General features: G+C 73.4%; 111 protein-coding genes, 3 tRNA genes, 1 other RNA gene and 1 riboswitch (2 of these 116 only partly in view). Of the genes, 70 read left to right on the top strand and 45 right to left on the bottom strand.

Going from position 1 to position 113,815, the window contains the following annotated elements:
• Positions 1–161, top strand: partial view of a putative glycolipid-binding domain-containing protein gene (locus AB7F12_RS07640; protein WP_428500787.1) — the final stretch only. It extends 433 nt beyond the left edge of the window; only the last 161 of its 594 coding nucleotides appear in the window; its start codon lies beyond the left edge, outside the window; the stop codon is at positions 159–161.
• Between the two features lie 4 nt (positions 162–165).
• Here the strand turns inward: AB7F12_RS07640 and AB7F12_RS07635 are convergent, their stop codons facing one another.
• From AB7F12_RS07635 to AB7F12_RS07625, 3 genes are read right to left on the bottom strand one after another with little or no spacing between them, the layout of a single operon-like run.
• Positions 166–1,113 (bottom strand): prephenate dehydrogenase, encoded by a 948-nt coding sequence (locus tag AB7F12_RS07635; protein WP_428500786.1) that lies wholly within the window; start codon positions 1,111–1,113, stop codon positions 166–168.
• A gap of 23 nt (positions 1,114–1,136) precedes the next feature.
• Positions 1,137–2,480 carry an amidase gene (locus AB7F12_RS07630; protein WP_428500785.1) on the bottom strand — a complete coding sequence of 448 codons (1,344 nt, stop codon included), beginning with the start codon at positions 2,478–2,480 and terminating at the stop codon, positions 1,137–1,139.
• 51 nt (positions 2,481–2,531) lie between these two features.
• Positions 2,532–3,752, bottom strand: coding sequence for a M20 metallopeptidase family protein (locus tag AB7F12_RS07625; RefSeq protein WP_428500784.1), 1,221 nt, complete (start codon positions 3,750–3,752; stop codon positions 2,532–2,534).
• 114 nt (positions 3,753–3,866) lie between these two features.
• On the opposite strand from AB7F12_RS07625, the gene AB7F12_RS07620 reads away from it, so the two are divergent.
• From AB7F12_RS07620 to AB7F12_RS07605, 4 genes are all read left to right on the top strand, one after another.
• On the top strand, positions 3,867–4,379 hold the full coding sequence (locus AB7F12_RS07620) for a tRNA adenosine deaminase-associated protein (RefSeq protein ID WP_428500783.1): 513 nt from the start codon (positions 3,867–3,869) through the stop codon (positions 4,377–4,379).
• 13 nt (positions 4,380–4,392) lie between these two features.
• A complete protein-coding gene (gene tadA, locus AB7F12_RS07615; protein ID WP_428500782.1) occupies positions 4,393–4,854 on the top strand; it encodes a tRNA adenosine(34) deaminase TadA in 462 nt (153 codons plus the stop codon).
• 25 nt (positions 4,855–4,879) lie between these two features.
• Positions 4,880–5,350, top strand: a complete 471-nt coding sequence (locus tag AB7F12_RS07610) for an NUDIX hydrolase (RefSeq protein ID WP_428500781.1) — start codon at positions 4,880–4,882, stop codon at positions 5,348–5,350.
• A gap of 10 nt (positions 5,351–5,360) precedes the next feature.
• Positions 5,361–5,450 (top strand) — tRNA-Ser (locus tag AB7F12_RS07605).
• A 174-nt stretch (positions 5,451–5,624) separates the two neighbouring features.
• Here AB7F12_RS07605 and AB7F12_RS07600 read toward each other — a convergent pair.
• Positions 5,625–5,939, bottom strand: coding sequence for a DMT family transporter (locus tag AB7F12_RS07600; protein ID WP_428500780.1), 315 nt, complete (start codon positions 5,937–5,939; stop codon positions 5,625–5,627).
• Positions 5,940–5,953: 14 nt separating this feature from the next.
• A riboswitch (guanidine-III (ykkC-III) riboswitch) is annotated at positions 5,954–6,019 on the bottom strand.
• Positions 6,020–6,108: 89 nt separating this feature from the next.
• Between AB7F12_RS07600 and AB7F12_RS07595 the strand changes: the two genes are divergently transcribed.
• The 4 genes from AB7F12_RS07595 to AB7F12_RS07580 all read left to right on the top strand — a co-directional run bounded on the left by AB7F12_RS07595 (position 6,109) and on the right by AB7F12_RS07580 (position 10,058).
• Complete coding sequence (locus AB7F12_RS07595) at positions 6,109–6,738, top strand: rhodanese-like domain-containing protein (RefSeq protein WP_428500779.1); 630 nt, start codon at positions 6,109–6,111, stop codon at positions 6,736–6,738.
• Positions 6,739–6,870: 132 nt separating this feature from the next.
• Positions 6,871–8,247: a multidrug effflux MFS transporter gene (locus AB7F12_RS07590; RefSeq protein ID WP_428500778.1), complete on the top strand. Its 1,377-nt coding sequence runs from the start codon at positions 6,871–6,873 to the stop codon at positions 8,245–8,247.
• 107 nt (positions 8,248–8,354) lie between these two features.
• Positions 8,355–8,939 (top strand): hypothetical protein, encoded by a 585-nt coding sequence (locus AB7F12_RS07585; protein WP_428500777.1) that lies wholly within the window; start codon positions 8,355–8,357, stop codon positions 8,937–8,939.
• Between the two features lie 51 nt (positions 8,940–8,990).
• Positions 8,991–10,058: a class I SAM-dependent methyltransferase gene (locus AB7F12_RS07580; RefSeq protein WP_428500776.1), complete on the top strand. Its 1,068-nt coding sequence runs from the start codon at positions 8,991–8,993 to the stop codon at positions 10,056–10,058.
• Positions 10,059–10,149: 91 nt separating this feature from the next.
• Here the strand turns inward: AB7F12_RS07580 and AB7F12_RS07575 are convergent, their stop codons facing one another.
• Positions 10,150–10,881: a dienelactone hydrolase family protein gene (locus tag AB7F12_RS07575; RefSeq protein WP_428500775.1), complete on the bottom strand. Its 732-nt coding sequence runs from the start codon at positions 10,879–10,881 to the stop codon at positions 10,150–10,152.
• A 230-nt stretch (positions 10,882–11,111) separates the two neighbouring features.
• Positions 11,112–11,199 (bottom strand) — tRNA-Ser (locus AB7F12_RS07570).
• A 73-nt stretch (positions 11,200–11,272) separates the two neighbouring features.
• Between AB7F12_RS07570 and ffs the strand changes: the two genes are divergently transcribed.
• The 4 genes from ffs to AB7F12_RS07550 all read left to right on the top strand — a co-directional run bounded on the left by ffs (position 11,273) and on the right by AB7F12_RS07550 (position 17,486).
• Positions 11,273–11,367, top strand: an RNA gene (gene ffs / locus AB7F12_RS07565) — signal recognition particle sRNA small type.
• Positions 11,368–11,432: 65 nt separating this feature from the next.
• Positions 11,433–13,790 carry a DNA polymerase III subunit gamma and tau gene (locus AB7F12_RS07560; RefSeq protein WP_428516304.1) on the top strand — a complete coding sequence of 786 codons (2,358 nt, stop codon included), beginning with the start codon at positions 11,433–11,435 and terminating at the stop codon, positions 13,788–13,790.
• A gap of 105 nt (positions 13,791–13,895) precedes the next feature.
• Positions 13,896–16,268, top strand: a complete 2,373-nt coding sequence (locus AB7F12_RS07555; RefSeq protein WP_428501118.1) for a cation-translocating P-type ATPase — start codon at positions 13,896–13,898, stop codon at positions 16,266–16,268.
• Positions 16,269–17,015: 747 nt separating this feature from the next.
• Complete coding sequence (locus tag AB7F12_RS07550; RefSeq protein WP_428501119.1) at positions 17,016–17,486, top strand: endonuclease domain-containing protein; 471 nt, start codon at positions 17,016–17,018, stop codon at positions 17,484–17,486.
• 158 nt (positions 17,487–17,644) lie between these two features.
• Here AB7F12_RS07550 and AB7F12_RS07545 read toward each other — a convergent pair whose 3' ends face one another.
• Positions 17,645–18,628, bottom strand: coding sequence for a bile acid:sodium symporter family protein (locus AB7F12_RS07545; RefSeq protein WP_428501120.1), 984 nt, complete (start codon positions 18,626–18,628; stop codon positions 17,645–17,647).
• Positions 18,629–18,707: 79 nt separating this feature from the next.
• On the opposite strand from AB7F12_RS07545, the gene AB7F12_RS07540 reads away from it, so the two are divergent.
• Complete coding sequence (locus AB7F12_RS07540; protein ID WP_428501121.1) at positions 18,708–19,556, top strand: LysR family transcriptional regulator; 849 nt, start codon at positions 18,708–18,710, stop codon at positions 19,554–19,556.
• 341 nt (positions 19,557–19,897) lie between these two features.
• On the opposite strand, the gene AB7F12_RS07535 is transcribed toward AB7F12_RS07540, so the two are convergent.
• Positions 19,898–20,713, bottom strand: a complete 816-nt coding sequence (locus tag AB7F12_RS07535) for an N-acetylmuramoyl-L-alanine amidase (protein WP_428501122.1) — start codon at positions 20,711–20,713, stop codon at positions 19,898–19,900.
• Positions 20,714–20,813: 100 nt separating this feature from the next.
• On the opposite strand from AB7F12_RS07535, the gene AB7F12_RS07530 reads away from it, so the two are divergent.
• Both AB7F12_RS07530 and recR read left to right on the top strand, forming a co-directional pair.
• Positions 20,814–21,134, top strand: a complete 321-nt coding sequence (locus AB7F12_RS07530; RefSeq protein WP_428501123.1) for a YbaB/EbfC family nucleoid-associated protein — start codon at positions 20,814–20,816, stop codon at positions 21,132–21,134.
• Positions 21,135–21,146: 12 nt separating this feature from the next.
• Positions 21,147–21,764, top strand: a complete 618-nt coding sequence (gene recR / locus AB7F12_RS07525) for a recombination mediator RecR (protein WP_428501124.1) — start codon at positions 21,147–21,149, stop codon at positions 21,762–21,764.
• 3 nt (positions 21,765–21,767) lie between these two features.
• Here the strand turns inward: recR and AB7F12_RS07520 are convergent, their stop codons facing one another.
• Both AB7F12_RS07520 and AB7F12_RS07515 read right to left on the bottom strand, forming a co-directional pair.
• Positions 21,768–22,001 (bottom strand): hypothetical protein, encoded by a 234-nt coding sequence (locus AB7F12_RS07520; RefSeq protein WP_428501125.1) that lies wholly within the window; start codon positions 21,999–22,001, stop codon positions 21,768–21,770.
• 148 nt (positions 22,002–22,149) lie between these two features.
• Positions 22,150–22,338 carry a hypothetical protein gene (locus AB7F12_RS07515; protein ID WP_428501126.1) on the bottom strand — a complete coding sequence of 63 codons (189 nt, stop codon included), beginning with the start codon at positions 22,336–22,338 and terminating at the stop codon, positions 22,150–22,152.
• A gap of 420 nt (positions 22,339–22,758) precedes the next feature.
• Here AB7F12_RS07515 and AB7F12_RS07510 point away from each other — a divergent pair, with 420 nt between their 5' ends.
• Both AB7F12_RS07510 and AB7F12_RS07505 read left to right on the top strand, forming a co-directional pair.
• A complete protein-coding gene (locus AB7F12_RS07510) occupies positions 22,759–23,655 on the top strand; it encodes a helix-turn-helix domain-containing protein (RefSeq protein WP_428501127.1) in 897 nt (298 codons plus the stop codon).
• Positions 23,652–23,837: a DUF397 domain-containing protein gene (locus tag AB7F12_RS07505; RefSeq protein WP_428501128.1), complete on the top strand. Its 186-nt coding sequence runs from the start codon at positions 23,652–23,654 to the stop codon at positions 23,835–23,837. Before AB7F12_RS07510 ends, AB7F12_RS07505 begins: the two co-directional genes overlap by 4 nt.
• Positions 23,838–24,014: 177 nt before the next feature.
• On the opposite strand, the gene leuA is transcribed toward AB7F12_RS07505, so the two are convergent.
• On the bottom strand, positions 24,015–25,811 hold the full coding sequence (gene leuA / locus AB7F12_RS07500) for a 2-isopropylmalate synthase (RefSeq protein ID WP_428501129.1): 1,797 nt from the start codon (positions 25,809–25,811) through the stop codon (positions 24,015–24,017).
• 299 nt (positions 25,812–26,110) lie between these two features.
• Between leuA and AB7F12_RS07495 the strand changes: the two genes are divergently transcribed.
• A complete protein-coding gene (locus AB7F12_RS07495) occupies positions 26,111–26,413 on the top strand; it encodes a hypothetical protein (RefSeq protein ID WP_428501130.1) in 303 nt (100 codons plus the stop codon).
• Between the two features lie 9 nt (positions 26,414–26,422).
• Here the strand turns inward: AB7F12_RS07495 and AB7F12_RS07490 are convergent, their stop codons facing one another.
• On the bottom strand, positions 26,423–27,580 hold the full coding sequence (locus AB7F12_RS07490) for a hypothetical protein (RefSeq protein ID WP_428501131.1): 1,158 nt from the start codon (positions 27,578–27,580) through the stop codon (positions 26,423–26,425).
• 265 nt (positions 27,581–27,845) lie between these two features.
• Between AB7F12_RS07490 and AB7F12_RS07485 the strand changes: the two genes are divergently transcribed.
• Positions 27,846–29,111, top strand: a complete 1,266-nt coding sequence (locus AB7F12_RS07485; RefSeq protein ID WP_428501132.1) for an aspartate kinase — start codon at positions 27,846–27,848, stop codon at positions 29,109–29,111.
• A complete protein-coding gene (locus AB7F12_RS07480; protein ID WP_428501133.1) occupies positions 29,108–30,181 on the top strand; it encodes an aspartate-semialdehyde dehydrogenase in 1,074 nt (357 codons plus the stop codon). The genes AB7F12_RS07485 and AB7F12_RS07480 overlap by 4 nt, the downstream gene beginning before the upstream one ends.
• Positions 30,182–30,188: 7 nt before the next feature.
• On the opposite strand, the gene AB7F12_RS07475 is transcribed toward AB7F12_RS07480, so the two are convergent.
• The gene (locus tag AB7F12_RS07475; protein ID WP_428501134.1) at positions 30,189–31,352 is read right to left on the bottom strand and encodes a hypothetical protein; all 1,164 of its coding nucleotides are present in this window, start codon (positions 31,350–31,352) and stop codon (positions 30,189–30,191) included.
• 95 nt (positions 31,353–31,447) lie between these two features.
• On the opposite strand from AB7F12_RS07475, the gene AB7F12_RS07470 reads away from it, so the two are divergent.
• On the top strand, positions 31,448–31,957 hold the full coding sequence (locus AB7F12_RS07470; RefSeq protein ID WP_428501135.1) for a beta-class carbonic anhydrase: 510 nt from the start codon (positions 31,448–31,450) through the stop codon (positions 31,955–31,957).
• Between the two features lie 306 nt (positions 31,958–32,263).
• Positions 32,264–32,623 (top strand): arsenate reductase (glutaredoxin), encoded by a 360-nt coding sequence (arsC, locus tag AB7F12_RS07465; protein WP_428501136.1) that lies wholly within the window; start codon positions 32,264–32,266, stop codon positions 32,621–32,623.
• A 19-nt stretch (positions 32,624–32,642) separates the two neighbouring features.
• Here arsC and AB7F12_RS07460 read toward each other — a convergent pair whose 3' ends face one another.
• The 3 genes from AB7F12_RS07460 to AB7F12_RS07450 form a co-directional block, all read right to left on the bottom strand.
• Positions 32,643–33,704 carry a GNAT family N-acetyltransferase gene (locus AB7F12_RS07460; RefSeq protein WP_428501137.1) on the bottom strand — a complete coding sequence of 354 codons (1,062 nt, stop codon included), beginning with the start codon at positions 33,702–33,704 and terminating at the stop codon, positions 32,643–32,645.
• Between the two features lie 150 nt (positions 33,705–33,854).
• On the bottom strand, positions 33,855–35,693 hold the full coding sequence (locus tag AB7F12_RS07455) for an alpha/beta fold hydrolase (protein ID WP_428517889.1): 1,839 nt from the start codon (positions 35,691–35,693) through the stop codon (positions 33,855–33,857).
• A gap of 17 nt (positions 35,694–35,710) precedes the next feature.
• Positions 35,711–36,628: a cation diffusion facilitator family transporter gene (locus tag AB7F12_RS07450; protein ID WP_428501139.1), complete on the bottom strand. Its 918-nt coding sequence runs from the start codon at positions 36,626–36,628 to the stop codon at positions 35,711–35,713.
• 70 nt (positions 36,629–36,698) lie between these two features.
• Here AB7F12_RS07450 and AB7F12_RS07445 point away from each other — a divergent pair, with 70 nt between their 5' ends.
• The gene (locus tag AB7F12_RS07445) at positions 36,699–37,154 is read left to right on the top strand and encodes a DUF1707 SHOCT-like domain-containing protein (RefSeq protein WP_428501140.1); all 456 of its coding nucleotides are present in this window, start codon (positions 36,699–36,701) and stop codon (positions 37,152–37,154) included.
• Positions 37,155–37,212: 58 nt separating this feature from the next.
• On the opposite strand, the gene AB7F12_RS07440 is transcribed toward AB7F12_RS07445, so the two are convergent.
• Positions 37,213–37,791, bottom strand: a complete 579-nt coding sequence (locus tag AB7F12_RS07440; RefSeq protein ID WP_428499113.1) for a TetR family transcriptional regulator — start codon at positions 37,789–37,791, stop codon at positions 37,213–37,215.
• A 62-nt stretch (positions 37,792–37,853) separates the two neighbouring features.
• Between AB7F12_RS07440 and AB7F12_RS07435 the strand changes: the two genes are divergently transcribed.
• Entirely contained in the window at positions 37,854–38,447 is a 594-nt protein-coding gene (locus AB7F12_RS07435; RefSeq protein WP_428499112.1) for a GNAT family N-acetyltransferase, read from the top strand.
• Here AB7F12_RS07435 and AB7F12_RS07430 read toward each other — a convergent pair.
• Both AB7F12_RS07430 and AB7F12_RS07425 read right to left on the bottom strand, forming a co-directional pair.
• Positions 38,411–39,637, bottom strand: coding sequence for an RNA polymerase sigma factor (locus AB7F12_RS07430; protein WP_428499111.1), 1,227 nt, complete (start codon positions 39,635–39,637; stop codon positions 38,411–38,413). The genes AB7F12_RS07435 and AB7F12_RS07430 overlap by 37 nt on opposite strands.
• Positions 39,634–39,993, bottom strand: a complete 360-nt coding sequence (locus tag AB7F12_RS07425) for a YciI family protein (protein ID WP_428499115.1) — start codon at positions 39,991–39,993, stop codon at positions 39,634–39,636. Before AB7F12_RS07425 ends, AB7F12_RS07430 begins: the two co-directional genes overlap by 4 nt.
• A 171-nt stretch (positions 39,994–40,164) precedes the next feature.
• Here AB7F12_RS07425 and AB7F12_RS07420 point away from each other — a divergent pair, with 171 nt between their 5' ends.
• The 3 genes from AB7F12_RS07420 (at position 40,165) to AB7F12_RS07410 (ending at position 42,558) form a co-directional block, all read left to right on the top strand.
• Complete coding sequence (locus tag AB7F12_RS07420; protein ID WP_428499110.1) at positions 40,165–40,830, top strand: dihydrofolate reductase family protein; 666 nt, start codon at positions 40,165–40,167, stop codon at positions 40,828–40,830.
• Between the two features lie 64 nt (positions 40,831–40,894).
• Positions 40,895–41,635 carry a phosphate/phosphite/phosphonate ABC transporter substrate-binding protein gene (locus AB7F12_RS07415; protein ID WP_428499109.1) on the top strand — a complete coding sequence of 247 codons (741 nt, stop codon included), beginning with the start codon at positions 40,895–40,897 and terminating at the stop codon, positions 41,633–41,635.
• 206 nt (positions 41,636–41,841) lie between these two features.
• Positions 41,842–42,558: a TIGR00266 family protein gene (locus AB7F12_RS07410; protein ID WP_428516308.1), complete on the top strand. Its 717-nt coding sequence runs from the start codon at positions 41,842–41,844 to the stop codon at positions 42,556–42,558.
• A 2-nt stretch (positions 42,559–42,560) separates the two neighbouring features.
• On the opposite strand, the gene AB7F12_RS07405 is transcribed toward AB7F12_RS07410, so the two are convergent.
• The 4 genes from AB7F12_RS07405 to AB7F12_RS07390 form a co-directional block, all read right to left on the bottom strand.
• Positions 42,561–43,085 carry a class I SAM-dependent methyltransferase gene (locus tag AB7F12_RS07405; RefSeq protein WP_428499107.1) on the bottom strand — a complete coding sequence of 175 codons (525 nt, stop codon included), beginning with the start codon at positions 43,083–43,085 and terminating at the stop codon, positions 42,561–42,563.
• A 130-nt stretch (positions 43,086–43,215) separates the two neighbouring features.
• A complete protein-coding gene (locus AB7F12_RS07400) occupies positions 43,216–44,217 on the bottom strand; it encodes a MerR family transcriptional regulator (RefSeq protein ID WP_428499106.1) in 1,002 nt (333 codons plus the stop codon).
• A 6-nt stretch (positions 44,218–44,223) separates the two neighbouring features.
• Positions 44,224–44,874 (bottom strand): HEAT repeat domain-containing protein, encoded by a 651-nt coding sequence (locus AB7F12_RS07395; protein WP_428499105.1) that lies wholly within the window; start codon positions 44,872–44,874, stop codon positions 44,224–44,226.
• Between the two features lie 57 nt (positions 44,875–44,931).
• Positions 44,932–45,963: an AraC family transcriptional regulator gene (locus AB7F12_RS07390; protein ID WP_428499104.1), complete on the bottom strand. Its 1,032-nt coding sequence runs from the start codon at positions 45,961–45,963 to the stop codon at positions 44,932–44,934.
• A gap of 69 nt (positions 45,964–46,032) precedes the next feature.
• Here AB7F12_RS07390 and AB7F12_RS07385 point away from each other — a divergent pair, with 69 nt between their 5' ends.
• Both AB7F12_RS07385 and AB7F12_RS07380 read left to right on the top strand, forming a co-directional pair.
• Entirely contained in the window at positions 46,033–46,272 is a 240-nt protein-coding gene (locus tag AB7F12_RS07385) for a DUF4242 domain-containing protein (protein WP_428499103.1), read from the top strand.
• 252 nt (positions 46,273–46,524) lie between these two features.
• Positions 46,525–46,770, top strand: a complete 246-nt coding sequence (locus AB7F12_RS07380) for a hypothetical protein (RefSeq protein WP_428499102.1) — start codon at positions 46,525–46,527, stop codon at positions 46,768–46,770.
• A 163-nt stretch (positions 46,771–46,933) separates the two neighbouring features.
• On the opposite strand, the gene AB7F12_RS07375 is transcribed toward AB7F12_RS07380, so the two are convergent.
• Positions 46,934–47,010, bottom strand: a tRNA-Pro gene (locus AB7F12_RS07375).
• Between the two features lie 35 nt (positions 47,011–47,045).
• Positions 47,046–47,984 (bottom strand): metallophosphoesterase, encoded by a 939-nt coding sequence (locus tag AB7F12_RS07370; protein WP_428499101.1) that lies wholly within the window; start codon positions 47,982–47,984, stop codon positions 47,046–47,048.
• Positions 47,985–48,007: 23 nt separating this feature from the next.
• Between AB7F12_RS07370 and AB7F12_RS07365 the strand changes: the two genes are divergently transcribed.
• On the top strand, positions 48,008–48,475 hold the full coding sequence (locus tag AB7F12_RS07365; RefSeq protein WP_428499100.1) for a GatB/YqeY domain-containing protein: 468 nt from the start codon (positions 48,008–48,010) through the stop codon (positions 48,473–48,475).
• A gap of 103 nt (positions 48,476–48,578) precedes the next feature.
• Here AB7F12_RS07365 and topA read toward each other — a convergent pair whose 3' ends face one another.
• The 5 genes from topA to AB7F12_RS07340 all read right to left on the bottom strand — a co-directional run bounded on the left by topA (position 48,579) and on the right by AB7F12_RS07340 (position 56,139).
• Positions 48,579–51,440: a type I DNA topoisomerase gene (gene topA / locus AB7F12_RS07360; RefSeq protein ID WP_428499099.1), complete on the bottom strand. Its 2,862-nt coding sequence runs from the start codon at positions 51,438–51,440 to the stop codon at positions 48,579–48,581.
• A gap of 211 nt (positions 51,441–51,651) precedes the next feature.
• Positions 51,652–52,248 carry a hypothetical protein gene (locus AB7F12_RS07355; RefSeq protein WP_428499098.1) on the bottom strand — a complete coding sequence of 199 codons (597 nt, stop codon included), beginning with the start codon at positions 52,246–52,248 and terminating at the stop codon, positions 51,652–51,654.
• Positions 52,249–52,330: 82 nt separating this feature from the next.
• The gene (locus tag AB7F12_RS07350; protein WP_428499097.1) at positions 52,331–52,927 is read right to left on the bottom strand and encodes a hypothetical protein; all 597 of its coding nucleotides are present in this window, start codon (positions 52,925–52,927) and stop codon (positions 52,331–52,333) included.
• Between the two features lie 111 nt (positions 52,928–53,038).
• A complete protein-coding gene (locus AB7F12_RS07345) occupies positions 53,039–53,551 on the bottom strand; it encodes a hypothetical protein (protein WP_428499096.1) in 513 nt (170 codons plus the stop codon).
• 263 nt (positions 53,552–53,814) lie between these two features.
• Positions 53,815–56,139 (bottom strand): sodium-translocating pyrophosphatase, encoded by a 2,325-nt coding sequence (locus tag AB7F12_RS07340; RefSeq protein WP_428499095.1) that lies wholly within the window; start codon positions 56,137–56,139, stop codon positions 53,815–53,817.
• Between the two features lie 301 nt (positions 56,140–56,440).
• Here AB7F12_RS07340 and AB7F12_RS07335 point away from each other — a divergent pair, with 301 nt between their 5' ends.
• Positions 56,441–58,807 (top strand): DEAD/DEAH box helicase, encoded by a 2,367-nt coding sequence (locus AB7F12_RS07335; RefSeq protein WP_428499094.1) that lies wholly within the window; start codon positions 56,441–56,443, stop codon positions 58,805–58,807.
• Between the two features lie 687 nt (positions 58,808–59,494).
• Here AB7F12_RS07335 and AB7F12_RS07330 read toward each other — a convergent pair.
• From AB7F12_RS07330 to ssd, 6 genes are read right to left on the bottom strand one after another with little or no spacing between them, the layout of a single operon-like run.
• The gene (locus tag AB7F12_RS07330) at positions 59,495–60,244 is read right to left on the bottom strand and encodes an Rv3654c family TadE-like protein (RefSeq protein WP_428499093.1); all 750 of its coding nucleotides are present in this window, start codon (positions 60,242–60,244) and stop codon (positions 59,495–59,497) included.
• 29 nt (positions 60,245–60,273) lie between these two features.
• Positions 60,274–60,474, bottom strand: a complete 201-nt coding sequence (locus AB7F12_RS07325) for a DUF4244 domain-containing protein (RefSeq protein WP_428499092.1) — start codon at positions 60,472–60,474, stop codon at positions 60,274–60,276.
• Between the two features lie 56 nt (positions 60,475–60,530).
• Positions 60,531–61,262 carry a type II secretion system F family protein gene (locus tag AB7F12_RS07320; RefSeq protein ID WP_428499091.1) on the bottom strand — a complete coding sequence of 244 codons (732 nt, stop codon included), beginning with the start codon at positions 61,260–61,262 and terminating at the stop codon, positions 60,531–60,533.
• The gene (locus AB7F12_RS07315) at positions 61,259–62,059 is read right to left on the bottom strand and encodes a type II secretion system F family protein (RefSeq protein ID WP_428499090.1); all 801 of its coding nucleotides are present in this window, start codon (positions 62,057–62,059) and stop codon (positions 61,259–61,261) included. Before AB7F12_RS07315 ends, AB7F12_RS07320 begins: the two co-directional genes overlap by 4 nt.
• A complete protein-coding gene (locus AB7F12_RS07310; protein ID WP_428499089.1) occupies positions 62,056–63,204 on the bottom strand; it encodes a TadA family conjugal transfer-associated ATPase in 1,149 nt (382 codons plus the stop codon). Before AB7F12_RS07310 ends, AB7F12_RS07315 begins: the two co-directional genes overlap by 4 nt.
• Positions 63,201–64,283 (bottom strand): septum site-determining protein Ssd, encoded by a 1,083-nt coding sequence (gene ssd, locus AB7F12_RS07305; protein ID WP_428499088.1) that lies wholly within the window; start codon positions 64,281–64,283, stop codon positions 63,201–63,203. Before ssd ends, AB7F12_RS07310 begins: the two co-directional genes overlap by 4 nt.
• Positions 64,284–64,759: 476 nt before the next feature.
• Between ssd and AB7F12_RS07300 the strand changes: the two genes are divergently transcribed.
• Complete coding sequence (locus AB7F12_RS07300; protein WP_428499087.1) at positions 64,760–65,575, top strand: HAD family hydrolase; 816 nt, start codon at positions 64,760–64,762, stop codon at positions 65,573–65,575.
• A 419-nt stretch (positions 65,576–65,994) separates the two neighbouring features.
• Here AB7F12_RS07300 and AB7F12_RS07295 read toward each other — a convergent pair whose 3' ends face one another.
• Positions 65,995–66,747 carry an oxidoreductase gene (locus AB7F12_RS07295; protein WP_428499086.1) on the bottom strand — a complete coding sequence of 251 codons (753 nt, stop codon included), beginning with the start codon at positions 66,745–66,747 and terminating at the stop codon, positions 65,995–65,997.
• Between the two features lie 184 nt (positions 66,748–66,931).
• Here AB7F12_RS07295 and acs point away from each other — a divergent pair, with 184 nt between their 5' ends.
• Genes acs through arfB form a run of 3 tightly spaced genes read left to right on the top strand, consistent with a single transcriptional unit; the run spans position 66,932 to position 70,368 of the window.
• Positions 66,932–68,908, top strand: coding sequence for an acetate--CoA ligase (gene acs / locus AB7F12_RS07290; protein ID WP_428499085.1), 1,977 nt, complete (start codon positions 66,932–66,934; stop codon positions 68,906–68,908).
• A 17-nt stretch (positions 68,909–68,925) separates the two neighbouring features.
• Positions 68,926–69,930 (top strand): LLM class flavin-dependent oxidoreductase, encoded by a 1,005-nt coding sequence (locus AB7F12_RS07285; RefSeq protein WP_428499084.1) that lies wholly within the window; start codon positions 68,926–68,928, stop codon positions 69,928–69,930.
• Between the two features lie 42 nt (positions 69,931–69,972).
• The gene (gene arfB / locus AB7F12_RS07280) at positions 69,973–70,368 is read left to right on the top strand and encodes an alternative ribosome rescue aminoacyl-tRNA hydrolase ArfB (RefSeq protein ID WP_428499114.1); all 396 of its coding nucleotides are present in this window, start codon (positions 69,973–69,975) and stop codon (positions 70,366–70,368) included.
• Here arfB and AB7F12_RS07275 read toward each other — a convergent pair.
• Both AB7F12_RS07275 and AB7F12_RS07270 read right to left on the bottom strand, forming a co-directional pair.
• On the bottom strand, positions 70,337–71,317 hold the full coding sequence (locus AB7F12_RS07275) for a helix-turn-helix domain-containing protein (protein ID WP_428499083.1): 981 nt from the start codon (positions 71,315–71,317) through the stop codon (positions 70,337–70,339). The two genes, arfB and AB7F12_RS07275, sit on opposite strands and share 32 nt — an antisense overlap.
• Before the next feature lie 62 nt (positions 71,318–71,379).
• Positions 71,380–72,126, bottom strand: coding sequence for an SDR family NAD(P)-dependent oxidoreductase (locus AB7F12_RS07270; protein ID WP_428499082.1), 747 nt, complete (start codon positions 72,124–72,126; stop codon positions 71,380–71,382).
• 232 nt (positions 72,127–72,358) lie between these two features.
• Between AB7F12_RS07270 and AB7F12_RS07265 the strand changes: the two genes are divergently transcribed.
• From AB7F12_RS07265 to AB7F12_RS07180, 18 genes are all read left to right on the top strand, one after another.
• Positions 72,359–73,456, top strand: a complete 1,098-nt coding sequence (locus AB7F12_RS07265) for an LLM class flavin-dependent oxidoreductase (RefSeq protein WP_428499081.1) — start codon at positions 72,359–72,361, stop codon at positions 73,454–73,456.
• 15 nt (positions 73,457–73,471) lie between these two features.
• Positions 73,472–74,353, top strand: a complete 882-nt coding sequence (locus tag AB7F12_RS07260) for an SMP-30/gluconolactonase/LRE family protein (protein WP_428499080.1) — start codon at positions 73,472–73,474, stop codon at positions 74,351–74,353.
• Positions 74,350–75,405, top strand: a complete 1,056-nt coding sequence (locus AB7F12_RS07255; RefSeq protein ID WP_428499079.1) for an LLM class flavin-dependent oxidoreductase — start codon at positions 74,350–74,352, stop codon at positions 75,403–75,405. The genes AB7F12_RS07260 and AB7F12_RS07255 overlap by 4 nt, the downstream gene beginning before the upstream one ends.
• Before the next feature lie 17 nt (positions 75,406–75,422).
• Entirely contained in the window at positions 75,423–76,424 is a 1,002-nt protein-coding gene (locus AB7F12_RS07250) for an ABC transporter permease (protein WP_428499078.1), read from the top strand.
• Positions 76,421–78,370: a dipeptide/oligopeptide/nickel ABC transporter permease/ATP-binding protein gene (locus AB7F12_RS07245; RefSeq protein ID WP_428499077.1), complete on the top strand. Its 1,950-nt coding sequence runs from the start codon at positions 76,421–76,423 to the stop codon at positions 78,368–78,370. Before AB7F12_RS07250 ends, AB7F12_RS07245 begins: the two co-directional genes overlap by 4 nt.
• Positions 78,367–79,422, top strand: a complete 1,056-nt coding sequence (locus tag AB7F12_RS07240) for an ABC transporter ATP-binding protein (RefSeq protein WP_428499076.1) — start codon at positions 78,367–78,369, stop codon at positions 79,420–79,422. Before AB7F12_RS07245 ends, AB7F12_RS07240 begins: the two co-directional genes overlap by 4 nt.
• Complete coding sequence (locus tag AB7F12_RS07235; protein ID WP_428499075.1) at positions 79,419–80,501, top strand: mandelate racemase/muconate lactonizing enzyme family protein; 1,083 nt, start codon at positions 79,419–79,421, stop codon at positions 80,499–80,501. Before AB7F12_RS07240 ends, AB7F12_RS07235 begins: the two co-directional genes overlap by 4 nt.
• 7 nt (positions 80,502–80,508) lie before the next feature.
• Positions 80,509–80,646, top strand: coding sequence for a hypothetical protein (locus AB7F12_RS07230; protein ID WP_428499074.1), 138 nt, complete (start codon positions 80,509–80,511; stop codon positions 80,644–80,646).
• Positions 80,633–81,409 carry an SDR family NAD(P)-dependent oxidoreductase gene (locus AB7F12_RS07225; protein ID WP_428499073.1) on the top strand — a complete coding sequence of 259 codons (777 nt, stop codon included), beginning with the start codon at positions 80,633–80,635 and terminating at the stop codon, positions 81,407–81,409. Before AB7F12_RS07230 ends, AB7F12_RS07225 begins: the two co-directional genes overlap by 14 nt.
• A 43-nt stretch (positions 81,410–81,452) precedes the next feature.
• Positions 81,453–83,006 carry an ABC transporter substrate-binding protein gene (locus tag AB7F12_RS07220; protein ID WP_428516312.1) on the top strand — a complete coding sequence of 518 codons (1,554 nt, stop codon included), beginning with the start codon at positions 81,453–81,455 and terminating at the stop codon, positions 83,004–83,006.
• A 107-nt stretch (positions 83,007–83,113) separates the two neighbouring features.
• Positions 83,114–83,950: a S1C family serine protease gene (locus AB7F12_RS07215; RefSeq protein ID WP_428500876.1), complete on the top strand. Its 837-nt coding sequence runs from the start codon at positions 83,114–83,116 to the stop codon at positions 83,948–83,950.
• 22 nt (positions 83,951–83,972) lie between these two features.
• Positions 83,973–84,962, top strand: a complete 990-nt coding sequence (locus AB7F12_RS07210) for an AAA family ATPase (RefSeq protein ID WP_428500875.1) — start codon at positions 83,973–83,975, stop codon at positions 84,960–84,962.
• Positions 84,959–85,843, top strand: coding sequence for a DUF58 domain-containing protein (locus tag AB7F12_RS07205; RefSeq protein ID WP_428500874.1), 885 nt, complete (start codon positions 84,959–84,961; stop codon positions 85,841–85,843). The genes AB7F12_RS07210 and AB7F12_RS07205 overlap by 4 nt, the downstream gene beginning before the upstream one ends.
• A 26-nt stretch (positions 85,844–85,869) precedes the next feature.
• Positions 85,870–86,871, top strand: coding sequence for a vWA domain-containing protein (locus tag AB7F12_RS07200; protein WP_428516314.1), 1,002 nt, complete (start codon positions 85,870–85,872; stop codon positions 86,869–86,871).
• Between the two features lies 1 nt (position 86,872).
• Complete coding sequence (locus tag AB7F12_RS07195) at positions 86,873–87,937, top strand: VWA domain-containing protein (protein ID WP_428500872.1); 1,065 nt, start codon at positions 86,873–86,875, stop codon at positions 87,935–87,937.
• 78 nt (positions 87,938–88,015) lie between these two features.
• Positions 88,016–89,251: a Na+/H+ antiporter NhaA gene (nhaA, locus tag AB7F12_RS07190; RefSeq protein ID WP_428500871.1), complete on the top strand. Its 1,236-nt coding sequence runs from the start codon at positions 88,016–88,018 to the stop codon at positions 89,249–89,251.
• Between the two features lie 152 nt (positions 89,252–89,403).
• Positions 89,404–89,844, top strand: a complete 441-nt coding sequence (locus tag AB7F12_RS07185; RefSeq protein WP_428500870.1) for a phage holin family protein — start codon at positions 89,404–89,406, stop codon at positions 89,842–89,844.
• Between the two features lie 72 nt (positions 89,845–89,916).
• A complete protein-coding gene (locus AB7F12_RS07180) occupies positions 89,917–90,789 on the top strand; it encodes an alpha/beta fold hydrolase (protein WP_428500869.1) in 873 nt (290 codons plus the stop codon).
• Here the strand turns inward: AB7F12_RS07180 and AB7F12_RS07175 are convergent.
• Positions 90,782–91,801 (bottom strand): glycerophosphodiester phosphodiesterase family protein, encoded by a 1,020-nt coding sequence (locus AB7F12_RS07175; protein WP_428500868.1) that lies wholly within the window; start codon positions 91,799–91,801, stop codon positions 90,782–90,784. The genes AB7F12_RS07180 and AB7F12_RS07175 overlap by 8 nt on opposite strands.
• Positions 91,802–91,985: 184 nt before the next feature.
• Here AB7F12_RS07175 and purD point away from each other — a divergent pair, with 184 nt between their 5' ends.
• The 3 genes from purD (at position 91,986) to AB7F12_RS07160 (ending at position 95,498) form a co-directional block, all read left to right on the top strand.
• The gene (purD, locus tag AB7F12_RS07170; protein WP_428500867.1) at positions 91,986–93,251 is read left to right on the top strand and encodes a phosphoribosylamine--glycine ligase; all 1,266 of its coding nucleotides are present in this window, start codon (positions 91,986–91,988) and stop codon (positions 93,249–93,251) included.
• A 213-nt stretch (positions 93,252–93,464) separates the two neighbouring features.
• Positions 93,465–94,574 carry a pyridoxal phosphate-dependent aminotransferase gene (locus tag AB7F12_RS07165; RefSeq protein WP_428500877.1) on the top strand — a complete coding sequence of 370 codons (1,110 nt, stop codon included), beginning with the start codon at positions 93,465–93,467 and terminating at the stop codon, positions 94,572–94,574.
• 156 nt (positions 94,575–94,730) lie between these two features.
• On the top strand, positions 94,731–95,498 hold the full coding sequence (locus AB7F12_RS07160) for an ion channel (protein WP_428500866.1): 768 nt from the start codon (positions 94,731–94,733) through the stop codon (positions 95,496–95,498).
• Here AB7F12_RS07160 and AB7F12_RS07155 read toward each other — a convergent pair.
• A complete protein-coding gene (locus tag AB7F12_RS07155) occupies positions 95,443–96,609 on the bottom strand; it encodes a threonine aldolase family protein (RefSeq protein WP_428500865.1) in 1,167 nt (388 codons plus the stop codon). The two genes, AB7F12_RS07160 and AB7F12_RS07155, sit on opposite strands and share 56 nt — an antisense overlap.
• A gap of 172 nt (positions 96,610–96,781) precedes the next feature.
• On the opposite strand from AB7F12_RS07155, the gene AB7F12_RS07150 reads away from it, so the two are divergent.
• Genes AB7F12_RS07150 through AB7F12_RS07130 form a run of 5 tightly spaced genes read left to right on the top strand, consistent with a single transcriptional unit; the run spans position 96,782 to position 101,076 of the window.
• On the top strand, positions 96,782–97,306 hold the full coding sequence (locus tag AB7F12_RS07150; protein ID WP_428500864.1) for a SigE family RNA polymerase sigma factor: 525 nt from the start codon (positions 96,782–96,784) through the stop codon (positions 97,304–97,306).
• Between the two features lie 12 nt (positions 97,307–97,318).
• Positions 97,319–97,981 carry a hypothetical protein gene (locus AB7F12_RS07145; protein ID WP_428500863.1) on the top strand — a complete coding sequence of 221 codons (663 nt, stop codon included), beginning with the start codon at positions 97,319–97,321 and terminating at the stop codon, positions 97,979–97,981.
• Between the two features lie 29 nt (positions 97,982–98,010).
• A complete protein-coding gene (gene purB / locus AB7F12_RS07140; RefSeq protein ID WP_428500862.1) occupies positions 98,011–99,429 on the top strand; it encodes an adenylosuccinate lyase in 1,419 nt (472 codons plus the stop codon).
• A complete protein-coding gene (locus tag AB7F12_RS07135; RefSeq protein ID WP_428500861.1) occupies positions 99,426–100,262 on the top strand; it encodes a phosphoribosylaminoimidazolesuccinocarboxamide synthase in 837 nt (278 codons plus the stop codon). Before purB ends, AB7F12_RS07135 begins: the two co-directional genes overlap by 4 nt.
• 55 nt (positions 100,263–100,317) lie before the next feature.
• Complete coding sequence (locus AB7F12_RS07130) at positions 100,318–101,076, top strand: DUF2334 domain-containing protein (RefSeq protein ID WP_428500860.1); 759 nt, start codon at positions 100,318–100,320, stop codon at positions 101,074–101,076.
• 139 nt (positions 101,077–101,215) lie between these two features.
• On the opposite strand, the gene AB7F12_RS07125 is transcribed toward AB7F12_RS07130, so the two are convergent.
• Entirely contained in the window at positions 101,216–101,842 is a 627-nt protein-coding gene (locus AB7F12_RS07125; protein ID WP_428500859.1) for an MBL fold metallo-hydrolase, read from the bottom strand.
• Positions 101,843–101,988: 146 nt separating this feature from the next.
• Here AB7F12_RS07125 and purS point away from each other — a divergent pair, with 146 nt between their 5' ends.
• From purS to AB7F12_RS07095, 6 genes are all read left to right on the top strand, one after another.
• A complete protein-coding gene (purS, locus tag AB7F12_RS07120) occupies positions 101,989–102,222 on the top strand; it encodes a phosphoribosylformylglycinamidine synthase subunit PurS (RefSeq protein ID WP_428500858.1) in 234 nt (77 codons plus the stop codon).
• Entirely contained in the window at positions 102,219–102,896 is a 678-nt protein-coding gene (gene purQ, locus AB7F12_RS07115) for a phosphoribosylformylglycinamidine synthase subunit PurQ (RefSeq protein ID WP_428500857.1), read from the top strand. The genes purS and purQ overlap by 4 nt, the downstream gene beginning before the upstream one ends.
• 105 nt (positions 102,897–103,001) lie before the next feature.
• A complete protein-coding gene (locus AB7F12_RS07110) occupies positions 103,002–104,186 on the top strand; it encodes a PP2C family protein-serine/threonine phosphatase (protein WP_428500856.1) in 1,185 nt (394 codons plus the stop codon).
• Positions 104,183–105,889, top strand: a complete 1,707-nt coding sequence (locus tag AB7F12_RS07105) for a sensor histidine kinase (protein WP_428500855.1) — start codon at positions 104,183–104,185, stop codon at positions 105,887–105,889. Before AB7F12_RS07110 ends, AB7F12_RS07105 begins: the two co-directional genes overlap by 4 nt.
• Complete coding sequence (locus AB7F12_RS07100; RefSeq protein WP_428500854.1) at positions 105,886–106,335, top strand: response regulator; 450 nt, start codon at positions 105,886–105,888, stop codon at positions 106,333–106,335. Before AB7F12_RS07105 ends, AB7F12_RS07100 begins: the two co-directional genes overlap by 4 nt.
• Before the next feature lie 88 nt (positions 106,336–106,423).
• On the top strand, positions 106,424–108,070 hold the full coding sequence (locus tag AB7F12_RS07095) for a right-handed parallel beta-helix repeat-containing protein (RefSeq protein ID WP_428500853.1): 1,647 nt from the start codon (positions 106,424–106,426) through the stop codon (positions 108,068–108,070).
• A 6-nt stretch (positions 108,071–108,076) separates the two neighbouring features.
• On the opposite strand, the gene galE is transcribed toward AB7F12_RS07095, so the two are convergent.
• Genes galE through AB7F12_RS07080 form a run of 3 tightly spaced genes read right to left on the bottom strand, consistent with a single transcriptional unit; the run spans position 108,077 to position 111,937 of the window.
• Positions 108,077–109,087 (bottom strand): UDP-glucose 4-epimerase GalE, encoded by a 1,011-nt coding sequence (galE, locus tag AB7F12_RS07090; protein WP_428516316.1) that lies wholly within the window; start codon positions 109,085–109,087, stop codon positions 108,077–108,079.
• Positions 109,088–109,106: 19 nt separating this feature from the next.
• Positions 109,107–110,939 (bottom strand): glycosyltransferase family 2 protein, encoded by a 1,833-nt coding sequence (locus AB7F12_RS07085; protein ID WP_428500092.1) that lies wholly within the window; start codon positions 110,937–110,939, stop codon positions 109,107–109,109.
• Positions 110,940–110,968: 29 nt separating this feature from the next.
• Positions 110,969–111,937: a UDP-glucuronic acid decarboxylase family protein gene (locus tag AB7F12_RS07080; RefSeq protein ID WP_428500093.1), complete on the bottom strand. Its 969-nt coding sequence runs from the start codon at positions 111,935–111,937 to the stop codon at positions 110,969–110,971.
• Positions 111,938–112,032: 95 nt separating this feature from the next.
• On the opposite strand from AB7F12_RS07080, the gene AB7F12_RS07075 reads away from it, so the two are divergent.
• Positions 112,033–113,373 (top strand): UDP-glucose dehydrogenase family protein, encoded by a 1,341-nt coding sequence (locus AB7F12_RS07075; protein ID WP_428500094.1) that lies wholly within the window; start codon positions 112,033–112,035, stop codon positions 113,371–113,373.
• A gap of 52 nt (positions 113,374–113,425) precedes the next feature.
• On the top strand, positions 113,426–113,815 hold the start of the coding sequence (purL, locus tag AB7F12_RS07070) for a phosphoribosylformylglycinamidine synthase subunit PurL (RefSeq protein WP_428500095.1). It continues 1,893 nt past the right edge of the window; only the first 390 of its 2,283 coding nucleotides appear in the window; its start codon is at positions 113,426–113,428; its stop codon lies off the right edge, out of view.

The following is a 113,815-nucleotide window of genomic DNA, read 5'->3' as shown; positions in this document are numbered from 1 at the left end:
GGCGTTACCGGACGGTCTCGGTGTCCGACGGGACGTCACCCGCCGTGGTGAACTGCAGCTCGGGCGACTTCAGCGCCGATCTCACCGTCGACGCCGACGGCATCGTGGCGCACTACCCGGGGCTGGCGCGGCGCGTCGGGGCGATCGAGCCGGTGGCCTGACGGGTCAGTCGGCCCAGCCGACGACCACGTCGCCGCGCCGGCCGAGTTCCCGCAGTTCGGGAAGGACACCGGCGCGCAGCGTCACCCGCTCGGTGAGCGGTTCCCGGGTCGCCGACCAGCGTTGCCGCGCGAGGTAACCGGCGTTGACGGTGGCGGCGAGCCCGCCCGTCGACGCGAGCGCCCCGCGCATCGCGCCCAGCCGGCCGAGCGCCTCGTCGACGGCGGCGAGCAGGGCGTCGCGGTTGCCCTCGCACATCGCGAGCACCAGCTCGGGGCGGGTGCCGGCGACGCGGGTGCCGTCGGCGAACGAGCTGGCCGACAGCGCGAGCGGGAGGTCGTCGTCGGGTTCCCCGGCGCCGACGGCGGCGAGGACCGCGGCGAGCAGGTGCGGCAGGTGGCTGATCCGGGCGACCGCGAGGTCGTGCTCGTCGGCCGCCGCCGGAACGACGTGTGCACCGCACGCCCAGGCCAGCTCGGCGACGTCGGCCCACACGGAGAGGTCGGCACCGTCGTCGGAGACGACCACCCAGGGGGCGCCTGTGAACAGCGCGGCGGTGCCGGCCGCCCAGCCCGACTCGGCGGTCCCGGCCATGGGGTGGCCGCCGACGTAGCGGGCCATCGGCGCCCAGCGGGCGACCTCGTCGGCGACCGCGACCTTGACGCTCACCGCGTCGGTCAGCCGCACCGTCGGCGCGACCGCACCGACCCGGCGCAGCACGTCGGGAAGTGCGGGCAGCGGAGTCGCGAGCACGACGAGCGCGTCGGCCTCGACGGCCCGGCGCAGGGCGGCGTCGAGGTCGGTGGTGACGTCGTAGCCGTCGGTGCGGGCCTGTTCGGCCGTGCCCTCCGACGCGCTCGTGCCCCACACGGTCCGCCCGGCCTTGTCGGCGGCCCGGATCAGGGAGCCGCCGATCAGCCCGGTCCCGACGACGCACAGCGCACGCTCACCCATGCGGCGGAACGGTACGCGGGGGCTCAGGAACGCTCGATCGCGGCCGCCACCCGCAGCACGCCGCGCTCCTCCAGTCGCACGCCGACGATCTGGACCCCCACGGGCAGGCCCGCGAACTGCCCGGACGTGGCGGGCGACGGGCCGGGGACCGACACCGCGGGCCAGCCGGTCACGTTGAACGGCAGCGTCAGTTCCAGCAGGCCCATCCGGACGGGAGCGGTCCTGCCGTCGATCTGCACGGTCGTGGCGTGCAACGGGGTGGCGGGCTGGCGCGTCGTCGCCAGCACGAGGACGTCGACGGAGTCGCACGCCTGCCGCAGCGCGGTGGTGAGCCGCAGCCGGGCGCGCTGCGCGTCGACGTACTCGGACGCGGTGATGTGGTCGTTCGGCTCCAGCCGCTCCAGCGTGGCGGGCTGGTAGTCGCCGCGGCGCGTCTTGAGCCAGGCGCGGTGCGTCGCGTAGGCCTCGGCGTTGCAGACGTCGAAGTAGATCTTGGCGAACCGGTCGACCATGGGCGTCGCGATCTCGGTGACCTGGGCGCCCTGCTTCTCCAGCAGCGCCACCGCCTCGGTCACGTTGGTGCGCGTGCCGGGATCGGCCGCCTGCCAGTACGGGTCGGTGAGGACGCCGACCCGCACACCCGACACGCCGGGCGGCTGGATGCCGCCACCGGTCCCGCCGGAGCGGCTCAGCACGTCCCAGGCGACGCTCGCCGAATGCGTGTCGCCCGCGAGCAGCCCGACGTGGTCGTAGGTGTCCGACAGCGGGAACACGCCTTCCTTGGGCAGCACCCCACGCGTCGGCTTGAGGCCGACGACCCCGCACAGCGCGGCGGGCGTGCGGACGCTCGCACCCGTGTCGGTCCCGACCGTCAACGCCAGGTGGCCTGCCGCGACGGCGGCCGCCGGACCCGACGACGACCCGCCGGTGATGCGCGTCGGGTCGTGCGGGTTGAGCGCCGGCCCGGACGCCGACGTGTCGCCGGTGGGCCCGTAGGCGAACTCCTGGGTGTGCAGCTTCGCGACCACGATCGCGCCGGCCTCGCGCAGCCGCGTCACGATCGCGGCGTCGGCGGCGGCGGGCGGGGAGTCGGCCATCACGTCGGACCCGCAGAGCGTCTGCAGGCCGGCCACGTCGATCAGGTCCTTCACCCCGACGGCGAGGCCGTGCAGCGGGCCGCGCCACTCGCCCCTCGCGATCTCGGCGGTGGCCGTGGCGGCGTCGGCGGTCGCGCGTTCCTCGTCGAGGGTGACCACCGAGTTCGTGGTGTCGCCGCGCAGCCGCTCCAGCGTGTCGCGCAGGTGCTCGGTCGGGGAGAGCTCGCCGGATCGCAGGGCGAGCGACAGGTCACGGATCGAGAGGGCCACCGCGCAAGCTTGCCGCCTCCGGCGACGCGACCCGAGTGCGGGTAGCAGGGGTCACGCCGGGGCCAGGGCCTCCAGCGCGAGGCCGGCGTAGAGCGCGACGCCCGTGGCCATCGCAGCCTCGTCGAACACCACCCGGTTCGAGTGGTTCGACGCCGCCTCGGACGGGTCCGTCCCCGGCGGGCAGGCCCCCAGGAACGCCAGCGCGCCCGGCACCTCGCGCAGCACGTAGGAGAAGTCCTCGGCGCCCATGATCGGGTCCGGCATCTCGACGGTCCGCCGCACCCCGACGAGTCGCCTGCCCAGGTCCGACACCTGCGCCGCAGCCTGCTGGTCGTTCGCCGTCACCGGGTAGCCCGAGCCGATCCGCACCTGCGCCTCGCAGCCGTAGGCCATCGCGGTGTGCCGGCACACCCGCTGGACCTCCTCGTGCAGCAGCCGGCGGACGGGCTCGGACATCGTGCGCAGCGTGCCCTCCATCTCGGCCGTCTCCGGGATGACGTTGTTGGTCGTGCCCGCCGTGATCCGCGCGATCGTCAGCACCGCCGGCTGGTGGGTGTCGACGCGGCGGGTCAGCATCGTCTGCAACGCCCCCACCATGGCCGCCGCGGCGGGCACCGGGTCGACTGCGTCGTGCGGTGCCGACGCGTGCCCACCACGCCCGGTGACCGTCACGTACAGGGTGTCGGCCGCCGCCATGATCGGTCCCGGCCGTGTGTGCACCTCGCCGCTGGGCACGGTCGCGCTCACGTGCAGCGCGAACGCCGACTCCGGCATCCCCGCCGGACCGCCGGGCGTCAGCAGCCCCTCGTCGATCATGTGCCGGGCGCCGTGGAAGCCCTCCTCGCCCGGCTGGAACATGAACAGCACGCGACCCGCCAGCTCGTCGCGCGACTCCGCCAGCAGCCGCGCCGCCGACGCCAGCATCGCGACGTGGACGTCGTGCCCGCACGCGTGCATCACCCCGTCCACCGTCGAGGAGAAGTCGAGCCCTGAGTCCTCGTGCAGCGGCAGCGCATCCATGTCGCCGCGCAGCAGCACCGTCGGCCCCGGCCGCGCACCCTCCAGCACCGCGACGACCGACGACACCGCCCGCCCCAGGTGGACGCGCACGGGGAGATCGGCCAGCGCGCCCAGCACCGCTTCCTGGGTCCGCGGCAGCCGCAACCCGATCTCGGGCCGGCGGTGCAGTGCACGACGCAACGACACGGTCCGCGGCTGCACGGCACGGGCACGCCGGTGCAGCTCGGCGAGACGCGCGTCGGCGGAGGACATGCACCGATCCTCGCACTGCTGGGACCTGATCGGGTGCACTTCCACCGGGTGACGGAACGGCGAAGATATGGCTGTGGCGTGGACCACACAGGGTGACGGGCCTACCGTAGAGGCATGGCGGTGCAGAGCGTCCAGTCGCGCGACGACACGCGTGACCAGGCACTGCCCGGATACGCGGTCGCCGCGATCCGGGAGGAGGGCCGCTGGCGCTGCGCCCGGCTCGACCCTGCCGCCCTCGTCGACCTGGACGCCGCGATCACCGAGCTGCGCGCCCAGCGCTCCACGGGCGCCGTCGTCGGCCTCCTCGACGTCGACGACGAGTTCTTCGTCCTGCTGCGCCCCGCCCCCGGCGGGGTGTCGCTGCTGGTGTCCGACGCCGTCGCGGCCCTCGACTACGACGTCGCCGCCGACGTCCTCGACCTGCTGCGGATCGACCTGCCCGCCGAGGGCGAGGACGCGCTGTGGCCCGAGGGCGACCTCGGCATCCTCTCCGACCTCGGCCTCCCGGCCGAGGAGCTCGAGGTCCTCGTCGGTGAGCTCGAGCTCTACCCCGACGAGCAGCTCGCCGCCATCGCGCGACGCTGCGGCTTCGCCGACGCGCTCGACGAGGTCGTCGGCGGCCGCTGAGCGCTGCCCGACCGTGGTTCCCGCCGCTCACGACGAACACCTCGTCCGCCGCGCCCTGGACGTCGCCCGGGGCGCGCTCGCGACCGGTGACGTCCCCATCGGCGCGATCGTCGTCGACGCCTCCGGCGCGGAGGTCGCCGCGGCCTGCAACGCCCGCGAGGCCCTCGGCGATCCCACCGCCCACGCCGAGGTCCTCGCCCTGCGCGCCGCCGCCGCGGCCGTGGGGGAGTGGCGGCTGGAACAGTGCACCCTCGTCGTGACGCTGGAGCCCTGCACCATGTGCGCCGGCGCGATCTGGCTCTCCCGCGTCCCCCGCGTCGTGTTCGGGGCGTGGGAGCCCAGGACCGGCGCCGTCGGGTCCCTGTGGGACGTCCTGCGGGACCGCCGGCTCAACCACCGCCCCGAGGTCGTCGCCGGGGTCCTCGCCGACGAGTGCGCGGCGCTGCTGCAGGAGTTCTTCGCCGACCGACGCTGAGCCGGCCCGTCGATAGGGTTGTGGCGTGCCCGCCTCCCGTGTGCAGCGAGTGGCTGCCTACGTCGTCTGTGTCGAGGACGGGCAGGTGCTGCTCAGCAGGCTGACGCCCCGTTTCGGGTCGCGCTGGACCCTTCCCGGCGGCGGCGTCGAACACACCGAGCATCCCGCCGATGCCGCCGTCCGCGAGGCCGCCGAGGAGTCCGGGCTCGAGGTCCGCATCGACGGCCTGCTCACCGTCGACTCGCTCCACCTCGTCCGCGACCACATCACCGGCGCCGAGATGGACCACCACGCGATCCGCATCGTCTACGCCGGCACCGTCGTCGGCGGAACGCTGCGCAACGAGGTCGACGGCTCCAGCGATACCGCCGCCTGGGTGCCCGTCGCCGCCCTCGACGGCCTCGACCAGGTCAGCCTCGTCAAGATCGGTATGGACGCCTGGCGTGCCGCGGGACCAGACCTCCCCGGCGCCGGAGTCGTGGAGGGGGCCGGGTAAGCTCGTCGGCGGTAGCGTGTCCGAGCGGCCGAAGGAGCACGCCTCGAAAGCGTGTGAGGGTTCACGCCCTCCGTGGGTTCAAATCCCACCGCTACCGCCAGCCTGATCAGGCGAAACGCCGGGCCTCCCGCACAGGGGGTGCCCGGCGTTCTGCTGTTCCACCCCACCGCACACCTTCCGGCTGCGCCGCACGGGTGGCAGGGGGTGCGGCGCGCACGGAACGTGCGCGGCGACGGGTGACGCCACCTCCACGGTGGCGCGGCGCGCCCGGGTGTCAGCTCGCCAGCTTGAGGCCGACGACGCCGCCGACGATCGCGGCGAGGCACAGGAGCCGGACGGTCGTCGCCGGCTCCCCGAGGACGACCATGCCGTAGAGGGCGGTACCGACGGCGCCGATCCCGACCCAGACGACGTAGGCGGTTCCGATGGGCAGTGTCCGCAGTGCCCAGGCCAGCCCGGCCATGCTCGCGATGAGCGCGACGCCGAACACGACCGACGGCAGCGGCCTGCTGAAGCCTTCGGAGCGGGCGAGCGCTGCGGCCCACACGGTCTCCAGGACGCCCGACACGATGAGCACGATCCACGCCATGACATACCTCCCCGGGGGCGCCGTCTTGTCGTTCCGGGTACGACGCGCTCGTCCGGGGTGGCCGCGGAGGGCGGCTCCGGCTCCAGGTTAGCAACTCCCGCCATCTGGACCGTGGCGACGAACCAGCCGCGTAATGTACGGTCATTCCGGTCGGCAGGGAGGGGGCGTCATGGCGCAGCGCACGCTCAGCCTCGTCCGGTCCACGGTGGCCGGGCTGTCCGTGATGACGCTCGCCGACGCGGCCCGCGCGCAGCACGTCGGCGCGTTCGTGCTCGACGTCAGGGGGCCCGACGCGTTCGCCGCCGGCCATCTGCCGGGCTCGGTGAACATCGCCGCCGACGATCCGGCCGGCTTCGAGGAGCTCCGCGACGCGCTGCTCCCGTCGGGTGTCGACGTCGTCGTGGTGGGCCCCGCCGAGGCAGCGGCCCGCGCCCTGGAGCTGCTCGCCGGGCACGCACCTGTCCTCGGCCACCTCGCCGATCCGGGTGCCGCCGCGGCCTCACGCCGCGTCCCGACCCTCGACCGGGCGGGCGCGCAGCAGGTCGTGGACGTCCGCTGCGGTGGTCGCGTCGTCGGTGGAGCGATCCGGATCCCGGTGGCCGACGTGCTGGGGCGGTTGGCCGAACTGCGCCCCGATGTCACGACGGCCGTGCTGGACGGCGACGGCCGGGCGTCGTCGGCGGTGGCGTCGCTGTTGCGCGCCTGTGGTTTCCGCGACGTGACCGAGGTCGTCGAGACGCTCGACCGTCCGGTTCGGGCGGTGTCGCGCCCCCGGTTGCGCCTGCTCGCCAGCGCCTGACGTCCGCCCGCACCCTGGCGTGTGAGCCAGATCTCCACCCACCGCGTGGTCCGAAACAGACGACTGTGCCAAGGTTATTGCTTGCGGTGCACTAAATAATTGGCCCGGCCGTCCGGGCGGACGGGCGGTGTCGTGACCACACAATCCGGGCGCGCCACCACACCCGCCGACGACCCCGACCACTCCGGCGCCGCACTGCTCTCGACGCGCCAGCTGCGCCGCATCCTGCCCGCGGCGGTCATGTTCACGTGGCTCGGGCCGTTCGCCATGGACGCCTACAGCCCGGCGTTCCCCGCCATCCAGGCGGAGTTCGGCACCTCCGCCGGCCTGGTCCAGGCCACACTCGCGACGACACTGATCGGCCTGTCGATCGGGCAGCTGATCGTGGGACCGCTCAGCGACCGGTTCGGCCGCCGGCGCCCACTCGCCGTCGGGCTCCTCGGGTACGTCGCCGCGTCGGTGCTGTGCTCGTTCGCATGGTCGATCGAGGTGCTGATCGGCGCCCGGTTCCTGCAGGGCCTGTCGGCCGCCGCCGGCATCGCCGTGGCCCGTGCCGTCGCCCGCGATGTCCACTCCGGCCCACAGCTCGCCCGCTTCTACTCACTGCTCGCCGCGGCTACCGCGCTCGCCCCGATGCTCGCGCCGATCTTCGGCGCCGGGCTGCTCGAAGCCGGCCTGACCTGGCGCTACATCTTCGGGCTGACCCTGCTGCTCGGCGTCGTGGGGCTCGGGCTCGTCTCGTTCGCCCTGCCCGAGACCCATCCCGACCGCATCGGTGGCCGCACCCCGCCGACCCGCGCCGAACGCGCGCGCCGCGCCACCGTCGACGGGCCCGCCCTCACACTGTGGAGCCTGCTACGGCGCCGCCACGTCGTCGTCAGCGCGCTGGTGCTGGGCTTCGTCGGCGCCGCGATGATCGCCCACCTCGCCGGGCTGTCGTTCTTCCTGCAGACCGAGCGCGGGCTCAGCCCCGCCGGCTACAGCATCGTCTTCGCGGCCGACGCCGTCGGCATGGTCCTGGCCAACCACGTCAACCGGTTCCTGCTGCGCCGGTTCACCGCGCAGCGACTGCTCTCGGTCGCCGTGCCCGCGATGCTGACGATCGCCCTCGTGTTCGCCGTCCTGCTCCGCTTCGACGCCCCGCTGCCCGCGGTGCTCCCCGCACTGTTCGCGCTCGTCAGCTGCTGGGGCTTCGTGATGCCCAACGCGATCGCCGTCGGCATGTCGGTCGAGCGGCACGCCGCCGGACGCGCGTCGGCCGTGCTCGGCGTCGCCCAGTTCGGGTTCTCCGCCGTCAGCGCGCCGCTCGTCGGCATCGTGCCGCCCGCATTCGGGGCCCCGCCCATGGCGACCGTGATCGTCGTCTGCCTCGCCACCGCGTTCGCCGTCCAGCTCCTCGCCCGGATCCGGCTCCCGCGCCGCCCCCGCACGGAGTCACCGTCCGTCACGGCGCCGGCGCGCTCCGCCGACCACGCCGGCTGCGAGCACGCCTGCCGCGCGGCGGGATGACCCGGCCTACCGCTCGCTGACGGAGTTCTTACCGTCCGTTGGCCTGCGACGCAGGTGAAATCCGTAGCCTCGCGGTCGACCCGGCGGACGAGGTGAGGAGGCCCGCGATGACTGCCAGGACGGCCACCCTCGCGGGGCGTGCCGCCGGGGTCGTCCTCGCACTCGTCGTCTGGTCGTTCACACACGCGGTGACGCACCTCGCGATCGCCCACGCCGACGCCGGGGGCGCCGTCCTGCCCGCGACGGCCGCCGCCCGGGCGGCGCTCGGCGCCGCGGCGCTCACCCTCGTCGCGTTCGTCGCCGCACTCGCCGGCCGCCCGGGCGGGGGCGTCCGGACCCGGACCGCGTCGCTGGTCGCCCCCCTCGCGTTCGTCGGCGCCGAGTTCGCGACGCACATCGGCAGCGAGCACGCCGCCCCGCCGCTGGCCCTGCTCGGGGTCGCGCTCGGGGTGAACGCGCTGGTCGGCGTGGTCTACCAGCAGCTCTGGTCCGTCGGCCGCGGCCGCACCGGTCGCATCCTCGCGCTCCTCGCCGGGATACCTGCGGCGCCGACCCCGCTGGGGCCGACCCGCACGGCGTTCCGCCGGGCCCTGGCCGTCGCGAGCCGCCCGGGCAGCGTCACCAGCAGAGGCCCCCCGCACCCGGCGAATGCCCCGTCCCCGCTCCCCACCATGCGACCGGTACCTGCCTGACGGCGTGACGCACGTCGTCGCACCGCGCCGCACCACCCGAGAGGCCGACCCGTGCTCACCTCGCCCACCGCGCGCTCCCACCCGCTGCTGAAAGCCCTCAAGCACAAGATCTGGGACGCGGTGCACGAGCCCGACCCGCCCGCCGAGTCGGGCGTGCACATCGACCCGCTCGACGTGCCACCCGTCGACATGTCCACGCGCAGCACCTGGCACCGCGAGGCGTTCGCCGGCCCGGAGATGGCGGCGTTCCGGCGCGGCCTCACCATCGGCGACGCCGACGTCCGCACCTCGATCCTCGACGACCTCGCCACCTACTTCGACATCACGCCCGACGAGGCGCGGCGCCGGGCGCTGCACTGGGAGGAGATCAGCGTCCAGGAATGGGCCGACGCCAACGGCGACGACGGCGACGACGGCCGCGTCGAGTTCTACCGGACCCAGAACTCCTGGGCCTACGACCTCATGTGGTGGGCCTACCTGCAGTCCGAGGGCCACGCCGACCCGTCGAACGTCGTCGCCCTGCGGTTCCTGCAGCAGTGGGCGCCCGGGCGCCGCCACCTCGACTTCGGCTCCGGCGTCGGTGTCACCACCCAGGTGTTCCTCGAGACGGGCTGGACCTCGACGATGGCCGACCTGTCCTCGACGCTGCTCGACTTCGCCCGCTTCCGCCTCGAACGCCGCGGCCAGCAGGCCACCACGATCGACCTGCTCGACCAGGACCTGCCCGCGGGTGCCTACGACGCGATCACCGCCATCGACACCCTCGCCCACGTCCCCGACGTCCACCAGACGGCTCGCGCACTGCACACCGCGCTGGGTCGTGACGGCGTACTCGTCGCCAACATCGACGTCCGCTCCGCCGCCCCCGAAACCGTCTGGCACCTGCAGGACGACGAGAAACGCGCCGGCTACGACGTGCTGCGCGCCGGGTTCGTCCACATCGGTTCGATGGGGTACGAGCTGCAGGCCTACCGGAAGGTCCGCCCGGGCGGCCTCCGGTTCCGGGTGCGCACCCTCGCGCAGTGGGTCGTGATGGCCAGCCCGCTGCGGCGCGTCGCCGTGCGCGCGAGCCGGCGGGTCCTGCGCAGCCTGTGGAGCGTGCGCGAACGCCTCCGCTGACCTCGGTGGGAACGGGAGCCGACCCGGGCAGCGCAACGCCACGACAGGCGGCCGCCTGCGGATCCCGGGGCCACCGGCGACGCACGGCACCTCACACCAGGTGTCTGACGAAGAACCGGTTCGCGTCGTCCCCCTCGAACCCGGGCACACCGGTGTGCCCGCCCGTGTTGGCGTGCAACGTCTTCTCCGGCGAGCCGAGGGCGTCGAACAGGTCGAGGGCCATCTGCCGGTCGTTCCCCTCGTCGTCCCACTGGAGCAACATCAGGAGCGGGACCGTGACCCGTCGCGCGTCGGCCAGGATCGCAGTCGGCACGACGCTCCCGGCGAACAGCAGCGCCGCCGCGATGCGCGGCTCCACCAGCGCCAGGCGGACCGCGATGGAGACGATCCCGCCCGAGAACCCGACCGGGCCCCCGATCCCGGGGAGCGCGAGGAGTGCGTCGAGCGCGGCCCGCCACTCCGGCACCGCCGCCTCGACGAGGGGGAGGACGAGCCTGTCGACGACCTCGCCCGGCACCGGCTCCCCGGCCCGGAGCGCGCGCTGCAGATCGGCGCGGGCCTGCTCGACGGCCTCCGACCGCGGCCGGTCGCCGGCGCCCGGGAGCTCGATCGTCGTCGCGGCGAAACCTGCCGCGACGCAGTGCCGGGCCCGGCCCACCAGCCGCGGATACATCCGGTCCAGCCCGCCGGGGTGGCCGAGCAGGATCAGCGGCGACGGCGTGCGCGCGGGCTCGGGCGTCCACAGGACGCCGGGGATGTCGTCGAGGGTGAAGCGGCGTTCGAGGACGCCGTCATCGAGGCGCTGCTGCGATGTGAAGTCCATGGTCGTGCCTCTCGGGAGTGCGTCGGCGGCGCTCCCGGACGACCTACCGCCCGACCGTGACTCCGAAGGGGAGCACCCACGTCGAATCGTCCACGGGTCCCACCTCCTCGGTCGCTTGCACGGCGGGCGCGAGGTTAGTGGGGCCGGCGATGGGCCGCCAGCGGTTTTCGCGGCCGGAACGACGAACGCCGGGCCGCCCACGAGGGCGGCCCGGCGTCGCGGGTATCAGGTGGCGGAGGATAGGGGATTCGAACCCCTGAGGGATTGCTCCCAACACGCTTTCCAAGCGTGCGCCCTAGGCCACTAGGCGAATCCTCCGTCGACGAGCATAGCGACCAGGTTCAGCCCGCCCCGCGGCGGGACCGTCGCCGCGGGAGGGGCTACACTCGTCCACGGACTCCGCGCGGCGCGCATCCTGTGAACTCCCCCAGGGCCGGAAGGCAGCAAGGGTCAACGGGCTCTGCCGGGTGCGCGGAGTCCCCTTTTGTCCGGACGTCGCTCCGGATGCCCGGCCTCCCCGAGTGTCGGACCCGGTGGGTAGCCTCGCTGGCGTGGCGCTGGCTCTGTACCGGAAGTACCGCCCGGCCAAGTTCGCCGAGGTGGTCGGCCAGGAGCACGTCACCGAACCCCTCGGCGTGGCGCTCACGGCCGGCCGGATCAACCATGCGTACCTCTTCTCCGGGCCCCGGGGCTGCGGGAAGACGTCGTCGGCGCGGATCCTCGCGCGGTCGCTCAACTGCGAGCTCGGCCCGACACCCGACCCGTGCGGTGTCTGCCCCTCCTGCATCGGGCTGGCCCCCGAGGGCCCCGGCTCGATCGACGTCGTCGAGCTCGACGCCGCGTCCCACGGCGGTGTCGACGACGCCCGCGAGCTGCGCGACCGCGCCTTCTACGCCCCCGCCGAGTCGCGCTACCGCGTGTTCATCGTCGACGAGGCGCACATGGTCACCACGCAGGGTTTCAACGCCCTGCTCAAGATCGTCGAGGAACCGCCGGACCACCTCGTCTTCATCTTCGCGACGACGGAGCCCGAGAAGGTGCTGCCGACCATCCGGTCGCGCACCCACCACTACCCGTTCCGGCTGATCCCACCCGGCACGCTGCGCGCCCTGCTCGAACGCATCTGCGCCGACGAGGGCGTCACCGTCGCCCCTGCCGTGTACCCGCTGGTCATCCGCGCGGGCGGGGGATCGGCCCGCGACACGCTGTCGGTGCTCGACCAGCTGCTCGCGGGCGCAGGCGAGGAGGGCGTCACCTACGAGCGGGCCGTCGCCCTGCTCGGGGTCACCGACGTCGCGCTCGTCGACGACGTGGTGGACGGGCTCGCCGCGGCCGACTCGGCGGCCGTGTACGAGGCCGTCGACCGGCTCGTCGAGGCCGGACACGATCCGCGACGCTTCGCCGCCGACCTGCTGCAGCGCCTGCGCGACCTCACCCTCCTGCAGGCCGTGCCCGGCGCGGCCGGCCAGGGGCTGGTCGAGGCCTCCGACGACGAGATCGACCGCATGGTCGAGCAGTCCGGCAAACTCGGGGCGGCCACGCTGGCCCGCTACGGCGACATCGTCCACGCCGGACTCACCGAGATGCGCGGCGCGACAGCCCCCCGCCTCCTGCTCGAACTGCTCTGTGCCCGGATGCTGCTGCCCGCGGCCACGACCTCCGACGTGGCGCTGCTCGAACGTCTCGAACGACTCGAGCGCAGGGTCTCGATCGAGGGGCCGCCCGAGCCCGGAGCGTCGTCGGAGGCCGCCGCGGGCGGCGCGAGCAAACGGTTCGAGCGACCGTCACAGCGCCACCCGGCTGCTCCGGCCGGCGACGCCCCGGCCGCTGCCCCGGCTGCCGACGACACTGCGGCTGCCCCGGCCGCCGGCGAGGCCGCGGTTGCGTCGGCCGCGGCGCCGGTCGAGCCGCCCCCCGCAGAGGTCGGACGACCGGCGTCGCGGGAGCACGCCGCGCCGCCGGCGGAGGCGGCGGTGCCGGAACGACCCGCAGCCGCCGTCGAGGAGCGCCCCGAGCCGGCGGCCGCCCCCGACCGCGCGGAACCCGTCGCGCCGCAGCGCCGCGAACCGGCCGCCCCGCCGCGCGAACCGGCCGCCCCGCCGCGCGAACCGGCTGCCCCGCCGCGCGAACCCGTCGCGTCCCGGGGCAACGAGCAGGTCGAACCCGTGCGCGACGACCCCGCCGCGCCATCGCGTGGGTCCGCTGCACCCCGGCCCACGGAGACCGGGCGCGCCGAACCGGCCGCCCCGGATCGTCCGACCCGCCCGGCGGAGCCGCCTGCCGCCCAGCCCGCTGCCGCCGCCGAGCCGCGGGCCGCCGAGCCTCCCGCCGCGGCCGCGCCCGCGGCGCGGGGGCTCGACGCCGCAGCCGTCCGTCGCGTGTGGCCGGAGGTCCTCTCGGCCACCAAGCAGCGCAAGATGCGCACACACGCGCTGCTGGTCACCGCCACGGTCCGCACCGTCGCCGACGACACCCTGGTCCTCGCCGCCGGTACCGCCGCGCTGGCCAGGCTGCTGTCGGAGCAGAGCAACCTCGACATCATCGCCGACGCCCTCAACGCCGTCCTCGGCGTGCGCTGGCGGGTCCGCTGCGAGTTCGGCGACGCCGCACCGCCTGCCCAGGCGCCCGCGGCCCGGCGGGAACCGGCCGCACCGCCGACGCGTCGCGAGCACACCAGGCCGTCGACGGAACGCCCCGCCGCGCCGCGTCGCCGCTCCGCTCCCGACGACGGTATCCCGCTCCCGCCCGAGCCGCCGTCGGACGAACCTCCGCCCGACGACGAGGAGGCGATGATGGCCGAGGCGGCCGCCGACTCGGGCAACGGCCCGGTGGAGCGGCGCGACCCCGAAGAGGCGGCGATCGAGCTGCTCGCCGCGGAACTGGGTGCCAAGGCGATCGACCGCCCCTGAGCCGTGACCCTGAGGAACCCCGGGGCACGGAACGGGTGAATCGGGTGTGAATGGGGTGCTGGCACCCGGGTGATCGGGCGTCCGGCCTGCGTAGGCTCCGCCGACGTGAGCACCATCGAGTCGCCGCCCACCGACGTCACGACGGGGTTGACGGCCGCCCAGGTCGCCGAACGGATCGCCGCGGGCCGGACCAACGACGTCCCCGCCCGCGCCAGCCGCACCGTCGGCGAGATCGTGCGCGCGAACGTCTTCACGCGGTTCAACGCGATCGTCGGCGTGCTGTTCGCGATCATCCTGGTGATCGGCCCGATCCAGGACGGCCTGTTCGGCTTCGTGATCATCATCAACACGGGCATCGGCATCTTCCAGGAGCTCCGCGCCAAACGGACCCTGGAACGGCTGGCGATCGTCGGCGAGGCCCGGCCCCGGGTGCGTCGCGACGGGTCGACGGCGGAGCTCCCGCCCAGCGGTGTGGTGCTCGACGACGTCATCGAGCTCGGCCCGGGAGACAAGATCGTCGTCGACGGGGTCGTGCTGGCCGCGGACGGGCTCGAGGTGGACGAGTCCCTGCTGACCGGCGAGTCCGACCCGGTGCACAAGCAGGTCGGCGACCAGGTGCTGTCGGGCAGCTTCGTCGCCGCGGGCGGTGGCGCGCAGCAGGCAACGAAGGTCGGGCGCGAGGCCTACGCGGCGAAGCTCGCCGAGGAGGCCAGCAAGTTCACGCTGGTCAACTCGGAGCTGCGCTCCGGCATCGACAAGATCCTCAAGATCATCACCTACCTCCTGGTCCCGGCGGCGGCGCTGATCATTTGGAGCCAGTTCCGCACCGTCGGCAACGACCTGCCGGAGGCGTTGCGCGGCATGGTCGCCGCCCTCGTGCCGATGGTCCCCGAGGGCCTCGTGCTGCTCACCAGCATCGCGTTCGCGGTCGGAGTCATCCGGCTCGGCAAACGCAACTGCCTCGTCCAGGAGCTGCCCGCGATCGAGGGTCTGGCCCGCGTCGACACCGTGTGCGCGGACAAGACCGGCACCCTCACCGAGAACGGCATGCGCCTCGCCCGTGTCACCCCCCTCGGCAGCCACGACGAGCCGAGTGCCCGCGAGGCGCTCGGCGCGCTCGGCATCTCCGACAAGCGCCCCAACGCGAGCCTCGTCGCGATCGCCGAGGCCTGCCCGTCGCCCAGGTGGACCGTCTCGGCGACGCAGCCGTTCTCGTCGGCCCGCAAGTGGAGCGGCGCGAGCTTCGCCGACCGCGGCAACTGGGTCCTCGGTGCCCCCGACGTGCTCCTGCCGGCCGGCAGCCCCGACGCCGCGGAGGCCGAACGCATCGGCTCCCAGGGCCTGCGCGTCCTGCTGCTGGGCAGCAGCACAGGCCAGGTCGACGACCCAGCCGGCCCGGGCGTCATCGACCCCGTCGCCCTCGTCGTCCTCGAGCAGAAGGTGCGCCCCGAGGCCGCCGGCACACTGGCCTACTTCGCCGAGCAGGACGTCGACGTCAAGGTCATCTCCGGAGACAACGCCCTGTCCGTCGGCGCGGTCGCGTCGTCGCTCGGGCTGACCGGCGCCCACGCGCCCATCGACGCCCGCGAGCTCCCCGAGACCGACAAGGAGCTGTTGGCCGACGAGGTCACGGGCGGCACGGTGTTCGGGCGTGTCACCCCGGCGCAGAAGCGCGCCATGGTCGGAGCGCTCCAGTCCCGCGGGCGCACCGTCGCCATGACCGGCGACGGCGTCAACGACGTCCTCGCCCTCAAGGACGCCGACATCGGCGTCGCCATGGGTTCGGGCAGCCCCGCCACCCGTGCCGTCGCCCAGATCGTGCTGCTCGACGACTCCTTCGCGACACTGCCGCACGTCGTCGCCGAGGGTCGTCGCGTCATCGGCAACATCGAGCGCGTCGCCAACCTGTTCCTCACCAAGACCGTCTACTCGGTGCTGCTGGCCATCGCGATCGGCATCATCGGCGTGCCCTTCCCGTTCCTGCCGCGGCACCTGACCCTGATCGGGGCACTGACCATCGGCATCCCGGCGTTCTTCCTGGCGCTGGCGCCCAACACCGAGCGGGCCCGGACCGGTTTCGTGCGCCGGGTCCTGCGCCTCGCCGCGCCGTCGGGGATCATCGCCGCCCTCGGCACCGTCGTGACGTACCTGATCGTGCGCACCGACGTCGGCGCCACGGAGATGCAGCAGAAGACGGCCGCGGTCCTGGCGCTCTACCTGATCGCGACGGGAGTCCTCGCCGTGGTCGCGCGGCCGTTCGCGCTCTGGAAGGTCGCGTTGATCGTGGCCTCGCTCGCGGCGTTCTCCTACGCCCTGCTGGCGCCGCTGCCCTTCGGTCGTGACTTCTGGCAGCTCGACGCGGGCCACACGCCGACGATGCTGGTCGGGCTCACGGTCGCCGTCGTCGGCATCGTGCTGGTGGAGATCGCCAACCTGGTGATCAGCCGCCGCCTGGCCCGCACCACCCCGGAGCACTGACCCCGGCCGTGTCGTCAGCGTGAGTTCGCGTCGCTGACGACACGCTCGCCGGGACGGCGTCCGCGGGGCCGGCCGCGCCGGGCGCGTGCAGCCGATCGCGACCGACCGTGTGATCAGCGCGGCGAGATCGCCCTGACGACACACCCACCGATGTCGGGCCGTCTGCGCGGCGGGGCACCCGCTCCCCAGCGTGTGATCAGCGTGCCGGGTTCGCCCTGGTGACACGTTGCGGCCCTGCCGCGTGACCGGGCGTGTTCCTGGCGCCGTCGTGATGCTCCGACGACACATCGGGCGAGCGAGGGAACCGGACCGGGCCGGCCGTCGTCCAAGGGCCCATGCAGATCGGAAGTACACCGTTCCGGGGGTCGGTCGCGGTCGCCGCGGGCGCCGTGACCAAGGGCGCGTTGCGCGGGTCGCGCTTCAGGCGCCTGCTCCCTGACGTCTACCTCGGCGCCGACGTGCCGGTAGACCTTCGGGCCAGGGCGATCGCCGCGTACCTCCATGCCCATGGACGCGGGATCGTCGCGGGCTGGGCCGCTGCGGAGTTGCTCAACGCCGGCTGCGCACCGGCGGATGCCGACGCCGAGATCGTCCTGCCCGGCAGCGACCGCCGCCCACGACCAGGTCTCCGGGTCCATCGTTTCCGGCCGCATCCCGGTGAGGTGCGACGGATCGACGGCATCGAGCTGACCTCCCCCGCTGCGGACCGCCTACGACCTGGCCCGCCGCGAGCCGCTGGTCTGCGCGGTGACGGCGGTCGACGCGCTGGCCCGGGTCGGGCATTTCGCGCCGGACGCGGTGCTCGCGCTCGCCCGTCGTCATCCGGGGGTGCGCGGGACCCGGCGGCTCCCGCGGGCCGTCGCGCTGTCCGATCCGCGCGCCGAGTCGCCCGGCGAGAGCCGGATGCGACTGGCGGTCGTCCTGGCGGGCCTCCCGGCTCCGGTGTCGCAGTTCCGGGTGGGCCGCTACCGGCTGGACCTCGCCTACCCCGATCTGCGGCTGGGGATCGAGTACGACGGCGCCGACCACCGCACCGCGGGCCGGGCCAGGCGAGACCTGATGCGTGAAGCCGAGCTGGCGCGTGCGGGGTGGGAGCTGGTGCACCTCGGCGGTGACAACTCGATGGGGGAGATGGCGATCCTGGTCGGTCGTGCTCTCGCCGCGCGCGGCGTACCGGCACCGAACGTGTCACCGGAGTCGATCGCCGCGCTCTCCTGACACGTTCGGTGGGCCACCGGGCAGCGGGCGTGTCGTGTGAGCGATCCGATTGCTCCCACGACCCGCTCGCCGGGTGCTCGGATCGGGGCCGGTGCGGCGCCGACGTCGAACGTGTCGCGAGCGTCGGGCCGACGCGCTCGTGACACGCCGGTGGTCGGTCAGTGCGTGAGTGCAGGCTCGGTCGCCTCGGAGCGGCGGGACATGCGGGCCGCGATCCAGGCGCAGGTCATCAACTGGATCATGTGGAACAGCATGATCGGGAGGACGAGCAGGCCGACCTGGTCGCCCGCGAACAGCACCCCGGCCATCGGCAGGCCGGTGGCCAGGCTCTTCTTCGACCCGCAGAACATGATCGTGACGCGGTCGGGCCAGGGGAAGCGGCGCGGCCCGAACCAGGTGATCGCCAGGACGACGGCGAGCAGGACGATGCAGACGCCGGCCAGGGCCAGCAGGGAGCCGACGGACAGCCTGCCCCAGATGCCCTCGGCCACGCCCTCGCTGAAGGCGGAGTACACGACCATCAGGATCGCGCCCCGGTCGACGACCACCAGCTGCTTCTTGTGCCGGGCCACCCAGCCGCCGATCCAGCGGCGCGCGAGCTGGCCCAGGACGAACGGGACGAGGAGCTGCAGCGCGACATCGAGCACCGCGCCGCCCGAGATCCCGCCGTGCGAGGACAGCAGCAGGGTCGCGAGCAGCGGGGTGACGACGATCCCCAGCAGGTTGGACAGCGACGCCGCGCAGATCGCGGCAGGCACGTTGCCGCGAGCCAGGGAGGTGAACGCGATCGACGACTGGACCGTCGACGGCAGGCAGCACAGGAAGACGACGCCGATCGCGAGGTCACGAGGCAGCACCGACGTCGGCAGCAGCAGGACCGCGAGGCCGAGCACAGGGAACAGCACGTAGGTCGCGGCGAGGACGGTGCCGTGCAGACGCCAGTGTCGCAGCCCGTCGACCGCCTCGCGGGTGGACAGGCGCGCCCCGTAGAGGAAGAACAGCAGCCCGATCGCGACGGTCGTGGCCTGGCCGAACCCGGTCGCGACGACACCACGCGCGGGCAGCAGCGCGGCGATCCCGACGACCACGAGCAACGTGACGATGAAGAGGTCGGGCCGGATCCGGCGGACTCGCTCGAGCACGTGTCCATGGTCGGCGACTCCTGGTCATTCGGAAACATGCCCACCGTGCTCTCTGTCATTGCAGACTACGATGATCGGTGTGCTGGACCCCGTGTTGCTGCGCTCGTTCGTCGCCGTCGCGGAGACACTGAGCTTCACCCGCGCCGCCGAACGCCTCGGGATCCGGCAGGGCACCGTGAGCCAGCACGTCCGCAAACTGGAACAGTCCGTCGACAGGACGCTGTTCGCCCGTGACACCCACACCGTCGCCCTGACCGCCGACGGCGAGGCCATGGTCGAGTTCGCGACGACGATCCTCGACACCGGCGAACGAGCGTTGGCCCACTTCCGCAGCGTGCAGGTGCGGGGCCGGCTGCGGCTGGGGCTGTCGGAGGATCTCGTCGTGACCCGGTTGCCGGCGATCCTCGCCGGGTTCCGCCGGCGCCACCCCGGCGTCGACCTGGTGCTGACGGTCGGCCTGAGCGAGTCCCTCGAGCCGGCCCTCGACGCAGGCGACCTCGACCTGATCTTCGCCAAACGCTCGCCCGGCCGCACGGGCGGAACGACCGTGTGGCGCGACCGCTTCGTGTGGGTCTCGGCGCCGGGGTTCCGGCTCGACGACGGCCCGGTCCCGCTCGTCGCCTACCCGCGGCCGAGCCTGTCGCGGGCGGCGGCGATCGCCGCGCTGGAGGCGGCGGGGACGCAGTGGCGGATGGCGTGCACCAGCTCGTCGCTGTCGGGGCTGCGGGCGGCGGCGCTGGCCGGGCTGGGGGTGGTGGTGCACGCCGAGACGCTCGTGCCGGACGGGCTCGTCCGGATCTCCGGTCTTCCCGATCTCGACGCCTTCGAGTTCACCCTGCAGACCTCACGCCGGTCGGCATCGCCGGCCGCCGACGCGATGGCGCGGTCGATCCTCGACTCGGCGGCGACCCTCAGATCGGGCGTCTGACCCCGCTCGACGTGTCCTCGGAGCGCATGGACGACGCTGATCACACGTTCGGTGAAGCGGGGGCGGCGCGGGAACGGCGAGGCAAGCCCCGGCAGGCCGGGCGGGCCGGGCCGGGCCGTCGAACGTGTGACCAGAGCTGGTCGCGCGCGCTGAGGACACGGTGGACGGTTGAGACGTCGCCCGCCGTGTCACCAGAGCGCACGAGCAGCACGGATGACACGCCGGGGTTCTGCGCCGGGCCGTGCGGGCGCGGCCACGCTCACCGACCGTGCCGCCGGGGTCGGACGACCGCGCCGCGCCGGGCCGCGCCGGGCCGGGCGCGGCCGGCGCGTGACACCAGCTCAGCGGGCCAGGTACGTCTGGATGCCCGCGGCGATGGCGGTGGCGTAGCGCTCGCGGCCGTCGGCCGAGCTCAGCAGCGCCGCCTCGCCCGCGTTGCGCATGTTCGCGCACTCGACGAGGGCGGTGGGCCGGGTCGAGAGATTGAGGCCTGCGAGGTCACGGCGCGGGGACAGGCCGTCACGGCCGATGTAGTCGGAGACGGGGAATCCGCCGGTGCGCAGCGCGTCGCGCAGGTCGGCGGAGAGGACGTGGGCGGGGCCGGCCTGCGCGGGGTTGAGCGGCGGGTCCGCGTAGGCGACGTGGAAGCCGGTGTTCGCGGGCGCGGAGCCGTCGGCGTGCAGGGAGACGACGGCGTCGGCGTCGGCCTTCTCCCCGGCGGCGCCGCGGGCGTCGACACAGGGCCCGACGCCGGTGTCGCTGTCGCGCGTCATGACGACGGTGATGCCCTTCGCGGTGAGCTTGTCGCGTACCCGCTGGGCGAGGTCCCAGGTGAAGGCGTGCTCGGTGTAGCCGGAGTCGGTCTGGGTGCCGGTGGTGTTGCAGGGTTTGGTGCCGCCACGCCCGTCGGGCACCGGCGCGGTGACGGTGGCGCGGTCGCGGGAGTTGCCACCGTTGTGTCCGGGGTCGAGGACGACGACGCGCGGCGGGACCGGGACGGGCGGCGGCGGGGTGTCGTGGGTGGCGGGCGAGGGCGAGGCCAACGCCGCGGGCGAGGACACGGGGGTGGGGCTGCCGCTCACCGGCGCGGCGGTGCTGCACGCGGCGAGCACGGCCGCTGCCAGCACCAGGAGTGCACTACGGCTCGGGGCGGACACGGCCGACAGCTTCGCACGGCTACCCTGGCGTTCGGGCGCGGTCCGCAGCGGACACGCGGCGAAGCGACGGGAGAGCGCTGTGCAACCGGGTCAGCCCGACATGTCGATGATTCTGCAGCAGGCGCAGAAGATGCAGGAGCAGCTCGTCGCCGCGCAGCAGGAGCTGCAGGTGCTCGAGGTGACCGGCCAGGCGGGCAACGGCCTCGTCGAGGTGCGGATGACCGCGGCCGGCGAGGTGCGCGGCGTCAAGATCGACCCGAAGATCGTCGATGCGGACGACGTCGAGACTCTGCAGGACCTGGTCGTGGGTGCGTTCCAGGACGCGAGCGCGGCGGCGTCGCAGGCGCAGGCCGAGAAGATGGGCCCGCTCGCGGGTGGTCTCGGTGGTGCGGGCGGCGGCCTGGGCCTGCCCGGCTTCTGACGAGCGGGACACATGTTCGAGGGGCCGGTCCAGGACCTGATCGACGAGCTGGGCCGGTTGCCGGGCGTCGGGCCGAAGAGCGCCCAACGGATCGCGTTCCACCTGCTCGCGGCCGATCCGGCCGACGTGACGCGGCTGCAGGAGGTCCTGCAGCGGGTGAAGCAGGGTGTGCGGTTCTGCGACGTCTGCAACAACGTGTCGGAGAACGTGCGCTGCCGGTACTGCGCGGACGCGCGTCGCGACCCGACGATGGTGTGTGTCGTGGAGGAGCCCAAGGACGTCCTGGCGGTGGAGCGGACGCGGGAGTTCAAGGGCCGATACCACGTGCTTGGTGGTGCCTTGGATCCGTTGGGGGGCATCGGCCCCGACTCGTTGACGATCCGGGAGCTGCTGGCCCGCCTCGGTGGGACGGGTCCGGCGCCGGACGAGACCGACATCGCCGAGGTCATCATCGCGACCGACCCCAACACGGAGGGGGAGGCGACGGCGACGTATCTGGTGCGGCTGCTGCGTGACTTCCCGGGCCTGACGGTGACGCGGTTGGCGTCGGGGCTGCCGATGGGCGGCGACCTCGAGTTCGCCGACGAGCTCACCCTCGGCCGGGCGCTGTCGGGCCGCCGGGCCCTGTAGGGCTCACTCCTCGGGCGGGTTGGCGTGCAGCTCGGCGCGGCGGCGCAGGAGCCGGCAGCTCGGGCAGCCGCGGACCTCGGCGGCGTTGATGAGTTCCTGTTCCCACAGGTAGAGGCCCCAGTGTTTGCGCATCTGCTGCGCATGGCGGGCTTCGACGGTGTCGGCGGCCGACAGCCGTCCGACGATCACCGACGCGACGGTCAGTGCGGTGATGCCCAGTGCGACGAACACGTTCATCATGACCTCCTCTCGGGAGCGGACCTGGTGGTCCGCCGACGACGATCCCGATCGGGGGAGTTCCGCGTGGTGTGCTGCGGGGAGGGTGGGCCGCCGCGCGCTGCGCGGCGGCCCGTCCGGTGCCGACCCCCCGTCGGTACCGGACCGTTCAGTCGTCCTCGTCGCCCCAGGCGGTCGCCGTCGGGGTGGTGCGGCGGCGCTGCTGGCGGCGTTCCCAGGCGAGGCGGCGTTCGGAGGCGATGAAGCGCCGGTCCGCGGCGCGGGCGGCGTCGACGACCCCGACGATCACTGCGATGACGACGAGTGCGCCGAAGCCGGCGAACAGCAGGGTGATCATGGCGACCACCTGCCGCGGCGGGCGGCGCGGACCGTGCGGTCAGCCGTGCGTGCCTTGTTCTTCATGGTGACGCCCTTTCCCGTGATCTCCTGACCCGGCCGGTCGCCGGGAGGTCGGTGCTCCCGGCAGGTGCCGGGACGGGTGCGGAAGCCGGGTCGCCCGGGTTGCGGGTGCGGTTCCGTCAGGCTGGTGGGGCGCGACGCGGGAGGCGCTCCGGCAGTTCGTCATGTCGCCTCCGCTCTCCGGCACGGGTTCCGCGAGGGCGGAACCGGATCGTGCGGGCAAGCATGAGAATGCCGCATGACAGCCCCTCATGCAATTGCAATCTGATGAGATTGCACGAGGTATTCCCATGTCGTAGTCTTCCTCGGTCGCGGCCCGTCCCCACCGAGCCGGCTCCGCACTCCCAGGAAGCCTGTGATGGCCGAAGCGCATGGTCCCGCCGGTCCGAGGCGCCGCCTCGGTGCCGAGCTGAGGCGACTGCGGAACAAGTCGGGGCTGCACCTGGACGACGTCGCCCGCGAGATGTCGTGCTCGACGTCCAAGATTTCGAGGCTCGAGAACGGCAAGGGGATACCCAAGCTTCCCGACGTCCGCGAGCTGATGCGGATCTACGGCGTCACCTCGGACACCGAGCGCGACATGCTGCTGCGCCTGGTCCGTGACGGTCGCCAGCAGGGTTGGTGGGAGCCGTACACGGAGGGTGTTCAAGCGGAGCGCTTCGTGCTCGACGATCCGGGCCGCTATCCCGCGCTGGAGACCGAGGCGATAGCTGTCCGCCTGTTCACCGGGATGATCATGCCCGGCCTGCTGCAGACGGCCGACTATGCGCGCGAGATGCTCCGCGCCCTGCTCCCGCACAGGCCGCGCGGCGACATCGAGAGCCTGGTGCGGCTCCGCATGGAGCGGCAGAAGGCATTGACCCGTCAGGAGTCGCCGCTGCAGTTGTCAGCGGTGCTCGACGAGGCACTGCTCCGGCGTGTCGTGGGTGGCTCGGAACTGATGCGCGACCAGTTGCGCGCGGTGCTCGACAAGTCCGATCTGCCCACTGTGGAAGTGCGTGTCCTGCCGTTCGACGCGGGGTTCCACCGGGGGCACCTCGGCCAGTTCACGCTGCTGGAACTGCGTGAGCCCCTCGAGGACCTCGTGTTCATCGAAGGACACGGCGGGGACTCCTATCTGGACTCCGCCGACGACGTCAAACTGTACAAAGAGGTCTACGCCGACGTGGTGTCCAAAGCGTTATCACCCCCTGCGTCGGCTGCGCTGATCCGTGAGTATCTTGTGCGCTACGAATCCGGGGAGGGTGGACTGTGATCGAGTTCGTCACGAGTTCTTTCTGCAACTACGGCGACTGTGTCGAGATCGGGCGCGGCCCCGACGGCGCGATGTTCGTGCGGGACACCAAGAACCGTGACCACGGGATCCTGGAGTTCACCCGCGAGGAGTGGGACGCCTTCGTGAAGGGCGTGAAGGCCGGGGAGTTCGACCCCGCCTGACGGAACCCCGACCGTCACGCGGAGTAACCACAGACATACAGCGGCCCGGGAGGGCGGACCGATCGTCCGCCTCTCCCGGGCCGTCGGCCGTTCCGGGCGAGGTCGTCACCCGGCGCGCGGCCGTGGAGGACCACCCGCCCCGCGGATCGCGCGGGGCCGGTGGCCACGTTCAGGGGGTCAGCGCATGGCTCGGTTCACGGCCGAGACGACGGCCTTGAGCGAGGCGCTGACGATGGAGCTGTCGATCCCGACGCCCCAGAGGACCTTGTTCTCGATGGTGCACTCGACGTAGGCGGCGGCGCGGGCGTCGTCGCCGGAGGAGAGCGCGTGCTCGTGGTAGTCGAGGACGCGGACGTCGAACCCGATGCCGGCGAGCGCGTCGACGAAGGCCGCGATGGGGCCGTTGCCGCTGCCGGTGATCTCGTGGACGTCGGACTCGACGCGCACGGTGGCGACGATCTCGTCGCGGCCCTCGCCGTCGCTGGTCAGCTTGTGGCGCAGCAGCTTCAGCGGGGTGGCGCGGTCGAGGTACTCGACGTCGAAGGCGTCGCGCATCTCCTTCGGGGAGACCTCGCCGCCCTCTGTGTCGGTGTAGTTCTGGATGACCTTGGAGAACTCCATCTGCAGCCGCCGCGGCAGGTCGAGCTGGTGCTCGGCCTTCATGATGTAGGCGACGCCGCCCTTGCCGGACTGCGAGTTGACCCGGATGACGGCCTCGTAGGTGCGGCCGATGTCCTTGGGGTCGACGGGCAGGTAGGGGACCTCCCACCGGTACTCGTCGACCGGGACGCCGGCCTCGCTCGCGTCGGCTTCCATGGCCTGGAAGCCCTTGTTGATGGCGTCCTGGTGGCTGCCGGAGAAGGCGGTGTAGACGAGGTCGCCGCCCCAGGGGTGGCGCTCGGCGACGGGCAGCTGGTTGCAGTACTCGACGGTGCGGCGGATCTCGTCGATGTCGGAGAAGTCGATCTGGGGGTCGATCCCCTGGGTGAAGAGGTTCATGCCCAGGGTGACCAGGTCGACGTTGCCGGTGCGCTCGCCGTTGCCGAACAGGCAGCCCTCGATGCGGTCGGCGCCGGCTTGGTAGCCGAGCTCGGCGGCGGCGACGCCGGTGCCGCGGTCGTTGTGGGGGTGCAGCGACAGCACGATCCCGTCACGGCGGGCGAGGTTGCGGTGCATCCACTCGATCGAGTCGGCGTAGACGTTGGGGGTGGCCATCTCGACGGTCGCCGGGAGGTTGACGATCATCGGCGACTCGGGGGTGGGCTGCCAGATCTCGCTGACGGCGTTGCAGACGTCGACGGCGTACTGCAGCTCGGTGCCGGTGTAGGACTCGGGGGAGTACTCGAAGCGCCAGTCGGTGTTCGGGTACTTCTCGGAGAAGCGCAGGACGTCCTCGGCGCCGTCGGTGGCGATCTTGGAGATGCCGGCGCGGTCGGCGCGGAAGACGACGCGGCGCTGCAGGATGGACGTCGAGTTGTAGAGGTGGATGATCGCGCGGGGCGCGCCCTCGCAGGCCTCGTAGGTGCGTTCGATGAGCTCGGGCCGGGCCTGCGTCAGGACCTGGATGGTGACGTCGTCGGGGATGGCGCCGGTCTCGATGATCTCGCGGACGAAGTCGAAGTCGGTCTGGCTGGCGGCGGGGAAGCCGACCTCGATCTCCTTGTAGCCCATGCGTACGAGCAGCTCGAACATGCGGCGCTTGCGCGCGGGGCTCATGGGGTCGATGAGGGCCTGGTTGCCGTCGCGCAGGTCGACCGCGCACCACAGGGGGGCCTTGGTGATGCGGGTGTCGGGCCAGGTGCGGTCGCTCAGCGAGACCGGCTCGACCATCTCGTGGAAGGGCCGGTAGCGGTGGAACGGCAGGTGGGAGCCGCGCTGCGGGTTCCAGGGGGCCTGGTCGGCCGGCGCGGGTCTGGACGGGGTGCGGACGCGGCTCGTCGTGGACGAGGTGTACGCGTCGGGGGACATGCTCATGGTGCGGGGTGCTCCTCGGTGCCGGGCGTGGTGACCGGCAGGCACGCAGACACCCCGCGACGAGGGGCCGGTCGGTCAGACCCCGCCGCGGCGGCGAAGGAGCAGGCGCGCCATGCGTGCGACTGTAGTCCCTCGTGCGGCCCCGACGGCAAGCGCCTCCCGCATCGCGGGATCCGGGTCACGGGGGTGAGCGGGGGTGGCGGGTCGCCCGGTACCTGATCGGTCGGCCGCGCCGCCCGGTCCGCGGGGCGCGGTCGTGTCAGGATGGCCGGGCGGTCACCGAGCGGGCGGAGGGGACGATGGCGGTTGGCACCTCGGCGCGCCGCGGCGCGGCCATGTTGGCCACGGCACTGCGGATCGTGGGCATGGTAATCGTCGCGGTCCTCGTGCTGCACATCGTGCTGACGTTGCTGGACGCGAACCCGGCGAACGGCCTGACGGAGTTCGTCTCGGACGTCGCGGGCCGGCTCACCCTGGGCCTGGACGACCTGTTCCTGCCCGACGAGCCGAAGCTGCGGGTCACGCTGAACTACGGCGTGGCGGCGGCGGTCTGGTGGCTGATCACGGCGGTCGCCGTCAGGCTGGTCCGGCGCATCGCCTGAGCGGCGGGGTCAGATCGCGGCCGGCCAGATGGCGACGGCGTACCCGCCGAACCACGCCGACGCCAGCACCACCCCGACGAGGGTGCCGACGGCGGCGACGCGGTGCCGCTCGGTGAACGTCGCCAGCGCGACGGCCACGGGGATCAGCAGCGTGAACGCGGGCAGCAGCAGCCGCGCCTTCGACGCCATCACCCCGGCGCTGCCGACGTCCATCGCGACGACGATCGCGCCGTAGCAGTAGAGGGTCCACGGCAGGGCGGCCGCGGCGGCTTCGCGCAGCCCGACGACGAGGAGGACGGCCGCGCCGGCGAGGGCGACGATCGTGCCCACCTCGAAGATCGAGGGCCCGGACGCGAGGACCGACCCGGCCCAGCGCAGGGTGGCCTGGCCGCCGTCGACGCGGGAGCCCCAGCCGACGGCCTGCAGTGTGAACCACCCGGTGGGGGAGCCGGTGCGGGCGCCGACCCAGGCCAGGTAGCCGAGCAGTCCGACGGGGGCGAGGGCGATCGCGGCCCAGGGCCGGGCGCCGTCCTCACGCCGGTACACGGCGACGGCGGCGGCCGCGACGACGACGATCAGCAGCGCCCATGCCGTCGGCCGGACGAGCCCGGCGGCGAGGCAGCAGGCGCCGGCGGCGGTCCAGCGCCGTTCGAGCAGGAAGACGAGGCACCAGGCGGCGCCGGCGCAGAACAGGGCTTCGGAGTAGGCCATCGAGAGCACGACGGCCATGGGGGCCGAGGCGAACAGCGCCACCAGGATCAGCCCGGCGCGGGCGGAGCCGCCGGGCACGGCGCGACCGAGCCGGGCGATGCCGTAGGCGGCGACGACGCCCGCGCCGACCGTCACGACGATCGCGGCGGCCAGCATCGGCATGCCCGTCACGAACCGGACCGTGGCCACGACCGCGGGATAGCCGGGGAAGAACGCGAGGGGGGTCGCGGCGGTGCGGCCGCCGCTGGCGTCGACGAGGCCGAGGGGGACGTCGCCGTACCAGCCCTGGGCGATGCCGAGGAACCAGTGGCCGTCCCAGGCGTCGAGCCGGTCGTCGAGGCGGTCTCCGTTGGCGCCGACGAGGAGCACGAGGACCGCGCTGGAGAAGGCGCGGACGGCGAGGTAGACCACGGCCGGGGCCAGCGCGGCGCGCAGCACGGCGGCCTGGGGGAGCACGGGGAGGGCGATCGTCGTGACCCCTCGACGCCCCCGGGATGCGGACGTGTCCGGACTCACGGCGGGCCCTGGCACGCCCCGCGAGCGGCGGCGGGGCACCGCCGGTGTCTGTGGCATCGGTCATCGAGGTTAACGGCGCAGCTCGGCGCCGGTAGGCTGGGCTCCCGACCAGGCCTGCGGGCGGTCGGGAGAGCGTGCCGACCGGTCCGGGTGCCCAGCCCAGCGCAACGTCGTCGTGAGAGCGGCGCCAGGACAGGAGGACGGCGTGGCCCTCGTCGTGCAGAAGTACGGCGGCTCGTCGGTTCAGGACGCGGACCGGATCAAGAAGGTCGCCGAGCGGATCGTCCGGACGCGCAAAGAGGGCCACGACGTCGTGGTCGTCGTCTCCGCCATGGGGGACACGACCGACGAGCTGACGGACCTCGCCGAGCAGGTCTCGCCCGCGCCGCCGGCCCGTGAGATGGACATGCTGCTCACCGCGGGGGAGCGCATCTCCAATGCGCTCGTCGCGATGGCGATCCACTCGCTGGGGGCCGAGGCCCGCTCGTTCACCGGTTCGCAGGCCGGGATGCTCACCACCTCGAAGCACGGGGACGCGCGCATCGTCCAGGTCAACCCCGGCCGGCTGCGCAGCGCGCTCGACGAGGGCTCGATCGTCCTCGTCGCCGGTTTCCAGGGGATGAGCGAGGACTCCAAGGACATCACGACGCTGGGTCGCGGCGGGTCGGACACGACCGCGGTCGCGCTGGCGGCGGCGCTGCAGGCCGACGTCTGCGAGATCTACACGGATGTCGACGGAATCTTCTCCGCCGATCCGCGGATCGTCCCGGACGCCGCGCACCTCGACACGGTGACGTACGAGGAGATGCTGGAGATGGCGGCGTCCGGCGCGAAGGTGCTGCACCTGCGTGCTGTGGAGTACGCCCGCCGCTACAACGTGCCGCTGCGGGTGCGCAGCTCGTACAACGACAAGCCGGGGACGCTGGTCGCCGGTTCGATCGAGGAGATTCCGTTGGAGAACCCGATCCTGACCGGGGTCGCGCACGACCGTTCCGAGGCGAAGATCACCGTCATGGGCGTGCCCGACACGCCCGGCATGGCGGCCCGGATCTTCCGCACGGTCGCCGATGCCGAGATCAACATCGACATGGTGCTGCAGAACATCTCCCACGAGTCCGTCGGCACCACCGACATCACGTTCACGTTGCCGCGCAGCGACGGCCCGCGTGCCGTCGCCGCGCTGGAGGCGGGCAAGACCGACGTCGGCTTCGACGAGATCGTGTACGACCCGGAGGTCGGCAAGGTGTCGCTGGTGGGCGCGGGCATGCGCAACCACCCCGGCGTCACCGCCACGTTCTGCGAGGCGCTCTCCAACGCGGGCGTGAACATCGAGACCATGAACACCTCCGAGATCCGCATCTCGGTCATCTGCCGGGCCGACCAGCTCGACGGCGCCGTCCGTGCCCTGCACGAGGCGTTCGAGCTCGGTGGGGCCGAGGAGGCCGTGGTGTACGCGGGGACCGGGCGATGACCGCCGCGGGGAGGGGCCCGGTCGTCGCGATCGTCGGCGCCACCGGGGCCGTCGGCACCACGATGATCGACATCATCGACGCCCGCGAGACCGTGCCGTGGAGCGAGATCCGGCTCGTCGCGTCGGCCCGCTCCGCGGGCAAGGTGCTGAAGGTGCGCGGCGAGGACGTCACCGTGCGGCTGCTCGAGGCCGAGGTGTTCGACGGCGTCGACATCGCCCTGTTCGACGTGCCCGACGAGGTCAGCGCCGAGTGGGCGCCGATCGCGGCGGCGCGGGGTGCGGTGGCCGTCGACAACTCCGGCGCGTTCCGGATGGACCCCGACGTGCCGCTCGTGGTGCCGGAGGTCAACGCGGACAAGGCGGCTGACCGGCCCAAGGGCATCATCGCCAACCCCAACTGCACGACGCTGTCGATGATGGCCGCGATGGGTGCGTTGCACCGGGAGTTCGGGCTGGAGGCGCTGGTCGTGGCCTCCTACCAGGCGGCGTCGGGCGCGGGTCAGCCCGGCATCGACCGGCTCCAGGCGGAGCTGTCGGCCGTCGCGGGCAAGGATCTCGGTCAGAAGGCCGGCGACGTCGCGGCCGCGCTGGCCGAGGCCGGGCTGCCCGACGACTCGCCGTTCCCGGCACCGCTGGCGCTCAACGTCGTGCCGTGGGCCGGGTCGGTGAAGGACGACGGCTGGTCGTCGGAGGAGCTGAAGGTCCGCAACGAGTCGCGCAAGATCCTCGGCATCCCCGACCTGAAGGTGTCGGCGACGTGCGTGCGCGTCCCCGTCGTCACCACCCACGCGCTCGCGGTGCATGCGACGTTCGGGCGTGAGGTCACGGTCGACGCGGCCCGCAAGGTGCTCGCGGAGCAGCCGACGATCGTGCTGCGCGACGACCCGGCCGCGGGCGAGTGGCCGACGCCGGCCGACGTCGTCGGCGACGACCCCACCTGGGTGGGCCGGATCCGGCAGGCGCTGGACTTCCCGAACACGCTCGAGCTGTTCGTGTGCGGCGACAACCTGCGCAAGGGTGCCGCGCTCAACACCTACGAGATCGCCGAGACGGTCGCGGCGTCCCTCTGACGCACGCTCAGATCGCGTACCTCCAGATGGTGAGGGAGTACGCGCCGAACCAGGCCGACGCCAGCGCCGCCACCACGACGACGGACACCGCCGTCGCGGGGCGGCGTTTGGCGAGGCCGAGGGCGATCGGCAGGAGCAGCACGAACGCGGGCAGCAGCAGCCGTGGCCGCGACGCCATGACCCCCGACGAGAGCCACACCGTGGCGACGACGGCCGACCCGTAGACGAGCAGCGGCAACGGCAGCCGCGCGGCGAACGACAGCCCGAGCAGCACGAGCACGCCGATGAGCACGATCGCCGAGACGTAGTACATGAGCGCGGCGTCGCGGGTGGTCAGGGTGGCGACGATGAACCGCACGCCGGCGGCTCCACCGTCGACCCCGCCGTTCCAGCCGCTGCTCTGCACGGTGAGCCAGCCGGCCGGGTCGCCGGTGCGGACGGCGACGAAGATCAGGTACCCGGCGATGCCGGTCACCGACAGCAGGGCGCCGACGAGCGGACGCCAGCCGTCGCGCCGCGTCGCGACCGCCACGATCGCCGCCACGACGACGGTGAGCACGAGCGCCTCCGACGTCGGCCGGACCAGCCCGGCGAGCCCGCACATCACCCCCGCGAGCAGCCAGCGCCGCTGCAGCAGCCCCACCAGCGACCACGCGGCCAGGGCGCAGAACAGCGCCTCGGTGTAGGCCATGTTGAGGGTGACGGCCATGGGGGCGGCCGCGAACAGCGCGGTCAGGAGCAGGCCGACGCGGCGTGACCCGCCGGGGACGAGCTCGCCGATCCGGGTCGTCCCGTACGCGGCGGCGATCCCGGCCAGCAGCGACACGAGCAGCGCGGCGGCCACGGTGTTGCCGCCGAGCAGCGGTGCGACGACCGTGATCGTCATCGGGTAGCCGGGGAAGAACGCGAGCGCGGTGAACGGCGTGTGATGGCCGTACCCGTCGAGCATCGTCGCGGGGACGCCGCTGTAGCCGTACTGCGCGATGGCGAGCATCCAGTCGCCGTCCCAGGCCCGGAGCCGGTCGATCGGTGAGACTCCGTGGGTGCGCGACAGCCACACCAGGGCCAGGACGCCGACGAGGCGCACGACGAGGTAGACCGCGGCCGGCGCGAGCCGCGTGGCGACGCGGGTGGGCGCGGGGGCCACCACCGGTGCGTCGGTCGCGCTCACGCAACCTCCTCGCGGGCGCTCGGACGAGCGGGGCCGGTGCCGTGCACCCCCCACGCTAACGCGCGATCACCGCGTCGCCGATAACGTTCCGGTCCGTGAGCAGCGACGAACTGATCAAGAGGTACCAGGCGGGTGGCGGCAGGCTCGCCGCGGCGGCGGCGGAGGGTGTGGCGGTCCCGCCCGCCCTCAAGACGGCGCTCGTGACGTGCATGGACTCGCGCATCAACACGTTCACCCTGTTCGGTCTCCGGCTGGGCGAGGTGCACGTGCTCCGGAACGCCGGCGGTGTCGTCACCGACGACACGATCCGGTCGTTGACGATCAGTCAGCGGCAGCTCGGCACGCGCGATGTCCTGCTCGTCCAGCACGGCGGCTGCGGCCTGTCGACGTTCACCGACGAGGACTTCTCGGAGGCGCTGGCGGCGGAGACCGGGATGCGGCCCGCGTGGCGGACCCACGCGTTCAACGACCCCATGACGAGTGTGCGCCGGGACATGGCCCAGCTGCGCCACGACCCGTTCCTGCACCCGGACACGACGGTCCGCGGGTTCGTCCTCGACATCGAGACGTTCGTGCTGGAGGAGGTCTTCCTCCCCGACGCCTGACGCGTCGGCCGCCGGGGTACCGGTCTCTATCTGAGACGGACACCACGTGCGGGGGTGGGCCCTGGTAAGCCGTGCGCATGGAGCGTCACCGGTTGGTGTGTCGGGCATGCGGCGAGACCGCGCATGTCGATCAGGTCCCGGGCATCGCCGCCCACCTCGACCCGGCCCACGCCGCCGGTTACCGGGTCGAGGCGGCGGTCGTGGTCTTCCGCGGGCTGTGCGCGTCGTGCCGGGGCGCGGACCGCGGGGTCGGGGTCGGGGCCGGTGGTCGTGTCCGGCGCTGACCGGGCGCCTACGATTCGGTTCGTGACCTCCGAGGACCGGCCCGTCGTCTGGCACAACCCGCGATGCTCGAAGAGCCGGGGCGCGCTCGCCCTGCTCGCCGAGCACGGCGTCGAGGCCGATGTGGTGCGGTATCTCGACGAGGCGCCCACCCGCGCCGACCTGGAGGACGTCCTGCGCAAGCTCGGTACCGACGACCCGCGCGCGATCGTCCGTACCGGCGAGTCCGTGTACCGCGAGCTCGGCCTGGCCGGTGCCGATCGCGACGCGCTGCTCGACGCCATGGCCGCCCACCCGATCCTCGTCGAGCGGCCGATCGTCGTCCTGGGCGACCGGGCCGTCGTCGGCAGGCCGCCGGAGAAGGTCCTCGACCTCCTCGGCTGACGGGGAGGGGCCGCGGCGTTCAGCCCGCCACGGCCGCCGTCACCAGCGGCGCCGACACGACGAGCGCGTCGCCGACGAACCGTGCCGTCGGCCGCAGTCCGGCCCGGCGCAGCAGCCGGGTCAGCCGCATGTCGCCGCCCGGGGCCGACGCGGCGAGCGTGTCGGCCCCGGCGGCCAGGGCGAGCTCGATGGCGCGGCGCACCAGTGACGTGCCGAGGCCGCGGCCCTGCCAGCCGTCCTCGACGACGACGGTGACCATCGCCTCGCCGCCGTGGTCGTCGAGTGTGACGAGCCCGACGACGCTGCCGCCGTCGATCGTGGTCGCGACCGCCGAGCGGCTGCCGTTCTCCCCGGCCAGCACGGCCTGCAGCAGGCCGGGGGCGAGCTGCGGCGACGGGTGACCGAACCGGGCGAGCCGTGTCTCCGGTGAGCAGCGCGCGTGCAGGGCGGCGACCAGCAGCGCGTCGTCGGGCGATGCGGCGCGCAGCAGCGCCTCGGTGCCGTCGCGCAGCAGCAGGACGCGGTCGTCGGTGGGGGTGCGGGCGGTCGTGGCGAGACCGAGCTGCGACGCCAGCTCCAGCAGCGCCGCCGCCCGCGACAGCTCGGTCGCGGTGAACGGCCACGCCCGCCCCAGCCGCACCTGCTGGGTGCCGACGCGCAGCGTGTGGGTGTGCGGGTGCCCGGGGGCGTCGGGGGCGACGAGCCGGGCCCGCAGCATGGTCGCGACGGCCCGCGGTGCGCTGCCGGGGTCGGCGGCGACCATGCGGGCCAGGGCGAGCGCCGTGGTCGCCGGGTCGGACAGCTCGGCGGCGTCGGCGCGCACCAGCAGGGTGCACGGGATCCCCGCCGATCCGACGGCCTCGACCAGTTCGCCCGCCTCGACGTCGTCGGGGACCTTCACGAGCAGCTCGTCGGTGATCGCGCCGTCGTCGGACGGCTCCCCGACGACGTGCAGCGCAACGATGTCGCAGCCTGCGCCGCCCACGACCGTCGCCAGCTCGCCGAGCCGTCCCGGCCGGTCCTCCAACTCCACGTGCACGCGCCACAACGTCACGTCGTCCACCCCCTCAGGCAGGTCCATCGTCGGGGGCCGATGTTTCCGGCGGGCTACACCCGGGTGACGTCACCCCGGGCGTACCGGAGGAGGGCGCTGAACGCCCCGGTACCGCGACACCTGCCCGGCGTGCGCCGGGCCACCGCCGGGACGCCGCTCGCCCCGGCCGGACGCTGTTCAGTGCCCTCCCAGGGCCCGCCGGGCGAAGTCGATCTCCGTGGCGACGTGGCGGATCGTCTGGTCGACGACGAGCGAGCCGTGCCCGGCGTCGAACCGGCTGACCTCGTAGTGGACGTCGCCGCGGGCCGCCAGCGCGTCGAGGTAGTTGTCGATCTGGCGGATGGGGCAGCGCGGGTCGTTCTCGCCGGCGAGGACGAGCACGGGTGCGCGGACGTCGCCGACGTAGGTGAGCGGGGACGCGACCCGGTAGCGGTCGGGGACCTCGTCGGGGGAGCCGCCGAACAGGGCGCGGTCGAACGCGCGCAGCTGCTCCATCTCGTCGGAGAACGCGGCGACGTAGTCGGCGACGGGGACGCCGCCGATCGCCGCGGCCCACCGCTGCGGCTGCGTCCCTGCGGCGAGCAGCGCGAGGAACCCGCCCCACGACCAGCCCTCGACGACGACCCGGGCCGGGTCGGCGGTCCCGGACGAGACGGCCCAGTCGTGGACGGCGGCGACGTCCTCCAGTTCGGTGGTGCCCGGGCGGCCCTCGATGGCGTCGCGCCACGTCGACCCGTAGCCCGTCGAGCCGCGGTAGTTGACCTCGACGACGCAGAACCCGGCGTCGACCCACGCCGCGCGCATCGCGCTGAACCGGTCCTCGTCGGCGGCGTGCGGGCCGCCGTGCAGGCTGAAGACCGTCGGATGCGGCCCGGCGCCCTCGGGTTCGGCGACGAGTGCGTGCACCTTCCCGCCGGGACCGTCGACCCACACGTCGCGTACCGGGACCGAGCCGGGTGGACGGTCCCCGGGTGGGGCGACCAGCACGCGGTCGGTGCCGTCGGGGTGCAGGGCGCGGATCGTCGGGGCCTCGGCCGCCGACGACGCCGTGTACTCGACGGTCCCGTCCGGGCGGACCTCCGCGGACCCGACCGTGCCGGGCGCGGTGGGCAGCTCGCTCAGGGTTCCGTCGAGCAGGTCGCGGCGGAACAGCCGGACCCGGCCGGCGTGGGTGTGCCACACCAGCAGCGCCGACGCGTCGGGGTAGAAGTCGGCGACCAGCTCACCCGGCAGGTCGAGGACGATCTCGGTCTCGGTGTCGGCAGCGACGTCCCAGATCAGCAGCTCCTCGCGGCCGCGGCGCTCGTGCAGCAGCAGCAGCCGCTGGTCGCCGGGGACGGGGCTGAACACCAGGGGGGTCAGCCCGAGACCCGGGCCGTCGGACTTCTCCGCGACCGCCGCGCCGTCGGACGTGCGGTGCACCCGGAGGTCGGGGTGGCGGGAGTCGCCGTGCTCGGAGTGGCTGATCGCGAGCAGTGTCTCGTCCTCGGAGAGCGCACCGACGCCCGCGTCCTCCGTCGACTCGTACACGACGGTCGCGTCGTCGACGGAGTCGTTGCGGCGCAGCCAGATGCGGCTTCCGTCGTCAGTCGAGGTGCCCGCGGCGACCAGCGTGCGGCCGATCTCCAGGCCCGCGGGGTAGCCGTCCTCGACACCGGGGATCGCGTCGGCGGGGCGGTCGGCCGCGGGCAGCCCCGCGAACGGCTCGGTGACCCAGCGGCCGAACTCGTCGCCGTCGGTGTCGTCGAACCACCAGACGTGCTCGCCGTCGGGCGGCAGCGTCGCCGAGTGGGTGCCGGCGGGGCGGCTGGTGACCTGGCGGTGCAGGCCGGTCGCACGGTCCCACGTGTGCACCTCGGTGGTCCCGCCCGCGTTCGACGTGTAGACGCAGCGGTCGGGCGCGTCCTCGGCCCACTGCGGCCGGGACATGCGGACCGCGGTGAAGCGGGCGCGCCAGCGCTGCTCGCGGGCGTCGTCGTCGAAGAGCCGGTCGGGGACGGCGGCGTCGGGGTGCACAGCTCGATCCTCCTCTGTCACCAGCTCAGCTCGTGGCACCGGGTGCGGGCGCCGGGCGGCTCGACCTGGACCGTGACGTGGGAGAGGCCGTGCCGGTCGGCGAGCAGGTCGCGGGCGGTGGACAGCACGTGGGCGGGGTCGCAGCCCTCGCCGACGCCCAGGTGCACCGAGCCGACCTCCATGCCCGAGGTCAGCGTCCAGACGTGGACGTCGTGCACGTCGTCGACGCCGTCGAGCGCGGCGAGGTCGGTGCGGACCGCGGTGACGTCGACGTGCGCGGGCGCGGCCTGTACGAGGATGCGGACGGCCTGGCGGGCCAGCGACCACGTGCGGGGCAGGACCCACACCCCGATCGCGATGGCGACGACCGGGTCGGCCCAGGTCCATCCGAACAGCAGCATCACGGCACCGGCGAGCAGGACCCCCACCGACCCGACGGTGTCGGCCAGCACCTCCAGCGAGGCGCCGCGGACGTTGATGCTCTCCTTCGCGCCCCGGCGCAGCAGGACGAGGACGACGAGGTTGGCGACGAGCCCTGCCCCGGCGGTGAGGATCAGCGCCACGCCGGGGATCTCCGGTGGCGCGGCGAACCGCCCGACGGCTTCGACGACCACCCAGACCGCGACGCCGACGAGCAGCAGCGCGTTGGCGAGCGCGGCCAGGACCTCGGCGCGGTGCAGCCCGAACGTGCGGCTGTCGGTCACGGCGGAACGTCGGGCCGCGGTGATCGCGGCCAGGGCCATCCCGATGCCGAGGACGTCGGTGAGCATGTGCCCGGCGTCGGACAGCAGGGCGAGCGAGGACGTCGCGAACCCGACGACGGCCTCCAGCGCGAGGAAGACCGTCAGGATGCCGAGGGAGATCCACAGTGCGCGGACGTGGCGCGCGGAGGCGTTCGGCGCGCCGACGTGGCCGTGGCCGTGTCCCGTTCCCATGCCGCCAACATATGCATTCATTCGCATGAGTGCAATCGAGCCTGACCGGCGCCGTGGCACGATGGCTGTCGTGAACGAGCCCGTCCCCGCCGACCGGATCCGGGTGTCCGACGCCGAGCGCAAAGCGGTGCAGGACATGCTCCTGCGCGCCCAGGGCCAGGGGCTGCTCGACATCACGGAGTACGACGAACGCGTCCAGGCCGTCTGGGCGGGCAAGACCCGCGGCGACCTGGCCCGCGTCACCGCCGACCTGCCCGACATCCCGGACACACCCGCGCAGGCCCCCGCACGGCGGACACCGGCACGACCCCGCGCGATCTTCTCCGACACCGGCGGCGGCACCGCCATGCGTGTCCTGACCATCGTCTTCAGCAGTGTGGTCGCGGTGAACGTCGTCGTCTGGGGGATCGTCAGCGTCACGAACGCCGACCTGGTCTACCCCTGGTTCGTGTGGACGGTCATCCCGCTCGTCGTGCTCGGGGTGCTCTACGTCGCCGGGATCGGCCGCCCGCGCGACGAACCCTGAGTCACCGGTCGAGGTCGGCCGTGACCCGCGCGAACGATCCGGTCGGCGCCGCCCGCCATCAGCCGCCCCCGGCGTCGGCGACGATGACACGCAACGCCTCCGCGAGGTCGCGCCCCGTCGGCGCGGCGGCAGGGTCGACCGCCCACTGTACGAGCGTCCCCAGCAGCAACGACTGGTAGAACGCACCCAGGACCCGGGTGCGTTCCTCGTCGTCCCCCGATGCATGGAAGGTCAGCGCCAGGTCCTCGCGCGTGAGGTCCGCGGCGGCGGCCAACGCCGACCGCACCTGCGGCACCCGAGGGGCCTGCGCCAGCGCCTCGACCGTCGCCGTCGTCATCCGCTCGTCGCGGGCCACACGCTCGACGACGCGTTCCCACGTGCGCTCGAACCTGTCCAACGGGCCGGCCCCCGCAACGGCCGGGGCGTCGGTCAGCGCCTGGTCGACCGCGGCCGCGCACGCCGCCGTCGACGCGACCAGGGCGGCGGCCAGCAGGGCGTCCTTGGAGCCGAAGTGGTAGCCGATCGAGGCGAGGTTCGTGCCCGAGGCGGCGACCACGTCGCGTGCCGACGTCCGGCCCCAGCCCTTGTCGTGCAGGCATTCCTGCGCGCCCGCCAACAGCTCCTCGCGGTGACCCACATGATCAGCCTAACGTCGGTCTCATACGCCCGTACACGAACGCGGGCGGGTACCGTCCGGACGTGTCCGAGCACAGCGTCCGGCCCGCCCGGCCCGCCGACGTCACGCGCCTCATCGAGATCGAGGACGCCGCCGGGGAGCGGTTCCGCGAGATCGGCATGGATGCCGTCGCCGACGACCCGTCACCGAGCCCCGACGAGATGTTCCGGCTCGTCGCGGCAGGCGTCATCCGCGTCGTCGACATCGACGGCCGGGTCGCCGGCTACCTGCAGGCCGAGGTCGTCGACGACTGCGCCCACATCCAACAGGTCTCCGTCGACCCCGTCCACATCGGACTTCGCGTCGGCCGTGCCCTCCTCGACGACAACTCCGAACGCGCCCTCGCCGCCGGGCTCGCGGCGGTCACCCTCACGACCTACGTCGACGTGCCCTGGAACGCGCCGTACTACGGCCGTCGCGGGTTCCGGGTCCTGACCGCCGACGAGATCACGCCGGGCCTCGCCGCGCTGCGCGCCGAGGAGACCCGCCGCGGCCTCGACCGCTGGCCCCGCTGCTGCATGCGTCTCGACCTGCGGCAGCCCACCCCGCACGTCCCGTGGGCCCCGGCCGGGGCCGCGCCTCACGACCCCGCTCCCGCGGCGCGGGACTCCAGATAACGCCGCTCCGGAAGGCTCGTCGTGAGCCGCGCCGCCTCCCGGTAGGCGGCCCGGGCCTCGTCCCGTGCACCCGCCATCTCCAGCAGGTGGCCCCGCACGGCGTGCCAGCGGTGGTGCGCGGTCATGCGGTCGTCGGAGCGCAGGGTGTCGAGGACGTCGAGACCCGCGTCCGGTCCCTCGGCCATCGCGACCGCCACCGCCCGGTTCAACGTGACCATCGGGTTCGGCTCGACCCGCGCCAGCACCCGGTACAGCGCCACGATCTGCGGCCAGTCCGTGTCCTGCGCGCGGGCAGCCTCGTCGTGCACCGCGGCGATCGTCGCCTGCACGAGATAGGGACCCGGCGGGTGCCGCGTCAACGCGGCGCTCACCAGCGCGACACCCTCGTCGATCATGGAGCGGTCCCACCGCGACCGGTCCTGCTCGGCCAGGGGCACCAGCGCACCCGAGGCATCGGCCCGCGCCGCCCGCCGCGCATCCGTGAGCAGCATCAACGCCAGCAACCCCGCCGACTCGCCCTCGTCCGGCGTCAGCCGGTGCAGCTCCCGGGCCAACCGCACCGCCTCCGCCGTGAGGTCGGTGCGTTGCAACGACTCCCCGGCCGACGCCGTGTACCCCTCGTTGAACACGAGGTACAGCACCTGCCGGACCGCCGCCAGCCGTGCCCCGAGCTCCGCGGGCGGCGGCATCGAGAAGTGTGCGCCCGCCGACCTGATCCGCTGCTTCCCGCGGCTGATCCGCTGCGCCATCGTCGCCTCCGGCACCAGGAACGCCGCCGCGATCTCCGCCGTCGTCAACCCGCCCACGGCCCGCAACGTCAACGCCACCTGCGACGGCCCGGACAGCGCCGGGTGGCAGCACAGGAACAGCAGCCGCAACGTGTCGTCGTCCTCGGGGCCGGCCGGCGTACCGGGCGGGGCCGCGGCCTCCAGCGCCACCACCGCGTCCTCCCGGGCCCGGCGTGCGCTCTCGCTGCGCCACCCGTCGGTCAGCCTCCGGGTCGCGACGGTCAGCAGCCACGCGTGCGGCCTGTCCGGGACCCCCTGCTCCGGCCACTGCGTCGCCGCCGCCAGCAACGCCTCCTGCACCGCGTCCTCACACGCGTCGAACTGCCCGTGGCGGCGCACGAGCGTGCCGAGGACCTGCGGCGCGAGACCGCGCAGCAGGTCCTCGACGACGCGCGACGTCACATCTCCGCCCCGGACTCCTGCATCACCGCACGGACCTCCATCACCCCGCCACCGAAGCGGACGTCCGGCCACGACGACGCGATCTCCACGGCCCGCTCCTGCGACGCGCAGTCCACCTCCACGTACCCGGCGAACTGCTCCTTGCTCTCCGCGAACGGCCCGTCCGTCACCGCCGGGCGGCCGTCGACACCACGGATCGTGACGGCCGTCGACGGGTCGGCGAGCGCCTGCCCGCCCACCAGCTCGCCGGTCTCCGTCAGCTCACCCATGATCCGGTCGACCTCGCCGAACAGCTCCGTGCGCTCGTCCTCGGTGAGCTCCTCCAGGAAGCCGGGACGGTTGTGGATCAGCAGCATGTACTTCACGACGAACGCTCCTCGCGGCCGGCCGCGCCCCCCGTCGGGGCGCGTCACACAGGATGGTCGGAGCCGCTGCCCCGCGCTCGACATCTTTTCTCCCGCCTCGTGTCGAGAAGCTCGTGTCGGCGCCGACCTGATGCCGACCCCGCCGACCACACGGAGGACCCGATGACCGGAAAGCTGCGCGTGAGCGTCGCCGTCTCCCTCGACGGCTACATGGCAGGCCCCGACCAGAGCCTCGACGCGCCCCTCGGCGTCGGCGGACCGCGGCTGCACGAGTGGTTCTACCCGACCCGCACCTTCCGCTCGATGGTCGGCGAGGAGGGCGGCACGACGGGTGTCGACGACCGGCACGCGATCGAGGCCGCCGCCGGGGTGGGCGCCACCATCATGGGCCGCAACATGTTCGGCCCCGTCCGCGGCGACTGGGGTGACGAGTCGTGGACCGGCTGGTGGGGTGACGACCCCGTCTACCACCACCCCGTCTTCGTGCTCACCCACCACGAGCGCGAACCCGTGGAGATGAAGGGCGGCACCACCTTCCATTTCGTCACCGGCGGCATCGAGGCCGCCCTGGAGCAGGCCCGCGCCGCCGCAGGCGACGCCGACATCCGCATCGGTGGCGGGGCGGAGACGATCCGGCAGTACCTGCGCGCCGGGCACGTCGACGCGATGCACCTCGCGGTCGTCCCCGTCCTGTTCGGGCGCGGCGCGCGGCTGCTCGACGGCGTCGACTCCGACGGATACGTCTGCACCGAGCTGGTCTCGTCCGAGAAGGTCACCCACGTCCGGTTCGAGCGGGTCGACATCGACCAGCGGCCGAACGTGACGTAACGGACCGCGGCGGCAGAGCGACTCCGCCCGTGGCCACAGGTGGCGCCACGATCCGGGGGAATCCATGGGCGGCTCGTCGACGTTCGTCCTCGACGCCAATCTCGGGCTGACCGTCGGGGAGGCGCCCTGGGTGGGCTTCCTCGCCGCCGCCGGGATCGTCGCCGAGCCCTCGACCGACCTGGCCGCCATCGACGGCGAGCTCGCCCGCCACGGCGCCGACCTCGGGTTCGTCCCCGCGGCCGACTATCACCGGTTCGCCGACGACCCCGCCTACCGCGGCCTCGCGATCGCGACGTCGTCGCGCACCGGGGAGCCGGTGCAGTCGTCGGTGCTGGTCGTACGCGCCGACGATCCCGCGACCTCCACCGCCGACCTCGACGGCGCCACGCTCGGCTACGTCAACACGTCCTGCTCGTCGTCCTGGTTCGCGCCCGCCCTGCTCACCCGCCGGTACGACCGTCGCGTGGCCGAGTTCTTCACGCCGGTCCTCGTGCCGCCGTGGCAGCCGCAGATCGACGCCGTCGTCGCCGGCCGGACGCGGGCCACGACCGTCCTGGAGGACGTGTGGGCGGCGAACCCCGGGAACGCGGCGACGACGCGGATCGTCGACCGGGTCGAGGGGCTCGCCCCGCCGGTGGTCGTCGCCCGCGACACCGTCGACGACGATCTCGCTGCGGCCGTCGTCGACCAGCTTCTCGCCTGGACGCCGCCCCCCGGCGCGATCTACGGGCCGTTCGTCGCCTACGACGCGTCCTATGTGGCGCCGTTCTTCGCGATGCTCGCGAGCCTGCCGGCCGACCCCTGAACCGTCGGTGGCCCGCGGCCGGAGCGGCGCCGGCCCCACCTGCTCGGCCGGCTCGCCGTGCCGCGGCTGCCGCCACCCCGCTGCTGCTGCCCCGCAACGTCGCGGCGGTCGCCGCCGGGGGCGGCCACTGCGGACACAACTGTGGACGGCGCGTGCCCGGCCGCTCTACGGTTCCTCTCCCACGACGCCGACGACGGGACACCGCGGTGCAGACACGCACGATCGGAACCACGATGCCGGTCCTGGAGGTCTCGCTCGGACCGGGTGAGCGCATCACCGCCGAGGGCGGCGAGGTGTCCTGGTACACCCCGGGGCTGCAGCTGGAGACGTCGACACGGTTCGGCTCCGGCGGCCGCGGCGGCTTCATGAGCGGCCTCAAACGCGCCCTCGGCGGCGGCCAGCTGTTCCTGACCGAGTACACCGCGCCCGGCGGGGGGATGGTCGCCTTCGCCGCGCGCATGCCCGGCGTCTTCCGGGAGCTGACCATCGACCCCGCCGACGAGTTCATGGTCCAGTCGGGCAGCTACGTCGCCAGCACCAGTGACGTCGAAGTCTCCGTCGCGCTGCAGAAACGGCTGGGCGCGGGCATCTTCGGAGGTGCGGGGCTCGTCTTCCAGAAGCTGTCGGGCAACGGCACCGCGTGGGTCGAGCTGTCCGGCGAGATCGTCGAGTACGACCTGGGGCCCACCGAGTCGATGATCGTCCACCCCGGACACCTGGCCCTGTTCACCGCGGGAATGGACCTCCAGTTCGCCACGGTGAAGGGCGTCAAGAACAAGTTCCTGGGCGACTCGCTGCTCATGGCCGAGATCCGCGGACCCGGGCACATGTGGCTGCAGTCGATGACCGCGGCCAAGCTCGCCGCCGCGATCGAGCCGTACCTGCCCGACAAGTCCGGCGGCGGCAACAACAACGACAGCTGAGCTCAGGCCGCCGAGCTGATCGGCCTGCGGCACAGCAGGACACCCGCCGGCGGCAGGTTCCGCCACACCGTGCGGCCGTCCACGACCTCGTCGAAGTGCTCGTCGAGCAGCCGACGGAACCGGCGCGCGCCCGACAGGCCCGCCGCGTGCCGGTACGCGAACGTCGTGAACGCGCCGTCGCGGGCCAGGACGTCACGCACCGCGCCCAGGATGGCGCGCTGGCGGGCCTCGTCGAACAGCGACCACGGCAGGCCGCTGACCACGGCGTCGACCGGAGCGTCGACGATCGTGCGCAGGTCGGCGGCGTCGCCGAGCACGATCTCGGAGTCGGGGAACCTCCCCCGCAGGTGGCGGGCGAAGCCCTCGTCGATCTCGACCGCGAGATGGCGGCCGTCGCCGGGCAGGCGGCGGGCGACGGCGCGGCTGACCGTCCCCGACCCGGGCCCGAGTTCCGCGACGAACGGGGAGCCCGTGCGGGGGACGACTGCTGCCAGAGCGTCCGCGAGCCGGCGACCGCTGGGAGCCACGGCGCCGACGAGCTGAGGTCTCCGTGCGACCGCGCCGACGAATACGGACAGATCTCGGGAGGACACCCCACCAGCGTCCCAGGAAAAGGGTCCGGACGCGGAACAGTCCGGCGCAAGATCGTGACAGTCGTCACAGCGCGTCGCGCAGAGTCGCTACGTACGTCGCAGTGGCGGCGACGCCCGGGTCGTCGTCGCCCACGAGCCCGGCCAGCGCCCGCGCGGCCACGGGGCCCGGAATCCCCGCGAACGCCTGCGTCAGCCGGCGCCGCGTTCCCGCGTCGAGGCCGTCGTCGGCGAGCCGGTCGACGAGCATCGTCGCGATCGGGTCCGCGGCGCCCGGCGCCGCCGCGAGGACGCCCAGCGCGTCGGCGGCGTCGACGTCGTCGACCCCGGCCACGACCATGTCGACGAGCGTCGCAGCGGTCCCCGTGTCGCCGCGGCTCCCCAGCAGGAGGGCGGCACGCCGCCGGACGACCAGGTCGTCGCTCGCGAGCGCGCCGCGCAGCACCGGCGTCGCCGCCTCCTCGGGGAGCTCCGCGACGGCCTCGACGGCGCGCCTGCGCACGTCGGCGTCGGGGGAGGAGAGGGCATCGGCCAGGAGCGCGAGCCCTCCTGTGCCGGACCGCTCCAACGCCCACCGCAGCGCGCCCGCGACATTCGGGTCGGTCTCGCTCAACGCGGCCTCGACCAGCGCCTCCACCGGGACGGCGGCGTCGTCGGCCGAGAGCGCGGCCCGCTGCCGACGCCCCGCGCTGGCCGAACCCAACCCCTGCAGCAATGCGATGACCTGCAGGACCTCCTCCCAGCCGACGGGCTCGGCCGCGCTGATCCGGTGCAGCCGCGTCAGCAGCTCCGTCTCCCGCGCGATCCGCTCCCGGGTCCGGGCGACGAGATCGTCGACCAGCGCCGCCGGCGCGAACCCCGGATCGTCGAGTGCGCGCCCGACCTCACGCAGCGACAGGCCCAACGACCGCAGGATCTCGATGTGCAGGATCCGCCGGATGTCCTCCTCCGAGTACTCCCGGTAGCCGGCACCGGTCCGGCCCGTCGGCCGCGCGAGACCGAGGGAGTCGTAGTGGCGCAACATGCGCGCACTGACCCCGGACCGGCGGGCCACGTCGCCGATCAGCACCGTCGATCACCTCTCCGGGGTCTGTCCGCCCAAGGCCACCACACGCTTCGCCTCCTCGACCGCCTGCGCGGAACCCGCCTCCGGGTCGCGCAGGAGCCGTTGCGTGGCAACGGCATGGTGCCGCACCCGCGGCTCGGCAGCCGACTCCGCCACGTGCAGCAACGGCAGACCCACCTCACCGAGCGAGATCAACGCCCGGCTCAGGCTCAGCTGCACCTCCGGACCGCCGCGCCCGAGCTGGGTCACCAGCACCGCGGCCAGCGCCGCCCGCTCGCCCTCGGGCGCGAGCCCGGCAGCCGTCCGCCAGGCGGCGCGGGCCACCTCGTCGTCGGCGTCGGTCAGCAGCTCACGGGTGACGGCCGGGAACGTCCGCGGGTCCTTGATCTTCGACAGTGTGTGCAGGGCCTGGCTGCGCGCCTGCGCCCTCCCCGAGCGCAGCTGTGCGACGACGAGCGGCACCGTCGACGCCGCCGGCTGCCGGATCAACGCCCACGTGAGCATGTCGCGCACCGAGAACTCCGGCTCCACCGCGCACCGCGCCAGCAACGTCGACAGGTAGGCGGGATCCGGGGTGGTGCCCGCCGCCAGGGCCGCACGTAGCCGCACCGACGCGTCACCGTGCTCCAGGGCTCGGGCGAGCGTCTCCTGTGGGGTCATCGCGACCACCTCCTCGACCCCAGTCCAGACCCTGACACCGTGTCAAGGTCAAGACCTTCACAGGTGGTGCGACGCCCGCCATGCCCCCGGCGCGCTCCCGTGGTGGCGCTTGAACGCCCGGCTGAACGCCTCCTCGGCGTCGTACCCCACGCGCCGCGCCACCCCCACCACCGACAGGTCGGTCGTCGCCAGGAGGTCGCGGGCCACGTGCATCCGCCACTCGGTGAGGTACCGGATCGGCGACCGCCCCAGGACGTCGCGGAACCGCGCGTCGAGCAACGAGCGCGACACCGCCGCCGCCTGCGCCAGGTCGGGCACGGTCCACTTGCGGCCCGGCTCGCCGTGCAGCAGCGCCATCGCGGGGGCGAGGACGGGGTCGCGCAGCGCCGCGATCCATCCCCGCTGGGCCACCGGCGCCGTCGCCAGGTGCAGGCGCAACACCTCGACCAGCAGCATCTCGGGCAGCCGCGTGGCCGGCGCGACACCGCCGTCGAGAAGACCGGCGCCCGTCTGCGCCAGCGCGTACGCGATGTTCGCCCGCACCCAGTCCGCCGCCGGCCCGGCGGGCGGGCGCACCACGAAGATCGGCGGGAACACCCGCAGCCCGGGATCGAACAACGGGTCGTCGCTGTGCAGGTATCCGCACACCACACCGGTGAGGCTGCCGCCCGCACCGTGGCGCAGCACCGGCATCTCCGCCCACGGCGGCGGCGACATGAACGTCTGGATCGGCACGACCTCCGCGTCGGCGGTCCCACCCATCCGGTGCTGGTCGCCGTAGGGCAGCACGATGACGTCGCCCTCCGCCGCCCAGTGCCGCTCCCCGCCGCCGACCGTGACCCAGCACCGCCCCGACGCCACCACGTGGAACAGCACCACCCGCGACTCGCCCGGCCGCAGCAGGTCCGCCGTCACCGGCCCCGACATCGACTCGTACGCCCACGGCTCCCGGTACTCCGCCCGCAAGAACACCGCGCCCTGCAGCCGTAACCGCTCCAATGCCGCATTCAGGGCCGCCGACGGACGTCTCGTGGGCGCCGGGTCAGGTTCACCGGTGCTGCGGTCATTCTCGACGTCGGTCCGCGCCATGAGACTCGATCCTGTCAGCACATGAGCGGCCCTCGGGCCGGGAGAAGGGAAACGACAATGCCCCTGTTCATGGATGTACACAACATGGACGGCTCGATCGACCCGGACGACGTGGCCAAGGCGCACCAGGCCGACCTGAGCGTCCAGGGTGCGCACGGGGTCGACTACCGGAGCTACTGGGTGGACGAGGCCAACGGCAAGATCTTCTGCCTGGTCGACGCGCCCTCCGCGGAAGCGGCCGCCACCGTCCACCGTGAGGCGCACGGCCTGGTCGCCGACGAGATCCATCCGGTCACCGAGGGGCGGTGACCGTCGGCCCAGGCCCACGTGGCCTGGGCCTTCCTCCGTCAGCGGCGCAGGGACCGACGGGCGACACCGGCGATCCCCGCGCCCGAGGAGTCCCGCGGCGAGCCCGAACGCCAGGTGGGACACCGCGGCCGGGCGCGAGCCCCGGCAACGACCCCGCGGGGCCGACCTCGACGCGAGCGCCGCGCAGCACGGGAATCACCAGCGACGAGATGGATCGGCGCGGCGGGCGTCACCGCCTTGGGCGGAGTGACGGTGACGGGCCCGAGCGAGTCGGCCGACCTCGCCCCGGCGGAGGTCGGTCAGGACCTGCTGCTCGCCGCCACCCGCCGCGGCACCGTCGAGCTCGCCGGCGTCGGCCCGCACCGGTCCGGGACCGACGGCTTCCTCCTCCGGATGCCCGGCATCCGGGACCTGCCGCGCACCATGCGGTACGCCGACCTGCCGGCAGCAGTCCCCCGATCGACGGCGCCGACGGCACCCCCGAGCCGGACGACGTGATCGACCTCGGCGACAGGTGCGCCCGGTCCGGCGTGACGCACGAGCCGTGCTGCTGCTCGAACACACACCCGACGGCAGGCGCACCGCGCCGCACCACCGGGTCCACGCACACTGAGAACCGCGCAACGACGAAGGCCCAGGTCGACTGACCTGGGCCTTTGTGTGGTCGGGGTGACAGGATTTGAACCTGCGACCTCTTCGTCCCGAACGAAGCGCGCTACCAAGCTGCGCCACACCCCGATTGCCCGCCGCCTTCCTGCGAGCCGTCCTGAACTCTACCCGACGTCCACAGCCGCCGACGCGGGGGTTCCCTGTTGCGCGACACGGCCGGTGGGACGCGCGACGAGTGTCAGCAACGACGCCTCCGGCGGGCACGCGAATCGCACCGGGGCCCACGGCGAGGTACCCAGGCCCGCCGACACGTGCAGCCAGGTGTGGGCACCCCAGCGGGAGGCGCCGCGGGCGCGGGAGCGGTCGATCCCGCAGTTGGTGACGATGGCGCCGACCCCCGGCATCCGCAGCTGTCCGCCGTGCGTGTGGCCGGCGAGGACGAGATCGCAGCCGTCGGCGGCGAACCCGTCGAGCACCCGCGGCTCGGGGGAGTGGGTGAGGCCCAGGCGGAGGTCGACGTCGTCGACACGACCCGCGATCCGCGGGTAGCGGTCCAGCCCGAGGTGCGGGTCGTCGACACCCGCCGCGCTGATCCGGACGCCGTCGATCGTCAGCGGCACCCGGTTGTGCGTGGCGTCGGCCCAGCCGCGCTCGACGAGCGCCGCCCGCAGGTCGCGCCAGGGCAGCGGGTCCCCGTGGAGGCGCTTCTCGTTGCGGCCCAGGTAGCGGGCCGGGTTCTTGGGTGTGGGGCCGAAGTAGTCGTTGCTGCCGAACACGAACAGACCCGGACGGTCGAGCAGTGGGCTCAGGGCGGCCAGGACCGACGGCACCGCCCGCGGGTGCGCGAGGTTGTCGCCGGTGTCGACGACGAGGTCCGGCTCCAGCGCGGCCAGCTCCGCCACCCAGCGCTGCTTCGACGTCTGGCCCGGCGTCATGTGCAGGTCCGACACGTGCAGGATGCGGACCGGGCGCGAACCCGGCGCCAGCACCGGCAGCGAGGCCTCCCGCAGCGTCCAGCGTCGCCGCTCCACACCCGCCGCATAGGCGAGTGTCGCGGCCCCGGTCGACGTCGCTCCGAGTGCGACTCGCGCCCAGCTCTTCACCCCGCCAGGGTACGTTCACGCCCGTGAGCGAACTCAAGCAGCGCCTCCGTGACGACCTGACGGCTGCCATGAAGGCGCGCGACGAGCTGGTCAAGGGCACCCTCCGGATGACGCTGACCGCGATCGGCAACGCCGAGGTCGCCGGCACCGAAGCCCGCGAGCTCAGCGACGACGAGGTGCTCAAGATCATCGCCAAGGAGGCCAAGAAGCGCGCCGAGTCGGCCGAGGCGTTCTCCGCCGCCGGGCGGACCGAGCTCGCGGCGCAGGAGATCGCCGAGGGCGAGGTCCTGGCCGGCTACCTGCCCACGCAGCTCACCGACGACGAGCTGGCCGCCATCGCCACCGCCGCCGTCGCCGAGACCGAGGCGGAGCTGGGCGAGAAGCCCGGCCAGCGGCAGATGGGCCAGGTCATGAAGAAGGCCAACGCCGCTGCGGCGGGCCGCGCCGACGGCGGCCGGGTGGCCGCCGCGGTGAAGGCCCTGCTGGCCTGAACCGGCCTCTTACGCAGGAACGGCACTTTCCCGCAACCCGGTTGCGGGAAAGTGCCGTTCCTGCAGAACGTGGTGGAGGCCCCGGACGAGCCGGGACGCCCCGTCAGGACTCGGCGGTCGTCTTGCGCCGCGCCGGGGCCTTCTTCGTGGTCGTCGTGCTCTTCGAGGCGGCGGCCGTCTTCTTGCGGGCCGGGGCCTTCTTGACGGGCGCCTTGGCCCGACGGTCGGCGAGCAGCTCCGAGGCCCGCTCGTCGGTGATCTCCTCGACGCTGTCGCCCTTGCGCAGCGACGCGTTGGTCTCGCCGTCGGTGACGTAGGGGCCGAAGCGCCCGTCCTTGATCACCATCGGCTTGCCCGTGGCCGAGTCGTTGCCCAGCTCGCGCAGCGGCGGGGTGGCCGCCGCGGTGCGCCGGCCGCGCTGCTTGGGCTGCTTGTAGATCTCCAGCGCCTCCTCGAGGGTGACGGTGAACATCTGCTCCTCGTCGGTGAGCGACCGCGAGTCCGTCCCCTTCTTCAGGTACGGGCCGTAGCGGCCGTTCTGCGCGGTGATCTCGTCGCCGCTCTCCGGATCGGTGCCGACCAGCCGCGGCAGCGACAGCAACCGCAGCGCGTCGTCGAGCGTCACGGTCTCGACGCTCATCGACTTCAGCAGCGAACCCGTGCGCGGCTTCGGCTTGGCCGGGGCCTTCTTCCGGGTCGTCGTGCCCTCCGCGGGCGCCTCCGGCTCGGGCAGGATCTCCGTCACGTACGGACCGAAACGGCCCTCCTTCGCGACGATCTCGTGCCCCGTCACCGGGTCGGTGCCCAGCGAGCGGCCCTCCTGCGGCACCGAGAACAGCTGCTCGGCGATCTCCGCGGTCAGCTCGTCCGGCGGCAGGTCCTCGGGCAGGTTCGCGCGCTGCGAGGCCTCGTCGACCATCCGCTCCAGGTACGGCCCGTAGCGGCCGACCCGCACGACGACGTCGCGCCCCTCGGAGTCGGAGAACATCGGGATCGAGTTGACCTCGCGGGCGTCGATCTCCTCGAGGTTCACCCCGACGAGCTTCTTCAGGCCACCCGCGCGGGCGACCGACCCCTCGGAGCCCTGCGCGGCGCCGAAGTAGAAGCCGTTGAGCCACGCCGTACGGGAGTCGTTGCCGGACGCGATCGCGTCGAGCTCGTCCTCCATCGCCGCGGTGAAGTCGTAGTCGACGAGACGGCCGAAGTGGTGTTCCAGCAGCCCGATCACCGAGAACGCCACCCACGACGGGACGAGGGCGGAGCCCTTCTTCCAGACGTAGCCGCGGTCCTGGATCGTCTTGATGATCGACGCGTACGTCGACGGGCGGCCGATGCCCAGCTCCTCGAGCTGCTTGACCAGGCTCGGCTCGGTGAACCGGGCCGGCGGGTTGGTCGAGTGCCCGTCGGGGTTCAGCTCGGTGGCCGTGACGTCCGCGCCCTCGGTGAGGGTGGGCAACCGCGACTCGGCATCGTCGGCCTGGCCGTCGCTGCCGTCCTCGAGGGTCTCGACGTAGGCCTTCAGGAAGCCCGGGAACGTGATCGTGCGGCCCGAGGCGGCGAACGTCGCCTCCTCGCCCGTCGCGGCCGTGCCGACGATCCGCACGCTCATCGTCGTGCCCCGCGCGTCGGCCATCTGCGAGGCGACGGTGCGCTGCCAGATCAGCTCGTAGAGCCGGAAGTCGTCGCCGTCGACCTCACGGGCGATCTCGCCCGGGGTGCGGAACGTCTCGCCCGACGGCCGGATCGCCTCGTGGGCCTCCTGGGCGTTCTTGACCTTGCGCGTGTACTGCCGCGGCTGCGGCGACACGTACGCGTCGCCGTAGAGCTCGCGGGCCTGCGCGCGGGCCGCCTCGATCGCCGACGCCGACAGCGTCGTCGAGTCGGTACGCATGTAGGTGATGTAGCCGTTCTCGTACAGCCGCTGCGCGGTGCGCATCGTGCGCTCCGCGGAGAACCGCAGCTTGCGGCCCGCCTCCTGCTGCAGCGTCGACGTCATGAACGGCGCGTACGGCTTGCGGGTGTACGGCTTCGACTCGACCGAGGAGACCGTCAGCCCGGCCCCGTCGAGCGCCTCCGCCAGCCGGCGGGCCCCCGCCTCGTCGAGCGCGACCGCGTCGGACCTCAGCTGCCCGTCGGCCCCGAAGTCACGGCCCGTGGCCACCCGGTTGCCGTCGATCGCGACCAGGCGCGCACCGAACGTCCGCGGCGTGGCCTCGGCGCCCGCGTCGAGCGTGGCGGCGATGTCCCAGTACGAGGCAGAGACGAATGCCATCCGCTCCCGCTCGCGCTGCACGATCAGCCGCGTGGCCACCGACTGCACCCGGCCCGCCGACAGCTTCGGCATGACCTTCTTCCACAGCACGGGGGAGACCTCGTAGCCGTAGAGCCGGTCGAGGATCCGCCGCGTCTCCTGCGCGTCGACCAGGTCCTGGTCGAGGTCGCGCAGGTTCTCGGCCGCCGCGAGGATGGCCGACTCGGTGATCTCGTGGAACACCATCCGGCGGACCGGGACCGTCGGCTTCAACGTGTCGAGCAGGTGCCAGGCGATGGCCTCGCCCTCGCGGTCGGGGTCCGTCGCGAGCAGCAGCTCGTCGACCGACTTGAGCGCGTCGCGCAGCTCGGAGACCTTGCCCTTCTTCTCCGGCGTCACGATGTAGAGCGGCTGGAACTCGTTGTCGACGTCGACGCCCAGCCGGGCCCACGACTCGCCCTTGTACTTCGCGGGCACGTCGGCGGCGCCGCGCGGCAGGTCGCGGATGTGCCCGACCGACGACTCGACGATGTAGTTCTTGCCCAGATAGGGCGCGATCTTCTTGGCCTTGGTCGGCGACTCGACGATCACGAGCCGCCGGGTCGGACGACCCGTCGTCGTCGCCGTAGGGGTGCCGGTGCGCCGGCTTCCGCCCGCGGCGGGGGCGGAGTCGTCGTCGGCCCCTGCCTTCGAACGCGTCGTTCGGGTTGCCACGTGGTCCTACTCCATCGTCGCCGGTCGGCCCGTTCATCCGGGCCGCCGTCGGCTGCTCGATCACCCGTCCCCGTGCCGGGGAGCCGGATTCGCCAGTATCTCTACAACACCAGCACCGTTCGCCACGTTCGCACATTCACCGGGTGTGTTGCATCTGTCACGTCGTGATGCTGCGTGACGGACGGGAGCGTAACCAGGCCGTCAACAGCGATCACGAGGCACGGCCCCACCACCGCGGCCAGTCGGCCGCCGGGACCCGCTCCGGGACCGGCCCCACGAGCTCCACGAGCCTGCGGACCCGGGCCGCGCCGGAGATTCGCAACGCCGGAGCGTCCGCGGTACCGACCCGTGCCGGAGAGACACCAGCACGGTACGCCGCTGCGACCAGAGGGCGGTGGGTGTGCGGCGCCTCGGGGTCGAGCGCCAACAGATAGCCGCCCCGCACGTCGGCCCGGCCCGAGGCCAGCGCCCACAACCGCAGCACCGAGCCGTCGAGCTGCAGGTCGTCCGGGACGTGCTTGACGTCGTCGCGGCTCCAGGCCAGCGCCATCGACACCAGGTCGCACCGGAACGCCGACCGCAGCGACACCGTCCCGTCGTCGCCGGGTTCCGCCTCCAGTCGCAGGCCCGCCGCCGCCGCGGCGGCCCGCACCGCGCGGGCCCGCACCGCGTCGGTCACGGCGACACTCAGCCGTGCCGTCGTCCCACTGCCGAACCGCACGATGCGGCCCGGGCCGCACAGCAGCCCGGCCAGGTCGGTGCGCCGCACCGGCCGGGCCTCCGCCGAGAACAGCGACAGCTGAGCCACGCGCCGCACGGTAGAACATGCGTTCGATGAACGGGAGTTCGGCACGCCGGACCGGCGCCGTACGTCGCCCGACGGTGCGCCCTCAGCGGGCTCCGAGCTTCTGGCAGTTCGGAGCCGCGTCCGCCGCGCGGTTGAGCCGGACGAACGGCTTCGTGTCGCCCAGGCCGCCCCCGGACTGCGACAGCTTGCTCAACGAGTTCGTCGCGTCGGTCAGCGCGGCCTGGAACGCCGCCGCGTTGGTGGGGTCGACGGCGTCGACCTTCGTCTTCGCCTCCGTCAGGCTCGTCTCGAACTGCCCGTACAGGCCGTCGATACGCCCCACCACGTCGTCGCCACCCGCCACCGGTGACGCCCCGGCATCCTTGAGCTGCGTGCGCGACTGCTGCACCCCGGCCACCACCGCGCCCAGATAGTCGCTGAACGACTTTTTGATCGTCGGCAGGTCACGCGCGCCCGCCAGGTCCGGCACCTTCTGCGACGCGTCCAGCATCGGCTGGAACGACCCGCACACCTTGTCCATCCACGCCACCGGGTCGGCGCCGACGCCCTGCGCCGGCCGCGGCGCCGGATCGGCCGCGGCCGTTCCGGTCACGACGGACGAACACCCCCCGACCAGCAGCGTGAACGCCAGCGCGACGAGCGCGACAGCGGCGCGGAACGGCCTGGGGCGGCGCGGCATGCGTGGCTCCTGACGGGTCGAGCGGCAGCACTGCGCCCGCCAGTCTCCCCCACGCCCGCCGACGGGCGGGCGGGGGAGTCCCGGCCCGCCCGTCGGCACGCGGGTGTGGCGTCAGCCGTTCTGCTGCTGCAGCGCCTGGCAGTTCGCCGCCTTCGAGGCGGCGGCGTTGATGTCCGCGTTGCCGTTCAGGCCGCTCGTGTCGATCTTCGACAGCTCCTGGAGCGGGCTCAGCGCGTCGGTCAGCGCGCCGGTGATCGCCGTCGGGTTGCTGGTGTCGACGCCGTCGAGCTTCTGGCGGGCCTGGTCGAACGACGACTTCACCGAGGTCAGCGTCGTCTTCAGCTGGGTGACGACCTGGTCGCCACCGTTGATCGGCGACGGGCCCAGCTTGTCCATCGAGTCGATCGAGCTCTGGACGGCCGTGCTGGCCGTTCCCAGGTAGTCCTCGAGGCCCTGGATCGCGGAGTCGGGGTTCGACTGGTCGAAGTTCGGCTGCGTCTTCACCGCGTCGGTGAACGTGCTGATCGAGCCGCACAGGCCGTCGGCCCACTTGACGTCGGCGTCGCTCGGGCCGCCGCAGCCTGCCAGGACGGTCGCCGCCGCCGCGAGGGCGACGAACGACATCGTGAGGGATCGGGGGGTACGGCGCACGGAATGCTCCGGTTCTCTCGTGGGACAGGGCGGCGCGCATGCAGCGGAGCGAGGGCGCGGACAGTCGCAGCGAGGTTCTGACCTCGAACGGCGCATCGCCACCCTCCGGGGAGCTCCGACGCTCGGTGCGCCGCGGGCGCACGGACATTACTGGCACGCCCCGGACATGACGAAGGCCACCCACCCGAACGTGCGGGCGGATGGCCTCCGTCGTGACCTGCGGTGACAGGGTCGGACTAGCCGACCTGCTCCCCCACGGGGGTGTCCGCGATCGTCGTCGAACGACGCTTCGACACGACGACCGCCGCCACGATGATGGCCACCGCGACGAGCGCGATCGCGATCCGCAGCCCCGGCGACGCCGAGTCGCCGACCGAGAACATCACGATGGCCGGGGCGACCAGCACCGAGACCAGGTTCATGACCTTGATCAGCGGGTTGATCGACGGGCCGGCGGTGTCCTTGAACGGGTCACCGACGGTGTCGCCGATGATCGTCGCCTCGTGCGCGGGCGAGCCCTTCCCGCCGTGGTTGCCGTCCTCGACCAGCTTCTTCGCGTTGTCCCACGCGCCACCGGAGTTGGCGAGGAAGATCGCCATCAGGGTGCCGCACGCGATCGCGCCGGCCAGGTACCCGGCCAGCGGACCGACGCCGAGACCGAAGCCGACGGCGACGGGCGCGAGGATCGCGAGCAGACCGGGGGTGGCCAGCTCGCGCAGCGAGTCACGGGTGCAGATGTCGACGACCCGGCCGTACTCCGGACGGCTCGTGCCGGCCATGATGCCGGGGTCGCTGCGGAACTGGCGCCGCACCTCGAACACGATGGCGCCGGCCGCGCGGGTCACCGCGTTGATGGCCAGGCCCGAGAACATGAACACGACCGACGCGCCGATGATCACGCCGACGAGGGTGTTCGGGGAGAACACCTCGAACGCGAACGCCGTGCCCACGTCGGTCGCCGCGGCCCCGGCCTTCGCCAGCGCCTGCGTGATCGCGTCGCGGTAGGAGCCGAACAGTGCCGTCGCGGCGAGCACCGCCGTCGCGATCGCAATGCCCTTGGTGATCGCCTTCGTCGTGTTGCCGACCGCGTCGAGCTCGGTCAGGATCGCGACGCCGTCGCCCTCGACGTCGCCCGACATCTCCGCGATGCCCTGCGCGTTGTCGGAGACCGGGCCGAAGGTGTCCATCGCGACGATGACGCCGACCGTGGTGAGCAGCCCGGTGCCGGCGAGCGCGACCGCGAACAGCGCAACCGTGATCGACGCCGTGGCCAGCGCGAACGCGCCGAACACGGCAGCGCCGATGACGATCGCCGTGTAGACGGCCGACTCGAAGCCGATCGAGATACCGGCCAGGATGACCGTGGCCGAACCCGTCAGGGAGGACTCGCCGACGGTCTTGACCGGCTTGTCCTCGGTGCCGGTGAAGTAACCGGTCAGCCAGAGGATGACGCCCGCGAGCACGATGCCGATGATCACCGCGATCGAGGCGATCAGGCGCGGGTCGGACCCGGCCATCGCGGTCACGACCGAGGCGTCGGTCGGGACTCCCGCACCGTTGTTGCCCAGCAGGTTGAACGAACCCGGCAGGTACAGGTAGGCGGCGACGACACACAGCACCGCCGAGATCAGCGCCGAGATGTAGAAGCTGCGGTTGATCGCCTTCAGCCCGCCCTCGTTGGGTCGTGCCTTGGTGATGTAGACGCCGATCACCGCGGTGATCACACCGATCGCGGGGACGATCAGCGGGAACAGCAGACCCTGCAGGCCGAACGCCGCGCTGCCCAGGATCAGGGCCGCGACGAGGGTGACTGCGTAGGACTCGAAGAGGTCGGCGGCCATGCCCGCGCAGTCACCGACGTTGTCGCCCACGTTGTCCGCGATCGTCGCGGCGTTGCGGGGGTCGTCCTCGGGGATGCCCTGCTCGACCTTGCCGACGAGGTCGGCGCCGACGTCGGCGGCCTTGGTGAAGATGCCGCCGCCGACACGCATGAACATCGCGAGCAGCGCGGCACCGAACCCGAAGCCCTCCAGGACCTTCGGGGCCTCACCGGCGTAGGCGAGCACGACGACCGAGGCGCCGAACAGACCGAGGCCGACGGTGAACATGCCGACGACGCCACCGGTGCGGAACGCGATACGGGTCGCCTTCTCGCGACCACCCGGCTCGCGGGACGCGGCGGCGACGCGGATGTTGGCGCGCGTCGCGAGCCACATGCCGAGGTAGCCGATCAGCGCCGAGAACAGCGCGCCGACGATGAAGAAGAGGGAGCGCCCGATGCGCTCACCCCAGCCGTCCGCGGGGAGCGCGAAGAGCAGAACGAACACGATCACGACGAATACGCCGAGCGTGCGGAACATTCGATTGAGGTAGGCCGTGGCGCCTTCCTGGACCGCTCGGCCGATGTCCTGCATCTTCTCGGTGCCCTGGCCGTTGGCCAGAACCTCCCGGAGCAGTACGTAGCCGATGGCCAGGGCGGCGAGCGCGACCACCGCGACCACGCCGACGATGACGCGGTCGCCCGCGGCGAGGTCGATCGCCGCGAGGGTGGACGAGGGCATGCGTTCTCCTGGATCGTGCGGACACTGGTGCCAGGAACGCTGACTGACGACGACATCCCTGGCGTCACAGCCCGTCATCCCTGGTGACAGAGACGCCGGGCGTTGGCAGTGTAGGTGGGCAGGGTGATCTGGACCTCTATGGGTTGTCCCACACCACGGATGTGGTAACGGTTCGATCACAAGATCGGGTTGCTCCGGTCACGACGACCCGTCGGGGGCGCCTCCACCACGCTGTCGGTCCGGTGTGTCAACCTCGACGGGTTCGCCGTGCCGCGGCGGGCCGTTCGGGAGGAGGGCGCACATGTCGGTGACGTCCCCTGCCCCCGTCCCGGAGACGGTGCCGGGGCTCGGTGACCGGCTGCTCCGCCGGGTTCTCGCCGGCGCCGAGGCCGAGGTCGGCGACCCGCTCTGCCCGCTGCGCCACAGCGTCCGCCTCGAGGAACGGCACGGCCGGCCCGTGGCCTGGCCCGACTGGGTGCCCACGACGGTCGTCGACGCCCTGCGCACCGCCGGCGTCCGGCAACCCTGGTCGCACCAGGTCGAGGGCGCCGAACTCGCCCACGCGGGCCGCGACGTCGTCGTCGCCACCGGCACCGCGTCCGGGAAGTCGCTGGTCTACCAGCTACCCGTGCTCACCAGGTTCGCCTCCGACCGGCGCGCCACCGCCCTCTACCTCTCACCCACCAAGGCGCTCGCCGCCGACCAGCTGCGCGCCCTGAACGCCCTCGACATCCCCGACGTCCGCGCCACCTGCGTCGACGGCGACACCCCCGCCGAGGAACGCGACTGGGCGCGGCGCAACGCCCGCTGGATCCACAGCAACCCCGACATGCTGCACCGCTCGATCCTGCCGCGGCACGCGAGCTGGGCGACCTTCCTGCGCCGGCTCAGCTACGTCGTCGTCGACGAGTGCCACACCTACCGTGGCGTCTTCGGCTCCCACGTCGCCCTGCTCCTGCGCAGGCTGCTGCGCGTCGCCGCCCGCTACGGCTCCCGGCCGACGATCGTGCTCGCCTCCGCCACGGTCGCCGACCCCGGACCGTTCGCCACCGTCCTCACCGGCCGCGACGTCACCGCCGTCACCGACGACGGCTCGCCCCGCTCCGCCCGCACCGTCGCCCTCTGGGAACCGCCGCTGCTGCCCGAGCTCACCGGCGAGAACCTCGCCCCCGTCCGCAGGCCCGCCGGGGCCGAGGCCTCCCGGATGCTCGCCGACCTCGTCGTCGAGGGCGCCCGCACCCTCGCCTTCGTCCGGTCCCGCCGCGGCGCCGAGCTCACCGCGATGGGCGCCCGGCGCCTGCTCGCCGACGCCGCCCCCGACCTCTGCTCCCGCGTCGAGTCCTACCGCGGCGGCTACCTGCCCGAGGAGCGCCGGGAGCTCGAGTCGGCCCTCGCCCGCGGGCAGCTGCTCGGCGTCGCCAGCACCAACGCCCTCGAGCTCGGAATGGACATCGCCGGGCTCGACGCCGTCGTCGTCGCCGGGTTCCCCGGAACCCGCGCCTCCTTCTGGCAGCAGGCCGGGCGGGCCGGCCGCGCCGCCGAGGAGGCACTCGTCGTCCTCGTCGCCCGCGACGACCCCATGGACACCTACCTCGTGCACCACCCCGACGCGCTGCTCGGGGCCCCCGTCGAACGCTGCGTCCTCGACCCCACCAACCCCTACGTCCTCGCGCCGCACCTCGCCTGCGCCGCCGCCGAACTGCCCCTCACGGCGGCCGACCTCGACACCGACGGCGTCTTCGCCGGGACCCCCGCCGCGGCCGTGCTCGACGCGCTCGTCGACGACGGCGTCCTGCGCAAGCGGCCCACCGGCTGGTTCTGGCCGTCGACGCAGGACATGCCCGCAGGGTCGGTCGACATCCGCGGCTCCGGGCTCGGCCAGATCGCGTTGGTCGAGTCGGGCACCGGGCGGATGCTCGGCACCGTCGACGCCGCGTCCGCGCCCGCCACCGCGCACCCCGGCGCCGTGTACCTGCACCGCGGCGAGAGCTACGTCGTCGAGTCGCTCGACCTCGACGCAGGCCTCGCCCTCGTCCACGCCGAGACCCCCGACTGGCGCACCGACGCCCGCTCCACCGCAGACGTCGAGATCGTCGCCGAGCTGAGCCGCTCGGAACACGGCCCCGTGACCGTCAGCTTCGGGGAGACCTGCGTGACGACGCAGGTCGTCGGCTACCAGCGCCGCGCCCCCGACGGCAGGATCCTCGAGACGGTGCCGCTCGACATGCCCGAGCAGAACCTCGAGACCCGCGCCGTCTGGTACACGATCGACGACTCGGCGCTCGCCGACGCCGGAATCCTCCCCGCCCGTATCCCCGGCGCCCTGCACGCCGCCGAGCACGCGGCGATCGGCCTCCTCCCGCTCTTCGCGATCTGCGACCGCTGGGACATCGGCGGCATGTCGACCGCCCTGCACCCCCAGACCGGCCTGCCCACCGTCTTCGTCCACGACGGCCACCCAGGTGGTGCGGGCCTCGCCGAACGCGGTCACGGCGTGCTCGCCGAATGGCTCGGCGCGACCCGCGCCGCGATCGCGGAGTGCGGCTGTCGCACCGGCTGTCCGTCCTGCGTGCAGTCGCCGAAGTGCGGGAACGGCAACAACCCGCTCGACAAGGCCGGCGCGATCGTCGTGCTCGACCTGGTGATCGCAGCCCTGCGGACGAGCTGACCCATCGCGCGCGGCCTCGGCGCACGGGTTCCGCCGGCAGCGGGCGGCTGCGGGTCGAGCGCTGTCGGGCGCAGGCGCCCGGTGCCCTCGAGCCGCCGAGCTGCACCGCTGTCGAGCTGCACCGCTGTCGAGCGGCGCGCTGCGGGGGACCGCGGGGCGACCGCAGCAGGTCTGCGACACCGAGCCGGCTGGAAGAGGTGGCCGCCGCCGGCCGACCCGTCGGGGGCCGGGCCGGCCGGCAGCGGCCCTGAATGCGGTGGAGCCGAACGGGGGTCGGCTCGAAGGCGCTTCGGCCCCACCGCGGTCTGGGGAGCGTGCTCGGCGTCGGGGTCCGGCCTGTCCGGCCTCGCCCTGACGAGTCCAGTAGGGCAGGGACGACCTGCTCCCGCCACTCGTCGTCGCCGATCGGTGCACGTGCAACGACGAGCGCGGGGCTTGGTGCCGATCGGTGACCTTCCTCGTCGCGACGTGCGGAAACGATGTCCTGGACGGTCGTCCGACTCCGTTCGTCCTCGCGTGTCGACCGCTCGTCGCCGCGTGTGGCTCCGTCGGACCCAGCGCCTCCGCCGGTTGGACCGCGCCCGCTGTCCGCTCCTCGGCCGGGTGCCGCCGACCTCCAGCCGCGCCGACCTGGGGCCTCGCGCGCCGCCCGGGGACGCTCGGCATGTCGGGGACGACGCGCCGTCGTCAGGGTGGCTCGGCGGGGCCGGCGCGGGCTCGTCCGACCGCGTCGGCGTTGCCGAACACCGCGGCGCGGGGGGTGCCGACCTCCACCATCGCGTCCCACCCGTCGAGCACACACCGCCGCAGGACGGAGTCCATCCCGGCGGTGATCGCGCGGGCGTGGGCGCAGGCGGCCTCCACGCCCAGGGCGGCGTCGGACGCTGCGGCCAGTGCGGCGAGATCGGCGGCCGCCTCGGCCCGGTGCCGGGCGAGGACGGCGCCCCCGAGGTCGATCCCGACCGCCGCGAGCCCGAGCACGAGCACCGCAGCCAGCGCGGCGTACGCGGTGGCGACGCCGGAGTCGTCGGATCGCCGAGCCCGCTCCGCAGCGGTCCGGCGCCGGACCGGGCGGGATCCGAGCGCAACGGCGGCCACCGCGGTACCGACGCCCGCCGGAGCGGGGTCGGGACCGGCGGGTTCCGTCGCGGCGACGGCCCTGGCCGAGACGCGGAACGGGAACGGGCGCACCGTGGGCGCGGTCACGGAGACGACGACGTCCTCGCCCTGCTCACCGATCTCGACCGTCGCGTCCGGCGGGGCCAGCCGCGCGGCGACGGCACGGCCGCGCTCGGGCTCGCCCCGGGCCGCGAGCCGTGCCGCCTCCCGAGCGGCGTCGGTGCACCGGACCGCGGCGACGACGGCCAGGATCGCGCCCGTCGCGGCGAGCGTGACCATGACGAGGACGCCGAGCGCGATGGCGGCTTCCACGGTCACGGCGCCACGGTCGTCGGACCGGGCGCCGGTCAGACGGTCGAGGAGAGTGCGCGCTCGACCAGCCCGGTCAGTGCGGTGACGATGTTGTCCCCGCTGACCACGCTGTAGAGCACCGCCGCGAAGGCGGCGGCGGCCAGCGTCCCGATCGCGTACTCGACCGTGCTCATCCCGGCGTCGTCGGTGAGGAAGCGGCGCAGCCGGAGGTGGAACCGGCGAAGGCTGGCGGACATGGACATCTCCTTCTGGGGTGGGGGACTGACGGATCCGTGTGGTGGGCATCGAGGGCTCACCAGAGGGCCAGGGCGTCGCCGGCGAGCCCGACGACGACGGGAGCGATGCCCAGGACGAGGAACGCGGGCAGGAAGCAGAGGCCGAGCGGGCCGGTGATCGTCACGGCGGCGCGCTGGGCCCGGGCGCGTGCGGTGTCGACGAGCTCGCCGCGCAGGCGCTGCGCCTCGGTGCGGGCGACGTGCGCGATGCCGGACCCGGTGGCGGCCGACCGGCGGGCGGCGCGGGCGAAGACGGCGAGGGCGGGCCGGTCGGCGGCGCCCTGCCAGGCCTCGACCGGATCGGCGCCCAGTTCGAGCAGGCCCGCGACGCGGCGCAGGTCGCGCCCGGCGGGGCCGGTGAGGCGTCCGGCGGTGGCGCCGACGGCGGTGGGTAGCGGCAGTCCCGCGTCGAGGCAGACGGCGAGCAGCTCCCAGCCCCCGGCGAGCTCGGCGGGCGGTTCCCCGGTGTCGGCGGTGCGGGCACGCCGGGCGAGGACCAGCAACGTCGCGACGACGGCCGCGCCGAGGACCGTTCCGGCGGTCGCCCCGCCGATCGCCGTGCCCAGCGCGGCGGCCGCGACCCCGCCGGTGACCGTCCAGACGCGCCGCACCGGGGTGGGGGCGGGTGCGGTGAGCAGGACGGGTGCAGGTCGGCGCAGCAGCGCGACCCGGCTGCGGCTGACATGGACGTCGGTGGCGACGAGTGCGGCGGCGGCGAGCAGCGCGACCGCGGCGAGCAGCGCGGTCATCGCGGGACCGCCGCGGCGAGGATCCGCTCGGACCAGGTCACACCGGCGGCGGTGAGCAGTGTCCCGCCGACGAGCAGGACGGCACCGAGCATGCCGTCACCCAGGACCCCGAGGGGGTCGGCACCCATGAGCTGCCCGAACCCGACGCCGAGTACCGGCAGCAGTGTGAGCACGGTGGCGGTGGCGCGCGGCCCGGCGAGCTCGGCGCGGACCCGGTTGCCGAACTCGACGCGCCAGCGGACGTCGGCGGCGACGGAGGACAGCAGGGTGGCCAGCGGGATGCCGTGCCGGTCGGACAGCGCCCAGGCCGCGGCGACGCGGCCGACGTCGCCGGTGAGCGCGGGGTGCGCGGTGGACCGGGCGAGGGCGGCGGGGACCGTCTCACCGAGGCGCAGCGCGGCCTCGGCAGGGCGCAGCGCGGCGCGGGCGGTCGGACCGTCGGCGTCGATCCCGGACAGCGCGGCCGCCGGGTGGGCCCCGGCGCGCAGCTCGTCGCAGATGCGGGTCAGTGCGTCGGCGAGCTCGGTCCCGGCGACGGCCGCGGCGAGGGCGGCCCGCCGGGCGGCCCGGCGGCGCACCCAGATCGTGCCGGCGAGCAGCCCGGCCAGGGCCCCGCCGGCGCCGGCGACGAGCCCGGCCACGACGGTCGCGCCCGTCACGACTCCGAGGCCGACGGTCGGTCGCGGCAGCCGCTGCGACCCGGCCGGGGCACCGGTCACGTGTCGCAGCCGGGCCGCCGCGGGCCGCTGGGGAGCGCTCAGGACCGCCGCGGCCAGCGCAGCGAGCGCGACGCTCACCACGGCAAGGCCTGACCACGAGCGGCGAACAGGGCGCCGAGGCCGTCGCGGCCGGCGTCCCAGCCACCGCCGCGGGTCCAGGCGGGCTCCACGACCACGGTCCCGTCGCGGCGGGCCAGGACGCCGACACCGTCGAGGACGCGCTGTCCGTGGCGCCGACTCATGTGCAGCACGACCTGCACCGCGGCCGCGAGCTGGCTGTGGGCCGTTGCCGCGGCCATCCCGCCGAGTGCGGCGAGGGCCTCGATGCGGGCCGGAACCTCGGTGGGCGAGTTGGCGTGGACGGTCCCGGCGCCGCCGTCGTGGCCGGTGTTCAGTGCGGCGAGCAGATCGCACACCTCGGCCCCGCGCACCTCACCGACGACCAGCCGGTCGGGCCGCATCCGCAGCGCCTGGCGGACGAGCTCGCGCAGCGCGACCCCACCGGCGCCCTCGACGTTGGCGGGCCGCGCGACGAGCCGGACGACGTGCGGGTGCCGGGGCCGGAGCTCTTCGGCATCCTCCACGGTGACGATCCGCTCGGCCGGGTCGGCGGCGGACAGCAGCGCGGTGAGCAGCGTGGTCTTCCCGCTGCCGGTGCCGCCGGAGACGAGGACGGCGAGCCGGGCGGCCACGACCGCACGGAGCAGAGCCGCCCCGGCGGCGTCGACGGTGCCGAGGGAGGTCAGGGTGTCGAGGTCGTGCGCCGCGGGCCGCAGGACACGCAGCGAGAGGCAGGTGCCGTCGGCGGCGACGGGTGCGAGGACGGCGTGCAGCCGGACCCCGGAGTCGGCCAGCCAGCCGTCGACGCAGGGGCTGGCGTCGTCGAGCCGGCGTCCGGCGGCGAGCGCGAGACGCTGGGCGAGGCGGCGGACGGATGCCTCGTCGGCGAAGGAGACGGCGGTGCGTTCGAGCCCGCGACCCCGGTCGGCCCAGACCGCGCCGCCGCTGACGAGCACGTCGGTGGTGCGGGGGTCGCGCAGCAGCGCGTCGAGCGGGCCGGCGCCGGTGAACTCCTGACGGAGTGTGCGCAGCGCGGCGAGGGTGTCGAGGTCGGAGACGACGCCACCGGCCTCGGCGCGGATGGCGGCGGCGACGGCCGCAGCGGTGGGTTCGCCGCCGGTCTCGGCGAGGCGGGACCGGACCCGGTCGACCAGGGTGCTCACGACGACCGTCCGGCGCGGCTGAGCCGGGTCCGGTCGTGCAGCTCGGTGAGCAGGGTGGCGGCCGTGTCGGCGAGGGGGCCACGGTCGGCGGGTGGGAGTCCGCGTTCGAGTCTGCGGTCGAGGTCGTGCTGTGGGCGCATCGAGGCGAGGAGCGGCACGTCGAGCGCCCGGGCGATCTCGACCGGTGTGAGCCCGCCCGGGGAGGGCCCGCGGACGACGAGCCCCACCGCGGGGGACCGGGCGGTGAGGTCGGCGGCGACCCGGGCGGCCGCGGCACAGGCCCGTACGTCGGCGGGGACGACGAGGACGGTCAGGTCGGCGGCCGAGAGGACGACGGCGGCGGCCTCGCCCGGTTGGCGGGGCAGGTCGCAGACGACGGTGTCACCGGCGCGCCGCCCGGCGTCGACGACGACGCGCAGGGCGCCCGCGGTGGGTCCCGGTCCGGTCCGGTCGCACGACAGCAGGGAGAGCCCCCTGTCGCCCATGGCCGGGAGCGCCTCGTGCAGCGAGCCCGCCGGGATTCGTCCGTCCACGACGGACAGTTCCGGCCAGCGCACGCCGAGCACGTCCTCGGCGCCGAGCATCAGGTCGAGCCCGCCGCCGAGGGGGTCGCAGTCGAGCAGGAGGGTGCGCGTTCCGTCGCGGGCGGCCCGCAGGGCGGTGGCAGCGGCGAGCGCCGAGGCGCCGGCTCCGCCGCAGCCGCCGACGACGGCCAGGACGGCGCCCGGGGGGCCGGTGTTCTCGGTCGCCTCGGTGAACGCGGTGACGAGCCACAGCTCGCCCTCGGGCAGCTCGACGATGCTGCCGGCGCCGACGACGAGCCCGAGCCGCCACACCTGTGGTGGCGGGTCGGCCGCTGTGACCAGCACGACACCGTCGCGGCGGGGGAGCGAGGCGCGGGTGCACCGTTCGGCGGCGCTCGCGTCCATGACGACGATCGCCGCGTCGGCCCAGTGCCGGCGGGCATCGGTCGGGTCGAGCGCACGGTGGGCCTCGCAGCCTGCGGCGGCGGCGAGGCGAAGTACCGCGTCGAGCAGGTCGGGGTCGTCGACCATCAGCAGTGCGCGTCCGTCGTCCATCGGTCCTCGTCCCTCTCGCCGGCCCGCCGTGCGGCGGTGCGCTGTTCGTCGTCGAGCGTGGTGGCGAGGACCGGTGCGTGGAGCGACCCACGGGCAACTGTGGACAGCTCTGTGGACATGTGGACGGATGGACCCGCCGGTGGCTGTGGACAGCCGGCGGTGTCGGTGGGGCATGTCAAGGTGGCTGGGGCGCCACCGGCCGACGGCGGGACGCACGTGCGGGATCTGCTGGCCCGCAACGCGATCGCCGGCCCCGGACATGGGACGACCCCCGCCAGGGGGGAGTGGCGGGGGCCGTCGTTGGTTCAGCCCCGGGGGGTCGAGCTGAACCGCGGGCCCGCGAACGGGCCGTCTCAATCGGCGCCCGATACGGGCCGGATGCGCGCCCCTCTGCCGGATGTGCTTCCGGGTGTCGCACCACGGCGCCGCGCGCGGCGCCGTGGTGTCGTCGCCGGGATCTGGCAAGCTCCCGCGACGTGCCCGGACCGCCCCAGCAGACCCCGACGTCGGCGGCGTTCTTCGACCTCGACAAGACGATCATCGCGGGGTCGAGCGCGCTGGCGTTCAGTCGGCCGTTCCGCAGCCATGGGCTGATCGGGCGCAGGGCCGTCCTGCGCAGCGTCTACGCCCAGTTGATGCTGCTGCTCGCGGGTGCCGACGCCGACACGATGGACATGCTGCGCAAGCGGATCACGGCGTTGTGCGCGGGTTGGGAGGTCGAGCAGGTCCGGTCCATCGTGGCCGAGACGCTGCACGAGATCGTGGAGCCGTTGATCTACGCGGAAGCCGTCGAGCTGATCGCGCGCCACCAGGCGGCGGGCGAGGAGGTCGTGGTGCTGTCGGCGTCAGGGGTGGAGGTCGTGGAGCCGATCGCGGCGCTCGTCGAGGCCGACCGCTGCTTCGCCACCCGGATGGCGGTGCGCAACGGCCGTTACACGGGCGAGATCGACTACTACTGCTACGGGGAGCACAAGGCGGAGGCGGCGCGCGAGATCGCGGCCGAGCGGGGGTACGACATGGCCGATTGCCGGGCCTACTCCGACTCCATCACCGACCTGCCGTTGCTGGCCGCGGTCGGGCATCCGACGGCGGTGAACCCGGACAAGGGCCTGCGCCGGGAGGCCGAGGAGCGCGGCTGGCCGATCCTGACCTTCGCCGACCCGGTGGCGCTGGGCTCGCGGCTGAAGGTGGCGCGTCCGGCGACCCTCGCGGTGGTCGGCGCCGGGGCCGTCGCGCTGGCCGGCGCGGGCTGGACCGTGCACCGGTCCCGACGGCGGCTCCGGGAGCGATAGCCGGCCACCGGCGTTGAGCAGCACAAACGTCTATTTCTACGACTCGTGACGGGCTCGGGGCAGCCACCATCCGGGTTCCCCCGGATGCCGTTTCGTCACCCGGAGTCCACCTGCCGGTGCACCCGATCCGACCCTTGCTGTGTCTGCGGTCACGCACTACAAATGACGGCACGGACTCCGGACGGCCAGGGGCGGTACAGCAGAGAAGTACCCGTCTCCCCCGCACGGGCTCCGGGCACGGACGCCGGGCACTCCACGCACAGCACGCCGCGGGAGGCATGTCGTCGTGGGCCTGCGTACCGGGACGCCGGACGCCGAGGCCGGAGCACGACACGTAGTGCACGCCTGGACCCCGGATGGTCGTGCGAGAGGGGCGGTACCCGTGAGGGTGCCGCCTTTCTCATGTCTGCGGCCGGTGCCTAGGACGAGCGGGCCCCGGCGATCGACGTCGCCTCGCGTGCCCCCGCCTCCCACTGCGAGCAGCAGTGCAGCACCCATGCGCGAACCCCGTCGGCCCCACCCCCGGCGAACGACGCCGCGGTGGCGCGGTACTCGGCGAGCGCGCGCAGGTGGCCGACCTCCGGGACGGCGAGTGACTTCACGTCGAGACCGGAGGCGGTGGCGGCGAGCCGCGCGGCGGCGCGGGCGACGACGCCGTCGGCGGTCCCGAAGGGCGCGAGGGCCAGCAGTTCCCCGTGGACGACGGCGACCAGGACCGGCGCGGGGACGCGCGTCCCGCCGGTGACGAGGTCGGCGAGCAGGGCCAACCGGTCGGAGGTGCCCGGCCGCGGCCGGCCGAGCTCGTCGGCGTGCCGGTCGGCGGGGACGAGGTCGGCGGCGGCGAGGACGTGCATCCGGGCCAGCGCCTGCAACGGCGCGGCCTTCCACACCGGGACGAGCCGGGCGTGCTCGTCGGCCACGCGCGCCGCGCCCGCGAGCAACGGCTCGCTGACCAGGTCGGTGGTGGTCAGGGGGGCACCGTCGATCGCCGCGGACGCACGTGCGCCGCGCAGGGCGGACTCGGCCGCGTTGGCGGCGAACCCCCGCCTGTTGGCGGGGAGGTTGTGGACGGCGACCAGCGCGTCCCGGACCCGGGCGACGGCGTCGGTGACGCCGGGCAGGGCGACGAGCGGTGCCAGCGGATCCTGGGGAGAGGGCGGGGCCACGACCACATGCTGTCACTGCACTCGTCCCTCCCCGGTCGCCCGGTGGCCACCTCTCCGTACTGACGGTGCATTCGGCGCGTCGGCGCACTACCGTTCGCCCCGAGACGGATACCCGTGACCGGTGGGATGTGCCCTGGCGAGCGCCCGGTGCCGGTCGGTGGTCCGCAGCCCACGAGGAGGACGTGAGGAAATGGCCGAGTCCGGCGCCACGCTGAGCAACTTGTCCACCGAGAGCCGCACCTTCCCGCCTAGTGAGGAGTTCGCGGCCCAGGCCAACGCATCGGCGGACTGGTACGACCGGGCCGACGCCGACCGTGAGGCGTTCTGGGCCGAGCAGGCCGAGCGGCTGTCGTGGTCGAAGAAGTGGGACACGGTCCTGGAGTGGAACGCCCCGTTCGCGAAGTGGTTCGTCGGCGGGAAGCTGAACGTCGCCTACAACTGCGTCGACCGGCACGTCGAGGCCGGGCACGGCGACCAGGTGGCCTTCCACTGGGAGGGCGAGCCCGGCGACACCCGCACGATCACCTACGCCGACCTGCAGCGCGAGGTGTGCAGGACGGCGAACGCGCTGACGGAGCTGGGCGTCGGCAAGGGCGACCGGGTCGCCATCCAACTGCCGATGATCCCCGAGGCGGCGTTCGCGATGCTGGCGTGTGCGCGGCTGGGCGCGCTGCACAGCGTCGTGTTCGGCGGGTTCTCGCCGAGCGCGCTGCGCTCGCGGATCGAGGACGCGGAGTGCAAGCTGCTCATCACCTCCGACGGGCAGTACCGCCGCGGCAAGCCGGCGCCGATGAAGGAGAACACCGACCAGGCGGTGGCGGACACGCCGTCGATCGAGCACGTGCTCGTCGTGAAGCGGACCGAGACCGACGTGCCGTGGACCGACGGCCGTGACGTGTGGTGGCACGAGATCGTCGACCGGCAGGCCGACACGCACGAGTACGAGTCGTTCGACTCCGAGCACCCGCTCTACATCCTGTACACGTCGGGGACGACGGGTAAGCCGAAGGGCATCCTGCACACGTCCGGCGGCTACCTCACCCAGGTGGCGTATACCCACAACGTGGTGTTCGACCACAAGCCGGGCGAGAGCGTCTACTGGTGCACCGCCGACATCGGCTGGGTGACCGGGCACAGCTACATCGTGTACGGGCCGCTGGCCAACCGGGCGACGTCGGTGATGTACGAGGGCACCCCGAACACGCCGCACGAGGGCAGGCACTGGGAGATCGTGCAGCGCTACGGCGTCACGATCTACTACACGGCGCCCACGCTGATCCGCACGTTCATGAAGTGGGGCAAGGAGATCCCGGAGAAGTTCGACCTCTCCTCGCTCAAGGTCCTGGGCAGTGTCGGCGAGCCGATCAACCCCGAGGCGTGGATCTGGTACCGGGAGAACGTGGGCCGCAACAACTGCCCGATCGTCGACACCTGGTGGCAGACGGAGACGGGCGCGATCATGATCTCGCCGTTGCCGGGCGTCACGGCGGCGAAGCCGGGGTCGGCGATGCGCCCGCTGCCGGGCATCAGTGCCGAGGTCGTCACCGAGGAGGCGGAGCCGGTCGGCCCGGGCGGCGGCGGGTACCTGGTGCTCGACAAGCCGTGGCCGTCGATGCTGCGCGGCATCTGGGGTGACGAGGAGCGCTACCGCGACACCTACTGGTCGCGTTTCGCCCGGCAGGGCTACTACTTCGCCGGTGACGGCGCGAAGTACGACGACGACGGCGCGATCTGGCTGCTCGGCCGGGTCGACGACGTCATGAACGTCTCGGGGCACCGGATCTCGACGACGGAGGTCGAGTCGGCCCTGGTGAGCCACCCGACGGTGGCGGAGGCCGCGGTCGTGGGCGCATCGGACGAGACGACCGGCCAGGGCATCGTGGCGTTCGTGATCCTGCGCGGCAACGTCGCTCAGGACGAGGCGAAGGGCGAGGAGGCGATCAAGGCGCTGCGCGACCACGTCTCGAAGGAGATCGGGCCGATCGCGAAGCCGCGCCAGATCATGGTCGTCGACGAGCTGCCCAAGACGCGGTCGGGCAAGATCATGCGCCGGCTGCTGCGTGACGTCGCGGAGAACCGCGAGGTGGGCGACGTGACCACGCTGGCGGACTCGACGGTGATGGACCTGATCTCGTCGGGCCTGAAGGACGGGAAGGGCGAGGACTGACGGGGTCGCCACGGCCGTTGGAGAGGCTCGGCTTCCTCACCATCGGCCTCTTCGACGCCTCCGATCCGGGGCCGGGCCACGAGACCACGCTGCGGACCATCGAGCTGGGCGAGCAGCTCGGGTTCGACAGCGCGTGGCTACGGCATCGGCATCTGCAGTACGGGATCTCCTCGCCCGTCGCTGTCCTCGCGGCGGCGTCGCAGCGGACGAGCCGGATCGAGTTCGGCACCGCGGTGACGCCGCTGGGCTGGGAGAACCCGTTGCGGCTCGCCGAGGACCTGGCGACGGTCGACCTGCTCTCGGGCGGTCGGCTCAACCCGGGTGTGAGCGTGGGACCACCGCGCAACCTCGACGCCGTCCGGGACGCGCTGTACCCGGCTCCCGCCCCGGCGGAGGACTTCGGCGACGAACGCCTCACGAGGCTGTTGCGGCTGGTCGCCGGGGAGCAGGCGAGCACCTTCGAGGGCACGGAGGGTTTCGAGGTCTACTCACGACGGGTGGAGCCGCACTCGCCCGGGCTGAGGTCGCGGATGTGGTACGGCGCGGCGAGCCTCGGCTCCGCGCGGCGGGCCGGTGAGCTGCGGATGAACCTGCTCACCAGCAGCGTCGTCCGGGCGGAGGGCAACGAGGCCGCCGGGTTCGCCGCGATCCAGCGGGCCCAGATCGACGAGTTCCGGGCGGCGCACCCCGAGGGGCGGGTGTCGCAGGGGCTCGTCGTGATCCCGACCGACACGGCGACACCGGAGCAGCGCGCGAAGTACGAGGCCTACGCGGCCGAGCGCACGCCGCGCACGCGGACGCCGCAGGGCCCGGCCGGGATGCTCTTCGCCCGCGACATCGTCGGCCCGTCGGAGCGGATCGCCGAACAGCTGCGCGCCGACGAGGCCTACCGGGCGGTCACCGAGGTCGTGTTCGCGCTGCCCTTCAGCTTCGCGCCGGAGGACTACGTCCAGATCCTCACCGACATGGCCACCCGGTTGGGGCCGGTCCTGGGCTGGTCCCCGCGGCCCGCCGCGGTGTAGGCACAGCTCGTGTCCGACGACGATCTCGTGGTGCGCAAGAACATGGTGCTGCCGGAGCGCGAGCTCCGGTGGCGCTTCTCGCGCGCCTCGGGGCCGGGCGGGCAGGGGGTCAACACGACCGACTCCCGCGTGGAGCTGTCCTTCGACGTCGCGGGGTCGCCGAGCATCCCGGAGCAGCTCAGGAGCCGTGCGCTGGCCCGGCTCGGGAACCGGCTCGTCGACGGTGTCCTGACGATCGTCGCGGCCGAGCACCGCAGCCAGCTGCGCAACCGCGACGCGGCCCGCGAGCGGCTGGTCGCGGCACTGCAGGAGGCGACGAAGGCCGACCCGCCGACGCGGCGGCCGACGAAGCCGTCGGCTGGGGCGCGGCGGCGCCGGCTCGACGCGAAGACGCGCCGCGGCGCGATCAAGAAGCTGCGGGGCCGGCCGGACGAGTGACGGCACCGGCCATGTCGAGCGCCATGGCTGCGTAGCGACGGCCCAGCTCGGCCGGGCTGAGCGGTCCGCCGGGCCGGTACCACTCGGGCAGCGCCGTGCACATCGTCATGATCGCCCTGGCGGTGAGTGTGGCCGACGTGGTCGTGAACGTGCCGTCGGCGATCCCGGCCTCGATGCAGGCCTCGAGCCTGTGGCGCTCGTCGTCGCGCAGGCCGCGGATCCGGGCCCGGTCGGCGGGCTCGAGGGAGCGCATCTCGACCGCCAGGATCAGCCCGAACGCCCAGCGCTGCGCGTGGTACTGGGCGAGGCTCTCGACGAGCAGCGCGGTGCGTTCGGCCGCGGTGGTGCCTTCGGCGACGGCGGCCCGGGTGCGCCAGGCGAGGTCGGTCATGGCCTCGTCGAGGAGCCGGACGAGGATGTCGTGCTTGCTGGTGCAGTAGTGGTAGATGCCGGAGACGCTCATGCCTGCGGCGTCGGCGATAGTGCGGACGGTGGCGCCGTGGTAGCCGGTCTCGACGAACACGGCCAGCCCGGCGAGCAGGACGGGGCCGATGGGGATGGGCTCGTAGCGCCGCCAGTCGGCGGCGCCGTCCGAGCGGGTGCCGAGCTCGGAGTAGATGCGGCGCAACTCGTGCAGGTCGGTGGGTTCGGCCGTGCCTTCGGCGGCGACGGGCCAGGCGGGCACGTTGACGTCGAGCAGCAGTTCCGGGGCCGTGCGGCCGAGGGCGGCGGCGATCTGCTGGAGCCGGGTGTAGGTCAGTTGGGTCTTGCCGTTCTCGACGGCGCTGACGGTGCCGGGGCTGACGTCGATGCGCCGGGCGAGCTCGCGCAGCGAGACTCCGGCCTCGACGCGGGCGCGGCGGACGAGCGCGCCGGCGTCGGCGGTCGTTCCCGCATCCGGCCCTTGGGGGGAGTCGCCGGTGGCGCTCGAGTGGGCTGACGCGCGCACCGTCGAACCGTAGCGGGTCGTTCGGGACGTCGCGTTCTGCTCGTCCGGTCGGGGCATCGACGTCAGGCCGGGCGACCGAGGTGGAACCCGCCGTCGCAGTGCACGGTCACCCCGGTGACGTAGTCCGACGCGGGGGAGGCGAGGAACAGGTAGGTGGGGGCGACGTCGACGGGTTCGCCCGCGCGGTCGAGCGAGCGCGCGGGAAGGGCGCGGCCGGCTTGCAGGTCGGGGTAGTCGCGGGTGAGTGCGGTGACAGCGACGGGGCAGACCGCGTTGACGGTGATCTGGAAGGGACCCAGTGCCTTCGCCGCCGATTTCGTCAGCCCGAGCACGCCGGCCTTCATCGCGCTGTAGTGGGCGTTGGAGCCCTGCCCGCGGACGGCGGAGATGGATGCGGTGTTGACGATCTTGCCGAAGCGCCGTTCGCGCATTCCGCGCGCGACCTGTTGGATCAGGACGAACGTGGACCGCAGGTTGACCGCGTACATCGCGTCGAGCGAGTCCAGGGTGATGGCGTCGAAGTCGGTGCGGCCGGTGATGCCTGCGACGTTGGCGAGTACGTCGATGCGGCCCATGCGGTTCTCGACGTCGGCGATCGTCTCGATGGTCGCCGTGGTGTCGACGAGGTCGAGGCGGACCGGTACCGCGTCGCCACCGGCGTCGTCGATCCGGGCGGCGACCTTGTCGAGACCGTCTGCGTCGCGGTCGACGAGGACGACCCGGGCACCCGCCTGTGCGTAGAGCGCGGCGACCTCTTCGCCGATGCCGGCGGCAGCGCCGGTGACCACCGCGACCTTGTTCTGGAGCAACTCGCCACCTCGTCGTCGAGCCTCGAAGAGTGTTCAGGCTAGCTGAACATGCGGACGGTGACCAGGGTCATGGTTTGGTAGGACTGGCCTATTGACATGCGTGTCTCTGGTCCCGCAACCTCGTCGCACACCGAGTGAGCGCACGACCGACACTCCTGAACAGTCGCCCGGTGCATCCATGACGGGCCCGGCGGACGGGCCTCGCGAGAGCTCGTCCCGAGGGGGAAACGGCGTGAAGTTCGGACTCTTCAACATCGGCATGTGGCACGAGTCGCAGAGCCAGGAAGAGGTCTTCACCAACATCAGGGAGCAGGCCGTCCTCGCCGACCGGCTCGGCTACGACTCGGTCTGGCTGGGCGAGCACCACTTCTCCCGGCACGGAATCCTCGCCGACTGCCTGGTGCAGGCCGCGGCGATCGCCTCGGTCACCGAGCGGGTCCGCATCGGTACCGGTGTGGTCGTGCTGCCGTTCCACAACCCGGTGCGGCTGGCCGAGCAGGCGGCGATGGTCGACATCCTCAGCAACGGCCGGCTCGACCTGGGCGTCGGCGTCGGCTACCAGCGTCGCGAGTTCAACGGCCTGAACGTCCCGATCGACGAGGCGCGCGCCCGCTTCCGCGACAACCTCGACGTCGTCCTCAAGTGCTGGCGCGACGAGATCCTGGTGCACGAGAGCCCCTACCACACGTTCCGGGCCGAGGATGCGATCGAGGTCTATCCGAAGCCCGTCCAGAAGCCGATGCCGCTGTACCAGGCGGTGTCGATCACCCCGGAGAGCATCGAGTTCGCCGCGAGCCGAGGCGTGCCCGTCATGGTCGGCGGCCCCACCGACGTGCTGGGCCTCGCACCGCAGGTCATCGACTACTGGCGCACCAAGATGGTCGAGTTCGGCAACGACCCGACCGGCATCGACATCCCGTGTGCCAAGGGCGTCTACGTCGCCGACACCGACGAGGAGGCCGCCGCCGACATCGCGGCCGTCGACGAGTTCTGGGACCTCAAGCTGCTGCAGAAGTTCGGATCGCCCATCAGCCCGTCGGGCGAGCTGCCGCCCGGGTACGAGCGGTGGGCCAACCGGGTCAAGGAGCACGAGAAGAACGCGCTCGACCCCAACCGGGCCGGCACGCCGCCGCTGATCGGGTCACTGGACACGGTCCGGGAGCGGCTGCGGGCGCTGCGCGACTCGGGCGTGAACTACATCTTCGGCCAGTTCGGCCTGCCCGGGATGCCCGAAGAGAAGATCCGCCGCTCCGTCGAGCTGTTCGCCGAGGTGTTCGACGAGTTCCGCGACGCCGAAGCCCCCGCCGCCCAGGTCCACGTCCCCGCCTGAGACACCGGAGATCCGATGTTGCTCGAAGGGTCACTGTCGATCCTCTGCCCGTCGCAGCTGAACTTCCCGGAGGGGGTCGCAGTCGACGCCGACGGCGCCGTCTGGGCCGGGGGCGCTGCCGGTGAGGTGTACCGGATCACCGGTGACCTCTTCGTCGTACCGCTGGTGAAGCTCTCGGGCCGGCTGCTGGGCATCACCCCGGCGATCGGCGGCGGCGTGCTGGTCTGCGCGATGGACGAGCACCGTGTCGTGCGCGTCGAGGCCGACGCCACCGTCACCCAGATCGGCCCCGGCGACATCCCGCTGCCCAACTGCACCGCCTATGACCAGCACGGCAACGTCTGGATCACTGACTCCGGCCGGTGGACCGAACGCGACGGACGGGTGCTGTGCGTCGACGCCGACGGCACCTCGACCGTCGCCGCCGACGGCCTCGCGTTCGCCAACGGGCTCGCGTTCAGCGCCGACTGGTCCACGTTGTACGTGGCGCAGTCCGAGGACCGCGACGTCGTCGCCTTCGACGTGGCCGCCGACGGGACCCTGTCGAACAGACAGGTCGCGATCTCCCGGGAGGCCCTCCAGGCGGCCGTCCCGGGCGATCCGCTGACCGACGGTGTGGCCGTCGACGAGGCCGGCAACGTCTACGTGACGCTTCCGCGGGCCGACCGCGTCGTCGTCGGCACCCCGGACGGGCGGGTCGAGGTCGTGTGCCTCGACGACGGTCCCGCCAAGGACACCACCGAGATCGACCACGGCCAGGTGCTGCGCTCGCCGACCAACGTGGCGTTCGGCGGGGCGGACCGTCGCGACCTGTACGTGGCCAACCTCCGGACGCGGCACCTGGCCGTCGGGCGGGTGTCGGTGCCCGGCCTTCCCCTCCCCGGGCAGCGCCGATGACCCGGTTCGGCCTCACCTACGCCTTCCGCAACCTCGACCGCGGCGGCGAGGACCACCACCACTACCTGGGCCGCAAGCTCGACGAGATCGTGCACGCCGAGGAGCTGGGCTTCGACGAGGTCCGTATCGCCGAGCACCATCTCGTCGACGACGGCTACGTGCCCTGCCCGGTCGTCGCGGGGGCGGCGGTCGCGGCCCGGACAAATCGGATCGGGATCGGGCAGGGCGTGCTGCTCGCACCCTTCTACCACCCTGTTCGGCTCGCGGAGGAGGCCGCGTTCGTCGACAACCTGTCGGGAGGGCGCTTCTCGCTCACGTTCGGCCTCGGCTACCGGGGTGCGGAGTTCCGCGCCTACGGGCTGAACCGCAAGGAGCGGGCGGCCCGCGCTGCCGAGGTCATGCAGGTCGTCATGGAATGCCTGTCGGGCGAGCCCGTCGACCATCACGGCCGCTTCTTCGACCTCGACGGCGTCACGATCCGGCCCGCCTCCTACCAGCGGCCACGGCTGCCGGTCTGGGTCGGCGCGCACACCCGCCCGGCCATGGAGCGCGCGGCGCGCCTGGGTGTCGACGGCCTGATCGGCGTCGAGGCCGACCTGCCGATGTGGCAGGAGGTCAACGCGGAGCTGCGCCCCGGGCACCCGGTCCGGTTCGCCGCGCCGCTGACGGTCAACCTCGTGGCCAGCGACGATCCTGAACGCGACTGGGCCCTGTACCGGGACCGGCTCGCAGCGCCGATCCACCTCTACGCGCAGTGGGCAGTCGCCGACGGCGACCTCGGCAAGGTCAACAAGCCCCGCTTCGGCGAGCAGAAGACGGACGCGGACCTCGCCCGCGTCACCCGCTTCGCCACGACCGAGGAGATCCGCGAGGCCTACCTCGCGCGGCTCGACTCGTTCGTCCACTACGAGACGATCATGGTCGACGGCCTTTCGACCGAGCTCCCGGAGGAGGCGTCGCACCGCGCCCTGGAGCTGTTCGCCGCCGAGGTCATGCCGGTCGTCCGTGCGCGTGTGGCCGAGCGCCGCGCCGAGCTGACCACCGTCGCCTGAGAGGGAGGGGCGAGACGATGAGCGTGATCGACAAAGTCGGCGCCGAGCCGGCCGCGCCCGCCCCGGCGGCGCACCCGGCACGGGAACGCGGCCGTCCGTTCCGCCGCTACATGTTGCGCCGCCTCGGTTCCGGTGCGCTCGTCATCGTGCTCGTGGCGGTGACCGTGTTCGTCGTGACACGGGTGGCGTCGGACCCGGCGCGGACTCTCGCCGGCCCGGAGGCGACGCAGGAGCAGTACGAGGCGGTGCGCGCGAGCCTGGGGCTCGACCAGCCGCTGCTCACGCAGTTCCTCGCCTACGTCCGCGACCTCGCCGCGCTCGACTTCGGCATCTCCTACTGGCAGAACGTTCCGGTCTCGGGCCTGATCGCGGCGTTCCTGCCCAACACGGTGCTGCTCGTCGTCGTCGCGATCCTGTTCGCCGTCCTCGCCGGCATCCCGCTGGGCATCGCCGCCGCGCTGCGGCCGGGCAGCAACGCCGACCAGGGCACCGCAGCGTTGTCGCTGCTGGGGCTCTCGCTGCCGCAGTTCTGGCTGGGCGCGATGCTGATCCTGCTGTTCGCGGTGACGCTCGGCTGGCTCCCGACGTCGGGCCAGGGCGGGATCGAGCACATCATCCTGCCCGCGATCACGCTCGGCCTGCCGAGCATGGGGCGCATCGCCCAGATCACCCGCACCACGATGATCGACGAGCTCGCCAGCCAGCACATCCTCGTCGCGCGGGCGAAGGGGCTCGGCGGCGGCTACGTCGTGTTCCGGCACGCGCTGCGCAACGTCATGGTCCCGGTGACGACGATCGTCAGTTTCGAGACCGTCTACGCCCTCGCCGGGTACTCGGTGATCGTCGAGACGGTGTTCGCCTGGCCGGGCGTCGGGGCGCTCGCCATCCAGGCGATCCAGCGCCAGGACCTCACCCTCGTGCAGGGCATCGTCTTCGTGATCGCGGTGGTCGTCGTGCTGTGGAACCTGCTGACGGACCTGGTGTACCGGGCCATCGACCCGAGGATCGAGCTCCGATGACCGCCACCGAGATCCCCGCCGCCGCGACGACGGCATCCCGCGCACCGGCCACCGGCTGGTGGCGCTCGCTGCGCCAGGACCGCATGGCGTTCGCGGGCGCGGTGATCCTGGGCGTCCTCGCGGTCCTCGCGGTCTTCGGGCCGCTGATCGAGCCCGACGACCCCAACGCCACCGACCTGTTCGCCCGCTACGCCCCGCCGGTGTTCGCCGGCGGCACGTGGGAGCACGTCCTCGGCGCCGACGGCCTGGGTCGAGACGTGCTGTCGCGGGTCATCGCCGGCGCGCAGATGACGCTGTTCATCGGCGTGTCCGTCGTGATCATCTCCGGGGTCGTCGGGGTCGCGCTGGGGCTGCTCGCGGGCTATCGCGGGGGCTGGGTCGACACGGTGATCATGCGCGTCGCCGACGCCCAGCTCGCCTTCCCCGGCCTGCTGCTGGTCCTGCTCGTCGTCGCCTTCGTCGGGCCCAGCGTCGGTGTGATCATCGGCGTGCTGTCGCTGTACGGCTGGATGATCCACGCCCGGCTGGTGCGCAGCCTGGTGCTGCAGCTGCGGCAGACGCCGGCGGTGCAGTCGGCCGAGCTGGTGGGGTGTTCGCTGCCGCGGATCCTGGTTCGCCACCTGCTGCCCAACCTCTACGCGCCGCTGCTGGCGCAGGCGATCCTCGAGCTGGCGCGGGTCGTGCTGGCCGAGGCGTCGCTGTCGTACCTGGGGATGGGTCTGCAGCCGCCCAACTCGTCGTGGGGGCTGATGATCGCGGAGAACCAGGGTGCGGTCCGGCAGGCGTGGTGGCCCATCGTCTTCCCGGGGGTCGCGCTGGCGCTGACGGTGCTGGCGGTCAACCTCGTCGCCAACTGGCTGCGGGTGCAGACCGACCCGCAGCAGCGGGAGCGCCGCTTCGCGCGCCGGCTGTTCCGGAAGCTGCCGTCCGCGGGGCTCGACACCGGTCCGGTGCGGGTCGGTGGCAAGGCCGTCGGTCTGACGAAGAACGCGCCGTTGCTGCAGGTCGAGGACCTCGACGTCCGCTTCCACACCATGACCGGCGAGGTGGACGCCGTCCGGCACGCGTCCTTCTCGATCGCGCCCGGTGAGACCGTCGCGATCGTCGGGGAGTCGGGGTCGGGCAAGTCGACGACCGGCCTAGCGCTCATGGACCTCATCGGCGCCCCGGGTCGCGTCGAGCACGCCCGGATCACCTGGCGCGGCGAGCCACTGACCGCGCAGCGGCTACGAGCGTTGCGCGGCAACGAGATCGGCACGATCTTCCAGGACCCGATGACGAGCCTCAACCCGCTCGTGCCGATCGGCCGCCAGGTCGCCGAGGTACTGGTCAAGCACAAGGGCATGCCGATGACGGACGCGCTGGAGCGGGCGGCAGAGCTGTTCACGATGGTCGGCATCCCGTCGCCGCGCGAACGGCTGCGCCAGCTGCCGCACGAGCTCTCCGGCGGGCTGCGCCAGCGCGTGCTGATCGCGGCCGCGCTCGCGCCGGAGCCCGCGCTGCTCATCGCCGACGAGCCCACGACGGCGCTCGACGCCACCATCCAGGCCCAGATCCTCGACCTGGTGGCCGACCTGCAGGAGCGGCTGGGTATCGCGATGCTGCTGATCACCCACGACCTGGGTGTCGTCGCCCGGATCAGCGACCGCGTCATCGTCATGTACGGCGGCCGGATCGTGGAGGAGGCGGGCACGTTCGACCTGTTCTCCCGGCCGCGCCACCGCTACACCGAGGCGCTGCTGCGGGCCGTCCCGCGAATCGAGGACCACCGCGGCCGGCTGCCGACGATCCCCGGCTACCCGCCGGGCCGTCGCGACGTCCTGCCCGGCTGCGCGTTCGCGCCGCGCTGCGCGCACGCGACCGAGCACTGCCGCACCGACGTCCCGGAGATGACGACCGACGCCCTCGGCCGCTTCGCGTGCCGGCACCCGCGGGAGGAGCAGTGACCCGGTCCGTGCAGCAGCCGATCACCAAGGACGCGACCTCTCCACAAGAGCTCGTCGCGGTCGACGATCTCCACGTCCGGTTCCCGGTGTCGCAGGGCGTCGTGCACGCCGTGCGCGGGGTGTCGTTCACGATCGGGCGCGGCGAGACCGTCGCACTCGTCGGGGAGTCCGGCTCGGGCAAGTCGACGACCGGGTTCGCGCTGATCCGCCGCTACACCCCCGCCGAGGGCACGATCTCCTTCGACGGCCGCGACATCACCGCCGCCAAGGGACGCGAGCTGCGCAGGTTGCGGTCGGACATGCAGCTGGTGTTCCAGGACCCGTACGCCTCGCTCAACCCGCGGATGCGGGTGTGCGACCTGGTCGCCGAGCCGCTGATCGTCCACGGCCGGGCGAAGCCCGGTCCGGCGCTCGACGCCGAGGTCGGCGACCTGCTGGAGATGTGCGGGCTCGCCCGCGACGCCGCCCGGCGCTACCCCAACGCCTTCTCCGGCGGAGAGCGTCAGCGCATCGCGATCGCGCGGGCCCTCGCGTTGCGCCCCAGACTGCTGGTGGCCGACGAGGTGGTCAGCGCGCTCGACGTCTCGATCAAGGCACAGATCATCAACCTGCTCGTCGAGCTGCAGCGCACGCACGGCCTGGCGTACCTGTTCATCTCCCACGACCTCGCGGTGGTGCGCAACGTCGCGCACCGCGTGATGATCATGTACGCAGGTCGGATCGTGGAGACCGGGCCGACCGAGTCGATCTTCACCGCGCCGCGGCCCCCCTACTCGGTCGCGCTGCTGTCGGCCGCGCCCGTCGCCGATCCGGTGGCCGAACGCGCCCGCGAACGCGTCGTGCTCATCGGCGACGTGCCGAGCGTCCTCGACCCGCCGGACGGGTGTCCGTTCCACTCGCGCTGCCCGCTGGTCGTCGAGAGGTGCCGGGTCGACCCACCCCCGCTCACCGACCGCGGCGACGGCCACCTCACCGCCTGCTGGCGGGCCGACGAGGTCGCGACCATGCCCGGCTCCCACGCGCTCGCCGACATCCCGGAAGGACAGTCGTGAAGATCCAGACCGTCACCTCGACGCTGGTGCACGTCCCGATGCGCAAACCCGCGCGCTGGGCGACCGGTGGGCTCTCCCACGTCGGCGAGATGTACGTCCGCGTCGAGACCGACGAAGGCCCGAGCGGGCTGGGCTTCACCTACAACCACCCCGAGACCCGCGAGATCGTCGAGCAGCGGCTGCTGCCCGTCGTGCTCGGCCGCGACCCCTTCGACACCGAAGGGATCTGGCAGGACATGTACGACGCCGTGCACACACTCGGGCACCAGGGGCTGGTGTTCAACGCGCTGGCGGGCATCGACATCGCGCTGTGGGACCTCAAGGCCCGGGCGCTGGGCCTTCCGCTCTACAAGCTGCTCGGCCCCTGCCGGGAGTCCGTTCCCGTCTACGGCAGCGGCGGCTTCCTGAACTACTCCGTCGACGAGCTCGTCGAGGAGGCCACCGGGTTCGTCGAGCGCGGCATCCCGCGGATCAAGATGAAGATCGGTCTCGACGCCGGCCGCGACGACCGCGAGGACCTCCGCCGGGTCGCCGCCGTGCGCAGGGCGGTCGGGGACGACGTCGAGATCTACGTGGACGCGAACGGGTCCTACCGGGCCAAGCAGGCCGTCGACGTCGCGCGCCGCCTGGAGGACCTGCGAGTGGGCTGGCTCGAGGAGCCGGTTCACGCGGCCGACCGCGAGGGCCTGGCCGTCGTCGCCGCGGGAACGACGATCCCGCTGGCCACCGGTGAGTTCGAGTACCACCTGTTCGCGTTCCGGTCGCTGATGGCCGCCGGTGCCGTCGACATCGTGCAGGCCGACGTGGGCCGGGTCGGCGGGGTGACACCGTGGCTCAAGATCGCCAAGCTGGCCGAGGCCTTCAACCTGCCCGTCGCCCCGCACGCGTTCGACGTCGTGCACCTGCACCTGATGTGCGCGGTACCGAACGCGACAGTCCTGGAACACCTCTCGATCTACGACGACCTGCCCTACAAGGAGCGCCCCGAACCGCGCGACGGCGTGCTCACCGTCCCCGCCGACCGCCCCGGTCACGGCCTCGAGCTCGATCCCGAGCGCGTCGCCGCGAGCCTGATGTGAGGCCGCGATGCGCCTGCTGAACCTCGCCGGGCGCCCGGGCGACGAGATCGTCACCCAGGTCGAGGGCATCGGCGCGATGCGCAACCGGTTCGTCGCGGGCTCACCCGCGCCCGCATGGAGGGTGGCCGACCGTGCCGTCGTCTGACCGTTTCACCGGCCGCGTCGCGATCGTCACCGGCGCGGCGCGCGGGATCGGCGCGGCCGTCGCGCTCGGCCTCGCACGGGAGGGCGCCACCGTCGTCGCCAACGACGTGACAGCCGACGCGCTGGCCGAGACCGTCGCCAAGGACCCGTCGATCATCGCCGCCCCCGGCGACATCTCCGACTCGGCGACGTCGGAGCTGCTCGTCGCCGCCGCGCTGGAGGCGGGCGGCCTGCACCTGATCGCCAACGTCGCGGGGGTGTTCACCTCGGCCTCGGCCGACACCCTCACCACCGAGGCGTACCGCCGCGACATGGGCGTCAACGTCGACGGCATCGTCCACCTGGTGCGCGCCGCGGCGCCCACCCTGATCGGGCAGCGGGGCGGCGCGATCCTCAACGTCGCCTCGACGGCCGGCTTCCAGGCCGTGCCCAACGCGTTCTCCTACGTCGTCACCAAGCACGCGGTCGTCGGCATCACGAGGTCGCTCTCGACCGACTGGGCCCGCCACTCGATCCGGGTCAACGCCCTGTGCCCCGGACCGACGATGACCGAGATGACGGCGGAGTTCGCCCGCATGCACCCGGACCGGCACGCGCGCCGCATCGCGCGCATCCCGCTGGGCCGGGCCAGCGACCCCACCGAGCAAGCGGCGGTCGCGCTGTTCCTGTTGTCCGACGACGCGGGGTTCGTCACCGGCCAGGCCGTCACCGTCGACGGTGGCGGCGAGGCCATGCACTCGGGATACGACCTGCCGGCGTCATGACCGGCACGTCCTCGATCAACGCCCCAACGGAGAGGTGTTACTGGTGAGACGCAAAGTCGTACTGACCGCGGTCCTGGCGGCCGCGCTGGTGGCTGCGGGGTGCGGCGGGGGCGGGGGCTCCGACGCGGGGACGGCGAGCAACCCGCAGGGGTCGCTCGCCGGTCCCGACCAGTCGATCGCCGTGGCGGGCTCGGAGCCCGCGCAGGTCGACTTCCACAAGAACGTCGACAACGGGGGGAGGCTGAGCCTGGGGCAGGTCTACGAGACGCTCTACATCGCCGACAAGGGCGGCCAGATCGTGCCGCTGCTCGCCGACGGCCAGCCCACCCGCATCGACGACGCGACCTACGAGATCAAGCTCAAGACAGGCGTCACGTTCAGCGACGGGACACCGTTCAACGCCGACTCGGCGGTCTTCTCGATCAACCGGGTCGTCAGTCCCCAGCTCGCGACGCAGCTCGCCGACGTGTCCACGATCGCGGGCGCGGAGAAGGTCGACGACACGACCGTCCGGGTGAAGACCAAGACGGCGTCGCCGCTGCTGGCCAACCGCCTGATGACCACGGCCATGTACCGGCCGACGACGACCGACCCGACCAAGCCCGACCAGATCATCGGCACCGGTCCGTACAAGGTCGTCAGCTACACACCTGGCACGGGAACGAAGCTGACCTACAACGAGAAGTACCGCGGGGACAAGCCGCAGGTCACCGCGGTGGAAGTGCGGTTCATCCCCGACGCCGGCACGCGCGTGCAGGCGATCAGCGCGGGCGAGGTCGACGTCGTACCGGAGATCACGCCGCTGGAGGCCAAGGGCCTGCAGAACGTCGTCGCGACCTCGAAGCCGGCGTGGTCGGCGTTCGTGCGGCTCAACACCCTCACCGGCGGCACCGAGGACGTGAAGCTGCGGCAGGCGATGAACTACGCCGTCGACCGCGACGCCATCGTCACCCAGGTCTTCGGCGACCAGTACGCGTCGACGTCGCAGTGCACACCGCTGCCGATGGGCACTGGCGGGACCAGCTCCAACGTCAAGATGCCGTACACCTACGACCCCGAGAAGGCGAAGCAGCTCGTCAACGAGGCCGGCGCGAACGGCCGCACGATCGAGATGATCAGCTCGTCCGGTGCGTTCACGGAGGACCGCGCCGTGGCCGAGCTCGTCGCGCAGAGCCTCAACGCAATCGGCCTGAAGATCAACCTGCAGTACCTGTCGCCGTTCTCGGTGTACTCCGCCCAGCTCATCAAGTCGCAGACGAACGCCCCGCCCATGACGTTCGCGGGCATGGTCGACAGCCGGTCGCACGTCGACCGCGCACTGCAGAACTACTACTCGTCGTCGGGCCCGCCCAGCGCGTTCAACGACCCGGAGGTCGACAAGCTGATCACCGAGGCCACCTCGGCCGCCGACCAGCAGGCCGCCCAGCCCGTCTACGACCGGCTCCTGCAGCGGGCCTGTGACGAGGCGGCTTACATCTACCTCTTCGACTACAAGACGATCTTCGGTCTGTCGCCGCGGATCAAGTGGGAGCCCGGGGTGGACTCCTTCGGCTGGAACCTGCGCTACGACCAGATGCAGGTGTACGAGAACGAGTGAGGGTACGTGTGTGGCGATGGTCGCTCTGGCGACCATCGCCACCCACGGGTTCTGTTGTCCCCCGATCAGCCCATTCACCTGGGGATTCGCCGCGTACTCTGTGTGAAGTGCCGCCGGTCGAGTCGACCCCGATCGACGACACCGCCGCGCCTGCGGCGGGACGATCATCACCCCGGCGCCGGTGGTGGATCGGCGCCGCCGCCGCGGTCGTGGTGGCCGCGTTGCTCGTCTGGTTCCTCATGCCGTCGGCGCCGCCGCCGCCCACCCGCGCCGAGGTCGACCGGTCCGTGCAGGACGGGATCGAGAAGGCCCGCCAGGACGCCCGCAACGCCCCCGCCGACGCCTCCGTCGCGTTCCAGGCGATCGGCCCGTCGCTGGTCACGGTCACCTCGCAGCGCCCCGGTGGTGGATCCACGGAGACCGCACTGGGCAGCGGGGTCGTCGTGTCGGCGCGCGGCGCGGTACTGACGGCGCTGCACGTCGTCGACGGGGCGAGCGCCGTCCAGGTCCGGTTCGCCGACGGCACCACGAGCGCCGCGCGGATCGCGGACGCGCAGCCCGCCAGTGACGTCGCCGTGCTCGCCGTCGACGAGTTGCCGCAGCTCGTCGTGCCTGCCGTCCTCGGGGGCGGGCCGGCGGTCGGGGACACGGTGTTCGCCGTCGGGAACCCGCTGGGGCTGCGCGACAGCCTGTCCGCGGGCGTGGTGTCGGCGCTCGGCCGCTCGATCACCGCACCGGGCGGGGCCACGCTGCCCGACCTCATCCAGTTCGACGCCGCGGTCAACCCCGGCAACAGCGGCGGGCCGCTGCTCAACCGTGCCGGGCAGGTCGTCGGGATCGTCACGGGCCTGGCCAACCCGGCCGACGAGGACTTCTTCGTCGGGATCGGGTTCGCGGTCCCGATCGCCACCGCAGCCGGCGGCGCCGGCGGACCGATGAAGTAGCAGTCCGAACCGGGGGAGACGCATGGCCGACGAGACGCACGGGCCGCTCGAGCAGACCCTGTACGAGGTCAAGAAGACCATCGTCGGGCAGGACGCCCTGCTCGAACGGATGCTCGTCGCGCTGCTCGCCCGCGGCCACCTCCTCGTCGAGGGTGTCCCGGGGCTGGCGAAGACGATGGCGGTGAAGGCTCTCGCGGGCGCGGTCGGTGGACAGTTCCAGCGCATCCAGTTCACGTCGGACCTGGTGCCGGCCGATGTCGTCGGCACCCGGATCTACAACCAGCGCGAGAGCCGGTTCGACGTGTCGTTCGGCCCCGTGTTCACCAACCTGCTGCTGGCCGACGAGATCAACCGCGCCCCTGCGAAGGTGCAGAGCGCGCTGTTGGAGGTCATGCAGGAGCGACAGGTCACGATCGGCCGCGAGAGCTACCCGGCGCCCGACCCGTTCCTGGTGATGGCCACGCAGAACCCCATCGAGTCGGAGGGCACCTACCCGCTGCCGGAGGCGCAGCTCGACCGCTTCATGCTCAAGGTCCTCGTCGGCTACCCGAGCGCGACGGAGGAGTTCGTCGTCGTGGAGCGGATGACGAGCCCGCCGGCCCGGCCCACCCCCGTGCTGGACCTGGACACGTTGCGGCGCTTCCAGTCCGAGGCCGACGACGTGTACGTCGACCCGCGGATCATCGAGTACGCGGTGGCGCTCGCGACGGCGACCCGTGACCTGACCGGCGCCGGGCTGGGGGAGCTGGCGCGGTACGTGTCGTTCGGCGCGAGCCCCCGTGCGTCGATCAACATGGTGCTGGGTGCCAAGGCGTTGGCGTTCCTGCGCGGGCGCGACTACGCGCTGCCCGGCGACGTCCGCGAGCTCTCCCGCGACGTGCTGCGCCACCGCGTCGTGCTGTCCTACGAAGCTCTCGCCGACGACGTGGCCGCCGACGACCTGCTCGACCGGGTACTCACGACGGTGTCGGCTCCGGAGGTCGGCGAGCCCGCGCGCCGCAGGGCGCCATGACGAGCCCGCTGACACCCGAGCGGGTGCTGCGCCGCCTGGAGTGGCGGGTGCTGCGCCGCCTCGACGGGCGGCTGCAGGGTGACCACCGGACGATGTTCCGGGGCAGCGGCGTCGACGTCGCCGACCTGCGCGAGTACCAGCTCGGCGACGACCTGCGCCACATCGACTGGAACGTCACCGCCCGCACCGACGTCACCCACGTCCGCGAGTACCTGGAGGACCGCGAGGTCACGGCGTGGCTGGTGCTCGACGGGTCGGCGTCGATGGACTTCGGGCCGGTGCAGCGGCGCAAGCACGTCGTGCTCGTCGAGGTCGCCGCGGTGCTGGCGCAGCTGCTCTCCCGCGGCGGGAACCGGGTGGGGGCGCTGTTGTTCGACAGTGCGCTGCGGGAGACGATCCCGCCCGGCAGCGGGCGGAACCAGGTGCTGCGCATCCTGTCGCGGCTCCTGCGCGACCGCGGCGAAGGTGGCGGCGGCACCGATCTCGCCGGGGCGCTCCGCGCCGCCACCGGAATCCTGCGCCGGCGCAGCCTGGTCGTCGTGGTGTCGGACTTCCTCGCCGACGACGGCTGGCAGCGCCCCCTCGGCCTGCTCGCCCGCCGGCACGACGTCATCGCCGTCCAGGTCGTCGACCCCCGCGAGTTCGACCTGCCCGATGCCGGACTGGTCTACGTCGAGGACGCCGAGACCGAGGAGGTCATCCTCGTCGACTCCGGCGACGCCGCGTTCCGTGCCCGGCTCCGCGACGCCGCCGACGCCCGCCAGGCCGCGCTCGCCGCCGATCTCGGCACCGCCGGGCTCGACCTGTTCACGGTCGCCACCGACGAGGACCTGGTCCGGGCCCTGTTCCGGATCGCCGCGCTGCGCAGGCGCCGGCGATGAACCCGGGTGCGATGAACCCGGGAGCGATGAACGCAGGGCTGACGTTCGGCCGGCCGTGGGCGCTGCTCGCGTTCGTCGTCGTCCCGCTGGTCGTCGTCTGGTACGTGCGACAGCTGCGGGCCCGCGCGGCGCGGCGGGCGGCGCTCGCCGAGCAGGGGCTCGTGGCCACCGCGCGGCCGTCGGCGTGGCGGCGCCGGCTCCCGGCCGGGCTGTTCCTGCTGGCGTTGCTGCTGCTCGTCGCCGGGCCGGCCCGGCCGGAGGCCTCGATCCCGCAGCCGCGCCGCGAGGGCACCGTCGTGCTGGCGTTCGACGTCTCGGGGAGCATGGCCGCGGGGGACGTCACGCCGACGCGGCTCGACGCGGCCAAGGCCGCCGCGAAGCAGTTCGTCGAGCGCCAGCCCGGGTCGGTCCGGATCGCGGTCGTCGCGTTCGGTGCCACCGGCGTCGTCATCCAGGAACCGACACCCGACCGCGCGAGCGCCGCCGCGGCCATCGACCGGCTCGCCCCGCAGGGCGGCACCGCTCTCGGTGGCGGTCTGCAGACGGCGCTGGGGGCGATCGTCGGCAGGCAGGTCGTGGTGCCCGACGCCGGGCGCGGCGGCGGTCCCGAACCGACCGGACCCGACCTCGGCTACCACGGCTCCGCGGCCGTCGTGCTGCTCACCGACGGCGAGAACACCGCCGAGCCCGACCCGCTGCAGGTCGCCGACATCGCCTCCACGGCCGGGGTGAAGGTCTACCCGATCGGCCTCGGCAGCCCCGGGGGGACGGTCCTGCAGATCGACGGCTTCCAGGTCGCGACCAGGCTCGACGAGCCGCTGCTGCGCCGGATCGCCGACCGCACCGACGGCCACTACTACGCCGCCGCCGACCCCGCCGCCCTCGCCGCGGTCTACGACGCCGTCGAGCTGGAATGGACGGTCGAGAACCGGCGGGTCGAGCTGACCGCGCTCGCCGCCGTCGCCGGGATGGTGCTGCTCGGGATCGGCGCCGCGCTCTCGCTGGCCTGGACCGGGCGGGTGGTCTGAGATGAACCTGCAATGGCCGTGGCTGCTCGTGACGCTCCTCGTCGTCCCGCTGCTCGCCGGCGCGTACGTGTGGCAGCTGCGGCGCCGACGTCGGCACGCGGTGCGGTTCTCCAGCCTCGCCGTCGTCCGCGCAGCCGCGCCGGAACGCCCCGGCTGGAAACGGCACGCCGCGGTCGCGCTGGTCCTGGCCTCGCTCGCGTTCCTCGGCCTGGCCGCGGCCCGGCCGACGGCGGAGGTCGACGTGCCCGTCTCGCAGGCCGCGGTCATCCTCGCGCTCGACGTGTCCGGCTCCATGTGCGCCACCGACGTCGACCCCAACCGGCTTGCCGCCGCCCAGCAGGCCGTCCGCCGGTTCGCGGAGGAACAGGACTCCCAGACCCGGCTCGGGCTCGTCGTGTTCTCCGGGTTCGCCCAGCTCGCGGTGCCCCCGACGACCGACCGCGACGCCGTCATCGCTGCACTCGAGCAGCTCACCACCGGCCGCGGGACGACGATCGGCTCGGCCATCCTCAAGTCGGTCGACGCCATCTCCGAGATCGACCCCGCCGTCGGCCCCGCCGACCCCGCCCCCGGGACGCCACCGCCGCCGCCCCGTGCGCCCGGCACCTACGCACCCGAGATCGTCGTGCTGCTCACCGACGGCGCCAACACCACCGGCGTCACCCCGCGCGACGCCGCGAAGGTCGCCGCCGAGCGCGGCGTGCGGGTCTACCCGATCGGCTTCGGCACCGCCACACCCACGTCGATGGTGTGTACGGCCGCGCAACTCGGCCGCACCGGCGACGGGCGCGTCGGCGGCTACGGCGCCTACGGCGGGGGAGTCGGCGGCAGGGGCTATCTCACCGCCGACGAGGGGACGCTGCAGGAGGTCGCCGACACCACGGGCGGGCGCTACTTCGCCGCCGCCGACGCCGACCGGCTGCAGAGCGTCCTGTCGGAGCTCCCACGCACCGTCGACGTGCAACGCCGCGAGGTCGAGCTCACCGTCGTCCTCGTCGTCGCCGCAGTGCTGGCGCTGCTGGGCGGGCTGTGGGCGGCGTCGCGCTGGACGACCTTCCCGGACTGAGCACGGTAGGGTCGACGCCGGTGTGCCGGGAAGTCTGGTCGGCGAGTCGCATCCGCATGCCTGCCCCCGGAGCCGCCCGTGAGAGTCCCTCGTGTCCCCGTGCCCGTGTCGGAGTTCGCGCGCTACCTACGTACCGAGACGGTCGGCGGCATGGTGCTGCTCGCCGCCACCGCGGTCGCGCTGATCTGGGCGAACTCGCCGTGGCAGGACGCGTACCTCGCCCTCCGTGATTTCCGGTTCGGTCCGGCGGCGCTCGGGCTCGACCTCACCGTCGGCCAGTGGGCCACCGACGGCCTGCTCGCCGTGTTCTTCTTCGTCGTCGGGCTGGAGCTCAAGCGCGAGCTCGTGGTGGGGGAGCTGTCGTCGGCGCGGCGGGCGCTGCTGCCCATCGCCGCCGCGCTGGGCGGGATGGTCGTGCCCGCCGGGCTCGCGCTGCTCGTCGGCCGCGGCGCCCCCGGCATGGACCAGGCCTGGGCCATCCCCGTCGCCACCGACATCGCGTTCGCGCTCGGCGTCCTCGCCCTCGCCGGCTCGACGCTGCCCGTCACCGCCCGGATCTTCCTGCTCGGCCTCGCCGTCGCCGACGACCTCGGCGCGATCGTCGTCATCGCCGTGGTGTTCTCCGCGGGCATCCATCTCGTCCCGCTCCTCGTCGCCGTCGGCTGCGCCGTCGCGTACTGGTTCCTGCAGCGCAGACGGGTCCGGGCAGCGTGGCTGTACGTGCCGCTCGCCGTCGTCATGTGGGCGGCCGTTCACGAGGCCGGCATCCACGCGACGATCGCGGGCGTCGTCCTCGGCCTCCTCACCCGCGTCCGGCCCGACCCCGGCGAGGCGGACGCGCCCGCCGTGCGCCTCGAACACCGGCTGCAGCCGTGGTCGGCCGGGCTGTGCGTGCCGGTGTTCGCGCTGTTCGCCGCCGGGGTGCCGCTCGGCGCGCAGGCGCTGCGGACCGTCGTCACCGAGCCCGTCCCGCTCGCCGTGGTCGTGGGCCTGCTCGTCGGCAAGGTCGTCGGCATCTTCGGGGTGTCGGCGCTGGTCGTGCGGCTGGTTCCCGCGAGCAGGCCACGCGGGCTGGGCCGGCGCGACATGCTCGCCGTGTCGATGCTCGGCGGCGTCGGGTTTACCGTCAGCCTGCTCATCGCCGAACTGTCGCTGGCCGACCTCCCGGCGACGGCAGAGGCCGCGAAGGCGGCGGTCCTGGTCGCGAGCGCCGCCGCCGCGTTGATCGCCGCGGCAATGCTGGTGCGCAGGCGGCGCGTCCACAGCGGAGCGACGACCCCACCCACGTCACGACCGGATGACGGTTGCGCCTGAACGGGCATTGCATATGGGGGCGTGGCACGATGGCTCCCGATCACGACGTGTCACGGGCCCCGTTCCACGGACCGTGACCACTCCCAGCAGGACAGAAGAAGGGGACCGCGGTGGCCAGCCCGACCAACACCGGCGGCAGGGACGTTCCGCCTGTGCTGCCTTCGATCCCGCTGTCCGCCGACCCCGTGAGGCCGGAGGACCAGTCGGTCGGCGCGCTCGTCAAGGACGTCACGACACAGCTGTCCTCCCTCGTCCGCTCCGAGGTGGAGCTGGCCAAGGCCGAGGTCACGTCCGAGGTCAAGAAGGGCGTTCAGGGCAGCATCTTCTTCGTCGTCGCACTGACGATCGTGCTGTTCAGCCTGTTCTTCCTGTTCTTCGCCCTGGCGGAGCTGCTGGCGATCTGGCTGAACCGGGCCGCCGCGTTCGGCATCGTCTTCGGCGCGATGATCCTCGTCGCCGGCCTGTTCGGGCTGCTCGGCTTCCTGCGCGTGCGCAAGATCCGCAAGCCCGAGCGCACCATCAGCTCGCTGAAGGACACCGCCCAGGTGCTCGGCAGCCGCGGCCGTTCCGGGGACACCCCCGAGCTGACCTGACAGGTGGGCGCACGGCGGCGGGGGCCGGACCCGTCTGTCGTCCGGATCGAGGGTCCCTGGACGCATCGTGACGTGTCCGCCAACGGGATCCGGCTGCACGTCGTCGAGGCCGGCAGCGGCCCGCTGGTGGTGCTGCTGCACGGGTTCCCCGAGTTCTGGTGGTCGTGGCGCCACCAGCTCCCCGACCTCGCCGCCGCCGGGTACCGGGCCGTCGCCGTCGACCTGCGCGGCTACGGCGACTCCGACAAGCCGCCCCGCGGCTACGACCTGTGGACCCTCGCCGGTGACGTCGCCGGGCTGATCCGCGCGCTCGGCGAGGAACGCGCCACCGTCGTCGGGCACGACTGGGGCGGCTTCGTCGCCTGGACGCTCGCCGCGCTGCACCCGCGCCTCGTCGCCGGGCTGGGCGTCGTCGGTGCGGCGCACCCCCTGGCGTTCCGGCGCGCGTTCTGGCGCGACCCCCGCGGCCAGGGCCGGGCCACCGCCTCCTACGCGCTCGGCTTCCAGCTCCCGCGGCTGCCCGAACGCTCGCTGCGCGCCGACGACGGCGCCCGCGTCGAGACGATCATGCGGCGCTGGTCGGGGCACGACTGGACCACCACCGACGACTTCGCCGACGCGGTCACCCGCAACAGGTCCGCCATCCGGATCGGGGCCGTCGCGCACACCTCGATGGAGTACTACCGGTGGGCGATGCGCTCGCAGCTGCGCGCCGAGGGGCGCCGGTTCGCGGCCGCCGTCTCGACGCCCGTGACCGCGCCCGTGCTCACCATCCACGGTGCCGACGACCCTTGCGTCCTGCCCGCCACGGCCGCCGCGTCCGCACAGTGGGCCGGGGCGGGCCTGCAGCAGCACGTCCTCCACCGGGCAGGGCACTTCCCGCACCAGGAACGCCCGGGCCAGGTCCGGACCCTGTTGCGGGACTTCGTGTCGTCGATCAGCTGAGCAGGGGCGCGACCAGCGCGTCCCGCACCGCGACCGCCGTGTCCGGGTGGTCGCTGAACACACCCTCCACGCCCAGGCGCAGGTAGCGCTCGCACTCGGCGAACGCGTCACCGTAGTCGTCGTCGTGCCACACCCCGTCGTGGCCGGGGCGGCGCAGGTCGGCCGGCAGGAACCGGTTCTCGTTGCGCAGCGTGAACACCAGGACCGACAACCCGTGGTCGTGGGCCTCTGCCACCAACAGCGGATCCACCAGCCGCTTCGCCGCACCCACCGCGTCGGCGTAGCGGGCGATCCCCGCGAACCCGGCCGGCGTCGCGAGGTCGGCGAACGTGCGCGGGTCACCCGCCGCCACCAGGTCCGCGGGCGACCCGTGGTCGTCGAGCAGCTGGACCAGGCCCGTCCGCAGCGCCCCCCGCAACGCAACCAGGTTCGCCGTCTCGAACGACTGCACCCACACCGGCGACCCCGGTCGGTTCAGGCCGTGCCGGTCCAGCGCGTCGACCAGCGCCGGCTCGATCGGCAGCCCACGCGCCGCGAACCAGCCGGAGTGCTTGATCTCCGGGAACAACCCGATCGCCCGGCCCGTCTCCGCCGACAGCCGCGCCCGCAGCTCCAGGATGTCCTCGAAGGTCGCGATGGCGTGGCGGCCGTCGTGCAACGTGTTGCGCCGCCGCACGTCCGGGATGCGCTCCACCGCGCGCAACGTCCGCAGCTCCGCCGCCGTCAGGTCGTCGACGAACCAGCCCTCGTGCGTGACGCCGTCGACGGTCTTCGTCGTCCGGCGGTCGGCGAACTCCGGGCGCGACCCGATGTCGGTCGTCCGCCCGATCTCCGGCTCGTGCCGGGCGACGAGCACCCCGTCGGCCGTGCTCACCAGGTCCGGCTCGAGCGCGTCGGCACCCAGGCGGACCCCCAGCTCGTACGCGGCCAAGGTGTGCTCAGGCCGGTACCCCGACGCCCCCCGATGGGCGATGACCAGGGGTTTCGTGGCACCGGAACCGAGGTCGACCACCGGCTCCCCTCCTGACAGGTCGATGATCGGGTCAGTCTGGGGTCACGGAGCGTACGACGGGGCGACGGGAGCCGTCCGGGCGCCGTCGTGACGGTGAACGTGCGGTGGGCCGCGCTGTGACCCGCGTCCGAATCCGGGCATGCGGTGCCCGCCCACCCGCGACGGGCCTCTACCCTTGCCGACCGTGCGAGTCCTGGTGATCGGCTCTGGAGCCCGAGAGCACGCCCTCGTCCTGAGCATGGCGTCCGACCCCGCGGTCACGGCTCTGGCGTGCGCGCCCGGCAACGCCGGAACCGCGGCCGTCGCCGAACAGCGCGGTGTCGACGTCGTCGACGCCGCGGCCGTCGTCGCGCTGGCCCGCGACTGGTCGGCCGACCTCGTGGTCGTCGGCCCCGAGGTGCCGCTCGTCGCGGGCGTCGCCGACGCCGTGCGCGCCGCCGGCATCGACTGCTTCGGCCCCGGGGCCGCCGCGGCCCGCATCGAGGGCTCCAAGAGCTTCGCCAAGGACGTCATGACCGCGGCCGGGGTGGCCACCGCGGGCTGCGAGATCGTCGACAGCCCCGCGCTGCTCGACGCGGCGCTCGACCGCTTCACCCCGCCCTACGTGGTCAAGGACGACGGGCTGGCCGCCGGCAAGGGCGTCGTCGTCACCGAGGACCGCGAGATCGCCCGCGCGCACGCCGCGGCGCTGCTCGACGGCGGCCACCCCGTGCTGCTGGAGTCGTTCCTCGACGGCCCCGAGGCGTCGCTGTTCTGCCTGGTCGACGGCACCACCGTCGTCCCGCTCGCGCCCGCGCAGGACTTCAAGCGCGTCGGCGACGAGGACTCCGGCCCCAACACCGGAGGCATGGGCGCCTACGCCCCGCTGCCCTGGCTCGACGAGGCCGGGGTCGCCGACATCGTCGCCCGCGTCGTGCAGCCCGTCGCCGACGAGATGGCCCGCCGCGACGTCCCGTTCTCCGGGCTGCTCTACGCCGGCCTGGCCATGACCTCCGACGGTCCGTCGGTCATCGAGTTCAACTGCCGCTTCGGCGACCCCGAGACCCAGGTCGTCCTGGCCCTGCTGCGCACCCCGCTCGCCGGGCTGCTGCGTGCCGTCGCCACCGGCGCCCTCGCCGACGCCCCCGCCCTGGAGTGGGCCGACGGCTCCGCCGTCACCGTCGTCGTCGCCGCCGAGGGCTACCCCGGCGTCCCGCGCCTCGGCGACGTGATCACCGGTGCCGACGCCGAGGGCGTCCTGCACGCCGGGACCCGCCGTCGCGACGACGGTGCCGTCGTCTCCGCGGGCGGCCGGGTCCTCTCGGTCGTGGGCACCGGCGACGACCTCCACGCCGCCCGCGCCGACGCCTACGCGCGGCTCGCGGGGGTCAACCTCCCCGGCTCGCACCACCGCACCGACATCGCCGCTCGCGCCGCCCGCGGCGAGATCGCGATCCCGGCCCGGGCCTGACCCCGGCCCGCCCGCCGCGGCGGCCGGATCACAGCAACGAGGTTGCGCACCGTTCTTCGCGCGCAACCCCACTGTCGTCGCGGCGGCGGATCAGGACCGTGAGGTTGCGCGCGGACCCGGGGGACGCGGTCGGGGCCGGGCGTCTCCTAGTCTCGGGACGTGACCGGTCCGCGCCCCGAAGCGCTGCGCTCGCAGATCCCGCCCTTCCACGTCATGGACGTGTGGCAGGCCGCGGCCGAGCGGGCCCGCAGCCACGGCGACCTCGTCAACCTCTCCGCCGGGCAGCCGTCGACACCCGCCCCGGAAGCGGTCCGCGCCGCGGCCGCGAAGGCGCTGGAGACCGAGGTGCTCGGCTACACCGTCGCCCTGGGGATCGAGCCGCTGCGCGAGGCGGTCGCCGGGCACTACGCGAAGGTCTACGACCTCACGATCGACGCCGACGACGTCGTCGTCACCACCGGCTCGTCGGGCGGGTTCCTCCTGGCGTTCCTCGCCGCGTTCGACGCGGGCGACCGCGTCGCGCTCGCCCGGCCCGGCTACCCCTGCTACCGCAACATCCTCACCGCCCTGGGCTGCGAGGTCGTCGAGCTGCCGTGCGGGCCGGAGACACGGTTCCAGCCGACCGTCGAGATGCTCGAGGCGCTCGACGGTCCCGTCGCGGGGCTGATCGTCGCAAGCCCCGCCAACCCCACCGGGACGGTGCTCGACCCGGCGGAGCTGGCCGCGCTCGCCGCGTGGTGCGAGGGCAACGGCGTCCAGTTCGTCAGCGACGAGATCTACCACGGCATCGGCTACGCCGGGTCGCCCGCGACCTCGTGCGCCTGGTCGACGTCGCGGGAGGCGATCGTCGTCAACTCGTTCTCGAAGTACTTCTCGATGACGGGCTGGCGGCTGGGCTGGCTGGTGGTGCCTCCGCGGCTGCGCCGGGCCGTCGACCGGCTGACGGGCAACTTCACCGTGTGCCCGCCGGCCTTGCCGCAGCACGCGGCGCTGGCGGCGTTCACCCCGGAGTCGTACGTGGAGGTCGACGGTCACGTCGAGCGCTACGCCCACAACCGCGGCCTGCTGCTCGACGGGCTGCGCGAGCTGGGCATCGACCGGCTCGCCCCGGCCGACGGCGCCTTCTACGTCTACGCGGACGTGTCGCACCTGTCCGGGGACTCGATGGCGCTGACCTACGAGCTCCTCGCCGAGACCGGGGTGGCCGTCGCCCCGGGGGTGGACTTCGACCCCGTCGACGGCAACCGGTTCATCCGGTTCTCCTTCGCCGGCGGCACCGACGACATCACCGAGGCGCTGCGCCGGCTTCGCGCGTGGCTGTGAGGCCGACCTCGTGCGTGGCCGGGAGGCAACGGCCCCGGCCCCACGGGAACGGGACCACGACGGCGGCGCCGGACCGCCATCGCCGCAGTACCCGCCACCGCGGGGGTGACGGCACCCGTGGAGCCGGCCACCAGCCGGCGCTATCGTCCGGGCCCCATGGACGAGCCGCGCATCGCCGCCTGGGACCGCCGGGTCGACTGGCCGCTGACCGGGCTGGCCGCGGTGTTCCTCGCCGTCTACACGTGGCAGGTGCTGCAGCGCTCGCTGACGCCGGGGATGCACGAGGCGCTCGACGCCGTGCTGACGGCGATCTGGCTGCTGATGGGCGTCGACTACCTGGTGCGGATCGCGCTGGCGCACAGGCGGTTGCGGTTCGTCGGGACCCACGTGCTCGACCTGCTGATCCTCGTCCTGCCGGTGCTGCGGCCGCTGCGGGCGCTGCGCGTCGTCACGATCATCGGGGTGCTCAACCGGCAGCTGCGTGACGACTTCCGCGGCCGGGTCGCCGTCTACGTCGCGGGCACGGTGACGCTGGTGGGGTTCGTCGCCGCGCTGGCCGTGCTCGACGCCGAGCGGGACGCGCCCGGCGCGTCGATCACGACGTTCGGTGAGGCGGTCTGGTGGACGATCACCACGATCTCGACGGTCGGCTACGGCGACCGGTACCCGGTGACGTTCGAGGGCCGGGTGGTCGCGGCGACGCTGATGGTGGCGGGGATCGCCCTGCTCGGTGTGGTGACGGCGTCGATCGCGAGCTGGTTCCTCACCAACATCCGCGCCACCGCCGCGGAGGCGGCGCAACGCACCGAGGACGAGCTGGAGGACACGGCGCGGCGGCTCGACGAGGTGCTGGTCGAGCTGCGCGCGGTCAACGCCCGGCTCGCCTCGCTGGAGCGCGGCCGGCCGAGCCCGCCGCCCGCCTGAGCGACCGCTGGCCCGTCGGCGGGGCGGTCGGTGCCGGGTGCGGCGCCACGACCTCCCGTCCGCGTTCGACGGGCCCGATCCGGTCGAGCGCGGTGTCGATGTCGTCGTCGGTGAGGTCGGCGTGCGTCATCAGCCGGACCTTGCCGCCCATCGGCGCGACCCGGACCCCGGACTCCTCGAAGCGGGCGAGTGTCCCGGCGAGGTCCGCGACGCCGACCAGCACGATGTTCGTCTCGGGTTCGGTCACCTGCCAGCCGCGGTCGCGCAGGCCGTCGGCGAGGACGCGGGCGCGTTCGTGGTCCTCGGCGAGCCGCTCGACGCGGTCGAGGGCGACGAGGCCGGCCGCGGCGAGCACCCCGCCCTGCCGGACGCCGCCGCCGAGCATCTTGCGCAGCCGCCGCGCCTCCGCGGTGAACTCCGCCGACCCGGCGACCAGCGACCCGACCGGGGCGCCCAGGCCCTTGCTGAGGCAGACCTGGACGGTGTCGGCACCGACGGTCAGCGCGCCCGGTGGCACCCCCAGCGCGACCGCCGCGTGCCACAGCCGCGCACCGTCGAGGTGCACGGCCAGCCCGGCGGCGCGGGCGGCCGCGGCGACGGCGGCGTGCTCCTCCGGCGCGGTCACCGTTCCGCCCGCGGCGTTGTGGGTGTTCTCCAGGCACAGCAGGCTGGTGCGCATCGTGTAGTAGGCCCCGGGCCCGCCGGCGGCCCGGCGGACGGCATCGGGGGTGATCTTGCCGGGGCCGCCGTCGTGTTCCAGCGGCCGCGGCATCCCCCCGGCCAGCCATGCGGCCGTGCCCAGTTCGGCTTCGAGAACGTGGGAGCCCGCGGGCGCGAGGAACGCGTCGCCACGGGTCAGGTGCGCCATCAGCGCGATGAGGTTGCCCATCGACCCCGACGGTGTCCAGATCGCGTCGGCGGCGCCGAGCAGGCCGGCGACCCGCTCCTCCAGCGCGCGCATCGTCGGGTCGCGGTCGAGGACGTCGTCGCCCACCTCAGCGGCGGCCATCGCGGCACGCATCTGCTTGGTGGGCTGGGTCACGGTGTCGGATCGGAGGTCGACGGGACCGGACTCGGCCTTCGCGCGGCGGGCACGTGAGGTGGGACGCACCCGTCGGATTCAAGCATCCCGACGACGGTCGGGTCGCGTCTGCGTCACGAGATGGTCACGGAGTTGGTCTGTTCGGGTGAAGACGTGGAGGTGCTGCAACCGTGTAGGCCACATCGAACGTCCCGATTCCGTCAGGGCGTGACGGAACGGGTGCAACAGCGGAAGGAGTGGCGTGGACGCGTCCGCCGAGCAGGAGTTCGCGGAGTACTTCGGCGCGCGCCGCGACACGGTCCGGCGCACCGCGTTCCTGATGTGCGGGGACTGGCACCGGGCCGACGACCACGCCCAGGCCGCGTTCGTCGCGCTGCACCGGCACTGGCGCCGCATCCGGGGCCGCGACGACGTCCGGGTCCTCGACGCGTGGGTGCGCCGGACGCTGATGCGCTCGGTCGTCGACGAGTCGCGACGCCCGTGGCGGCGCGAACGCGTCACCCCGGAGGTACCCGACGCGGTCCCGGCCCGCGACGCGGGAGACGGCATCGCCACCAGGGAGGCGCTGGTCACCGCCCTGCGGTCGGTGCCGTCGCGCCAGCGCGCCGTGCTGGTGCTGCGCTACTTCGACGATCTCGACGTCGCCGCCACGGCAGCGGCGCTCGGCTGCTCGGCGGGAACCGTGAAGAGCCAGACGTCGCACGGGCTGGCGGCGTTGCGTGCCGCCCTCGGCGACGGCATCGACGACCTGCGTCCGGCCGGTTGAGGAGGGGCCGACATGGGTGAACCCAGCGACGACGACCTGACCGCGATGATGCGATCCGCCGGACCGCCGGCCCCGCCCGCGGGCTTCGGCGTCGACGACGTCGTCCGCGCCTCGCGCAGGGCCACCGCCCGCCGCCGCTCCGCCGTCGCCGGTGCTGCGGCCGCCGTGGTGCTGGTGCTGGGCGGGACGGTGGTGGCACTGACGGTGCCGGGCGGCGGTGCGGAGACCGCGGCGTCGTCGGCGGCGGGCGGTGCCCCCTACCTCGAACGCGGCGACGCAGCGGTGCCGCCGAACGCGGCCGCACCGACCGCCCCCACGGACGGGGGCTGCGTGCCGATGCAGGACCCCGGGCTGCGCGCGCTGCTGAACGAGGTGCTGCCCCAGGTGGTGGACGCCCGGGAGGCCGCGGTGCCGATGGTGTGCAAGCAGGGCGGTGGCCGTGAGGTCCACCTCGAGGTCGACGACGGCGCCGCGCACGGGCTCCTCACCGTCGTCTTCACACCGGCGGGCGAACCGGTCGAGGACGGGCAGCCGGTCGGCTGGGCCCGGGCCGGATCGCCGACGGCGTCGGGCGGCTACGTCGCGGTGACCTCGGTGTCCGACAGCGACTCCGGCTCCATCCCGTTCGAGGACCGGCTCGCGACGGTGGCATCCGCGCTGGCCCCCCGCCTGTAGGGCGGGGGCAGCGCATAGGATTCCTGCACGTGATCCCCAACGTGCTGGCCTCCCGCTACGCGAGCCCCGAGCTGGTCCGGCTCTGGTCGCCCGAGTACAAGATCGTGCTGGAGCGCCGGCTCTGGATCGCGGTGCTCCGCGCCCAGCGCGACCTCGGGGTCGACGTGCCGGAGCAGGCGATCACCGACTACGAGTCCGTCGTCGAGCGGGTCGACCTTCCCTCGATCGCCGCGCGCGAGCGCGTCACCCGCCACGACGTGAAGGCCCGCATCGAGGAGTTCAACGCCCTCGCCGGTCACGAGCACGTCCACAAGGGCCTCACCAGCCGCGACCTCACCGAGAACGTCGAGCAGCTGCAGATCCGGCTCTCGCTGGAGCTGGTCGCCGACCGGACCGTCGCGATCCTGGCCCGGCTGGCCCGCCGCGCCGCCGAGTACTCCGAGCTGGTCATGGCCGGGCGCAGCCACAACGTCGCCGCCCAGGCCACCACGATGGGCAAGCGCTTCGCCTCGGCCGCCGACGAGCTCCTCGCCGCCTACGACCGCCTCACCGACCTGCAGCGCCGCTACCCGTTGCGCGGCATCAAGGGCCCTGTCGGGACCGCGCAGGACATGCTCGACCTGCTCGACGGTGACGCGTCCCGGCTGGCCGACCTGGAGGGCCGGGTCGCCGCGCACCTCGGCTTCGCCCGGACGCTCACCAGCGTCGGCCAGGTCTACCCGCGCTCGCTCGACCACGAGGTCGCCTCCGCGCTCGTACAGCTCGCGGCCGGGCCGTCGAGCCTGGCGACGACGATCCGGCTGATGGCGGGCGCCGAGCTCGCCACGGAGGGCTTCAAGCCCGGCCAGGTCGGCTCGAGCGCCATGCCGCACAAGATGAACACCCGCTCCGCCGAGCGCATCAACGGCCTGATGGTCGTGCTGCGCGGCAACGCCGCCATGGCCGCCGAGCTGTCGGGCGCGCAGTGGAACGAGGGCGACGTGTTCTGCTCCGTCGTGCGCCGGGTCGCACTGCCCGACGCGTTCTTCGCCCTCGACGGCCTCTTCGAGACCACCCTGACCGTCCTCGACGAGTTCGGCGCCTACCCGGCCGTCATCGCCCGCGAGCTCGACCGCTACCTCCCCTTCCTGGCGACGACGAAGGTGCTCATGGCCGCCGTCCGTGCCGGGGTGGGCCGAGAGACCGCGCACGAGGTCATCAAGGAGCACGCCGTCGGGGTGGCGCTCGCCATGCGGGAGAAGGGGCAGACCGAGAACGACCTGATCGCCCGCCTGCAGGGCGACGAGCGCCTCGCCCTGCCCGCGGGCACGCTCGACGGGCTGCTCGCCGACCCGCTGTCGTTCACCGGCGCCGCCGCAGCGCAGGTCGCGGCCGTCGTCGCCCGCGTCGAGGAGATCACCGCCGCCCACCCCGACGCGGCGGCCTACACCCCCGGAGCGATCCTGTGAAGCTGCTGCACTCGGGCAAGGTCCGCGACGTCTACGACCTCGACGGCGACCTCCTGCTCGTCACGTCCGACCGGCTCTCGATCTACGACGTCGTGCTGCCGACGACCGTGCCGGACAAGGGTGCCCTGCTCACCGCGCTGTCGCTGTGGTGGTTCGACCGCACCGCCGACATCGTCGCGAACCACGTGGTCTCGGCCACCGACGTGCCGGCGGAGTTCGCCGGGCGTGCGATCCGCTGCCGCAGGCTCGACATGCTGCCGGTGGAGTGCATCGCCCGTGGCTACCTCACCGGGCTGGGACTCAAGGAGTACGAGAAGCAGGGCACCGTCTCCGGCATCACGTTGCCGCCCGGGCTGGTCGAGGGCTCGAAGCTGCCCGAGCCGATCTTCACGCCGACGACGAAGGCGCCCGTCGGCGAGCACGACGAGTTCATGACGTTCGACGAGGTCGTCGCGTCGGTCGGCGCCGCGACCGCCGAGCGCCTGCGCGACCTGACCCTGGCCGTCTACGGGCGTGGCACCGAGCTCGCCGCACGGGCCGGGATCATCGTCGCCGACACCAAGCTGGAGTTCGGCCTCGACCCGGCCGGCGAGATCGTCCTCGGTGACGAGGTGCTCACCAGCGACTCCTCGCGGTACTGGCCCGCCGACCAGTGGGAGCCCGGCCGCCCGCAGTTCTCGTTCGACAAGCAGTACGTGCGCGACTGGTCGGCCACCCTGGACTGGGACCGCACCCCGCCCGGCCCCGAGGTGCCCGCCGACGTCGTCGCCGCCACCCGCGCCCGCTACGTCGAGGTCTACGAACGGCTCACGGGCACCACCTGGGGTTCGTGAGAAGTTGGCCGGGGCCGGGGTGCACGGTTCACCCTCGGCGTGGCCCCATGGGTGCATGACCCGTCGCCCCGCACGCCTCACGGTGTCGCTGTCCGGACTGACCGCCGACCCTTCCTCGCTCGGGCGCGCCGGCGAGCTGGCCGACGCGCTAGACCTGCGCGGGGTGCCGTTGTCGCACCTGTTCCGGCCCCGGCTGCGGCGGGAGGCGGCCGACCCGGCCGTCGTCGGCTGGCTGCGGGCGCGGCGGGACGGGGGCGACGCGGTCCTGCTCCACGGCTTCGACCACACACCCGACCCGATCGGCGCCTGGCAGGCCTCGCCCGTGCGGCTGGGGCGGCGCGCCGAGTTCGCGGTGCTGCCCAGGCACGAGGCCGGGCTGCGCGTCGTCGCCGCCCGCCGCGCCGCCCGCGTGGCCGGGCTCGACACCGAGCTGTTCGCCCCGCCCCGCTGGCTCGCCTCGCCCGGCACCGTGGAGGCGTTGCGCGAGGAGGGCTTCGCCCTGTGTGCCGACGAGGGCACCGTGCATGCGCTGCGGCTGGGGACCTCGGTCGCGTCCCGGGTGCTGGGGTTCCGCGCCTCGGGTGAGCGCAGGCCGGAGGACCGGCACGCCGCGGAGAGCTGGCGCTGCCGGATGCTGGTCGCCGAGGCCGGCCGGGTCGTCCGCCGCGGTGGGCTCGTCCGGCTCGGCCTGCGCGCCAAGGACCTGCGTCGCCCGCTGCGCGTCGCGGCGGCGCTCTCGGCCGTCGACGCGGTCCTCGCCGCGGGCGCGCGCCCGCACACCTACGCCGAGGGTGTCCACGCCGGCGCGGCCTGAGCGGCCGGCACCCGGGGCCCGACCTCGCCGTCGTGATCCGCCGGGCGCGCGCCATGGCGTTGCGGGCAACGGACCGGGCGCAACCTCACGGTCGTGATCGGCGGCCGGGACGACCGTGAGGTTGCGTGCGGGTGCGGCGTCAGACCTTCGTCGCGGCTTCCCGCTCCAGGACCTGGACGGTCGTGCCGGCCGGGCCGAGGGCCTCGAACATGCCGTAGTGCATCGTCGGCCGGGACAGCACGGCCTCGTGGATCGGCACCGCGGTGCGGGGGTTGACGGCGCGCAGGTAGTCGACGGCGTCGGAGAGCTTGAGCCAGGGCGCGCCCGTCGGGAGCAGCAGGACGTCGAGCTCCCCGGGCGGCGGGGTGAACGAGTCGCCGGGGTGCAGGGTCGTGCCGTCGATCAGGTAGCCGTTGTTCGGCACGATCGGGATGTCGGGGTGGATGACCGCGTGGTCCCCGCCGATGACGTCGATCGAGGCGCCCGCGACGGAGAACGACTCCCCGGGGGCGACGACCTCGTGCGTGTAGTCGTGCAGCGTCGTCGAGGTGCCGACGTCGACGATCAGGCGGGCCTCGGGGTTGGCCGCCAGCAGCGGTGCGAGCCGGTCCTCGTCGAGGTGGTCGAAGTGCTGGTGGGTCACGAGGATGGCGTCGAGCCCGCCGAGCTTCTCGAAGCCGGACGAGAAGGTCCCCGGGTCGAAGAGCAACCGAGCGGCTCCGGTGTCGACGAGCACACACGCGTGGCCGAAGTGGGTGATCTGCACGGCGGCCACTCTGCTCCCGGGGACGGGTCCTGCGCCAGCGAACGGCCCTGATCCGGGGCCTCGGCGTCGGCAGCATCACAACCGCTCGTCCGTTCATCACCGCAGGTGGGCGTGATCGGCGCGAATCGCCCCCGTAGGCTGGCGGCGTGGCGCGAGTGGTCGTTGACGTGATGCCGAAGCCCGAGATCCTGGACCCGCAGGGGCAGGCCGTGACGCGTGCCCTGACGCGGATCGGGATCACCGGGGTGGCCGATGTCCGCCAGGGCAAGCACTTCGAGCTGGAGGTCGACGACTCGCTCGACGACGAGACCCTGCACCGCATCGCGGGCGACCTGCTGGCCAACCCGGTGATCGAGGACTGGACGGTGACCCGGGTATGAGCATGCGGATCGGTGTGATCACGTTCCCCGGCACGCTCGACGACGTCGACGCGGCCCGGGCGGCGCGGCGTGCGGGTGCGGAGGCCGTCGAGCTGTGGCACGGCGACCACGACCTGCGCGGTGTCGACGCCGTGGTGGTGCCGGGTGGCTTCTCCTACGGCGACTACCTGCGGGCCGGTGCGATCGCCAGCCAGGCCCCGATCATGCGGGAGGTCGTCGAGGCCGCGCGTGGCGGGCTGCCGGTGCTGGGCATCTGCAACGGCTTCCAGATCCTTTGCGAGGCCGGGCTGCTGCCGGGAGCCCTGGTGCGCAACGCCGGGCTGCACTTCGTGTGCCGTGACCAGACGCTGCGCATCGAGTCGGCGGCGACGGTGTGGACCTCCGGTTTCACCGCGGGGCAGGAGATCGTGGTCCCGCTGAAGTCGGGCGAGGGCCGCTACGTCGCCGACGCCGCGACGCTGGCCGAGCTGGAGGGCGAGGGCCGGGTGGTGTTCCGCTACGTCGGCGGGGCACCCAACGGTGCGACGGCCGACATCGCCGGTGTCGCGTCGGCCGACGGCCGGGTGGTCGGTCTCATGCCGCATCCCGAGCACGCGATCGACACGTTGACGGGCCCCACGACCGACGGTCTGGGCCTGTTCACCTCGGTCGTCGAGGCGGTTGCCGCGGCCTGATCCGCGACCCCGGGTCGCGGGGTCCATGGTCGTCGCCGACCGTGTCCGCCTAGGCTGGCGCGACCGCCGCGGACGCGGCACCGGCCGGGGGAGGAGCACGATCACGTGACGCGCGCCCTTCCCGGTGAGCCGGGCCGTCGGGTCCTGCTCGTGGAGGACGACCCGGGCGACGCGTTCCTCGTGGAGGAGCTGCTGTCCGACGTCGATCCCGAGGTCGAGCTGAGCGTGTCGGGGTCGCTGACCGACGTGCTGGAGCACCGGCTGTTCGCGTCCGCCGACTGCATACTGCTCGACCTGAACACGCCAGGGACCACGGGCGGGCTCGACGGTCTCCGTCGGCTCCTCAACGCGGACCCGGGCGCCGCGGTGTGCGTGCTCACCGGCCTCGACGACGAGCACCTGGGCATCGCGGCCGTGGGGATCGGGGCACAGGACTACCTGGTGAAGGGCAAGGCCGACGGTCCCGTCCTGATCAGGGCGATCCGGTACGCGATCGAGCGCCGCCGCGCGGAGGCCGGCCTGGTCAGGCTGCGCGAGGAGCAGCTGGCGGCGGCGGAGTCGGTGCGTCTGGAACGCGGCCTCATGCCCACGCCGCTGCTGGCGGGGTCGGGTGTGGCCGCGCGGACGTTCTACCGCTCCGGCCGCACGCGGTCGGTCATCGGCGGCGACTTCTTCGACGCGGTCCTCGACCCGTCGGGCACGGTGCACGCGATCGTCGGCGACGTCTGTGGCCACGGACCCGACGAGGCGGCGTTGGGCGCGTTGCTGCGGGTGTCGTGGCGGGCCCTGGTGCTGGCGGGCGTCGCGGAGCCGCAGCTGCTGCCCAAGCTGCAGGAGGTGCTGGTCAGCGAGCGGCACGACCCGCGCCTTTTCACGACGGTCTGCACCATCGCGATCACCCCGGAGGGCGCGGGCGGTGCCGGTCACGGGCTCGTCCGGGTCGCGGGGCACCCGCCGCCGGTGCTGCTGGGCCCGCCCCCGTGCACCGAGCCACCGCCGGTGGGGCTGCCGTTGGGTATCGACGCCGATGCGGCGTGGACACCGGGGGAGATGGTGCTCGACCCGGGCTGGTCGCTGCTGCTGTACACCGACGGTCTCATCGAGGGCCGCGGACGCGGCGGCGACCTGCCGCTGTGGGAGGAGGGCCTGCTCACCCTCCTCACCGAGAATGCCGCGACGCCGCTGGACATGCTGCCCGGCAGGCTCGTGGAGCTGGCCGAGGAGATCAACGGCGGCCCGCTCGCCGACGACGTGGCGATCCTCCTGCTCTCGGGCGAGGGTATGGCGTGACGGGGCCTGCTGCCGACACCGCCCGGGCCCGGTCCCGGCGGCGGCTCCGCCTGGGGAAGGGCGGCGGCCTGCCCGTCGACGGCCGCGCCCGCGCCGACGAGGGCAGGCACTGGCCGTTGGGGCGCATCTTCGGCGTGGTCGCGGCGGCGGCCCTGCTGCTCGCGGTGATCGCCGCGACGGTCGGCACGATCTCGTTGTACGGGCTGAACTCCGCGCGCGCCGACCTGCTCGACGAGATCGGCCCGGCCGTGCGCGCCGGGCAGTCGCTGGAGACGGCGCTGGTCGACCAGGAGACCGGTGTGCGCGGGTTCCAGCTGAGCGGGCGCGAGGAGGCGCTGCGCCCGTACCTCGCCGGCCTGCAGGCCGAGCGTGACGCGACGGCGGCGTTGCGCTCCCTGGCGGTTCAGGTGCCGGGACTGGGTGAGCGGCTCGACCGCATCGAGGGTCTGGTCGCGGGCTGGCACACCGGCTACGCCGACGCCGCGATCGCGGCGGTCCGGGAGGGCCGCCCGGCCGACGCGGTGGCCCCCGACGACGGGCGCAGCCTGTTCGACCCGGTGCGTAGCGCGGTCGGTGAGCTGCAGGGCGACCTGGAGGTCCAGCGCGTCGCGGCCCGGGACCGGCTCGGTACGGCCGCCACGTTCGTCAGCGCGGTCGGTGTCGTGGTCGCCGTCGTCGCGCTGCTGTTCCTGGTGGCGACGGGGGTCGTCCTGCGGCGCGCGGTGCTGCACCCGATCTCGCGGCTCGCCGGGCAGGTCCGCGGTGTGGTGTCGGGCCGGGTGACCGACAAGGTGCAGGCGGGCGGGCCGCGTGAGATCGTCATGCTCGGCGACGACGTGGAGGCCATGCGCGCGCACATCGTCCGTGAGCTCGACCGGGCCCGTGAGACGGCGGAGCGGCTCGACGAGCAGACCCGCGACCTCGCGCGTTCCAACCGCGACCTCGAACAGTTCGCCTACGTCGCGAGCCACGACCTGCAGGAGCCGCTGCGCAAGGTGGCCAGCTTCTGCCAGCTGCTGCAACGCCGCTACGGCGACAAGCTCGACGAGCGCGGCGACCAGTACATCGAGTTCGCCGTCGACGGCGCCCAGCGCATGCAGCGGTTGATCAACGACCTGCTGGCCTTCTCCCGCGTCGGCCGCACGACGGCGGGTTTCACCGAGCTGGCGTTGGGCGATGTGGTCTCCGCGGCCGCCGACCAGCAGGAGGCCTCACGCGAGGAGGCGGGCGGCGAGATCGTCGTCGGCGAGCTGCCGTCGGTGACGGGCGACCGGCAGCTGCTGCTGCAGCTGTTCGCCAACCTCATCGGCAACGCGATGAAGTTCCGCAGGCCCGATGTGCCGCCGGTGGTGCGGATCGCCGCCACGCCCGTCGGCGAGCCCGCCGAAGGCGTGGAGGTCTCGGTGTCGGACAACGGCATCGGGATCGAGCCCGAGTACGCCGACAAGGTGTTCATGATCTTCCAGCGGCTGCACGGCCGCGACGTCTACACCGGCACCGGCATCGGCCTGGCGCTCGCGAAGAAGATCGTCGAGTTCCACGGTGGCCGAATCTGGGTAGACACCGATCCGCGCCCCGAACCGGGCACGACGATCCGGTTCACCCTCGTCCCGCCCCGCGGCGCGCGCGGCGACGACGCGGGGGCGCGCACCGACGACACCGAACCGGCGGCCCTGGCCGCCGGCCGGGAGGGAACGCGATGACCGACGACGCCAGAGTGATCAACGTCCTGCTGGTCGAGGACGACCCGGGCGACGTGCTGATGACGCGCGAGGCGTTCGAGGAGTACCTGCACAACCGGCTCGACGTGGTCACCGATGGTGCGGAGGCGCTGGCCTACCTGCGCAACGAGGGCCAGTACGCCGACGCACCCCGTCCGGACCTGGTGCTGCTCGACCTCAACCTGCCCCGCCGCGACGGCCGGGAGGTCCTGGCCGAGGTCAAGGCCGACCCGAAGCTGTCGGCGATCCCGGTGATCGTGCTGACGACGTCGCAGGCCGAGGAGGACGTGTTGCGCAGCTACCAGCTGCACGCCAACGCCTACGTGACCAAGCCGGTGGACTTCGACCGCTTCATCGACGCGATCAAGCAGATCGACCACTTCTTCGTGAGCGTCGTCCAGCTGCCCGGCGGAGAGCACCCCATCTGAGGATCACCCGCTCGGGCATGATCGGTCACCCGGCCCGATGTCGCTGCGGCCCTAGAATTCCAGCCGGCACCAGCGCGAGGAGGGCACGGTGGCGGGTCCTCGTGCCCGATGGGCGGCGGCGGCGACACTTGTCGCGGCGCTGGTGGTGTCGTCGTGCTCGGCCCTCGGTGGGACGCCGGGCGACCGCACCTTCTACGTGAGCCCGACCGGTGACGACGCCGCCCGCGGCACCTCCGAGGGTTCGGCCTGGCGCACGCTCGACCGGGCGTCGTCGGCCAGGCTCGTGCCCGGCGACCGGCTGCTGCTGGAGGGCGGTGCCACGTTCGTGGGGCGGCTGCGCATCGACCCCGAGGACGCGGGCGACCCCGCCCGGCCGGTGGTCGTCGGCAGCTACGGCGAGGGCCGTGCCCGCATCGAGAGCGACGGGGACTCCGCGGTGCTCGTCGTCGACACGGGCGGGGTCCGGATCGGTGACCTCGTCGTCGCGGGTCCGGGGAGCGCCGTGGCCGGATCGGCGGGTGTGCGGCTCTACAGCGGGCTGCCCACCGGGCGGATGCTCGACGGCGTCACCGTGGAACGGGTCGACGCGAGCGGCTTCGTCAACGGCGTCGAGATCGGCGCTGCCCACACGGGCGCCGGGTTCCGCGGCACGGTCGTCGACGACGTCGTCACCCACGACAACCGCGACTCCGGTCTCGCCGTCTACGGGCCGGAGCTCGACCCGGCCGCCCCCGCGTACGCGCACGAGGGGCTTACCGTCACGCGGGTCACGGCGTTCGGCAACCACGGCGACCCGGCCAACACACGCCACAACACGGGCAGCGGCATCGTCGTCGGCAGTGTCCGCGGGGCCACCGTGTCGGGTTCGGTCGCACACGACAACGGCGGCGCGGGGGGCTCCGGAGAGGGCCCGGTCGGCATCTGGGCCTACGACTCCGACCTGGTCGTCATCGAGCACAGCCTGTCCTACCGCAACCGCACGGCCAGCAAGGCCGACGGCGGTGGCTTCGGGCTCGACCAGAACACGTCGAACTCGGTCATGCAGTACAACCTGTCCTACGACAACCACGGCCCCGGCTACCTGGTCTACACCGGCCAGGACAACGCCGTGCACCGCGGCAGCGTCGTGCGGTTCAACATCAGCAGCGGTGACGCCCGCCGGTGGAGCATCTACGGCGCCATCACCGTCCTCGGCCGCACCGACGACGTGCGCATCCACCACAACACCGTGGTGATGGCGCCGCAGACCAGCGACCCGTCGTCGGCGCTGCGGCTGGGCCCCGGCATCTCGGGGATCGCGGTGCGCGACAACGTGTTCGTCAGCCGTGGCGCCGGCCCGCTCGTCGTCGCCGAACAGGACATCGGCCGGGCCACCGCGGTGCTCGCAGGCAACGCCTACGTCGCCGACGGTGTGCCGTGGTCGGTGCGCTGGGGCGGGGCGGTGTTCGGCACCGCCGGGGCCTGGCGGGCAGGCACGGGACAGGAGACCGAGGGCGGGGAGCCGACGGGCGTCGTGGGCGACCCCCTGCTGTCCGGTCCGCTCCTCGGGCTCACGGCCACCGCTGTCGACGACCCGGCGGTCGACGCGGGCTTCGTGCCGGGGCCCGGCTCACCGCTGCTGGGTGCGGGCCTGGACGTCGCGGCGCTGCTCGCACCGCAGACCTCGCTCGTCGACCGCACGGGCGCCCCGGTGCCGCTGACCGGCTCGGACATCGGTGCGATGCAGCGGCGCTGAGCCGCGTCAGCCCGGGTAGCCGTCCGGGTGCCGCTGCTGGAACCGCCACGCGTCGCGGCACATCGCAGCCACGTCGAGGCGCGCCCGCCAGCCCCAGTCCCGCTCGACGACCGCGGTGTCCGCGACGAGTTCGGCGACGTCGCCGGGGCGGCGGTCGACGACGTCGCAGGGGACCGGCCGCCCGGACGCCGCGGCGAACGCCGCGACCAGCTGCCGGACCGAGGTGCCGACGCCGGTGCCGAGGTTGAGCACCCGCATGCCCGGCTCCAGCCGGTCGAGGGCGACGCGGTGCCCGTCGGCGATCTCGACGACGTGCACGTAGTCGCGGACGGCGGTGCCGTCGGGCGTGGGGTAGTCGCCGCCGAAGATCTGCAGCCACTCCCGGCGGCCGGCGGCGACCTGCACGAGCAGCGGGAACACGTTGGTGACGGCGCCGCGGGGGTCCTCACCGAGCAGCCCGCTCGGGTGCGCGCCGGCCGGGTTGAAGTAGCGCAACGCCACCGCGGCCAGGTCCGGGTGCCGGGCGGCGGCGTCGGCGATCACCTGCTCGCACATCCACTTCGAGCGCGCGTACGGGTTGGTCGGCCGGGCGGGGAGGCTCTCGTCGAGCAGACCGGTGCCGGTGTCGCCGTAGATGGAGCACGAGGAGGAGAAGACGAGCCGGCGCACCCCGTGGTCGAGCATCGCCTGCAGCAGCGTGACCGTTCCGCCGACGTTCGTGTCGTAGTACGCCAGCGGGATGGTCACGGACTCGCTGACGGCCTTGCGCGCGGCGAAGTGGACCACGGCGTCGATCCGGTGGGCGGTGAGGACGGCGTCGAGCCCGGCGCGGTCGCGGACGTCGACGCGGTGGGCCGTGAGCTTCCGCCCGGCGACGGCCTGGACGGCGTCGAGCGCGGCGGGCGAGCCGGCGGAGTGGTCGTCGACGACCACGACGTCGTGGCCGTGTCCCAGCAGCTCCACACAGGTGTGGGAGCCGATGAACCCGGCTCCGCCGGTCACCAGCACCGTGGCCACGGTGCACCTCCGATGCAGGTCAGGTCGCGAGGATGATCGAGACGTAGAAGGGGAACAGCACGGCCGGGACGGTGAGCAGCGCCCAGCAGACGACACCGACGAGCGCGGGTGCCGCCGCGGTGGCGCGCACGCCGGACCAGCGGCTCACCCCGCCCGCGCGGGCCGCCTCGACACCGTGCAGGACCGCGATGGCCGTCGTGACCGTCGCGTAGGCGATCGCGCCGAGCAGGCACAGCCCGACGTAGCCGACGGCGCCGGTGCGGGTCTCCCCGACGAAGGCGCAGACCGAGAGGGCGGCGGAGAACACCGCGTAGGGGGCGACGACCCGCAGGGGCAGCGGCTCCAGGCCGTCGCGCGCCTTGGGCGTGACCCGGAAGGTGATGGGTTTCGGCCGCACCCGCTGGACGACCGCCGCGACGACACCCCAGGCGACGTAGGGCCAGCGGGCCAGCGCGTAGAGCCAGTTCTCCCAGCTGACGACGGGTGCCCGCCGCGGGCGGAGCAGCCCGTTGCGGCGCAGCACGACCAGGACCGCGACCAGCCACGCCGACAGCAGCCACCAGCGCAGCAGGAACTCGACGTAGTCGACCTGCACCCACCGCATGCCGGTGACGGCGGCGATCGGCGGCAGCAGCAGCCCGGCCGCGGTCGTCACGACGAGCAGCGAGTAGAAGACGAGCGCGTAGAAGAAGCGCACCCGCAGCGGCCACGGGAGCCGGCCCAGGTGGCGTGGGACGAGGTCGATCAGCAGCGTCGTCAGGCTGCGTGACCACTGGAACTCCTGCGTCAGCATCGCGCCGACGGTCAGGGGGCCGTCGCCGTGCGCGGCGGCGTCGAGGGCGAACACGCCCTGCCAGCCGGCGGAGTTGAGCAGGAAGGTCGTCGAGAAGTCCTCGGCGAGCTCGGGACCGATGCCGCCGATGCCGGCCACCGCGACGGTGCGCACCGCGTAGTGCGAGCCGATGCACACCGGGGCCAGGCCCGCGGAGTGGCCGGCCTGGATGGCGCCGTGGAAGGGGGCCTCCCGGTGCAGCCGACCACGCGCCGACCACGAGCCGGTGCCCTCCTGGTCGCAGACGCTGGGCGCGGCGACGTAGCCGACCGCCGGGTCGCGGAACGGCCGCACCATGTGGGCGAGGTAGTCCGGGCCCGGAACGTGGTCGCAGTCGAGCTGGGCGACGACGTCGTAGTCGCGGTAGCCGCGGCGGTCGTAGAAGAAGGCGAGGTTGCCCTCCTTGCAGCGGGTGCGCCGCGGCCACGTGGCCCGGTGGTACGCGGTGACCCCGCGCCTGCTCGACACCCCGACTCCGCGGGCGTGGCACCAGCGCAGGGTCTCCGGTGCCGGGTCCTCGTCGCAGAGCCACACGTCGTAGCCGTGGGGGAAGCGCTGCGCGCACATCGCCGCGAGTGTGCGCCGCGCCACCGCCCAGGGTTCGGACGGCGCCTTCGTCACCACGAACGCCACGCGCAGCGCGGGCACGGGCAACGTGTGGTCGACGCGGCGCAGCCGGTTCGCGGTCAGCAGGAAGTAGGCGGGCAGCAACGTCAGGTAGGCGAGGACGGCGCTGTTGACCACCAGCCCCGTCCAGCTCGTCCGGTGCCCCGGTTGCAGCCACCACACCCAGAACGCGACGAGGCTCACCACCCAGCCCGCGCTCAGGACGGCCACGAGCAGCCGGTCGCGTCGCGTGAGCACGGGCACGAGCAGCCGGCGGCTCAGGACGCGGCGGGCCGGCGGTCCGGGTGCGAACGTCGGCCCGGACGGCGGGGCGTCGACGACGTCGCCACCGGACAGGTAGGCCAGGGCCGCGGCCGGGTCGTCGGGTGCGGCCGCGCGCGCCGGGGCGCGCACGTCCGCTGCGAGTGGATCCACGTCGGCGGTCAGGCGCCGGCGGCGCCGAGCGCCTCGACGGGCAGGACGTCCTCACGTCCGGCGAACCACGCGATGGTTCGCCGCAGACCCTCGTCGATGTCGATCACGGGCTCCCACCTCAGCCGGGTGCGGGCCGCGGTGATGTCCGGCCGCCGGCGGGTCGGGTCGTCGACGGGCAGCGGGAGGCGCACGACCGGAGCGGTCGAGCCGGTGAGGGCCAGGACCAGCCCGGCCAGCTCGGCGACGGTGCGTTCGGCCTGGTTGCCGAGGTTGACCGGCCCCGGTTCGCTGCCGTCGAGCATGGCGAGGATGCCGCGGACCAGGTCGTCGACGAAGCAGAAGCTGCGGGTCTGGCTGCCGTCGCCGTACACCGTCAACGGCTCGCCCCGCAGTGCCTGCGTCACGAACGACGACACGACGCGGCCGTCCGTCGGGCGCATCCGCGGCCCGTAGGTGTTGAAGATCCGGATGATCCCGACGTCGACGCCGTGGGTGCGGCGGTAGGCCGCGGACAGCGCCTCGGCGAACCGCTTGGCCTCGTCGTAGACGCTGCGCGGGCCGATGGGGTTGACGTTGCCCCAGTAGCCCTCGGTCTGCGGGTGCTGCAGCGGGTCGCCGTAGACCTCGCTGGTGGAGGCCAGGACGAACCGGGCGTTCTTGTGCATCGCCAGCTGCAGGCAGTGTTCGGTGCCGCGGCTGCCGACGGCCAGGGTCTGCAGCGGCCGGGCGTGGTAGTCGACGGGCGAGGCGGGGCTCGCGAGGTGCGCGACGGCGTCGACCTCGCCGTCCACATCGAACGGTGTGCTGACGTCGTGCTCCACGAGCCGGAACCGACGCCCGCCCGCCAGCGCGGCGACGTTGGCGGCGCGCCCGGTCGACAGGTCGTCGACGCACACGACGGTGTCTCCCCGCGCGACCAGCGCCTCGCAGAGATGAGATCCGACGAATCCGGCACCGCCGGTCACCACAACGCGCATGCGCACCTCGGGGGGTTGACGCAACTTGTGTACTACGTTCGGACGGTACTAGTGGTCCGATTGGACCAAATAGTCCCCCCTCGCAGGAGGTCGCGATGTTCGGACGGCGCATCGTCGTGGTCGGCGCCGGCTACGTCGGGCTCACCACCGCGGCCTGCCTCGCCTCGCTCGGCCATCGCGTCGTGTGCGCCGACGTCGACGCGATGAAGATCGAGCGGCTGCGCCACGCGGAGGTCGGGATCCGCGAGGAGGGGCTCGCCGAGCTGGTCGGCGAGGGACTGGCCGCCCACAGGTTGTCGTTCGTCGTCGGGGCGGGCATCGCGCTCAAGGAGCTGGAGGTCGACGACGGGCCCGCCGAGGTCGTGTTCCTCTGCGTCCCGACGCCGATGGGTGTCGGCGGGGTCGCCGACCTGGGCGCGGTCGAGGCGGTGATCGAGGAGATCCGCGACGACCTCCCGGTGGGGGCGGTCGTCGTCAACAAGTCGACGGTGCCGGTGGGCACGGCGGCGCGGACCGCGGAGATGCTCGGCCGTTCCGACGTCGCGGTGGTGAGCAACCCGGAGTTCCTGCGGGAGGGGTCGGCCGTCGCGGACTTCCTCGGCCCCGACCGGGTCGTCGTCGGCTCCGACGACCGGGACGCCGCCGCACTGGTCGCGGCCCTGTTCACCCGGCTCGGCGCGCCCGCCGTCCTCACCGACGCCGCCAGCGCCGAGATGATCAAGTACGCGGCGAACTGCTTCCTCGCGATGAAGCTGTCCTACGTCAACGCCCTCGCCGAGCTGTGCGAGCGGCTCGACGCCGACATCCACGCCGTCACCGAGGGAATCGGCTACGACCGGCGGATCGGGCAGGCGTTCCTCGACCCGGGGCCCGGCTGGGGCGGGTCGTGCCTGCCCAAGGACACCCACGCGCTGCTGCAGGTCGCCGACTCGGTCGACTTCGAGTTCCGGCTGCTGCGGGCGTCGATCGACACGAACACCCGGCAGTTCCAGCGCATCGTCGACAAGGTCCGCACGGCCGTCACCGGAACCCGCTCGGGCTCGCTGGCCCGCCGCCGGCTCGCGCTGTTCGGCCTCGCCTTCAAGGCCGGGACCGACGACGTGCGCGACTCGCCCGCGTTGCGGGTCGCCGCGCTGCTGCGTCAGGCCGGGGCCGAGCTGGCCGGGCACGACCCGGCGGTCGCGCCCGGCGCGCCCGGGATCGACCCGGCCGTCGTCACCCTGTGCGCCGACCCGTACGAGGCCGCCCGGGGCGCCGACGCCGTCGTCGTGCTCACCGAGTGGCCCGAGTACCGGACCCTCGACTGGGCGCGGCTCGCCGGGCTGGCGGCGCGGCCCGTCGTCGTCGACACGCGCAACCTCCTCGACCCCGCGGTCGTCGGGCTGGCCGGGTTCGCGTGGAGCGGTCTCGGGGCCGGGCAGCACGTGTCACGGTGAGGCCGGTCTCGGTCGCCGCAGGTCGCGCGGCTCCGTTGACTACCCTGATGTCGTGACCGGGACTGTTCCCCAGCTGGACTCCGTCGACTCCGTCGAGCGCGCCGCATCCACCCCCGACCAGCCGCAGCCCTACGTGGAGCTGGGTCTGAAGGACGACGAGTACGCGCGGATCCGCGACATCCTCGGCCGTCGGCCCACCGACGCCGAGCTGGCGATGTACTCGGTGATGTGGAGCGAGCACTGCTCCTACAAGTCGTCGAAGGTGCACCTTCGCTACTTCGGTGAGACCACCACCGACGAGATGCGCGCGAAGATGCTCGCCGGCATCGGCGAGAACGCGGGCGTCGTCGAGGTGGGCGACGGCTGGGCGGTGACGTTCAAGGTCGAGTCGCACAACCACCCGTCCTACGTCGAGCCCTACCAGGGCGCGGCGACCGGGGTC

This window comes from Pseudonocardia sp., assembly GCF_050250275.1.
Classification (GTDB): Bacteria; Actinomycetota; Actinomycetes; order Mycobacteriales; family Pseudonocardiaceae; genus Pseudonocardia.
This window is presented reverse-complemented; position numbering and strand designations above follow the sequence as displayed.

Bases quoted from the DNA above. Each gene is read 5' to 3' on its own strand.
- AB7F12_RS07635 (WP_428500786.1), bottom strand. From the start codon at position 1,113: ATGGGTGAGCGTGCGCTGTGCGTCGTCGGGACCGGGCTGATCGGCGGC.
- AB7F12_RS07625 (WP_428500784.1), bottom strand. From the start codon at position 3,752: ATGTCCTCCGCCGACGCGCGTCTCGCCGAGCTGCACCGGCGTGCCCGT.
- AB7F12_RS07620 (WP_428500783.1), top strand. From the start codon at position 3,867: ATGGCGGTGCAGAGCGTCCAGTCGCGCGACGACACGCGTGACCAGGCA.
- AB7F12_RS07600 (WP_428500780.1), bottom strand. From the start codon at position 5,939: ATGGCGTGGATCGTGCTCATCGTGTCGGGCGTCCTGGAGACCGTGTGG.
- AB7F12_RS07595 (WP_428500779.1), top strand. From the start codon at position 6,109: ATGGCGCAGCGCACGCTCAGCCTCGTCCGGTCCACGGTGGCCGGGCTG.
- AB7F12_RS07585 (WP_428500777.1), top strand. From the start codon at position 8,355: ATGACTGCCAGGACGGCCACCCTCGCGGGGCGTGCCGCCGGGGTCGTC.
- AB7F12_RS07575 (WP_428500775.1), bottom strand. From the start codon at position 10,881: ATGGACTTCACATCGCAGCAGCGCCTCGATGACGGCGTCCTCGAACGC.
- AB7F12_RS07530 (WP_428501123.1), top strand. From the start codon at position 20,814: ATGTCGATGATTCTGCAGCAGGCGCAGAAGATGCAGGAGCAGCTCGTC.
- recR (WP_428501124.1), top strand. From the start codon at position 21,147: ATGTTCGAGGGGCCGGTCCAGGACCTGATCGACGAGCTGGGCCGGTTG.
- AB7F12_RS07520 (WP_428501125.1), bottom strand. From the start codon at position 22,001: ATGAACGTGTTCGTCGCACTGGGCATCACCGCACTGACCGTCGCGTCG.
- AB7F12_RS07515 (WP_428501126.1), bottom strand. From the start codon at position 22,338: ATGATCACCCTGCTGTTCGCCGGCTTCGGCGCACTCGTCGTCATCGCA.
- AB7F12_RS07510 (WP_428501127.1), top strand. From the start codon at position 22,759: ATGGCCGAAGCGCATGGTCCCGCCGGTCCGAGGCGCCGCCTCGGTGCC.
- leuA (WP_428501129.1), bottom strand. From the start codon at position 25,811: ATGAGCATGTCCCCCGACGCGTACACCTCGTCCACGACGAGCCGCGTC.
- AB7F12_RS07495 (WP_428501130.1), top strand. From the start codon at position 26,111: ATGGCGGTTGGCACCTCGGCGCGCCGCGGCGCGGCCATGTTGGCCACG.
- AB7F12_RS07480 (WP_428501133.1), top strand. From the start codon at position 29,108: ATGACCGCCGCGGGGAGGGGCCCGGTCGTCGCGATCGTCGGCGCCACC.
- AB7F12_RS07460 (WP_428501137.1), bottom strand. From the start codon at position 33,704: ATGGACCTGCCTGAGGGGGTGGACGACGTGACGTTGTGGCGCGTGCAC.
- AB7F12_RS07450 (WP_428501139.1), bottom strand. From the start codon at position 36,628: ATGGGAACGGGACACGGCCACGGCCACGTCGGCGCGCCGAACGCCTCC.
- AB7F12_RS07425 (WP_428499115.1), bottom strand. From the start codon at position 39,993: ATGCTGCTGATCCACAACCGTCCCGGCTTCCTGGAGGAGCTCACCGAG.
- AB7F12_RS07420 (WP_428499110.1), top strand. From the start codon at position 40,165: ATGACCGGAAAGCTGCGCGTGAGCGTCGCCGTCTCCCTCGACGGCTAC.
- AB7F12_RS07415 (WP_428499109.1), top strand. From the start codon at position 40,895: ATGGGCGGCTCGTCGACGTTCGTCCTCGACGCCAATCTCGGGCTGACC.
- AB7F12_RS07395 (WP_428499105.1), bottom strand. From the start codon at position 44,874: ATGACCCCACAGGAGACGCTCGCCCGAGCCCTGGAGCACGGTGACGCG.
- AB7F12_RS07390 (WP_428499104.1), bottom strand. From the start codon at position 45,963: ATGGCGCGGACCGACGTCGAGAATGACCGCAGCACCGGTGAACCTGAC.
- AB7F12_RS07385 (WP_428499103.1), top strand. From the start codon at position 46,033: ATGGATGTACACAACATGGACGGCTCGATCGACCCGGACGACGTGGCC.
- AB7F12_RS07350 (WP_428499097.1), bottom strand. From the start codon at position 52,927: ATGCCGCGCCGCCCCAGGCCGTTCCGCGCCGCTGTCGCGCTCGTCGCG.
- AB7F12_RS07345 (WP_428499096.1), bottom strand. From the start codon at position 53,551: ATGTCGTTCGTCGCCCTCGCGGCGGCGGCGACCGTCCTGGCAGGCTGC.
- AB7F12_RS07340 (WP_428499095.1), bottom strand. From the start codon at position 56,139: ATGCCCTCGTCCACCCTCGCGGCGATCGACCTCGCCGCGGGCGACCGC.
- AB7F12_RS07335 (WP_428499094.1), top strand. From the start codon at position 56,441: ATGTCGGTGACGTCCCCTGCCCCCGTCCCGGAGACGGTGCCGGGGCTC.
- AB7F12_RS07325 (WP_428499092.1), bottom strand. From the start codon at position 60,474: ATGTCCGCCAGCCTTCGCCGGTTCCACCTCCGGCTGCGCCGCTTCCTC.
- AB7F12_RS07320 (WP_428499091.1), bottom strand. From the start codon at position 61,262: ATGACCGCGCTGCTCGCCGCGGTCGCGCTGCTCGCCGCCGCCGCACTC.
- ssd (WP_428499088.1), bottom strand. From the start codon at position 64,283: ATGGACGACGGACGCGCACTGCTGATGGTCGACGACCCCGACCTGCTC.
- acs (WP_428499085.1), top strand. From the start codon at position 66,932: ATGGCCGAGTCCGGCGCCACGCTGAGCAACTTGTCCACCGAGAGCCGC.
- arfB (WP_428499114.1), top strand. From the start codon at position 69,973: ATGGTGCTGCCGGAGCGCGAGCTCCGGTGGCGCTTCTCGCGCGCCTCG.
- AB7F12_RS07260 (WP_428499080.1), top strand. From the start codon at position 73,472: ATGTTGCTCGAAGGGTCACTGTCGATCCTCTGCCCGTCGCAGCTGAAC.
- AB7F12_RS07255 (WP_428499079.1), top strand. From the start codon at position 74,350: ATGACCCGGTTCGGCCTCACCTACGCCTTCCGCAACCTCGACCGCGGC.
- AB7F12_RS07250 (WP_428499078.1), top strand. From the start codon at position 75,423: ATGAGCGTGATCGACAAAGTCGGCGCCGAGCCGGCCGCGCCCGCCCCG.
- AB7F12_RS07245 (WP_428499077.1), top strand. From the start codon at position 76,421: ATGACCGCCACCGAGATCCCCGCCGCCGCGACGACGGCATCCCGCGCA.
- AB7F12_RS07230 (WP_428499074.1), top strand. From the start codon at position 80,509: ATGCGCCTGCTGAACCTCGCCGGGCGCCCGGGCGACGAGATCGTCACC.
- AB7F12_RS07210 (WP_428500875.1), top strand. From the start codon at position 83,973: ATGGCCGACGAGACGCACGGGCCGCTCGAGCAGACCCTGTACGAGGTC.
- AB7F12_RS07205 (WP_428500874.1), top strand. From the start codon at position 84,959: ATGACGAGCCCGCTGACACCCGAGCGGGTGCTGCGCCGCCTGGAGTGG.
- AB7F12_RS07200 (WP_428516314.1), top strand. From the start codon at position 85,870: ATGAACGCAGGGCTGACGTTCGGCCGGCCGTGGGCGCTGCTCGCGTTC.
- AB7F12_RS07195 (WP_428500872.1), top strand. From the start codon at position 86,873: ATGAACCTGCAATGGCCGTGGCTGCTCGTGACGCTCCTCGTCGTCCCG.
- AB7F12_RS07165 (WP_428500877.1), top strand. From the start codon at position 93,465: ATGGACGTGTGGCAGGCCGCGGCCGAGCGGGCCCGCAGCCACGGCGAC.
- AB7F12_RS07160 (WP_428500866.1), top strand. From the start codon at position 94,731: ATGGACGAGCCGCGCATCGCCGCCTGGGACCGCCGGGTCGACTGGCCG.
- AB7F12_RS07145 (WP_428500863.1), top strand. From the start codon at position 97,319: ATGGGTGAACCCAGCGACGACGACCTGACCGCGATGATGCGATCCGCC.
- AB7F12_RS07130 (WP_428500860.1), top strand. From the start codon at position 100,318: ATGACCCGTCGCCCCGCACGCCTCACGGTGTCGCTGTCCGGACTGACC.
- purQ (WP_428500857.1), top strand. From the start codon at position 102,219: ATGAGCATGCGGATCGGTGTGATCACGTTCCCCGGCACGCTCGACGAC.
- AB7F12_RS07100 (WP_428500854.1), top strand. From the start codon at position 105,886: ATGACCGACGACGCCAGAGTGATCAACGTCCTGCTGGTCGAGGACGAC.
- AB7F12_RS07080 (WP_428500093.1), bottom strand. From the start codon at position 111,937: ATGCGCGTTGTGGTGACCGGCGGTGCCGGATTCGTCGGATCTCATCTC.
- AB7F12_RS07075 (WP_428500094.1), top strand. From the start codon at position 112,033: ATGTTCGGACGGCGCATCGTCGTGGTCGGCGCCGGCTACGTCGGGCTC.